This window comes from Rubritepida flocculans DSM 14296, assembly GCF_000425365.1.
Classification (GTDB): domain Bacteria; phylum Pseudomonadota; class Alphaproteobacteria; order Acetobacterales; family Acetobacteraceae; genus Roseococcus; species Roseococcus flocculans.
The window spans coordinates 54,202-164,994 of sequence record NZ_AUDH01000006.1 but is presented as its reverse complement, the minus strand read 5'-3'; the positions used below and the strand labels follow the sequence as shown (position 1 = coordinate 164,994).

The window sequence follows — 110,793 nt, the reverse complement described above, 5'->3', positions numbered from 1 at the left end:
CACGCCCGAGGCGTGGCGCTGGCGTGCGCGCACCTCCGCATCCGCGGCCAGGTAGAGGCCGAGCGCGGCCACCACCAGACAGGCCAGCCCCGCCGCCAGCAGCGCCAGGGCCAGCAGCCCGCCCGCCACCGTCACGCCGCCCAGGCGCCGGCTTCGCGCAGCGCCTCCTCCAGATCGGCCCAGGGCAGGATGACGTGCAGCTCGCCGCGCACCACGTCGTGCTCGGCCGGCGCGCTCGGCGCCTCCAGCGCGCCCAGCATCTCGCCGGGCCGCAGGCGCAGAAGGCCCAGGGCGCTGCCCGGCATGCAGCCGAGCCGCGCGCCCGCGGGGTGCTGGAAGAGCTGGACCTTGCCGAGATCGCGGCCATGGCCCACGCGCAGGCCGATCCGGTCCTCGAAGCTCCAGCCGAGCCGGGCCAGCAGCTCGGGGTGCAGGACCACGGAGAGACACCGCGCGCTGCGGCCCTTGGCGAAGCCGCCGAGCGAGACGCGCAGGCGCGGCGTCCGGTCGGCCGCCGCCTGGGGCACAAGCTCGAACGGCATCACTCCGCCTCCCCTTCCAGCGCCTGGAGATTGGCCGCGAGGCGGCGCGCCAGCGCGCGCGCGTCCCGCAGCCGGGCCTGCATCTCGACGCGAAGCCGCGCCGTCACCTCAAGCGAGGAGACCGGCAGGTGCAGCCAGCGCTCTTGCCCCGGCATCTGGACCTTGGCGCGGAGCATCGCGCCCTCCTCGGCCGGCTCGATCTCCGAGAGGGTCTTGGACAGATCGGCGATCCGCAGCAGCGCCTCGCGCAGCGCCACGGTGTCCGCGGCGCAGGCGTCCAGCGTTTCCATTTCCACGGGCGTCATGCCTCGGGCTCCTCGCGATGCAGGGTCAGGGTGAAGACGAAGGCGCCGAAGCGCGCGCTGTTCGTGCGCGCTTCAGCGTGCAGCATGTTCTCGCGGCGAGAAGCCACGAAGTCCGGGATGTTCTCCGCAAAGACGGCGGCGAGCTGATGCACCGTCTGCGCCAGCGCGTCCGTGATGCTGGCCGACGCGAAGAGCCGCTGCTCGGAGCGGATCACGCGCGGCGCGGCCGGATCATCCGGCGAAATCTCCTCGCTCATGCGGCGTTCTCCGGCTGGCTGGCGGGGGCCGCCAGCAGCTCGGCGCGGTGCGCGAGCGCGGTGCGGCGGTAGAGGCCGGGGGCGATCTCCTCGGCCAGCCCCTCGGCGAGCAGCCGGGCCATGGTGGCCTTGTGGACGTAGCGCGGCCGGGGCTGCGGCGCGGCATAGGCCGGCGGCAGCCGCCAGAGTGCGGCCCGCATGGGGCCGGTGAGGCGGGGGGTGCTCATGCCGCCCGCCGGCGGAAGGGGATCACGCCCGCAGGCAGCTCGCCGCGCGCGGGCGGCGGCACGGGCCGGCCTTCCAGCGCGCGCGCCTGGCCGGCGGCGTCGGCGAGCTGCGCGGCGATGAGCGCGGAGACGCGCTGGTTGAGTTCGAGCGGCTGGGCCTGCTCGGCCCAGGCGCGGAAGTGCGAGGCCATGGCCTCGAGACGGTCGCTCAGCATCTTCTCCTCCTCCTCCCGGGTGCGGGATGGAGGGGAGGCTACGGCAAAGCCGTAGTTCCTGCAATGAGAAAATGCGGCTAAGCCGTATCTTCGGAATTTGGCGGGGGCGAAGTATCGTCGGCGCCGAACAGCAACTCGCCGGCACGTGCCCGCAGCTCGGCCGCCAACGCCGACGGCGTTGACGAGAGAAGCCCCAGGAACACCCAGTCTGGCGTGATGCCGAAGGCGGGGAACGCGCGCGCGATCACGGCCGGGTCGGGCATGTCGTCCCCGCGCTCCCAGCCGCTCCAAGCCTGAGGGCTAATGCCGCAAGCGCGGGCGATGGTGGCTTGTGTCAGACCAAGGGCCAGCCGAGCGGCGCGGAGCCGGGCCCCGGCGCGGGTCTTTTGTTCGGAGGCTCGAAGTGTTTTCGGCATGAACCATGAGTGCGGGCCTTTCACGATGATGGTCACGTTGCTTCTCCCGTCTTGACTAACTACGGCTAAGCCGTTCTACCCTGCGCGCGATGACGCGCGAAACCATTTTGGTGGCCGATATGCTCCGCCAGCTCGGCGGGCCGACGCGGGTGGCGCGCGCCTGTGGCGTGACCATCAGCGCTGTCGGGTCTTGGCAGGTGCGCAACGAAATCCCGGCGCGCCACTGGCTGACGCTCTGGCGCATGGCGCGCGCCGCCGGCCTGGCCTGGCGGCCGCCCGGGGCGGAGGGGCTCGAGCTCATCGAGCGCGCGCCGGCATCGCAGCCCGAGGCCGCGGCATGAGCATCTTCACCGAAGAGTGCGCGACCGTGACCGAGGCTCCGCGCCGCGCCGTCACGCGCTCCGGCCCGGCCCGCGTCGGCGCGGCCGGCGCGCGTCTGCGCGCCCCTCGCCCCGGCCCCCAACCTAGAAGCCATCCATCGCCGCAGGCCGCCTCTGGCGGGGGGTGCGGCGCGGGCTTGCGCGGCGTGTTTCCTGGGAAATCAGGGGCTTGCGCGATGTTACGCATGTCACGCTCCAAGTTGCGCGCAAGCCCTTGAGACCGCTCGATTTTCGCCGGTTGTCACGCTGTTACGCGATCTCGTCTCACGTGCGCGGGCGCGCGCATGAGGCTCCCATGCGTAACACCGTGACAGTGAGAGATTTCCTAGGTGGGACAGGGGGTTCTCTGTGACGGGGGGCGTGACAGGCGTAACACCCGCCGAGGGGTCCGAAGGGCCGCTCTCCGCGGCGGAGCGCCAGCGGCGGCGGCGGGCGCGGCTCAAGGCGCAGCGGGAGCTCGAGCGGCGCGAGGCGGAGATGGCGCCGCTGCGCCTGGCCATGGCGGCCGAGGCCGAGCGGCAGCTCGGGGAGATCGAGGCGGCGCTGGGGGACGCGCATCGCGGCCTGCCGGTGGCCGAGCGCGTGGCGGAGGGCGCGAAGGCCCTCATCCTGCGGCTCTACGGCGTGCCGCTGGTGCGGATGGCCGAGCGGGCCGCCATGCCGACCGCCGAGCTGGCGCGGCAGCTCGGCTGCACGGGCATCGAGGCCGCGCGGCTCCAGCAGGAGGCGGACCGCGAGGTGATGGACCGGCTCTGGGGCAAGGCGCCCCAGGCGGCGCGCGGCGACCAGGCCGCGCCGGTGGTGGTGAACCTGGTGGCCACGCCTGGTCTCGCGGCGCAGCTCAAGATCCAGGCGGATCAAGGCCTTGGCGAGGGCGACGGCGCATGAGTTGGACGCGGGCGAGTTGGACGCGGGCGCGCTTCGCGAGGCGGCGCAAGGGGTTGCGGGTGGGTGAGCCGCTGATCGCCAGTCAGCCGCGGCTCGCCCTGCCGCCGGGCGGCGCGGTCGGGCGGACCCCCCCGGGGGGCGCCCCCGCCCACCCCCCGGCCGCGCCCGGCGGCCGCGCCGCCGCCTCTGGCGGCTCGATCGCCAGGGCGTCGGAAGGGTGGGGCGCGCTCGGGCCCGGCACGACGGCTGAGGGGGGCGGGGGATGAGGCGGCATCTGCACTCGGTCTCGGACATCTCGGCCATGCTAGCCGAGCGCATCGAGAGCCTCGCCGCCGAACTCTTCCCGGCCGGGCGGCGGCACGGGCACGAATGGCGCGTGGGCAGCCTGGCGGGCGAGCAGGGCTGTTCGCTCGGCATCCGGCTGCGCGAGCCGCGCCGCGGCGTGTGGAAGGATTTCGCGGGCGGCGAGGGCGGGGATGCGCTGGACCTGGTGGCCGCGGCGCGCTTCGGCGGCGATCTGCGCGAGGCGCTCATCTGGGCGCGGCACTGGCTCGGCCTCTCCGACCGGGCGGCCGGGGAGGGGCGCGCGCCGCCGCCCCCGCCGCCGCGCGCGGAGGCGGCGCGCGAGGACGAGGAGCGCCGGCAGAGCGCGCGGGCGCTGTGGCATGGCGGCCGGCTGATCGCGGGCACGCCGGCCGCGGCCTACATCGAGGGGAGGGGCGTGGGGCTCGCTGATCTCGGCCGCGCGCCGGGCGCGCTGCGCTTCCGCCCCGACGTGTGGTGCGCGGAGCGGCGCATCAACGCGCCGGCCATGCTCGCGGCCATCCTGCGCGAGGGGAAGGTGGTGGCCTGCCACCGCACCTTCCTCGCGCCGGGGCCCGCGGGCCGCTGGACCAAGGCGCCCATCAAGGCGGCCAAGAAGGTGCTGGGGCCGATGAAGGGCGGCGTGATCCCGCTGCATCGCGGCCGGTCCGGGCGGCCATGGGCCGAGGCGCCGGAGGAGGACACGCTCGCGCTCTGCGAGGGCATCGAGGATGGACTGACCATCGCGCTGCACATGCCGGAATGGCGCGTGGCGGCCTATGTGGCGGCGGGCAATCTGCGCGACCTGGCCCTGCCCGAGCGCTTTCGCGACATCGTGCTGGTGCGCGACCGCGACGGCGACAACCCCGCGCCGCAGCGCGCGGTGGAAGCCGCCTCGGACCGCTGGCTCGCGGAAGGGCGCAGCGTGCGCGAGGTGAAGCCGCCCGAGGGCTTCAAGGACTTCAACGCCTGGCACATGGCCCAGCTCGCCGGCGCGGCGCGCGCCGCAAGGAGGGGGGCGTGAGCGGCCAAGCCTTGGCCTGTGCGGAGCTCGCGGCGGCGGTCGTCGCGCAGGCGTTCCGCGATGGCTGTGAGCCGCGGGCCACGGCTCCGCCGGGCGAGCCGGTCGAGCGGAAGCGCGCGCGGTCCAGCGCGACGAAGGCGGAACAGCTCGAGGCATGGGAATTCCTGACCGCAACCGCGGGCGGATGGATGGAGGCGCGGTGCAACTGGTGCTGGGTTGTCGGCGTCGATCCGGAGCTGGTGCGTGCGGAGGCGCTGCGGCGGGGGCCGTCGCACCAGGTCGCCGAAGCGCTCGCCGAGCGGCGACAGCGCAAGGAGGGTCTCCTGATGGGCGGCGGCGGGGGCGCGTCGTGAGCGCGGCGGCCCAGACGCGGCGCGGCGTGCGCCTCTTCCGCTCGGCGGAGGCAGCCTGGCTGTGGTGCGCCGCCCAGCTCATCGCCCGGCGGGACGGGCGGCCGCCGCGGGCCGATCTCGGCGAGGGCGGCGTCGAGCGGCCCTGCACGCCGGACGACATCCTCAACCAGCTCGACCGGCTGCACCGAGCGGGGCGGCTGACGCTCGACCAGGCGCGGGTGCTGCGCCGCTATGGCGACGCGCAGCGCAGCCCATCGCCCGCGATGCTGGGCGAGGAGAAGGACTGGCGCGCCTGGCGCGCGGCCATGGCGGCGCTGGGCGAGGCGCTGGTGGCGCGCGGCATCGTCGCGCCGCAACGGCCGCGAGAGGCGGCATGGGGGAGGCGATGAGCGAAGACGAGGACGCGCTGCGCGCCGCGCTGAAGGCGCGCCGGAAACAGGCCGGCGTGACCTGGGCGACGCTGGCGAAGCTGCTCGATGTCACCTCGAGCAGCCTGACCGGCTGGGCCGGCGGCGCCTCCGCACCCCGCATCCGCGAGCGCGTGCGCGCCTGGCTGGCCGAAAGCGCGCCCGTGCCCGACGAACTGCGCCGCGCCAGGCCCAGCGGCCTGCCCGCCCCGCCCATGCCCTTCGACCTCTCCGCCCTGCGGCCGGAGCCGGGCGACGGCGAGCTCGCGCGCGACTGGCTCTACGAGGAATGGCTGCGGCACGGGCTGCGCCACCAGGAGGCCATGGCGCGCATCGCGCAGCTCACCGACGAGGGCGCGCTGCGCGAGGCCGCGCGGCTGCGGCTGCGCCACGGGCTGCCGCCCTTCGTCGCCCGCCGCACCCCGTCCGGGAGGCCCATGGCATGAGCGCCACCGTCAACCCGCTGCGCCAGCAGCTCGCCAACGCGCGCGAACGCCGGCCCAACGGCTTCCGCCACCTGCCGGCCGACTGCCCCGTTCTGCCGCTCGGCGGCGACGGGCGGGTGTTCTACTACCTGAACGCCATCGGGCAGATCATGGCCATCGAGGCGCAGCAGCACTCGAAGAACGTGCTCTCCGCCCTGTTCGCGCCACGCACCGACTGGTGCATCAAGCATTTCCCCAAGACCTTCGACAAGGAAACCGGCGAGCCCACCGACTTCAAGAACGACGTGCTGATGCGCGCCCTGGTGAACGAGGCGCAGGAGCGCGGCCGAGCCTGGGAGCCCTCGAACAATGTGCATGGCCGCGGCGTCTGGCGCGGCGAGGACGGGGATCTCCGCCTGCATCTGGGCTCGCACCTGGTGGTGGGCGGGCAGCGGCGCGCGCCGGGGATGGTGGGCGAGCGTGTCTATCCGCTGCGCCCGGAGTGGAAGGGGCCGGCGCCGGACGCGCAGGCGGCGGGGCCCGCGGGGCCGGCCGCCGAGCTGCTGGCGCTGCTGGATCACTGGCACTGGGCCGTGCCGGGCCTCGCGCCGCGGCTGGTGCTGGGCTGGGTCATGGCCTCCTGGCTGTGCGGGGCGCTCGACTGGCGGCCGCATCTGTGGCTGATCGCCCCGCGCGGCTCGGGCAAGAGCACGCTGCTGGACATGCTGGGCCATCTGCTCCAGCGCGGCGACTATCTGCTCGCCGCCGAGGACGCCTCGGCCGCCGCGCTGCGCGCCAAGCTCGGCTACGACGCGCGGCCGGTCTGCCTGGACGAGACCGAGCCCAGCGAGGACAACCGCGGCCTGAACAACACGGTGAAGCTGCTGCGCCAATCCTCCTCCGGCGGCACCGCGCTGCGCGCCACGGTGGACCAGGCGGTGATCGAGCAGACGCTGCGCTTCACGGCCATCTGCGCCTCGGTGGTGAAGCCCTCGCTCGCCAGCCAGGACCAGTCGCGCATCACGGTGCTGCAGATGCTCAAGCCGCCGCGCGGCTCCGCCCCGCCGCTGCTGCGCCGCGAGGCGCTGGAGCTGCTGGGCCGGCGGCTGCTGCGCCGCGCCATCGACGGCTGGCCGCGCTGGGAGGAGACGCGCCACATCTGGCGCGAGGCGCTGATGGCGCGCGGCTGCGACCCTCGCAACGGCGATCAGTATTCCGTGCTGCTGGGCCTCGCCTGGATCGCCGAGCAGGACGAGCCGCCCGACAGCGACAGCCTGGACATCTGGGCGCAGATGACGGTGGACGCCACCCAGGCCGACCGCGCGGAGGAGCGGCCCGAGTGGTTCCGCCTGATCGAGATGCTGGCCGCGACCGTGCTGCGCGACGAGGGCGGGCGCGCGGAGACGAGCGTGGCCGAGCTGCTGGAGGTGGCGAGCTTCGCCCGCCGCCGCCCCGACCCGGAGACGGGCGGCTGGACCATGCCGACCGCGGCGGAGGCCGAGCGCGCGCAATCCGTGCTGCGGCGGCACGGCATCGCCTTCGAGCCGGTCTGCGACGAGCAGGGCCGGCCGCTGCGCCGCCGCTGGGCCGAGCCGGACGGGCCGGCGCACGCGAACAATGACGGGCCGATGCTGGGCCATGTGGCGGTGGCGAACAGCCACCCGCTGCTGGCGAAGCTCTTCGAGCGCACCCATTGGGCCGCCCGCCCGGGCGCGCCGGGCGCCTGGAAGGGCGTTCTCGAGCAGGCCCCGGGCGCCGTGCTGGCCGGGGCGGCGCGCTTCGGGCCGCGCACCTCGCGGGCGGTGAAGGTGCCGCTCCATCTGTTCTTCGACGGGGTGGGCCATGACGGAGAGTGAGCGGCCGCGCGATGTGGAGCGCTGGGTCTATCGGCTCGCGGAGGAGTTCCGGAGCGCCTATGCGGAGCCCGAACGCCGGCCCGACGTGGAGTTTGCGACGGAATATTGGCATGCGGCCATGGAGGAGCATTTCGGGCCGCTTCTGCCACAGCCGGCGGAAGTGAGCGCGGCATGAGCATGCGCGCCTGGAAATCCCCCGGCCCGGTCTCCAGCGCCTTCGTGGACAGCGACGCGCCCGTGTCGGTTCTGATGGGCCCCGCCGCGGGCGGCAAGACGGTCACGGGCCTGCAGCGCGGGGTGCTGATGGCGATGCGCTGGCCGGAGACCAAGCCCGGCCTGCGGCAATGCCGCTTCCTGGTGATGCGCCAGCGCATGACCGACATGGAGGCGAGCACCATCCTTTCCTGGCTCGACTGGTATCCGCGCAGCCTGGGCAGCTTCGTCGGCAAGGAGGGCAGCCCGAAGCGGCACAGCCTGAGGCTGCGCTCGCCGCTCGGCGGCGTGGTGGAGCTCGAGGTGCATTTCCGCGGCATCGGCGAGCAGTCGGTGGACGACGCGCTGCGCGGCTTCGAGTTCAGCTTCGCCTATGTGGACGAGTGCGACCTGATGGACGCCGATACCATGGCAAATCTGTTCAAGCGCGCCGGCCGCTTCCCCTCCGCCACGGTGGACATCAACCCGTGCCAGGTCTGGGGCACCTGCAACGCGCCCGAACCCGACAGTTGGGTGGTGCGCGACATGATCGAGAACCCGCGCCCGGGCTGGGTGCTCTACCGCCAGCCCTCCGGCCTTTCGCCCGAGGCGGAAAACCTGGAGGTGCTGGGCCGCGACTTCTACCGCCGGCGGGCGGCGGTGCTGCCGGACTACGAGCGCAAGCGCTTCGTCGAGAACATCCCGGGCCTGCTGCGCGAAGAGGCCGCGGTCTATCCCGAATTCGCCGAGGCGCTGCATGTGGCGCCCAAGGCGCTTTCGCCGCTGCCCGGGCTGCCGCTGCGGGTCGGCGTGGATGCGGGCGGCACCCCGGCCGCGGCGGTGATGCAGCGCGGCCCCGACGGGCAGTGGCGGATGCTGGCGGAGCTTTCCACCCATGACCGCGCCCGGGCCGGCGTGGTGGGGCCGCAGCGCTTCGGCGAGGCGCTGGCCGCGCTGCTGGCCGAGCGCGCCCCGGGATGGCCCGTGGAAATGGTGGCCGACCCGGCCTCGGCCTACGGCGCGGACCGCGAGGCGGGCGAGAGCGCCTGGGTCGAGATCGTGGCGCGCGCGGCGGGCCTGCCGGTCGGCACCGCGCGGACACAGGACCCCACGCTGCGCATCGAGGCGCTGCGCCGGCCGCTCGCGCGCGTGCTGGAGGGCGGACGGCCCGGGCTGCTGCTGGATCCTTCCTGCCGGCTGATGGCGCGCGCCCTGGCGCGCGACTACCGCTGGCAGGTGACGGCCGGCCGGCGCGGCGAGCGCGCCGTGAAGAACTGGGCCTCGCACCTGGTGGAGGCCGCGCAATACGCAGTGCTGGACGGCGAGGGGCTGGCCGAGGCCGCCCTTCGCCCGCGCCTGCGCGCGCCCATGCCGGCGCGCTTCGCCGCGGACTGGAACCCCTGGAGCCTGGAGGAGGCCCGATGACCATCACCCTGACCATGCCCGATGAGCCGGCCGATCGGCCGGACCCCGCGGCCATCGCCCGCGCGCACCGCCATGGCGGCAAGCTCGCGCGCATCGCGCCCGAAGAGGGGAAATCCACCCCGGGATTTCCCGCGCCCGAGCCCGGCGAGGCGATGGGCAAAGGGAGGGGGGCATATGCCCATCACTCCGACGCGGAACCGGAGCAGGGGAAATCCACCCCTGGATTTACCCCGCCCGAGGCGCAGCCGCCGGGGCCGCCCCCGCCGCTGCGCCTCGTGGTGACGCTGGGCGAGCCCTTCGCCTCCTGGCTGCTGGCGCGGGCCGAGGCGCATGGCGAGAGCCCCGAGGCGCATGCGGCAGCCCTGCTGCGCGACCATTGGGCGCGGCTCGATCACTGGCGGCACGAGCGCGCCCTGGCGCGCGGGCGGGAGGCCGGAGCGGCATGAGCGCGGGCGAGCTCTTCCTGGTGTTCCGCCCCCGGCGCGGTGCGGGCGTCACCGCCTGGTGGCAGCGTCTGCTGCATCCCTGGCGCGCCCATGTGCTGGCCGTTCTGCCGCTGAGCCCGGGCCAGTCCCTCGCCGTGGACCATGAGGGGGCGCGGCTGCGGGTGGAGGTGATGGATCTGCCGGCCGAGCAGGCCGCGCGCGGGCTGATGTGGGCCTGGGAGGCGGAGGCGCTGCGCGTGCCGCTGCCCCCGCCCGCGCCGCCCCAGGCGCGGCTGCGCGGGCCGATGACCTGCGTGGAGGTGGCGAAGGCGCTGCTGGGGCTGACGGGCCTTCGCGTGCTGACGCCGCACCATCTGCGGCGGGCCGTGATCGCGCGCGGGGCGCGGCCCGTCTCACCCTATCCCGCGGCGGGCTGAGCGAAGGAGGCGGGCATGGGTGGGCTGTTCGGCGGCGGCGGCCGCGGCACCAGCGCGGCGATGGAGGAGAGCCTCCGCCGCCAGGAGGAGGCGCTCGCGCGCCAGGAGGCGGCGGTGGCGCAGCGCGAGGAGCAGACGCGCCAGCGCGAGGAGGAGCAGAAGGCGCGCGAGGAGGCCAACCGCCGCGCCCGCGCGGGCGCCTATGCCGGCCGCGCGCTGCTGCTGGCCGGGCCCGAGACGGGCACCGAGGACCAGCCCGAGCGCGGGCTGCAGCGCAAGCTGGGAGGCTGAGCCATGGCCGAGGCCGACCCCGCCCTGCTGCGCCGCGCCGAGGCGGCCGAGCGCAAGCGCGAGGCCTTCGCGACGCTGATGCGCGACATCTACGCCTACGCCATGCCCGAGCGCGACGCCTGGAAGGCCTATGGCTACGGCGCCCAGCGCAATGTGCGCGTCTATGACAGCACGGCCGTGATCGCGGCGGGGCGCTTCGCCAACCGGCTGCAACAGGCGCTGTTCCCGCCGCAGCAGCGCTGGGCGATGCTGGCCCTGCCGCCCGAAATGGCCGGGGCCATGGGCGCGGGCGACGTGGCGCGCGACCTGGCGGCGGCCACCGACATGCTCTTCGCGCACATCCACGGCTCCAACTTCGACCAGGTGATCAACGAGTGGGCGCTGGACCTCGCGGCCGGCGTGGGCTGCCTGCTGGTGGAAAACGGCCGCCGCGCCACCTCGCGGCCCGGCGCGCCGCTGCTGCGCTTCCAGGCGGTGCCCTCCGCCCTGGTGGCCTTCGACGACGGGCCCTTCGGCACGGTGGAGGGGGTGTTCTTCTCGCAGAAGATCCCGGGCCGCCTGCTCGCCCGCCTCTATCCGGACGCGACGCCGACGCGCGAGCTGGCGCGCCGCATCAAGGACAAGCCGGAGGAGGAGGTGGCGCTGCTGCAAGCGACCGTTTTCGACGCGGAGCGGGGCGACTGGGCGATGCACGTGATCCTGCGCGAGGAGCGCGAGGTGATCGCGAAGCGCCGCTATCGCACCTGCCCCTGGATCATCACGCGGTGGTCGAAGAGCCCGGGCGAGGCGCATGGGCGCGGGCCGCTCGCCGCCGCGCTGCCCGACATCCGCGTGCTGAACAAGCTGATGGAGCTCTATCTGCGCGCGGCCTCCTTCCAGGTGACGCCGGCCTACACCGCGACCGACGACGGGGTGGTGAACCCGGCCACGGTGCGGCTGGCGCCCGGGGCCATCATCCCCGTGCGCAGCAATGGCGGCGTGGCCGGCCCCTCGCTGCGGCCGCTGGACGGGCCGGCCAACTTCGCCCTCTCCAACGACCTGGCCGAGCGGCTGCGCACCGCCATCCGCCAGACCCTGTTCGACGACCCGCTGCCGCCCGAGGTGCAGGTGGGACTGACCGCCACGGAGGTGGCGGAGCGGGTGCGGCGCTTCCAGCAGGACACGGGCGCCTTCGGCCGCCTGCAGGCGGACGCGCTCTCGCCCCTGGTGACGCGCTGCCTGGACATCATGGAGGAGGCGGGCGCCTTCGCGGAGGAGCGGTTCCAGGGGCTGATGCAGGCGGTGCGCGACGAGGTGGTGCGCATCCGCGCCGTGAGCCCGCTGGCGCTGGCGCAGGACAGGGCGGATTTGCAGGCGGTCATGGGCTTCATCCAGGGCGCGGCCGCGCTGGGCCCGGTGGGCGCGGCGGTGCTGGAGCGCGGCATCCATCTGGACCGCGCCGCGCCATGGATCGCCTCCCGCGCCCATGTGCCGCCCGAGCTGATCCCGACCGAGCGCGAGCTGGCCGAGCGCGCCGCCGCCGCCGAGCGCCAGCGCCAGGCGGAGACGGCGCTGGCCAGCCCCGTGCTGGCGCAGGCGGTGGGCAACCTCGCCCCCGCGCTGACCGGGCAGGCCGCGCCATGAGCGGCGGCTGGGATCCCTTCGCGCCGCAGCAGGCGGCGCCGCCGCGCGACGAGGAGACGGAGGCGCTGGCCGTGCTGCTGCGCCAGCGCGGCGAGCTGGTGCTGCGCCTCGCCGAGCGCGAGCTGCGCGCGCCCGGCTGGCGGCCGGGCGAGGGCGCGGCCGAGGCCGCCTGGCGCGAGGGGCGCAAGGAAGTGTGGCGCTGGCTGCGCCATCTGGTGAACGGAAACGAGGAGGCGTGATGAGCGAGACCCTGGAGAAGCCGGCCGAGACCGCGCCGCCCGCCGGTGAAAATTCACCGGGCGCGCCGAACGCCGCGCCCGAGAAAGCCCACGCCGCCGGTGAAAATTCGCCGCCGCCGCCCGCGCCGCGCGGGCTGCTGGACGCGGTGGCGGATGACCCGCCCGCCGATGGCCGGCCCGAATGGTGCCCCGAGCAGTTCTGGAAGGATGGCCAGCCGCAGGTGGAGGCGCTCGCGAAGAGCTGGGCTGATCTGCGCGCCCGGCTTGCGCGCGGCGCGGGCGGCGCGCCGCCGGACAGCCCCGACGCCTACAGCCTGCCCAGGATCGAGGGGCTGCCCGAACAGATCATGCCTACGCCCGACGACCCGGTGTGGAGCGCGGTGCGCCAGGCCGCGCACAAGGCGGGCGTGACCCAGGCGCAGCTCGCCGCCATCGCCGAGCCCTATCTGCGCGAGGCGGCGCGGCTGGCGCAGCCAGACCCGGAGGCGCAGCGGGCGCACGAGGAGGCGGAGCTGGCGCGGCTCGGGCCGCAGGGGCGGCAGCTCGTGCGCGAGGTGGGCGAATGGGTAAACGGGCTGGCGGCGCGCGGGCTGATGACGCGCGCGGAGGTGGCCGCGCTGCGCGGCGTCTCCACCGCCGACGGGGTGCGCGCGCTCGCCAAGCTGCGCGGCATGCTGGGCGAGCAGCCGGTGCCTCTTGACGCGCTGGATGAGGGCGACACGGCCGAGCAGGACGCGCGGCGCATGATGCGCGAGGCCATCGAGCGCGGCGACGAGGCGCTGGGCCGCAAGGCCGAGCGCGCGCTGCGCGAGATCATGGCCCGGCGCATGGGCTGAGCCGGGCGGGATGACCGTGCGGGCACCCGAGCGGGCGCTCGCATGAGTGCTAGAAGTCCTGGACAGGCCGGCGCGGCGTGGTAGCTTCCGCCGCGTCGCGTCGCGCCGCCCCATCCGCCTGGCCGGACCGGACGCGCCGCGGCGGCCCGCGGCGAGCCCATCGCCGAAGCAGAGACGACCCGGGACCGCGCAGGCCCCATCCGCTCCGCCGGACCCTGCCAGCGCCTGGCCTATCGGACTGCGATCAGAGCCCGCGCCGAAAGGCGCTCGTTCCAGATCGAGCCATAGGCCCCTGGCATGACCAAGATCATCGATCCCGTCGTCGCCACCTACTACTCCGAACAGGTGAAGGTGGCGTATCAGGCGGGCGCCATCCTCCGCCCGCATGTGCGCGTGCAGAACGGGGTGGTGGGCGGCACCGCCGAGTTCCCGCGCCTTTCCCGCGGCACGGCGCGCCTGCATGTGCCCGCCTCGCCCCGCGTGCCCATGAACGTCACCTACGCGAAGGCGGTGGCGACCGTGCGCGGCTTCTCGGCGGCGCAATACTCGGACGACCTCGAGCGCACGCGCATCGCCTTCGACGAACGCCCCGTGCTGGCCCAGGTGATCGGCCTCGCCTGCGGCCGCATGCTGGACCAGCTCCTCATCGACGCGCTGGTGGCGGCGCTGCCGACGGCGACCATCCCCGATGGCGGCTCGGGCATGACCGAGGCGAAGCTGCGCAACATCGTGCGGCTCTTCGACGCGCGCGCCGTGCCGCGCGGCGACCGCAAGCTCGTCGTCTCGGCCAAGGTCTATGACGACATCCGCGCGCTCAACCTCGCCGTCAACAAGGACTTCGGCGAGACGGGCGCGGCGCGCACCGGCGTGGTGCCGCAGGTCTATGGCCTGGATGTGCTGCTCATCGACGATGCGCGCGACGAGGGCGGCCTGCCGCTCGGCGACGGCATCCGACAGTGCTTCGCCTTCGACCGCCAGACGCTGGGCCTCGCGATCAACATGGAGTCGGAGCTCGAGATCAACTGGGTGCCGACGCACGCCGCCTGGCTGCTGGAGAAGCGCTTCGCGGCCGGCGCCACGGTCATCGATCCCGCGGGCGTGATCCGCGTGGACTGCACGGAGTAACCCCCCATGCCCTTCCAGCTTTCCGGCTTCCGTCCGGCCGCCTCCACCACGGGGACCGCGCCGCGCATCCACACCTACCGCACCACGGACGCGCACGCCGCCGTGGACAATGCGGGCTACTTCAACGAGGTGCACAGCGTGCTCGAGATCGGCGACCTGATCTATGTGCTGGTCGTCACCGGCGGCGGCGCGCTGTCCACCGCCGGCTGGCATGTGGTGGCGACCAAGACCGCGACCACGGTGGACGTGACCAACGTCACCGCCCTCACCGTCACGAACAGCGACTGATGGCGGTCTTCGGCGGCACGGAACTGGCCAGGGGCGTGCTGGCCTGGACGACCAGCACCGCCCCGGCGCAATCCCCGCCCGTGCACATGCACGGGCGGTTCAACGTCACGCTCAGCGGCTCGGCCACGGGCGTGCTGGCGGGCCTGGAGCGCAGCTTCGACGACGGCGCGACCTGGGTGCGGTGCACGGCCGGCGGCGCGCGGGTGGTGCTGGCCAACCCGTGCACCGAGGTGGCCGACGAGCCGGAGGCCGGGGTGCTCTACCGCCTCGCGGTCTCGGCCATCGGCGCGGGCACGCTGGTGGCGAGGATCAGCCAGTGAGCGTGTGGGACTACCGCCTGCTGGGCGGCGTGCTGCGCCGGGGCCTGCCGGGCTCCGGCGCGGCGCTGGCGCAGCGGGTCATCTCGGGCGGCATCATCACATCGCCCGTGCTGACCTTTTCGCGCGCGCAACTTGCTGGCGAGAGGCAGTGTATCTGCTGGCGGACGGCACATGGGCGCTGGCGGCGGCGGACGTGCCGCGCAGGCATCTCGGGCGCGGCATCATCATTGAGCCGCAGCGGACGAACTTTCATCCCAATCCGCGGTATGAGCCGACAACCACCTATCCCGCGCCGCTGCTGGGCTCGGCGCTGGTGGACGCGGCGCTGGCGCTGCCGGCGTGAAGGAGGCGTGCATGGACGATGCGGGCGAGGCGTGGATCGCGCAGGGGTGGTTCGGACCGCGCGAAGTCGCGGAGACCGCCAAGGCGGCGGCGGACGCGGCCTGCGAGGCGGGCACGCTCGGGGCGGTGCTGCCGCCGGTGGGCGCGCCGCCTGCCAGCGCGAGTGCGGATGGTGCGGTGGCCTGCTTCGGCGTGATGGCGCGGGCGGATGCGCCCTGGCCTGACCCGCCCGGCCTGGCGCCGGTGGCGCGGCGCATCGCCGAGGCGCTGGTGAGCATGTGAGATGACCGAAGCCCCGCGCACCGCCCTGGAAGGCTTCAACACCCACCCGCTGGTGGTGGCGCTCTCGCGCGTCGCCGCGCCGCTGATGCTCGCCCTCATGCTCTGGGTGGCGAGCTTCGTCTGGGACATCGACCGGCGCGTGCTGGTGCTGGAGCAGCACCGCGTCTCCGAGCAGGCGCGCGTGAGCGAGCGCCTCATCGAGATGGCGCGCACCCTCGAGCGCGTGGAAGCCCGCATGGCCCGCATGGAGGAACGCGCGCTGCGCTCCGCCGCGCGCGCCGAGTGAAGGAGGAGCAGACCCCATGGCCGACATCGCCCCCGCCGCGCCAGAGCCGCCCGAGCGCATCGCGCTCTTCATGGGCCAGGCGCGCCACATCCTGAGCCTCGCCGGCGGCATCCTGCTGGCGCTCGGCCTCTCGGCCGAGCAAGTGGCCCATCTGGAGGCCATCGCCGGCGCGGGGCTCGCTCTGGCCGCGGCGGTCTGGAGCGCGCGCGACAAGCTGCGCAGGTAAGCCATGACGGCCCGCAGGCCCGACCCCACCGCGGCGCGCGGGTTCCGCAACCGGAACCCGGGCAACATCGTGTTCAACCGCGCCATCGCCTGGCGCGGCCAGGTGGGCGCGGAGCCGGCGGGCCGCTTCGTGGTGTTCGAGGACCATGTGTGGGGCATCCGCGCGCTGGCGGTGCTGCTGCGCAACTACCAGCGCAAGCACGGGCTTTCGACCATCCGGGCGCTGATCCGCCGCTATGCGCCGCCCGTCGAGAACGACACCGAGGCCTATGTCCAGGCGGTGGCGCGCCGCACCGGCTTCGCCCCCGATGCGCCGCTCGATCTCGGCCGGCGCGCCCATCTGCGCCCGCTGGTGGAGGCCGTCATTCACCACGAGCTCGGCGGGCAGCCCTATGAGCCGGCGCTGATCGACCGCGCGCTCGACCTCGCGGGGGTGGCGGCATGAACCCGGACACGGTGCTCGAGATCGGCAACGAGGCGCTGGCGATGCTGGGCGCCCAGCCGGTCATGCAGGCCGACGAGGGCACCGAGCTGGCCAGCACCCTGTTCCGCATCGGCCCCTCCAGCCTGGCCGCGGTGCTGACGGCCCACCCCTGGGCATGCACCATGCGCCAGGCGCGTCTCCCGCGCCGCCTCGCGCCGCCCGAGCTCGGCTTCCGCTACGCCTACGCGCTGCCGGCGGAGATGCTGGCCTTCCGCGGGGCCTATGCCGGCAGCCATCCCGGCGCGCCGCCCATCGCCGTCTGGCGCATTCAGGGCGAGGAGCTGCTCTGCGACGCCGAGGAGGTGTGGGCCGAGTTCCAGGCGGAACCGCCGCTCGCGCGCTGGCCGCCGCATCTGCGCCATTTCGCGCGCGCGGCGCTGGCGGCGGACCTCGCGCTCAACATCACCGGCTCCAACAGCGACGCGCAGCTCATGACGCAGCGCGCCTGGGGCCTCGGCGAGCAGAGCCTTCTCGCGCAGGCCCGGCGCGTGGAGGCGCAGCAGCAGCCGCACATGGCGATGACGGATTTCCCGCTGATCGCGGCCCGCCACGGAGGCGCGTGGTGAGGACGCTGCGCACCGTGCAGACCAGCTTCACGGCCGGCGAGCTGGACCCGCGGCTGGACGCGCGGGTGGAGGTGACGCGCTACTATTCCGGCGCGGCCGCGCTGCGCAATGTCGCGGTGCTTCCCCAAGGCGGCGTGCGCCGCCGGCCCGGCACGCGGCACCTGGCCGACCTGCCGGCCGCCGCCGCCAACGGGCTGCGCCTCGTGCCCTTCGCCTTCTCGGCCAGCCAGGTCTATCTGCTCGCCTTCTGGGCCTTCGGCTTCCATGTCTATCGCGGCAGCGACGGGGCCTTCCTCTTCTCCGGCTCATGGCCCGGCGATGCGGCGGCGGCGAACACCATCAACTTCGCGCAGTCGGCCGACACGCTGCTGCTGTTCCACCACAACATCCCGCCCCACGCCATCCGCCGCGCGGGATCGGACACCTCCTGGACCTCCGCCTCCGCCAGCCTCGCCAACATCCCCAACTTCGATTTCGGCGCGGGGCCCGAGCCGGTGATCAGCGCCAGCCGCGGCTGGCCGGAATGCGGCACATTCCATCAGGGCCGCCTCTGGCTGGCCGGGCTGGCGAGCCGGCCCACCACGCTGCTCGCCTCGCGCGCCGGGCAGTTCTTCGACTTCCAGCAGGGCGCGGCGGACGACGAGGGCATGATGCTCTCGATCGACAGCGACCAGCTCAACCAGATCCACCAGCTCATGTCCCATCGCGGGCTGTTGATCTTCACCTCGGGGGCGGAGCACGCCATCACCGTCGCGCCGCCCATCACGCCCACCAACGTGGCGATCGAGGAGCAGTCGCGCCGCGGGGTTCGGCGCTTCTGCCGCGTGGCGGAGGTGGACGGGGCGCTGCTCTTCGCCCAGCGCGGCGGCGCGGCGCTGCGGCAGTTCGTCTATGCCGAGATCGAGCAGGCCTGGCAGGCCGAGCTGCTCTCGCTGCTCTCGCCGCACCTCATCGACAACCCGCGCGACGTGATCGCCGTCAAGGGCCGCGCGCAGGACGACGGCGACCTGGTGCTGCTGCCCGAGCTCTCCGGCGCGGGCATGGCGGTGCTGAGCCTGCTGCGCGCGCAGGAGGTGGTGGCCTTCACCCGCTGGAACTTCGACGGCGTGCTGCTGGGCGCGACCGCGCTCGCCAACGGCGCGATCTTCCTCGCCGTGGCGCGCGACGAGGCGGTGCGCCTGCTGATGGTGGAGCCGGAGGGGCTGCTGGACCATGCGCGCCACTACGCCTTCGCCTCCCCGACCAGCACGCTGACGGGCCTGTCCCACCTCAACGGCCGCGAGGTGGTGATGGTGCTGGACGGGCGGCCGGAAGGCACGGCGGTGGTCAGCGGCGGGACGCTGAGCCTGCCGCGCCCCTGCGTGACGGCGGAAATCGGCCTCGGCTTCGAGGTGCTGATCCGCACCATGCCGGTGGAGCCGCGCGACCCGACCGGCGCGCTGATCGGCCGCAAGAGCCGGCTGGTGCGCATGGCGCTGCGGCTGCATCGCTCCGGGCCCGTGGAGCTGCGCGGCGCGACGCTGGCCACGCGCGTGATCGGCGACGATCCGGCCCCGCCGCTGGACGCGATCCCGCCGCCCGCCCCGCAGCGCCTGACGGGCGAATTCATCCTGGACGGGCTGCTGGGCTGGCGGCGCGTGCATCAGGTGGAGCTGCGCCAGCCGCCCCACCGCCCGGCGCCGCTGACCGTGCAGGCGCTGGCCATGACCGTGGCCGTGGGGGAATAGCATGGCCGAGCTCGCCACCATCGCCGCGGTGGTCTCCGCGGTCGGCACCGTCGCCTCCACCGGGCTTGCGCTCATGCAGGCCTCCGCCCAGGCCAGCGCGCAGCGCAGCCAGGCCGCCATGCTCGAGCTGCAGTCGCGCCAGCAGGAGCTGGAGGCGCGCGGCGTGGAGCTGCGCGGCCAGAACGAGGCGCTGGACACGCGCGAGGCGCTGTTCCGCACCCTTGCCACGCAGAACGCCCGCTATTCCGCCGCCGGCGTGGTGATCGGCGAGGGCACGGCCGAGACGGTGGCCGAGCGCACCAGGGCCGAGGCCGACCGCCAGCTCGAAATCCAGCGCACCAACACCGAGATCGCCGCCGCATCCGCCCGGCTCGGCGCGGGCATGACGAGCCAGCGCGCCCTGCTGCTGCGCGACGACGCCTCCGCCACCGCCACCGCGGGCGCGCTGGGCGCCTTTTCCACCTTCGCCCAGGGCGCGATGCGCGTGGCCGACCGCTGGCCGGGCCAGAGCAAATCCGGCGGGGCCGCGCCGAGGACATCCTCATGAGCGGCACGCGCCCGCCGCTGCGCCGCCAGAGCCTCGAGATCCCCGCGCCGATGGCGCAGGCGCAGCCCCAGCCCGTGCGCCCCGTGGCGGCGGGCGAGGTCGGCATGGGCCGCGCCGCCGCTCTCGCCGGGCTCGGCGCGCGCCTCGAGCGCCTGACCGCCCAGCTTCACGACCGCGCCGACCGCGAGACCATCGAGGCCGCCTGGGCCGCCGGCACCGAGGCCGCCGAGGCCGACCCCTCGGTGCGCATGGAGGGCGGCGGCGCGCTCTACCGCACCGTCTTCAACCGCGCGGCGGTGGACAGCGCGGCGCGCCGCCTGGAGGTGATGGCGCGCCAGGAGCTCTCGGGCCTCGCCGAACGCCACGCGGCCGATCCGGAGGCCTTCATCGCCGGGGCCACGCGCTGGCGCGACGAGACGGCGCAGAGCCTGCCCGCCATCGCCCGCGCCAGCTTCCAGCAGCGCTTCGACGCGCTGGCCCTGCCCATGGCCAACGCCGTGCGCGAGCAGCAGCGCCGCCGGGTGGCCGATGACGCGCTCTCCTCCATGGCGGCGGTGCTGCCCGCGCGGCTCGCCGATGTCGAGCGCGCCGCGGGCCAGGCGCTCGCCGACCCGCAGGCCTGGACGGCCGCGCGGCGGATCGAGGACCAGACCGTGGCCGAGCTGGTGGCGCTCGGCCCGCGCGAGGCCTTCCAGGCCGGCGGCCGGTCCTGGCCGGCTGACCCCTCGCGCGCCGGCGCGCTTTCGGCCGTGGAAGTCACGCAGCGCATCGAGGCGCTGCGCCAGACGCGCGATTTCGCGCTGGCCGAGGCCGCCTGGCGCGCGGCGGGCGGGGGTCTCGCCTGGATCGAGCAGTTCGAGCGCGGCGGGGCGGCCCGCGTCTCGCCCTTCGCGCAGCGCGAGGCGAGCCAGGGCCGCATGCTCGCCACGCCCGAGCGGCTGCGGGCGCGGGTGCCGGAAGCCTGGCAGCCGCACCTCGCCCGCGCCGCCGCCGAGACGGGGCTGCCCGTGGCGCTGCTGGCCGCGCTCGCCGGGCACGAAAGCGGCGGCCGGGCCGATGCCGTGAGCCCCAAGGGCGCGGTGGGCCCCATGCAAATCCTGCCCTCCACCGCCGCCGATCCCGGCCTGCCGGGCGTGCCGCCCCTGCCGCGCGAGGCGCTGACCGACCCGGCCCGCGCCATCCCCTGGGGCGCGCGCTATCTGGCCGCGCTGCGCGACCGCTTCGACGGCGATCTCGGCCGCGCGCTGGCCGCCTACAACGCCGGCATGGGCCGCGTGGAGCGCGCCGCGCGGGGCGAACAGCCCCTGCCGCAGGAAGCGCGCGACTACCTGGCCACGCTGCTGCCCGCCATCCCCGCGCAGGACGGGCTCAACAGCGCCGAGCGCGGCCGCATCGCCGCCCGGCTGCGCGCCATGGAGGCGCAGGACCGCGCCGCCACGCGCGAGGGCGAGACGCTGCGCCGCGCCGAGCTGGACCGCCGCATGGCCGAGAACCTGGCCGCCATCGCCCAGCAGGGCCGCCCGGTGCATGTGCTGACCGAGGCCGAGATCGCCGCCGCCGGCCGCGACCCCGTGCAGGTGCTGGAGCGCGAGCGCATGGCGATGGAAGGCCACGCCGCCGCCGAGCTGGCCCGCACCACCGCCGACCCCGCGGCGCTGCGCGACCTCGCCGCGCGCTTCGCGCCCGGCACGGCGAATTTCTCGGCCGACCCGGCGGCCGCGGTGCGGCTGCTCAACCATCTCGCCCAGCGCGGCGTGCAGATCGAGGGCGCGGCCTTGCAGGAGCGCATCCGCGACCTGACCGTGGAGGCCGAGGCGAGCGGCGAGCGCCGCGCCATCACGGCGGAGGAGGGTGCGGCCGCCGGGCTCCCGCCCGAGCGGGTGGCCGCGATCAACCGCGAGCTGGAGCTGGCCGCCGACCGCGGCGCGCTGCGCCGCCAGGCCGCGGCCCTGCCGGAGGCGGAGCGGGAGGCCTTCCTCGCCCGCTTTCCGCTGACCGGGCCCGACGCCCGCCGGAACGCCGAGCGTGTGCAGGCCACCGTCCAGGCCTTCGAGGCGCGCGACCGCGCGGTGCGCGAGGACGCGGCCGGCTACGCCATGGCGGGCAGCCCCGCGCTGCGCGACCTCGCGCAGCGTGTGCAGGGCGGCGAGCTGGCGGCGCTGCCGGAGTTCGTGCGCGGGCTGCGCGCCGAGCAGGAGCGGCTGGGCATCGCCGCCGAGCGGCGGCGCGACCTGCCCAAGCCCTTCGTGGAGGCCTTCTACCAGCGCATCGCCAACAGCCCCGACGCCGATGCCGCCTGGGGCGCGCTGGGCGCGCTGCGCGAGGCGCTGGGCCTGCCCGGGCTGCGGCGCACCCTGGCCGAGTGGCGCATGGAGGGCGAGGGCCGCGACGACCGCCGCCGCGCCATCGCGGTGGCCGGCGCCATCATGGACCGCGACGAGGCCGTCTCGCGGCAAATCCTGCGCGGGGCCTTCGCGCTGCGCGACAACCCGCCGCCCGAGGCGCTGCGCCGCGACGTGCAGACCGCGCTCGACCTCCATCTGGGCCCCGCGCTGGAGCGCCGGCCCGAGGCGCGCGCCGACATCGCCGCGGCCGCGCTCGCCGCCGGGGCGGCGCTGGCCGCCGCGCGCGGCCGCTCGGCGGAGCCGCTGCGCCGCGCCGATCTGGCCGGGGTGCTGGAACGCCTCGCGCCCGTGGCGAGCTATAACGGGCGGCTGACGCTGCTGCCTGAGGGCATGAGCGAGCGCGCCTTCCTGGACGTGATGGACGCGCTGCCGCCCGAGCGCCTGGCCGGAGCGGTGGCCGCCGACGGCCGGCCCATCACCCCGGCCATGGTGGCGCGCGGCGGCTTCCAGCTCGAGGCCGTCGGGCCCGGGCGCTATGTGCTGCGCCATGGCGGCCGCGACGTGCTGGACGCCAACCGCCCGGGCGGCGCCTTCGTGCTGGACCTGAACGGCGCCGCGCCGCTGCGCGACGACCCGACGCCCGGCGCGCGCTTCCGCGCGAGCGAGCGCGCGCTGGAGGAGGAGGCGCGCCGCCGCCGCCAGGGGCTGCGGCTTGAGCCGGCGGAGCAAGCGCGGTGAGCGGCGTGCTGGCCCTGGGGCCCGAGCCGCGGCCCGTCGCCTGGGACCCCATCCCGACCGCGCCGCGCGGCCTGGCCGAGCGCTTCATGCTGGGCCTGGAGGCGCAGCTCGCCACCGGCAATTTCGCCTCGGAGGAGCGCAACGCCCGCCGCGCCTTCGCCGAGGCCCAGGCCGTGCTGGCCGAGGCGGGCGAGCGCGTCGAGAACCCCTATGAGGCCGGCCGCTGGACCGGCGACACGCTGCGCGACATCCCGCGCGCGCTGAACTGGCTCATCCCGCCCACGCCCGACCGCCTGGTGATGGGGCCCACGCGCTTCGAGCAGCTCGCCAGCCCCGAGGAGCGCCGCCGCCGCGAGGAGGCCTGGGACGCCGCCGTGGCGCGGCTGCGCGCCGCCCGCCCCGATGAGGCCGACCGCTTCCCCACGGTCGCCGAGCTGCGCGACCGCGCCCGCCGCAACGCCATCGAGGCCGAGGCCGAGGCCCGCCGCGCGGAGGACCTCGGCGGCGGGCTCGGCGACTTCGCGGGGCGCGTGGCGGGCGTCTTCGCGGACCCGATCCAGCTTCTCACCCTGCCGCTCGGCTTCCACTCGGCCGGCGGCTCGGTGCTGCGCCAGGTGGCGCGCGTGGCCGCCCAGGAGGCGGCCATCGCCGCGGGCACCCAGGCGGTGGTGGAGCTGCGCGCGGGCCCCTACCGCGTGAGCCTCGGCCTGCCGGACGACAGCCTGGAGCAGATCGGCATGGCGGCGCTGGGGGGCGCCGTCATCGGCGGGGGCGTGCGCGCCGTGCTCGCGGGGGTGGAGCGGGTGCTGGCGCGCGCGCCCCAGGACAGCCCCGCACGCATCCAGGCCGAAGGCGCGCGTCCCGTGGCCGAGACCCAGGCCATGGCCGAGGCGGTGCTGCCCGCGCCGGAGCAGGCGCTGGCGCACGAGCAGGCCGCCGCGGCGGCCCAGGCGGCGCTGCTGGCGCGCCAGCGGCCGGCGGCCAGCCTGCCGGGGCCGAACCGGCGCGTGCTGGCTGGCTGGATCGAGCAGCCCGCGGCCGGAGACGAGCGCCAGGCCATCGCGGACTTCGTCGCGCGCGCCCTGCGCGCGCCGGAAGGCCGGGTGCATGGCGTCGCGGGCGGATGGCTCGAGGAGGCGGAGGCGCGCGCCCTGCGGGAATTGGGCCTGCCGGTGGGCACCGAGACGCCGCGCGTGCTGACCAGCGACGCGGTGCGCCATGTCTGGCGGCGCCACGGCCCCGACGCCGCGCGGGCGCCCGACGAACCGCCCATCACCTTGCACGACCTTGCCGGCTGGCAAGGCTTCATCGCCGCCGCGCAGCAGCGCGCCCTCACCCTCACCGATCCGCGCGGCGCGCAACCGGGCCGTCTCGCCGTCGCCTATCTGGCGCGGGACGCGCGCGGCGGGATGGTGGTGGTCGAGGAATACCGCGCAGGCAACGGCATGCTCGCGCTCGCCACCATGTATCGCCTGCCCGAGGGCAGCGGCGTGACACGGCTGGAGCAGGTGCCTGGCATGGCGGAGCGGATGCGCCGCGCCGCGGCATCACCCCCGATGCACGATGCGGGCCGGCAGCCTGGCCCCCCCGTGCTCACGTCCCAGACGCTCGGAGGCTTGGCCGACAATCTACCGCCGGCCCTCGGCCGCTTCAACGCCTATGCGCCGACCGGCCGCGCCGTGCTGGTGGAGCCGCGCGTGGTCTCGCTGCGCCAGCTCGTTCCGAGCCACGATCCGGAAGGCCGGCCCAACCCGGCCTATCCGCACGCCGAAGGCCTGCAACCGCGCGACCGCGCGGCCGCCCCCAGCCAGGACCAGGTGCGCGCCATCGCCGCGCGCCTGATCCCGGAGCGGCTGCTCCCCAGCCCGGAGGCCGGCGCGGGCGCCCCCATCATCGGCCCCGACCTGGTGGTGGAAAGCGGCAATGGCCGCATCGCCGCGCTGACGCTGGTGCACCGCGACCCCGCCCTCGCCGCGCAGCGCGAGGCCTATCTGGCCGCGCTGCGCCGGGCGGGCTTCGACATCGAGGGCGTCGAGGAGCCGGTGCTGGTCTCGGCCCGCGTCTCTCAGCTCTCCGCCGCCGAGCGGGCGGCCTTCGTGCGCGAGGCCAATCTCCGCGCCACGCTGGCCGAGCCGGCGGCCGAAGTGGCGAAGCGCGACGTGGCCGCGGTGCGCGACGCGCTGCGCCTCTGGCGCGGCGGGGACCTGCGCCACGCCGCCAACCAGGAGTTCCGCGAGGCCTTCGTGGCGCGGCTGACGCCAGAGGAGCGCGGCGCGCTGCTGCGCGCGGACGGAAGCTGGAACGCCGAGCTGATCCAGCGGCTGGAGCGCGCTCTGCTGATGGCAGCCTATGGCGACGCCTTCGGCCCGCTGGCCGCCCGGCTGGTGGAGGGCGAGACCGAGGGCATTCGCGGCCTGGCCGCGGCGCTGCGCCAGGTGGCGGGCGACTGGGCGGCGATGCGCGCCGAGGCCGCGCGCAGCCCGGAGACCGCGCATTACGACGGCACGCCCGCGCTGGCCGAGGCGGTGGACGCCATCCTGGAAGCCCAGCGCCGCAAGCTGCGCGTGGCCGACCTGGTGCTTCAGGCGGACCTGGAACGCCCGCCCATCACCGACTCCGGCATGGGCGTGCTGAAGTCCATGTTCCCGGACGGCGACCTCGCGCGGCGCATCAAGCCCGAAGTCCGGCTGGTGGAGGTGCTGCGCGGCTATGTGGCGCGCGCCCAGCAGGCCGAGGGCGGACCCACGCTTCTCGACCTGCCGCCGGTGCGGGTGAGCGATCTCGCCGAGGCCGCCCGCCGGGCCGAGGAGGCGGATGCCGCCCTGGGGCCGCGCGAGGTGGCGGCGGACGAGCCGCTCACCGACCCGCAGGCCGCCCGCGTGCTGGCGGCCGAGGCCGAGCGTGCCCGGCTGGCGGCCCTGCCCGAGACGGCGCGCGCCGAGCTGCTCGAAGCCCAGCGCATCGCGGCCGCGCGCGACATTCCCGTGCCCGAGGAGGCCGGCGAGATCGGCGCGCGCGCGCTGCTCGAGGCGGCCGAGCGCGAGGCGGAGGAGCTGGCGGCCGCCGCGGCCTGCCTGATCGGGGGGGCGCCGTGACGCAGGCCCAGCTGCTGCGCCTCCCCCCGCCGGACTCGCCGGCCGACACGGCCTGGGCCATCGCCACCCTCAAGCGCCGGCTGCGCGCCCGCCCGCCCATGGCGGTGGCGGCCGTGATCGTGCAGGCCGACGGCGCCATCGAGCTGGTGCATGGCGGCGGGCCGTCGGGGTGGCAGCATCAGCTCGCCGCCGCCACCGCCCTGCTGCACAAGCGCGTGCTGGAGGGCTACGACCCGTGACCACCCGCCATCGCAAATGCGTGGCCGATGCCGTGGAGGCGGGCCGGATCGGCGCGGCCACCGCCGCGAAGGTCAACGCCCGCGTGGAGGAGCTGCTGGGCAAGGGGCTCTCCGAGGCCGAGGCCATGGCGCGCGCCGCCGAGGAACTGGCCGCACAGGGGCGCGAGGCGCAGCGCCAGGCCGCCAAGCGCGTCCTGGCCGCGGCGCGCAACATCGAGCTGGCCGAAGGCCACGCGGCCGGCTTCCACAACGGGGTGCTGGCGCTGCTGGCGCGCGACCTGACCGGCAAGGCCACCTACACCAATGTGGAGGCGCGCGCCCGCGCGATCCGCGGCCTGGCGCATGCCGGCCTCGTGGAGGTGCTGGACCGGTTCCGCTCCAAGGCGCTCGGCCTGATGCGCGACGAGCAGGGCCTTGTGGACATGGTGCGCGCGCTCTACGGCGAGGCCCCGCGCGACCCCGCCGTGAAGGCGCTGGCCGAGGCCTGGACGCGCGTCACCGACCAGATGGTGGACCGCTTCATCGCGGCCGGCGGCGCGCCCTCCACCAAGCGCGCCGACTGGCGCCTGCCGCAGCTCTGGGACCATGCCAAGGTGCGCGCCGAGGGGCGCGAGGCGGTGCTGCGCTTCCTGGAGGAGGAGCACGCCACCGGCCGGCTGCGCGTCATCGACCCGGACACCGGCGCGGAGGTGAACGCGTTGCGCCGCGGCGAAATCTTCGCCGAGGCGGTGGAGCGGCTGCGCACCGAGGGGTTGTCGGACCTCACCCCCGGCGCGCCGCAGGGGCGCGGCGCGCTGGCCAACCGGCGCAGCGCCATGCGCGCCTTCCAGTGGACATCGGCCGAGGCCTGGCTCGGCTTCAACAGGCGCTTCGGCGTGGGCGAGGCGCATCTCTACGACCTGCTGATGGGCCATGTGGACGGCATGGCCCGCGACATCGCCATGCTGGAGGTGCTGGGCCCCAACCCGGACTGGATGATCCGCATGCTGCGCGACGAGGCGCAGCGCCGCCTCGCGCTGGCGGGCGATCCGGAGAAGGCGCGCCGCGCCGCGTGGCGGATCGACACGGTCTGGGCCCATGTCTCGGGCCTCGCCAGCACGCCGGTGAACGACTGGGTGGCCACCGCCTTCCGCGAGACGCGGGCCTTCCTGACCGCGGCGCGGCTGGGTTCGGCCGTGCTCTCCTCCGTCTCGGACTTCGCGACCATGCGCCAGGTGGCGGCCTGGAACGGGCTGCCGGCCACCGGCTGGATGGGCGACTATCTGCGCCTGCTGAACCCGCGCAACGCCGAGGACCGGCGCATCGCCGTGCGCGCGGGGCTGATCGCCGAGGCCTGGGCCCAGCGCGCCGCAGGCGCCATGCGCAACCAGGCGGATGTGGTGGGCACCGGGCTCGGCACCCGCGCGGCGGATTTCGTGCTCCGCGCCCAGGGGCTGGCCGCGCACACCCAGGCCGCGCGCTGGGCCATCGGCATGGAGATGCTGGGGCATCTGGCCGAGCAGGCGGGCAGGCGCTTCGAGGACCTGGACGCGCCGCTGCGCGCGGCGATGCAGCGCTACGGGATCGGCGCGGCAGAGTGGGAGCTGCTGCGCGCCCATGGCGTGCAGGAGCTGGGCGGCTGGCGCGTGCTGAGCCCCGAGGCGGTGGTGCGCGGCCAGGGCGAGCCGGGGCCGGCGCGCTGGACCGGCGATGAGCCGGGCTCATGGCGGCTCGGGCCGGACGGAACGCCGGACCTCGCCTGGCTGCCGGAGGGGATCCCCGGGCTGCAGCCCGGGCCGGTGCGGCTCGCGCGCGGCGATCCGACTAAGCCGGACGGCGGCCGAGTCGGGCTCGCGCACATCGAGGCGCGGCACGGGCAGGAGCTGAAGGAGCCGGCCGAGGATTTCGTGCTGCGTGTGCTGGCGACCGCAACCGAGCTGCGGCAGGGCCGCGACGGCTCGGTCTTCGCCGTGGCGCCGGCACCGGCGCGCAGCGGCGACGAGGTGCTGATCCTCGGCCTGCATCGCAAGGAGGGGTATTGGCAGGTGGTGACCGCCTCGGTGATGCGGCGGAACTACATCGCCAAGCGGCCGCTGCTCGGGCGGTGGGAACGCACGGCCCAACCGCAGCCTGCCGGCGGTGCCGCCCCCTCAGCTCCCGCCCCGGCGTCTGCCGCCGGGCCCGGAGCGGGCGCCAGCGTTGGGGGCCCGAGCGGGGCGGAGACTAGCACCCAGGCCGCCCGGCTGGAAGCGGCGACGCGCCTCCTCGAGTTCGTCCAGACCGAGGCGCGGTTTGCCGTGCCGGAACCCGGCGCGGCCGAGCGCGCCCTGATGCTCGGCCAGACCAGGCCCGGCACGCTGGCGGGCGAGTTCCTGCGCAGCGCCATGCAGTTCAAGAGTTTCCCCGTGACCGTCATGCTGATGCACATCGGCCGGGCGCTGAACCAGGAGCGCCTCTCCGGCAAGGCGGCCTATCTGGCGAGCTTCGCCATCGGCACGACGCTGATGGGCGCGCTGGCCATGCAGCTCAAGGAGATCGCCCGCGGCCGCGATCCGCGCGCGATGGACGACCACCGCTTCTGGCTGGCCGCCTTCGCCCAGGGGGGCGGCGCGGGCATCCTGGGAGACTTCGCCTACACCGCCGTGAACCGCGCGGACCAGAGCTTCGTCGCCAACATGTTCGGCGGGCCGATCGGCGGGCTGACGGACGACCTGGCGCGCATCGCCGGCCTCAACATCCAGGCGCTGGACGATGAGCGCAAGGAACGCGCGCTGGGCGCCGATTTGGCGCGCTTCGTCCGCAACAACGCGCCGGGCTCGACGCTCTGGTATTCGCGCCTCGCCACCGACCGGCTCTTGTGGGACCGGCTGCAATGGTGGGCGGACCCCGAGGCCGCGCGACGCTTCCGCCAGCAGCAGCGCCGCGCGCTGCGCGAGTTCGACCAGGAGTTCTGGTGGGCGCCGGGCGAGACCGCCCCGCGCCGCGGGCCCGAGCCGGCGCGCATCTTCGGAGGTGGACCATGAGCATCAGCCTGGTGCCGGCGGACAACCGCCGCCGGCAATTCGTCTGCACCGGCGGCGAGACGGTGTTTCCCGTCACCTTCCCGTTCTTCGCGGCCGCGCATCTTCTGGTGCGGCGGCTGCGCGCGGCGGTGATGAGCGAGCTGGTGCTCTCGACCGACTACACGGTGGCGGGCGCAGGCTCGCCCTCGGGCGGCAGCGTGACGCTGACGGACCCGGCGCTGGCGGGCGACGTGATCCTCATCTGGGGCCAGCAGCCGGTGGCGCGGACGGCGCAATGGACGGACGGTTCCGCGCTGACCGCGGCCGCACTGAATGCCGAGTTCGCGCGCTGGTGGATCGCGCTGCAGGAGGCGCGGCGCGAGGCCGAGCGCGCGCTGCGGGCAGCCCCGACCGATCCGACCACGGCGCTCGAGCTGCCGCCCCAGGCCGCGCGGGCGGGACGCTTCCTGGGTTTCAACGCGGGCGGCGAGCCCATCGCCATGGCCGGCGTCTCTCCCGTGGCGGTGAGCGCCTGGGCGGCCACGCTGCTGGACGACAGCTCGGCGGCGGAGGCGCGCGGGACGCTGGGGGCGAGCACGGTCGGCGCGCAGGTCTTCACGGCGGCCAGTGCGGCGGATGCGCGGGGCTTCCTCGGCGCGAGCACGGTCGGCGCGCAGGTCTTCACGGCGGCCAGTGCGGCGCATGCGCGGGCGTTTCTCAGCGCGGCGCCAACGCCGAACAACACGGTGGGCGCGCTCGGCCAGTTCTATCACCAAGCGACTGCGCCGGGTGTAACCTGGTCAACGCCGGCCGGCGGAACCTGGGCCTACTCTGTGCGGGGCTTCACCACTGGCGGCGTGTGCAATCTGCAATTTGTGTCGGGCGTGGCTGCCGGCGGAACCGCGATTATCAACTCGCCCTCGATCGTCTTCGAAGGCTTCGCATGGAGGATCGCATGAAGCCGCTGCATCAGCGTGCCGACGGATCGGTGGTCGTGGAGCTGGAGAACGGCCTGCCCTACCACGTTCTGCCGGATGACCCGCTTTGGGCGCAGGCGCAGGAGCTCGATTGGTCGCTGGCCGTTCCGGAAGAGGTGCCGCCGCCGCATGTGGTGCATGTGCCGGCCCCGCGCGTGCTGACCGAGGACAGCGTGCGCGCGATGCTGGCGGCGCTGGGCTTCGAAGAGAGCAGGGTGGAGGCGGCGATTTCGGCCTTTCGGCAGACTCCGGAAGGATAGTGGCCTGAAAACAAGCTCCTGCCGCCGCTTCTCTTAATCAGCGGGTCCTAGGTTCGAGCCCTAGTGCGCCCACCAATCTTTTCAAAGACTTCCAACGAAAAATAAGCTGCGGGCGGGTCGGCGTCCAACTTTTTTCCAACAGGCTTTTCCAACTCGTCAGAAACGGACGCGCGCCGCAGGGCATTTCGGCTGGTGATGGCGCGGAAGCCGTCCTCCGATTTCCTACCGCGGTTCCCGGGATGCCATGTTTTGGCATGCCGCCGTCCGGCCGGGGCCCGAGCGGCTTGTCGCCTCATACGGTCGGCATCTCAGGCCGACCGGATCACCCCTCCGGCCGTCGCGCGAGGATCTCCCGCTTGCCCACATGGTTCGCGGGGCTGACGATGCCCTCGCGCTCCATCTGCTCGATGAGCTTCGCCGCGCGGTTGTAGCCGATGTTGAGGTGGCGCTGGATGAAGGAGGTGGAGGCCTTGCCCTCGCGCACCACCACCTCCACCGCGCGGTCGAAGAGCGACTTGTCGGCGTCCGAGGCGCTTGCGATGTCGAGCGGCCCGCCGCCCTCCTCGTCCTCGACCTCGGTCACCTCCTCCACATAGTCGGGCTCGCCCTGGGCGCGCAGCCAGTCGGCCACCTTCTCGACCTCGGCGTCGGAGACGAAGGGGCCATGCACGCGGGTGACGCGCCCGCCCCCGGCCATGTGCAGCATGTCGCCCTGGCCGAGGAGCTGCTCCGCCCCCTGCTCGCCCAGGATGGTGCGGCTGTCGATCTTGCTCGTGACCTGGAAGCTGATGCGGGTGGGGAAGTTCGCCTTGATGGTGCCCGTGATCACGTCCACCGAGGGGCGCTGGGTGGCCATGATGACGTGGATGCCCGCCGCGCGCGCCATCTGCGCGAGGCGCTGCACCGCGGCCTCGATCTCCTTGCCCGCGACGATCATCAGATCCGCCATCTCGTCGATGACCACGACGATCATGGGCAGCTTGTCGAGGGTCAGCGGCTGCTCCTCGAAGACCGGCTTGTTGGTCTCGGGGTCGAAGCCGGTCTGCACGCGGCGCGTCAGCACCGTGCCCTTCGCCTGCGCCTCGGCCACCTTCTCGTTGTAGGCCTGGATGCCGCGCACGCCGAGCTGGCTCATCGCGCGGTAGCGGCGCTCCATCTCGCGCACCGTCCATTTCAGCGCGCCGATGGCCTTGGGCGGCTCCGTCACCACGGGGGCGAGCAGATGCGGGATGCGGTCATAGACGCTGAGTTCCAGCATCTTCGGGTCGATCATGATGAAGCGGCACTCGGCCGGGCCGAAGCGGTAGAGCAGCGAGAGGATCATGGTGTTGATCCCCACCGACTTGCCCGAGCCCGTGGTGCCCGCGATCAGCAGATGCGGCATGCGCGCCAGGTCCTGGATCACCGGCGCGCCGCCGATGTCCTTGCCCAGCACCAGCGGCAGGCGGCCCGTGTTGCGGCGGTATTCCTCGCTCTGTAGCATCTCGGAGAGGAACACGGTCTCGCGCTTCGCGTTCGGCAGCTCGATGCCGATCACGCTGCGGCCCGGCACGGTGGCGATGCGCACCGCCACCACGCTCATGCTGCGCGCGATGTCGTCCGCGAGGCCGATGACGCGCGAGGATTTGGTGCCCGGCGCGGGCTCCAGCTCGTAGAGCGTCACCACCGGGCCGGGGCGGATTTCGACGATGCGCCCGTTCACCCCGTAGTCGCTCAGCACCTGTTCGAGCATGCGCGCATTGGCCTGCAGCGCCTCCTCGCTGGGGCCGGAGGCGATGCGCGCGGGCGGGGGCGCCAGCAGCTCGAGCGGGGGCGTGCGCCAGCCCTCCACGGGCAGGTCGAGCTGGGGCTGCACGGGGGCGGGCCTGCCCCGGGAAGGCGCGGCCACGCGCGGGGCGCTGCGCGCGGCGGCGGGCGCCGGGGGCGCGGCGGGCGGCGGGGCCGCGGCGTCCAGGCGCGGCTCGGCGCGCGCGGAGGCAGGGGCCTCGGCCGCGCGCTCGGCCGCGCGCAGCACCGCGGCCAGATCCTCGCCCGGCCCGTCGTTGCGCCGCGGCCAGAGGCGGCGCGCGGCGAGGAAGGGGCGCAGCACCACATGGCGCTTCTCGACGGAGAAGCGCGCCGCGTTCTCCGCCCCGCGCGCGGCGGTCTCGGCGGTCAGCCGCGCCGCCCGGCCCCATTCGCCGAAGGAGAGGCCGAAGGCCGAGTAGGTCAGCCACAGCCAGAGCGCGGCGAGGCCGATGCGCGCCGCGAGCCCGCCCGTGGGCCCGAAGGCGTCGGCGAGGGCGGTGGTGAGCGCGGCGGCCAGCAGCGGCCCCGCCGCCCCCGCCTCGGCCCCCGGGATCTCGGCCAGCAGCGCGGCGCCGAGCGGCAAGGCCAGCAGCAGGAAGGCGAGGCGCAGCGGCGCCAGCCGCACGCCCCGCCCGGCCGCGAGCCGCACGGCCCAGGCGAGCAGCACGAGCCCGGGAAGGAATCCCATCCAGCCCACCCCCTGGCGCAGCACATCCGCCACCACCGCGCCCGGCGCGAAGAGCAGATTGCCCACCGGCCGCGCCGTGGCGGTGGAGAGCGAGGGGTCGGCCGGGTCGTAGCTCCCCACGGCGAGCAGCAGCGCGATGCCGCCCAGCCCCAGCAGAAGGGCGGCGAACTCGCCCAGGCGGCGGGCGATGGCCGCGCGCACGGCCGGCGAGGCGAAGCGGCGCGGGGCGGCCGCGGCGGAGGTGGCGTCGCGCGCCATGGCGGTCGGACCTCGTTCGGGGGGAGGTTCGGGACAGCCGGGGGGAGGGCGGAGCATACCAGCCCCGCCCCCGCGCCGCTACAGCCCCTCGAAAAGCTCGGTGGAGAGGTAGCGCTCGGCGCCGGAGGCGGCGATGCCCAGGATCAGCCTGCCCGCCATGCCCGGCCGGGCGGCAAGCCTGCGCATCGCCACCAGCACCGCGCCGGTGGAGATGCCGACCGCGATGCCCTCGGCGCGCGCCGCCTCGCGCGCCGCGGCGAAGGCCTCGCGCTCGGCCACCCGCTCCACCCCGTCGAGGGCGGCGAGGTCGAGCACCGCGGGGCGGAAGCCCGCGCCGATGCCCTGGATGCGGTGCGGCCCCGGCTCATCGCCGTTCAGCACGGCGGATTCGGCCGGCTCCACCCCCAGCACGAGAAGCCCCGGCCGGCGCGGCTTCAGCGTGCGGGCCACGCCCGTCAGCGTGCCGCCGGTGCCGATGCCGCCCACCACCGCGTCCACCGCGCCCGCGGTGTCGCGCCAGATCTCCTCGGCGGTGGTGCGGGCGTGGATGGCGGGGTTGGCGGGGTTGTCGAACTGCCGCGCCATCCAGGCGTGCGGCGTGCGCGCCACGATCTCCTCCGCGCGCTGGATGGCGCCGGCCATGCCGCGCTTGGCCGGCGTCAGCTCCAGCTCCGCGCCCAGGTGGCGCATCATCTTGCGCCGTTCCAGGGAGGCGCCGTCGGGCATCACCACGATCAGACGATAGCCCTTGGCCGCCGCCACCCAGGCCAGCGCGATGCCGGTGTTGCCCGAGGTGGGCTCGACGATGACCGACCGGCCGGGGGCGATCTCGCCGCGCGCCTCGGCGTCCTCGACCATGGCGAGGCCGATGCGGTCCTTCACGCTGCCGCCCGGGTTGAGGAATTCGAGCTTGAGGGCGAGGCGCGCGCCGGCCTCGGCCGAGAGGCGGGGCAGCAGCACGGCGGGCGTGCCGCCCACCGCGTGCAGGATGCCGGGCAGAAGCCGCCCGGCGGGGGGCGTGGTCGCGTCCATGCGCCCTTCCTAGAGGCTGCGCGGCCGCGCCGGAATCGGCGGCCGCGCGGCGCGCCTCACGAATCCGCGGTGATGCCCGCGCGGCGGATCACCGCGCCCCAGCGCTCCAGCTCCTCGCGCATGAAGCGGGCCAGCGCCTCGGGCCCGCCGCCCAGGGCTTCGACGCCGTTGCGCTCCAGCGTCGTGCGCGTCTCGGCCTCGGTCAGCGAGGCGGCGAAGATGTCGGCGAGGCGCTGCGCGATGGGCGCGGGCAGGTTGGCCGGGCCGAACAGCGCCCACCAGCCCTCGGCGTTGATGGCGGGCAGCCCCTGCTCGGCGAAGGTCGGCACCTGGGGCAGCAGCGGGCTGCGCCGCGCGCCCGTGATGCCGAGGCCGATGAGCTGGCCCGCCTCGATCTGCGCGCGCACGAACTGCGTGTGGTAGAACATGGCGTCGAGCGTGCCGTTCAGCGCGTCCGTCATGGCGCGCGCGCCGTCCCGGTAGGGGACGTGGGTGGTGGCGACGCCCGTCGCCTCGCTCATCACGGCGTGGTTGAGATGCCCCGCCGTGCCGGTGCCCGAGGTGCCGACCGAAAGCGGCCGCGCGCGCGCCAGCGCCACGAACTGCGCCATGTCGCGCGGCCCGAGCTGCGGGCGCACCACCAGCAGCAGCGCCGTCTTCGAGTGCAGGAAGAGCGGCGTGAAGTCGCGCAGCGGGTTGTAGGCGAGACCCGGCATCAGGTGCGGGTTCACCGCATGGGTGCCGATGGTGCCGAGCAGCAGCGTGTGCCCGTCCGGCGGCGACTGCGCCACGAACTGCGAGCCGATGGTGCCGCCCGCCCCGGCCCGGTTGTCCACCACCACCGTGTGGCCGTTGAGGGCGCGGGAGATCTGCCCCGCGATCATCCGGCCGATGATGTCGGTGCTGGTGCCGGCCGCGAAGGGCACGACGAGGCGGATCGGGCGGTCGGGCCAGGTCTGGGCGCGGGCCTCGCGCCCGGCGGCGAGCGCGGGCAGCGCGAGGCCTGCGGCAAGGGCGGTGCGGCGGTTCATGGCGCGTCATCCTTCCTGGATATATTCCCCGGATCGCACAGCAGCCGGCCCTCGCGCAAGGCGAGGCACGAGTCCGGGAACTCCGGCGTGAAGGCCGCGCCCTCCTCGGCCAGGGCGCCGAGCACCCGGTCGAGATGCCGCATGGCGTCGGCGCGCAGGTCGTGCAGCACCAGCAGCACGGGGGAGGTGGCGGCCCGGCAGAGGGCGAGGGCGCGGGCGGGCCAGCCCTCCGGGTCGTCCCAGTCGCGCGGGACGGCGTTCCACAGCACCACCGTGTAGCGCTCGGCCATCAGATGGGCGAGGGCTGAGCGGCGCAGCAGATGCGGCCCCAGCGCGCCGCCGCCGCCATTGGGGCGGAACAGGCGCTCCCGGTTCAAGTGGCCGAGAAGCGCCTCGGCCGCCGCGATCTCCTGCACCGCCTCGACCGGCGGGCGCAGGCCGAGCGGCGCGCCATGGGTGAGGGTGTGGTTGCCGATGCGGTGGCCCTCGGCCAGGGCGCGTTCGGCCAGCGCCCGGCGGGCGGGGTCGCGCAGCTTCTCGCCGATCACGAAGAAGCTGGCGGAGAGGCCGCGGCGGGCCAGCACCTCCAGCACCAGGGGCGTGGCTTCGGGCTCGGGGCCGTTGTCGAAGCTGAGGCAGATGGGCTGCACCGCCCCCTTCTAGGCCGGAGGGGCCGGGCTGGGAACGCCGGGGGGGCGCGGGCGCTTTGCCCTGCCGCGCCGCGATGCTAGGGAAGCAGGCCCAACGGGCGGCGATTCGACCCGGCAGAGGCGGGAAGGGGTTCGGGAGATGAAGTTCAGCGTCGAGCGCGCCATCCTGCTCAAGGCCCTCGGCCACACCCAGTCCGTGGTGGAGCGCCGCAACACCATCCCCATCCTCTCCAACATCCTGCTGGACGCGACGAAGGAGGGCGTGCTCCGCCTGACCGCGACGGACATGGAGATCGCGGTGGTCGAGGAAGTGCCCGGCGTGCAGGTGGCCCGGCCCGGCCGCACCACCGCCCCCGCCGCCACCCTCTACGAGATCGTGCGCAAGCTGCCCGACGGCGCGGTGATCGAGCTCGACCACACGGGGGGCGACGCGCCGCTCAAGCTGCGCGCGGGCAAGTTCAACACCACGCTGCAGGTGCTGCCGGTGGAGGATTTCCCCTCCATGACCGAGGGCGCCCTGCCGCACGCCTTCAAGCTGGAGGCGGCGAAGCTGCGCGGCATGATCGACCGCACGCGCTTCGCCATCTCGACGGAGGAGACGCGCTACTACCTCAACGGCATCTACCTCCATGTGGCCGAGAGCGAGGGCCGCAAGGTGCTGCGCGCCGCCGCGACCGACGGCCACCGCCTCGCGCGCGTCGAGGAGGAGCTGCCCGAGGGCGCGGGCGCGATGCCCGGCGTCATCATCCCGCGCAAGACGGTGAACGAGCTGCGCAAGCTCGCCGAGGAGACGCGCGACGAGATCGAAATCCGCCTCTCCGACACCAAGATCAGCTTCCGCATCGGGCCCGTCACCCTCACCTCCAAGCTCATCGACGGCACCTTCCCCGACTACGAGCGCGTGATCCCGCGCGGCAACGACAAGGTGCTGGAGGTGGCCAAGCAGCCCTTCGCCGAGGCTGTGGGGCGCGTCGCCTCCATCTCCTCCGAACGGTCGCGCCCGGTGAAGCTCTCGCTCGACCGCAACCACCTGCTGCTCACCGCCTCCTCCGCCGAGACGGGCCAGGCGCAGGAGGAGCTGGACGAGGACGTGGTGAGCTACGCCGCCGCGCCCATCGAGATCGGCTTCCAGGCGCGCTACCTGGCCGACATCACCGACCAGGTGGGCGACATGCTGCGCTTCCGCTTCTCCGACGGCAGCGCGCCCACCGTGGTGCAGGACGCAGGCGACGACGCTGCGCTCTACGTGCTGATGCCGATGCGGGTCTGACGCGGCGGGCGTGCTGCGCCTCACCCGCCTGCGCCTCAGCCGCTTCCGCAACCACCATGCGCTCGACCTGCGCTTCGCCGCGCGGGCGGTGGTGTTCGCCGGGCCCAACGGGGCGGGCAAGACGAATCTGCTGGAGGCCATCTCGCTGCTCGGCCCCGGGCGCGGGCTGCGCGGCGCCCGCGTGGCGGAGCTCGCCGAGGGCGGGGCCGGCCCCTGGGCGGTGAGTGGCCGCTTCGAGGACGCGCAGGGCCCCTTCGAGATCGGCACCGGCGCGGCGGAGGAGGGCGGCGCCGAGCGCCGCGCCTTCTTTCTCGACGGCGAGCGCGCGCGCAGCCAGTCCGAGATCGCCGAGCGCGTCGCCACGGTCTGGATCACCCCGCAGATGGACCGGCTGTTCCAGGAGAGCGCGGGCGCGCGCCGGCGCTTTCTCGACCGGCTGGTGCTGGCGCTGGAGCCGCACCACGCGCGCGAGGTGGCGGCCTATGAGACGGCCATGGCCCATCGCAACCGGCTGCTGGGCGGCGGCCGCCGGGCCGATCCCGCCTGGCTCGCGGGGCTGGAGGACGCGATGGCGCGGCATGGCGTGGCCGCCGCCGCCTCGCGCCGGGCGCTGGTGGCGCGGCTGAACGCGGCGATGGCGGGCGGAGTGGCGGGGGCCTTTCCGGCCGCGCATCTCGAGCTGCGCTGCCCCGCGGGGGCGCTGCTCGCGGAGATGCCCGCCCTGGCGGCGGAGGAGGCGCTGCGCGCCGCCTGGGCCGAAAGCCGCGCGAAGGATGCGGCGGCGGGCGCGACGCTGAGCGGCCCGCACCGCGCGGAGCTTCTCTTCACCCATGTCGAGAAGGCCCAGCCCGCGGCCTTGTGCTCGACGGGCGAGCAGAAGGCGCTGCTGGTTTCCACCGTGCTCGCCCATGCGGCGCTGATCGGCCGCGCGCGGGGCTTCGCGCCGATCCTGCTGCTCGACGAGCTGCCCGCGCATCTGGACGCGGGGCGGCGGGCGGCGCTCTTCGCCGCGCTGGCCGCCCTGCCGGGCCAGAGCTTCCTGACCGGGACCGAGGCGCACCCCTTCCAAGCCATTGGCGCGGAAGCGGAATTTTTCGCCCTGGAGCCGGGCGGAATCCGCCCCGCCCCCCTGGGTTGACCGGCCCGGAAATGGCATACTGCACGCTCAGTTTTCCGAGGTTTTCCCCCGCCCGATGACCAGCGAACCCGCGCCGCCCGCGACCCCCAACGGCGAGGACTACACCGGCGCCTCCATCACCGTGCTCCGCGGCCTGGAGGCCGTGCGCAAGCGCCCCGGCATGTACATCGGCGACACCGATGACGGCTCGGGCCTGCACCACATGGCCTTCGAGATCATCGACAACGCGGTGGACGAGGCGCAGGCCGGCTACGCGACGCGCGTGGACGTGGTGCTGAACGGCGACGGCAGCGTGACCGTGACCGATGACGGGCGCGGCATCCCGGTGGACATCCACCCCGAGGAGGGCGTCTCCGCCGCCGAGGTGGTGCTCACGCGGCTGCACGCGGGCGGCAAGTTCAACCAGAACTCCTACAAGGTCTCGGGCGGGCTGCACGGCGTGGGCGCGGCCGTGGTCAACGCGCTCAGCGAGTGGATGGAGGTGCGCATCTGGCGCGAGGGGCGCGAGCACCGCATCCGCTTCGAGCATGGCGAGACGGTCGCGCCGCTCGAGGTGGTGGGCCCCGCGGCGCGGGGTTCGGGCACCGAGGTCACCTTCAAGCCCAGCGCGGCCACCTTCACCCGCACCGAATACGACTTCCACATCCTGGAACGCCGGCTGCGCGAACTCGCCTTCCTCAACTCCGGCCTGCGCATCACCCTGCGCGACGACCGGCACGTGCCCGCGCAGGAGGCCGATTTCAACTTCGCGGGCGGGCTCGTCGCCTTCGTTGAGTGGCTCGACAAGGGCAAGGAGCCGCTGTTCAAGCCGCCCATCAGCGTGGTCTCGAAGGAGAGCGAGGGCATCCGCGTCGAGCTCGCCATGTGGTGGACGAATTCGCCGCGCGAGGTGATGCTCTGCTTCACCAACAACATCCCGCAGCGCGACGGCGGCACGCACCAGGCGGGGTTCCGCCAGGCGCTCTCGCGCGTCGTGGCGAAATACGCCGAGGAGCTGGCGAAGAAGGAGAAGGTGGAGCTCGCCGGCGAGGACATGCGCGAGGGGCTGACCTGCGTGCTCTCGGTGAAGGTCCCGGACCCGAAGTTCAGCAGCCAGACCAAGGACAAGCTGGTCAGCAGCGAGGTGCAGCCGGTGGTGCAGGCGGCCGTGGCGGACGCGCTCGGCCACTGGTTCGAGACGCATCCCAAGGAGGCGAAGCAGGTTCTCGAGCAGGTCGTGCTCGCGGCCGCCGCGCGCAAGGCCGCGCAGCTCGCGCGCGAGAAGGTGGGGCGCAAGAACGCGCTCGACATCTCGACCCTGCCCGGCAAGCTCGCCGACTGCCAGGAGAAGGACCCGGCGAAGAGCGAGCTCTTCATCGTCGAGGGCGACAGCGCCGGCGGCTCCGCGAAGCAGGGGCGCAACCGCGCGAACCAAGCCATCCTGCCGCTCAAGGGCAAGATCCTGAACGTGGAGCGCGCGCGCATCGACAAGATGCTGAGCAGCGCGGAGATCGGCACGCTCATCACCGCGCTCGGCACCGGCATCGGGCCGGGCGATCCGGCCAAGGGCGGCTTCGACATCAACCGGCTGCGCTACCACCGCATCGTCATCATGACCGACGCGGACGTGGACGGCAGCCACATCCGCACCCTGCTGCTGACCTTCTTCTTCCGCCAGATGCCGGAGCTGATCGAGCGCGGGCACCTCTACATCGCCCAGCCGCCCCTCTATCGCGCCAAGCGCGGCAACGAGGAGCGCTACCTGAAGGACGACCGCGCGCTCGAGGACTTCCTGCTGGAGAAGGCGCTGCAGCAGGCGCGCCTCGCCCTCTCGGACGGGCGCGTGCTGGAGGGGGCGGAGCTCGCGGCCTTCGTCGAGACGCTGCGCCAGGCGGGCGCGCGCATCCGCCGCCTGGCCGCCGAGGCGCCGGCCGCGATCATCGAGCAGGCGGCGCTGGCCGGGGTGCTGACGCCCGATCCGCAGCGCGCGCTGGAGGGCGCGCACGATCTGGTGGCGCGGCTCGATGCGCTCGCCCCGCCGGCCGAGCGCGGCTGGAAGCTGGCGGCGGACGAGGCGGGGCTCTCCCTGCACCGCGTGGTGCGCGGCGTGGCCGAGCGCCACCTGCTCTCCGCCGCGCTGCTGCGCAGCGCCGAGGCGCGCTGGCTCGACGAGCGCCGCGCCATGCTGCGCGCCGGTTTCGCCGAGGGCGCGCGCCTCGCCTTCGAGGGCGCGGAGGCGGCGGTGGCGGGCCCGCTGGCCGCGCTGGACCGCATCCTCGCCCAGGGCCGCAAGGGCCTCGCCATCCAGCGCTTCAAGGGGCTGGGCGAGATGAACCCCGACCAGCTCTGGACCACCACGCTCGATCCCGCCACCCGCACCCTGCTGCAGGTGCGCGTCGAGGACGCGGAGGATGCGGAGAGCGTCTTCTCCACCCTGATGGGCGATGTGGTGGAGCCGCGGCGCGAGTTCATCGTGAGCAACGCGCTCAAGGTGGCGAACCTCGACATATGAGCGCGCCGCCGATCCGCGACTGCCCGGGGCCCGACGCGCACCCGCGCCGCCCCGCCATGCCTGTCCCGCCCGGCGCCTGCGACGCGCACGCCCATGTGTTCGACGCGGCGCGCTACCCCTACCAGGCCACGCGCGCCTACACCCCGCCCGACAACGGGGTGGAGCGGCTGCTCGCGCTGCACGATGCGCTGGGCCTCTCGCGCGGGGTGGTGGTGCAGGCCAGCGTGCACGGCACGGACAACCGCGCGGTGCTGGATGCGGCGGCGGCCCATCCCGGGCGTCTGCGCGCCGTGGTCAGCGTCACCGAGGAGGTCACGGAGGCCGAGATCGCCGCCATGCACGCGCAGGGCGCGCGCGCCATCCGCGTGAACCTGGTGGACCGCGGCGGCATGCCCTTCCGCTCGCTCGATGCGCTGCGCGGCGTGGCCGATCTGCTGCGCCCCCATGGCTGGCATGTCGAGCTGCTCGTGCATGTCGAGCAGGATCCGCAGGCGCTGCGCGCGCTGGCCGAGGCCATCCGCCTGCCCGTCAGCGTGGGGCATATCGGCTACACCAAGGTGGCGCGCGGCGGTGCGGCGCATCCCGGCTTCCGCGAGTTCCTCGCGATGCTCCGCGACGGGCTGTTCTGGGCGAAGCTGACGGGGCTCTATCGCCTCTCCTCGCAGGCCGCGTTCCCCTATGGCGACACGCACGAGATGGCGCGCGCGGCCATCGCCGCCGCGCCGGAGCGCATCCTCTGGGGCAGCGACTGGCCGCATGTGAACCACTTCGACCCGATGCCGAACGACGGCGACCTGCTCGGGCTGCTGGCGGAATGGGCGCCGGAGGAGGCGCTGCGGCGCATGATCCTGGTGGAGAACCCCGCGCGGCTCTACGGGTTCTGACGCCGCGCGATCACCGCCACGGGCCCGCCGCCGTCCGGCCCCTGGTGCTCCGCGCCGCCGGAGACGAAGAGATCCGTCCTCCCCGTCGCGGCCGCGACCACCCCGCCCACCAGGGCGCGCGCATGCCGCGTGGCGTTGATGTCGCTGTCGTCCCACATGATGTGGCGGCGGCCGCGGATGCGGCCCGTGCTGCTGGGCTCGGCCTTGCACAGCAGCGCGACGAGGCGCGCGGCCTCCGCCTCGGGGAGCTGGCCGCCGCCCGCCGCGAGGCCGGCCGCCGCCAGCGCGCGCTGCACCGCGGGCAGGTCGATCGCGTCCTGCATCACGTCATGCGCGATGGCGAGCGCCCCGCGCCAGGCCGGGCTGTTGCCCAGCACCACGATCTCGTTGCGCGTCAGCTCCACCCCGGCCGAGCAGCTCGCGCGGGCAGAGAAGAGCGACCAGTCCCGCCCCACCGCCGCGTCCGAGAGCGCCGCCGCCGGAACCTCGCCCAGCGCCAGCGCGATGCCGAGCGCCGAGGCCCCGCGCGAGAGGCCCATGGAGGCGTAGGTGTCCTCCGTCGCGCAGAGGGCGCCGCGCGCGCGCGCCTCGGCCATGCGCTCGCTCGTCAGCAGAGGGCATTTGACCTGGACGTAGTGGACATCCTCGGCGCGGGCGATGGCGGCCTCGCGCATGGCGCGCCGCACCGCCTCGGCGGTGGCCTCCACCTGCGCCATGCGGCCCAGCTCCTCCGGGCGGAACTCGGGCGTGAAGGCCACGCCGAGCGCGAGCGCGGGGCCCGGCATCGCCTCCGCCGCCCCCTGCCGCACGCCGAGCACGAGGAAATGCGGCGAGAGCCCGCCCTCCGTGCCGCCCGACATCACCATGGCCACGCGCGCCAGCACCGCCTCGGGCGCGAGGCCGAGCCGCGTGGCGAGCATCGCCGCCAGCGCCTCCACCGCATAGGCGCGGGTGAAGTCGTTCACGCAGCCATTGCCCTCGGTCTTGCCCAGGATCGCCACCACCTCCTCCGGCCGCAGCGCGCCCTGGTCGAACAGCGCGGCCACGGCCGCCGCATCGCCCGGATGGCGGGCGGGAACGAGGAAGGCGAGGGCCTCGCGGGCGGGCTCGGTCATGGCGTCTCTCCGGGGCTCGGGCGGGCGCAGACTGGGCGCGGCACGGGCTGGAGGCAACGGCGCGGCGCGAGGTTTTCAAGCCCCCGGGGATGGGCTAACCCCGATGGGCCCCGCGGGGGGCCATGGAAAACAGGGATGGCATGAGTCGGGTCCGCATCGCTCCCTCGCTGCTCGCCGCCGATGTCGCGCGCCTCGGCGAGGAGGTGCGCGCGGTGGAGCGCGCCGGCGCGGACTGGCTGCACCTCGACATCATGGACGGGCATTTCGTGCCCAACATCAGCTTCGGCCCGGGGCTGGTGAAGGGGCTGCGGGCGCATTGCGCGTTGCCCTTCGACGTGCATCTGATGATCGCCCCGGCCGATCCCTACCTCGCCGCCTTCGCCGAGGCGGGGGCGCGCGTCATCAGCCTGCACCCGGAGGCGGGGCCGCACCTGCACCGCAGCCTGCAGAGCATCCGCGCGCTCGGCTGCCAGGCCGGGGTGGTGCTGAACCCGGCCACGCCCGTCTCGGCGGTCGAGCATGTGCTGGACCTCGTGGACCTCATCCTGGTCATGACGGTGAACCCGGGCTTCGGCGGGCAGTCCTTCCTCGCCTCGCAGCTTCCCAAGATCGCCGCGCTGCGCCGCATGATCGCGGCGAGCGGGCGGGAGATCGCGCTGGAGGTGGATGGCGGCGTGACGGCCGAGACCGCGCCCGCCTGCATCGCGGCCGGGGCCGATGTGCTGGTGGCGGGCACCGCGGTGTTCGGCGCGCCGGACTACGCCGCGGCCATCGTCGCGCTGCGCGGGGGCGGCTGATGGCGGACATCTTCCGCGGCGCGCGCCGCCTCCTCTCCCGCATCCGCCCCGTGCGCGTGCCCGAGGCGCCGGCCCGCGCCTTCCGCGATCTCTGGCCCGGGGACGCGCAGCGCGGCGCGCGGCTGCTGCGCGGCGAGTTCGAGGTGATGGGCAGCGCGCGCAGCCTGACCGGCTGGGGGCCGGAGGCGGGGCCCCTGCCCTGGCGCCAGGCCCTGCACGGCTTCGCCTGGCTGCGCGACCTGCGCATGCTGGGCACCGACGCCGCGCGCGTCGAGGCGCGCGACATCACGGAGGAATGGCTGGCCGCCGGCGCGGCTGAGCCGCTGGCCAGCCTGCCCGAGGTGGCGGCCGCGCGCATCTCCGCCTGGCTCGGCCACTGGGATTTCCTCGCCGCCAGCGCCGATGAGGGGTTCCGCCGCGCGCTGATGCAGCGCCTCGTGCAGGATGGCCGGCTCGTCGCCGCGAACGTGCCCGACGAGGCGGCGCATCGCGGTGCGCTGGTGGTGCTCAAGGGCGCCATCGCCGCCGCCATCGCGCTGGGCGAGGAGGCGTGGATGGTCCGCGCGCTCAAGTTCCTCCCGGCCGAGCTGGAGCGGCAGTTCCACCCCGATGGCGGGCATGTGGAGCGCAGCCCGGCCGTGCAGCTCCTCGCCTTCCAGGATCTGGTGGAACTGCGCAACCTGCTCAACGGCAGCGGGGTGCTCGCCCCGCCGCAGCTCGCCACCGTCATCGAGCGCGCGGGCCAGGCGCTGCGCCTGTTCCGCCATGGCGACGGCACGCTCGCGCTGTTCAACGGCACGCGCGAGGAGGCGGCGGCGAGCGTGGACCTCGCGCTCACCCAGGGCCAGGCCAAGGGCCGCGCGCCGCTGCTGCTGCAGGAGACGGGCTTCCACCGCCTGGCGGCGAGCCGCACCCTCGTCATCGCCGATTGCGGCGCCCCGCCGCCCGGCCGCGCGCCGGACCCCGCGACCGGCGCGCCGCGCGGGGCCGACCGCTTCGCGCATGCCGGCGCGCTCTCCTTCGAGATGTCGGTGGGGCGGGACAGGCTGATCGTGAACTGCGGCGCGGCCCCGGCGGCGGAGGAGGGCTGGTGCATGGCTCTGCGCTCCACCGCCGCGCACTCCACCCTCGTCCTCGCCGAGACGAACAGCGCGGAGCTGCGCCCCGAGGGGCTGGGCCGCCGCCCCGAGCGCGTGGAGGCCGAGCGCTTCGAGGCGCAGGGCGCGCAATGGCTGGAGGCGAGCCATGACGGCTATCGCCGCACCCATGGGGCGGTGCATCGCCGGCGTCTCTACCTCTCCGAGAACGGCGACGACCTGCGCGGCGAGGACGTGATCGAGACCGAGGGCGGCGCGTCCCCGCCCTGCGTGGTGCGCTTCCACCTCCACCCCTCGGTGGACGCGCTGCTCCAGGAGGAGGAGGGCGGGGTGCTGATGCGCCTGCCCGGCGGCCAGGGCTGGCGGCTGCGCGCGCGCGGCGCGGCGATCTCGCTCGAGGAGAGCATCCACATGGCGGCGGAGGCGCGGCGCACCAGCCAGATCGTGCTCACCGCCGAGGCCGCGAACGAGGGCATCCAGTGGGCCATCACGCGGGTGACGGCGGCCGAGCCGCCCGGCCCCGCGAAGCCGGCCGCCTGAGGGCGTGCGCGTCCTCGAGGTCACCAACGTGGATTTCTCGCTGCGGCACTTCCTGCTGCCGCTGATGCGCGCCGCCCGCGCGCGCGGGCACGAGGTGGTGGGCATGTGCGCCGAGGGCCCGCTGCTCGACCTGCCGCGGGCCGAGGGCTTCCGCGTCATCTCCGTGCCGATGGCGCGCAGCCTCTCGCCGCGCGCGAACCTCGCCGCGCTTTCGGCCATCCGCGCCGCGCTGCGCGCCGAACGCTTCGACCTGGTGCATGCGCACATGCCCATCTCGGGCGCGCTGGCGCGGCTGGCGGCGCGGCTCGAGGGCGTGCCGCGCATCGCCTACACCTGCCACGGTTTCCTGTTCAACCAGCCGGGCCCGCTGTGGCGGCGCGCGCTTTCGCTCGGGGTGGAGTGGTGCGGCGGGCGGCTGACCGACGTGTTCCTCACCGTCAGCGAGGAGGAGGCGCGGGATGCGCGCCGGCTCCGGGTGCATCGCCGCGCCATGGCGGTGGGCAACGGCCGCGACCCCGCGCTGTTCCATCCCGATCCCGCGGCCCGCGCCGCGGTGCGGGCGGAGCTCGGCATCCCCGAGGAGGCGCCGGTGGTGATCGCCACCGCGCGGCTGGTGCGCCACAAGGGCTGGCCGGAGCTGCTGGAGGCGATGGCCCGCCTGCCCGATGCCCATCTGATCGCGGTGGGCGAGCGCCTGCCCTCCGACCATGGCGAGGACATGGCCCCGCATTTCGCCCGCGCCGCCGCCGCGATGGGCCCGCGCCTGCACGCGCTGGGCTACCGCCATGACGTGCCGCGCCTGCTCGCCGCCGCCGACCTGTTCTGCCTGCCCTCGCATTTCGAGGGGCTGCCGATGAGCGTCATCGAGGCCATGCTGACCGGCCTGCCCGTGGTGGCGACCGACATCCGCGGCTGCCGCGAGCAGGTGGTGCCGGGCGAGACAGGGCTGCTGGTGCCGCCCATGCGGGCCGCGCCGCTCGCCGATGCGCTGGGGCGGCTGTGCGCGGATGCGGCGCTGCGCCAGAGCATGGGGCGTGCCGGGCTGGCGCGCGCGCGCGCCCGCTTCACCGAGGAGCGCGTGCTCGCCCGCACGCTCGACCTGTTGGGACTGTGACCATGACCGAGACCCTGCCCGTCCGCCGCGCCCTGCTCTCCGTCTCGGACAAGACGGGGATCGTGGAGTTCGCCCGCTTCCTCGCCGAACGCGGCGCGGAGATCCTCTCCACCGGCGGCACCGCGGCGGCGCTGCGTGCCGCAGGCGTTCCGGTGAAGGACGTGAGCGAGCACACGGGCTTTCCGGAAATCCTGGATGGGCGCGTCAAGACTCTGGTGCCGCAGGTGCATGGCGGGCTGCTGGGGCGGCGCGACGATCCGGCGCATCTGGCGCAGATGGCCGCGCATGGCATCGCGCCGATCGACCTCGTGGCGGTGAACCTCTACCCCTTCGAGGCGACGGTGGCGAAGGGCGCGGGCTTTGAGGAGGCCATCGAGAACATCGACATCGGCGGCCCCGCCATGATCCGCAGCGCCGCGAAGAACCACGCCCATGTGGCGGTGGTGACCGAGGCCGCGCAGCTTGAGGAGGTGCGCGCCGAGATCGAGGCCGCGGGGGGCACGAGCCTTGGGCTGCGCCGACGCCTCGCGCAGCGCGCCTATGCGCGCACCGCCGCCTATGACGCGGCCATCGCCGCTTGGCTCGCGGCGCAGGCGGGCGAGGAGTTCCCGCCGCGCCTCGCCTTCGCCGGCGAGATCGTGCAGACGCTGCGCTACGGCGAGAACCCGCACCAGCGCGCCGCCTTCTACCGCGACGGCTCGGGCCGCTTCGGCATCGCCACGGCGCGCCAGGTGCAGGGCAAGGAGCTGAGCTACAACAACCTCAACGACACGGACGCCGCCTTCGAGTGCGTGGCGGAGTTCGAGAAGCCCGCCATCGTCATCGTCAAGCACGCGAACCCCTGCGGCGTGGCGGAGGGCGAGAGCCTCGCCGCCGCCTGGGAGGCGGCGCTGCGCTGCGATCCCGTCTCGGCCTTCGGCGGCATCGTCGCGGCCAACCGCGCGCTGGACGCCGAGGCGGCCGAGCGCATCGCCGCCATCTTCACCGAGGTGGTGATCGCCCCCGACGCCGATCCGGACGCCCAGGCCATCTTCGCGAAGAAGAAGAACCTGCGCCTGCTGCTGACGGGCGGCCTGCCGGACCCCGCCGCGCCGGGCATGCTGGTGCGCAGCGTCTCGGGCGGTTTCCTCGCGCAGTCGCGCGACGCGGGGCGCGTGAGCGAGGCGGCGCTCAAGGTCGTGACGAAGCGCGCGCCCACGCCGCAGGAGATGGCGGATCTGCTCTTCGCCTTCCGCGTGTGCAAGCATGTGAAGTCCAACGCCATCGTCTATGCGAAGGGCGGGGCCACGGTGGGCATCGGCGCGGGGCAGATGAGCCGGGTGGATTCCGCGCGCATCGCCGCCTGGAAATCGGGCGAGGCGGCGCGCGCGTCCGGTTCCGACGTGCCGCTCGCGCAGGGTTCGGTCGTCGCCTCCGACGCCTTCTTTCCCTTCGCCGATGGCCTGGAGGCCGCGGCGGCGGCGGGGGCGACGGCGGTGATCCAGCCCGGCGGGTCGGTGCGCGACGCGGAGGTGATCGCGGCGGCCGATGCGGCGGGGCTCGCGATGGTGTTCACCGGGATGCGGCACTTCCGGCACTGATGTGATCCCCGCGAAAGTTTCGCTGCGCGAAACCTTCGTGGGGGCCCGGCCGGGCGCTTCATCCTGGTGGCTGGGCTCATCCGCGCGCGGCGACGCCGCGCGAGGACGCCGGGGGGCGGAAGATGGCGGTCGAGGTGGTTCTTCTGGTGCTGGTGCTGGCGCTGCTACTGGCGGTGCTGTTCCTGCTGCTTGCGCGCAAACCGGGCGCCGATCCGGCCATCCCGCTGCTCCAGGCGGCGCAGGAGCGGCAGGGCGAGCGCCTCGCCGCGCTCGGGGGCGAGGTGAAGGCCGCGCTCTCGGCCACCGAGACGGTGCTGGCGCGCGAGATGTCCGCGCTCACCAGCGCGATGATGCAGGTGCAGGGCGCCGCCGCCCAGGCGCAGAAGGACGAGGCCGCGGCGCTGCGCGCCGAGGTGGCCGAGAAGCTCGCGCGCATGAACCTGATGGTCGAGCAGGTGCGCAGCGCGCTCGCCGAGGCGCAATCCGCCATGAAGACCGCCATCGCGGCCGAGATGGCCGCCGCGCGCGATCTCATCGACCGCAAGGCCGCCGAGAGCCGCGCGGAGCTGGAGGCGAAGCTGCGCGAGATGCGCGAGGCGAACGACAAGCGCCTCGCCGACATCCAGGCCAGCGTGAACGAGCAGCTCGGCGCCGCCGTCGAGAAGCAGATGAGCGAGAGCTTCACCCGCGTCATCGACCAGTTCAACGCCATCCAGGCGATGATGGGCAATGTGCAGTCCGTCGCCTCGCAGGTCGGCGACCTCAAGCGCCTCTTCTCCAACGTCAAGACGCGCGGCGGCTGGGGCGAGGCGCAGGTGAAGGCGCTGCTGGACGACTTCCTCCCCGAAGGCAGCTACGAGACGAACGCGCGGCTGCGCGAGGGCAGCAACGAGGCGGTGGAGTTCGCCATCCGCATGCCCGCGCCGGGCGGGGCGGAGGTGCGCCTTCCGGTGGACGCGAAATTCCCCGTGGAGGACTACGAGCGCCTGCTCGCCGCGCATGAGGCGGGCGATGCGCAGGCCGAGGCGCAGGCGCGCCGCGCGCTCGAGAACCGCATCCGCGCGGAGGCGCAGAAGATCCGCGAGAAATACATCCACCCGCCCGCCACCACCGAGTTCGCGGTGATGTATCTCCCCACCGAGGGGCTCTATGCCGAGGCGGCGCGCATCCCGGGCCTCATCGACGAGGTGGGCAAGAAGGCGCGCGTGTTCATCGCCGGGCCCTCGCTGCTGCCCGCCATGCTGCGCACCATCCAGCTCGGCCACGTCACCCTCGCGCTGTCGAAGAACGCCGAGGCGGTGCGCGACCTGCTGGCCGCCACCAAGGCCGAGATGGCGAAGATGGAAGGCGTGCTGGACAAGGTGGTGAAGCAGGTGGGCACGGTGACCAACACGCTGGGCGAGGCGCAGAAGCGCACCCGCGTCATCGCGCGCAAGCTCAGGACGGTGGAGGCCATGCCCGGCGAGCAGTCGGCCGCGCTGCTCGGCGTGGACGCCATCGCGCCGGGCGAGGAGGAGGAGGAGGAGGGGTGAGCGCGGTCCAGCTCCAGTCGCTCGCGGGGCTGGTGGGGCTCTGCCTGCTCGCCTGGGCGGCGGGCGGGTTCCGCCGGGGCGTCTCGCCGCGGGTGGTGCTGGGCGGGCTGATCGGCACGCTCGGGCTGGCGGCGCTGCTGCTGCATGTGCCGGCGCTGCGCGCGGGGTTTTCCGTGATCGGCGGGGCGGTGGAGGCGCTGGCGCGGGCCACGCGCAGCGGCACGGCGCTGGTGTTCGGCTATCTGGGCGGCGCGCCGCTGCCCTTCGTCGAGACGGCGCCCGGCAGCTCCTTCATCCTGTTCTTCCAGGCGCTGCCGCTGGTGCTCGTCGTCGGCGCGCTCTCGGCCGTGCTGTATCACTGGCGCGTGCTGCCGGTGATCGTGCGCGGCCTTGCGGCGCTGCTGCGGCGCGGCCTCGGCCTCGGCGGGGCGGCCGGCTTCGCGGTGGCGGCGAACGTGTTCGTGGGCATGGTGGAGGCGCCGCTGCTCATCCGCCACTGGCTCGCACGGCTCACGCAGAGCGAGCTGTTCGTCGTGATGGTGGCGGGGCTCGCCACCATCTCGGGCAACACGCTGGTCGTCTATGCGCTCGTCATCGCGCCCGTGGTGCCGGATGCGGCGGGGCAGCTCCTCACCGCCTCGCTCATCGCCGCGCCGGCGGCGGTGCTGGCGGCGCTGCTGATGCGCCCGGGCGGGGCGGAGGGCGCGACCGGGGGCGGGGGCGAGGCGCCGCCCCGCTACGCCAGCACCATGGAGGCGCTGGTGCAGGGCACGGCCGAGGGGCTGCAGCTCCTCTTCGGCATCATGGCGGCGCTGATCGTCTTCGTGGCGCTGGTGGCCCTGGCCAATGAGGCCTTGCAGCCCCTTTTCGGCGTCTCGCTGCAGCAGATCGCGGGGCTGCTGCTGCGCCCTCTTGCCTGGCTGATGGGCGTGCCGGGGGAGCAGGCGGCCACCGTCGCCGCCTCGCTCGGCGTGAAGCTGGTGGTGAACGAGTTCGTCGCCTATCTCGACTTCGCCCGAGGGGGGGCCGAGGCGCTGGACGCGCGCAGCCGGCTGATCCTGACCTATGCGCTGTGCGGCTTCGCCAATATCGGTTCGGTCGGCATCCTGATGGGCGGGCTCTCCTCCCTCTGCCCCGAGCGGCGGGCGGAGGTGGTGCGCCTCGGCCTGCCCGCGCTCGGCTGCGCCACCCTGGCCTCCTGCATGGTGGGGGCGGCGGTGGGCGTGCTGACGCCGCCCTGAGCCGGTGCTAATCGCCTTGCCATGAGCGAGCCTGAACCCATGCTGTCGCGCGAGGAGGTGGTGCTGGGCTACCGGCTCATGCTCGGCCGCCTGCCGGAAAGCGAGGAGGTGATCGAGGCCCACCGCCGCGCCCATGCCAGCCCGGAGGCCTTCGGCCTCGCGGTGCGGGCGAGCGAGGAGTTCCGCCAGCGCCTTTCCGGCCCCCTGCCGCAGCCGCCCCCGCCGCTCGACATCGCGCCGCAGGAGATCGAGACGCGCGCCGATGCGGCGACGCTCGAACGGCTGCTCGCGCATGTGGCGCGCTACTGGTCGGCCGTGGGCGAGGCGGCCCCGCACTGGTCGGTGCTGACCGAGGAGCGCTTCCTGCCCGAGCGCTTCGCCGAGCACCGGGAGGCCTTCTTCGCCTCGGGCGAGTGGGACGCGCAGGTGCTGGACGCGGTGCTGGCGCGCGCGGGGCGCCGGCACGCGGAGTTCGAGCATTGCGTGGAGTACGGCTGCGGGGTGGGGCGGGCCACCGTGGCGCTGGCCCGGCGCTTTCCGCGGGTGAGCGGCCTCGACGTCTCGCGCCCGCATCTCGACCTGGCGGCGGCGGAGCTCGCGGGGCGGGGGATCGCCCATGTGCGGCTGCTGCAGGTGACGCCCGAGGCGCTGATGCCGGGCGAGCCCTGCGACCTCTGGTATTCGCGCATCGTGCTGCAGCACAACCCCCCGCCGGTGATCATGGCCATCCTCACGCGCGCCTTCCTGCGGCTGCGCCCGGGCGGGATGGCCGTGTTCCAGACGCCGACCTGGATCGAGGGCTACCGCTTCCGCATCGCCGACTACCTGGCCGGCGCGCCGGGCGAAGAGATGGAGATGCACGCCGTGCCCCAGGCCGAGATTCTCGACCTCGCGGCCGCGCACGGCCTCGTGCTGCGCGATGTGCGCGAGGACAACGACCTGCTGGGCCGCCCGGCCCGGGGCCTGTCCAACAGCTTCGCCTTCGAGAAGCGCCGCTGACGCGGCGCGCGGGCCGGGCTAGGCTTGCGTCATGTCGCACCTCGTCCACCGCAGCCTGCGCGCCGACCCGCCCATCGCCGTCTCCGGTCAGGGGATCTGGCTTCACGAGAAGAACGGCCATGCCGTGATCGACGGCTCGGGCGGCGCGGCCGTCGCCTGCCTGGGCCATGGCCATCCGCGCGTGCTGGCGGCGCTGCGCGCGCAGCTCGAACGGCTCACCTACGCGCACACCGCCCTCTTCTCCTGCGAGAGCGCGGAGCGCCTGGCCGAGAAGCTCGTCGGCCACGCCCCGGGCGGCCTGAGCCGCGCCTATTTCGTCTCCTCCGGCAGCGAGGGGATGGAGGCGGCGCTGAAGATGGCCCGGCAATACCATGTGGAGCGCGGCGAGCCGCAGCGCCGCCACGTCATCGCGCGCCGGCAGTCCTATCACGGCAACACGCTGGGCGCGCTGGCCGCGGGCGGGAACATGATGCGCCGCGCGCTCTACGAGCCCATCCTCTCGCCCGCCTTCCACCACGTCTCGCCCTGCTACGCCTACCGCGACCGCCGCGACGAGGAGAGCGAGGCCGACTACGTGCAGCGCCTGGCCGATGAGCTGGAGGCGGAGTTCCAGCGCCTCGGCCCCGAGACGGTCATCGCCTTCTGCGCGGAGACGGTGGTGGGCGCCACGCTCGGCTGCGTCGCGGCGCTGCCCGGCTATTTCGAGAAGGTGCGCGCCATCTGCGACCGGCACGGCGCGCTGCTGATCCTCGACGAGGTGATGAGCGGCATGGGCCGCTGCGGCACGCTGCACGCCTGGGAGCAGGAAGGCGTGGCGCCGGACATCCAGGTGATCGCGAAGGGGCTCGGCGGCGGCTACCAGCCCATCGGCGGCATCCTCGTGCATGGGCGCGTCATCGCGGCGCTGGAGGCGGGCTCGGGCGCCTTCGTGCACGGCCACACCTACCAGGCGCACCCCATGGCCTGCGCCGCCGCGCTGGCGGTGCAGGAGGCGATCGAGGAGGAGGGGCTGCTCGCCAATGTCCGCGCCATGGGCGCGCGGCTGGAGCAGGGGCTGATCGAGCGCCTGGGCAACCACGCCCATGTGGGCGACATCCGCGGCCGCGGCCTGTTCTGGGCGGTGGAGCTGGTGCAGGACCGCGCGAGCAAGACGCCCTTCGACCCCGCGCTGCGCATGAACGAGCGGGTGAAGCAGGCGGCCTATGCGCGCGGCCTCGCCTGCTACCCCATGGGCGGGACCATAGACGGCCGGCGCGGCGACCATGTGATCCTCGCACCCCCCTACAATGTCACGGAGACGGAGCTCGAGATGATCCTCGACCGCTTCGCCGCCGCCATCCGGGACGCCCATGCCGGATGAGGCCTTCGGCCTGACCCGCGAGGAGGTCATCCTCGCCTATCGCCTCATCCTCCTGCGCGACCCGGAGAGCGAGGAGGTGATCCTCGCGCACCGGCGGAACTGGGCCGATCTCCGGGCCTTCGGCCAGGCGCTGACGGAGAGCGAGGAGTTCCGCCGCCGCTTCGTCCCGCCCGAGCCGGAGGCGCTGCCTCTCGACCTTCCGGCCAATGCGGTGCGGGCGGAGGCCGATGCGCCGGGCATCGCGCGCATGCTGGCCGCCCAGCGCGCCTATTGGGAGCGGATCGGCGAGGCGGCGCCGCACTGGTCCGCCCTGCCCGAGGCGCGCTTCCTGCCCGAGAATCTCGCGGCCAACCGTGCCGCCTTCGACGCGAGCGGCGCGGCGGAGGCGCGCGCCGTCCTCGCCGCGCTCGCCCGGGCCGGGCGCGCGCCCCGCCGCTTCGCCCGGGTGGTGGAGCAGGGCTGCGGGGTGGGTCGCCTCACCCGCCACCTCGCCCCCCATTTCGAGCGGATCGTCGCGGCGGACATCTCCCTGCCGCATCTGCGAGTGGCGGCGGCGGAGCTGGGGGCGGCGGGCATCGGCAACCTCTCCTTCGTGCAGGTGGGGCCGGAACGGGCGCTGCCCCTGCCGCAGCACGATCTCTGGCTCTGCTTCGCGACGCTGCAGCACCTGCCCCCGCCGGCCGCGCTGTGGCTGCTGCGCGCGGCGCTGCGGGCGCTGGCGCCCGGGGGGCTCGCGCTGTTCCAGCTCGTCACCTGGATCGAGGGCTACGGGTTCGAGCCGGAGTCCTATTTCGCCGCGCCGCGCGGCGGCGTGATGGAACTGCACGCGCTGCCCCAGCCCGAGCTCTTCGCCCTGATCGGCGAAACCGGCTGCCGGCTGCGCGAACTGCGCGAGGCGCCCGGCGCGGGCGACCGGCCGGAGCGGCTGCTCTCCAACCTCGTGGTGGCGGAGCGGGCGGGATAGGGGGGACGCGCCCCGCCGCTCACGCCTCGCGCCGGGCGCGCAGGGCGGTGGCGAGCGTCCCCTCGTCCAGCGCATCGAGCGCCCCGCCCACCGGCATGCCCTGGGCGGGGCGGCTCAGCGCCACGCCGAGCGGCCGCAGCCGGTCGGCCAGGTAATGGGCGGTGCTCTGCCCCTCCACCGTGGCGGGCAGGGCGAGGATCACCTCGCGCACCCCGCCTTCGGCCACGCGCGCCAGAAGCGGCGCGATGCGCAGCTCCTCCGGCCCCACCCCGGCCAGGGCCGAGAGGCTGCCGCCGAGCACGTGATAGGCGCCGTGATGGGCGTGCGCGCGCTCCAGCGCCCAGAGATCGGCCACCCCCTCGACGACGCACAGCAGCCCCTGGTCGCGCTCGGGATCGGTGCAGAGGCGGCAGGGGTCGCTGCTGTCGAGATTGCCGCAGCGCGTGCAGGGGCGCACCGCCTCGGCCGCCGCGCGCAGCGCCTCGGCCAGCGGGCGCAGCCGCTGCTCGGGCTCCATGAGCAGCCTCAGCGCGGCGCGCCGCGCGCTGCGCCGGCCCATGCCGGGCAGCCGCGCGAGCTGCGCGACCAGATGCTCGACGGGATCGGGCGGCTTCACGCGCGCAGGCGCCCTCCGCCGCCGCGCGGCGGCGTCGCGGAGGTCATCAGAAGGGCAGCTTGATCCCGGCCGGCAGGCTCATGCCGGCGGTGGCCTTCTGCATCTCCTCGGCCATGGCCGCCTCCACCTTCTGCTTCGCGTCGGCATGGGCGGCCACGATCAGATCCTCCAGCATCTCGCGGTCGTCGGGGGAGACGAGCGAGGGGTCGAGGCTCACGCGGCGCAGGTCGCCCTTGCCGGTCAGCGTCACCTTCACCATGCCGCCGCCGGCCTGGCCCTCCACCTCCATGGCCTCCAGCCGCGCCTGCATCTCCTGCATGCGCGCCTGCATCTGCTGGGCCTGCTTCAGCATGTTGCCGAGATTCTTCACTCAGTCCTCCTCCGGGAGTTCGTCGTCATAGGCGGGCGTGGCGTCGGGGGGCGCGAAGTCCGGCAGATCGGGCTCGGGCGCGGCCGGGGCCAGGCCGTAATCGTCGAGCGTCGCGTCGCGCACCGCGTCCAGCGTCGCGCCGGGGAAGGCGGCGAGGATGGCCTGCACCATCGGGTGCTGGGCGGCCGCGGCACGGCGGTCCTGCTCGGCGGCGGCGGATTGCTCGGCGAGCGTGGGCGCGCCTGGCGCGTTGGAGAGGGCGATCGTCCAGCGCGTGCCGGTGCGCGCCTCGAGCAGCGCGGCGAGCTGGGCGGCGAGGTCGCGCGGGGCCTGGGGGCGGACGCGGATTTCGATGCGCGGCGGGGCGAGGCGCACCGGGTGCACGTCGTGCAGCAGATGGGCGTGCAGCAGCGGCTCGCCGCCGCTGGCCAGCGCCACCACCTCGCGCCAGCTTCCGGGAAGGGCCGAAGGCTGGGGCGGGGGGCGCGGCGCCGGGGCCGCGGCCAGCGCCGCACCTCCCGCCAGCGCCCGCAGCCCGCCGCCGGGCGGCGGCGGGGCGGGGGCGGGCGCGCCGCCGGCCGGCATGGCGCCGCCCGATTCGAGCCGCTTCAGGATGTCGCCCGGCGTGGGCATCTCCGCCACATGCGCGAGGCGGATGAGGATCATCTCGGCCGCCGCGCGGCGGTCCGGCGCCTCGCGCACCTCCTCGATGCCCTTGAGCAGCATCTGCCAGGCGCGGGTCAGCACCGGCACGGAGAGGCGCGCGGCCAGCGCCGCGCCGCGCACGCGCTCGTTCTCCGGCAGGCCCGGCTCCTCGCGCAGCGCCGGGATGGCGGCGAAGCGCGTGAGCATGTGCACCTGCTCCAGCATGTCGGTCAGCACCGAGTGCGGGTCCGCGCCGCGCTCATGCGCCTCGCCGAAGCGGGCCAGCGCGGCGGGCAGATCGCCCGCCATCACCGCCTCCAGCATGTCGAAGACCAGGGTGCGGTCGGCGAGGCCGAGCATCTCGCGCACGCTCTCGGCGCGGACCAGCCCGCCCTCGCCGGCCAGCGCGATGGCCTGGTCGAGCAGCGAGAGCCCGTCGCGCACCGAGCCGTCGGCTGCGCGGGCGAGCATGGCGAGCGCGTCCTCCTCCGCCGAGAAGCCCTCCTGCGCGGCCACCTTGCCGAAATGCGCGCGCAGCCGCGCCTCCGGCACGCGCTTCAGCGCGAAGGTCTGGCAGCGGCTGCGGATGGTGACGGGCACCTTGCGCAGCTCGGTGGTGGCGAGGATGAAGGTGATGGCGGGCGGCGGCTCCTCCAGCGACTTGAGCAGGGCGTTGAAGGCCTGCTCCGTCAGCATGTGGACCTCGTCGAGGATGAACACCTTCTGCCGGCCCTGGGCGGGGCGGAAGCGCAGCGCCTCGCGCAGCTCGCGCACGTCGTCGATGCCGCGGTTGGAGGCGGCGTCCATCTCGATCACGTCCGGGTGGCGGTCGGCGAGGATGGCCTGGCATTCGGGGCAGGCGCCGCAGGGGTCGGCGGTGGGGCCGCCCTTGCCGTCGGGGCCGATGCAGTTCAGCGCGCGGGCGATGATGCGCGCGGTGGTGGTCTTGCCCACGCCGCGGACGCCCGTGAGCAGGAAGGCGTGGTGCACCCGCCCGCGCGCGAAGGCGTTGCGCAGGGTGCGCACCAGGGCTTCCTGCCCGATCAGGTCGTCGAAGTTCTGCGGGCGATACTTGCGCGCGAGCACGCGGTAGGGCGCGGGCTGGGCGGCCGAGGCCGCCGCGCGCGGGGGCGGCACCGAGGGCGCGGGCGCGGGCGCGGGCGCCTCGGCGAAGCCGAACAAGCCGGGCCCCTCGGGCGGCGGCGGTTCGGGGAGGCCCCCCTCCTCGGGGCCGGCGTCGCGGTCGCGCTCGCTCGTCATGCGTCCTGGTCGCTCGGGGCGGAGGGGTGGAAGGCCGGACAGCGACCCGAGCGAGAACCCGTTACGGCTGCTTCCTTCCGGACCTGACCGGGTTGGCGGGGAGCCCGTCCGCGCCGACCTTCCATTTTCGCATATAGCATGCCCGCGCCGTCCTGGCATGGGGGGCGGGCCAGATTGGCGCGCCCCGGCGCCCGGCGTAGGGTGCGCGCCATGCGCCCCATCCCCGCCCGCCGCGCCAATGTCTATACCGGCAGCCCGCTCGACCGCGCCGGCAAGCGGCGGGACGACGCGGAATGGATCGCCGCCGCCCTGGCCTCGGAGGAGGCGCTCTTCGTGCCCGTCTGGCGCGCGCGCAGCCTGATGAAGGGCGTGGAGGAGGGCCGGCCCGAGGCCGTGCTGCTGACGCGCGAGGCCGCCGAGGCGGTGCGCATGGCCGGCGGGCCCTGGGCCTTCCTCGGCCTCTGGGCGGGGCGGCCGGTCTTCGCGGTGGACTGCTCGGCCGCCGATGACCCGCTGCCGCTGCTGCCCCCCGGCATGGGCGGCTTCACCGACCTGCGCGCGGTGGCCGGGCTGCTGCCCGAGGGCGAGGCGAGCGTGCTGGCCCATGCGCGCGGCCTGATGCACTGGCGCGTGAAGCACCGTTTCTGCGGCGTCTGCGGCGGGGTGTGCGAACCGCGCAGCGCCGGCCACGCCATGGTCTGCACCGGCTGCGGCGCGCAGCATTTCCCGCGCACCGACCCCGCCGTGATCATGCTGGTGGTGCGCGGCGATTCCTGCCTGCTCGGCCACTCCCACCGCTTTCCGAACGTGATGATGTACTCGACGCTGGCGGGCTTCGTGGAGCCGGGCGAGAGCTTCGAGGAGGCGGTGCGCCGCGAGGTGCTGGAGGAGACGGGCGTGCGGGTCGGCGCGGTGGCCTATCATTCCTCGCAGCCCTGGCCCTTCCCGGCCTCCATCATGATCGGCTTCCACGCCGAGGGGCTCTCGGAGGAGATCGAGATCGACCCCGAGGAGCTGCGCGACGCGCGCTGGTTCACCCGCGCGCAGATCCGCGACCACGCCGCCCATGGCTTCCACCTGCCCCGCGCGGATTCCATCGCGCGCCGGCTGATCGAGGACTGGCTCGCCGCATGATGCGCTTCGCCCTGCCGCTCGCCCTTCTGCTCGCCGGCTGCGCCGCCTTCCAGCCGCGCGAGCCCGCCATGCCCGCCATGGACAACGCCGAGTGCCGCGCCGAGGCGCTGGCGGCGCCCGATGTGCGCGAGATCGGCCGCCGCGCGAATCCGGAGAACCCCGAGCTGACGGCGCGGCTGCGGCAGGAGCTGCTGGACGCGCAGTGGAACGCCTATCGCCGCTGCCTGCGCGCGCGCGGCCTGCCCGCCCCGGGCGGGGTGGAGCGGGTGCGGACCCCGTCCTGAAGGGCGGCCGGGCCTGGTGCGCGCAAGGTTGGCGTGGCGGCGGCGCGCCGAAACAGAGCCGTACCGGCGGCTTCTCCTATGATACGCCCGGCGTGACCGCCGCCCGCATCACCCCGCCTTGAGCCGCCGCGCCGCCTCCAGTGCGAAATAGCTCAGCACCCCGTTCGCGCCGGCGCGCTTGAAGCAGATCAGGCTCTCCATCATCGCGCGGTCGTGGTCGAGCCAGCCGCGCTCGACGGCCGCCATCACCATCGAATACTCGCCGCTCACCTGATAGGCGAAGGTGGGCGCGCCGAACTCGCGCCGCACGCGGTGCAGAATGTCGAGATAGGGCAGGCCGGGCTTGACCATCACCATGTCCGCGCCCTCGGCGAGATCGAGCGCCACCTCGCGCAGCGCCTCGTCGGAGTTGGCGGGGTCCATCTGGTAGGTCTTCTTGTCGCCGCGCAGCGCGGCGGTGCTGCCCACCGCGTCGCGGAAGGGCGCGTAGAAGCCCGAGGCGTATTTCGCCGCGTAGCTCATGATGCGCGTGTGGATCAGCCCCTCGGCGTCCAGCGCGGCGCGGATGGCGCCGATGCGCCCGTCCATCATGTCCGAGGGCGCGACGACATCCACCCCCGCCTGCGCCATCAGCACCGCCTGGCGGCAGAGGATGGCCACCGTGTCCTCGTTGTGGACATAGCCATCGCGCAGCACGCCGTCATGGCCGTGCACGGTGTAGGTGTCGAGCGCCACATCCCCGATCAGCCCGAGCCCGGGATGCGCCGCCTTCAGCGCGCGCGCGGCCCGGCACATCAGGTTCTCGGGATCGAGCGCGCCGGTGCCTTCCTCGTCGCGCCGCTCGATGGGCGTGTAGGGAAAGAGCGCGACGGCGGGAATGCCGAGCGCCACCGCCTCCGCCACATGCTCGGCGGCGAGGTCGGGGCTGACGCGCACGACGCCCGGCATGGAGGGCACGGGCACGCGCTGGCCCGCGCCCTCCGTCAGGAAGATCGGCCAGATCAGGTCGGCGACGGAGAGCGCGTTCTCCGCCACCAGCGCGCGCGTCCAGGCGTCGCGCCGGTTGCGCCGCATCCGGGTGGAGGGAAAGGCGCCGGCGAAATGCATCACCCGCCTCCGATGGCTGGAGCGCCCGCAGGGCGCGGAGGGTTGAATCGTCGGCGCATGCCTCTACTGTCCCAGAGCCTGGTCGAGATCGGCCAGGATGTCGTCGATGTGCTCGATGCCGATGGACAGGCGCACATAGCCGGGCGTGACGCCGCTCGCCGCCTGTTCCTGCTCGTCGAGCTGGCTGTGGGTGGTGGTGGCGGGATGGATGGCGAGGCTGCGCGCATCGCCGATGTTCGCCACATGGTAGAACATCTTCAGCCGGTCGATGAAGCGCTGCCCGGCCTCCTTGCCGCCCTTCAGCTCGAATCCCACCAGGCTGCCCATGCCGCCCTTGAGATAGGCCTCGGCGCGGCGGCGCGCCTCGCCCTCCTGCAGCGAGGGGTGGATCACCCGCGCCACCGCCGGGTGCGCGGCCAGGTGCGCGGCCACGCGCAGCGCGTTCTGGCAGTGCCGCTCCATGCGCAGCGGCAGCGTCTCCAGCCCCTGGAGGAAGAGGAAGGCGTTGAAGGGGGACATGGGCGCGCCGATGTCGCGCAGCAGGCAGGTGCGCATGCGCAGGATGTAGGCGATGGGCCCGAGGGGCTTCGCGGCCTGCGTCCAGATCGCGCCGTGGTAGGAAGGATCGGGCTTGTTCAGCGTGGGGAAGCGCTCGCCCCACTTCTCCCAGTCGAAATTGCCGCCATCCACCACGATGCCGCCGATGGAGGTGCCGTGCCCGCCGATCCATTTGGTCGTGGAGTGCATCACCACCGCCGCGCCGTGCTGGAAGGGCTTGCAGATGATGGGGGCGGCGGTGTTGTCCATGATCAGCGGCACGCCGAGCTTCCGGCCGATGGCCGCCACCTCCGCGATGGGGAAGACCTGCAGCTTCGGGTTGGGCAGGGTCTCGGCATAATAGGCGCGGGTGCGCGCATCGGTGGCGCGGGCGAAGGCCTCCGGGTCGGCCGGGTCCACGAAGCGCACCTCGATGCCGAACTGCTTGAGCGTGTTGGCGAAGAGGTTCCAGGTGCCGCCGTAGAGGTCGGTGGAGGAGACGATGTTGTCCCCCGCCTCGCAGAGATTCATCACGCTGAAGGTGGTGGCCGCCTGGCCCGAGCCCAGCGCCAGCGCCGCCGCGCCCCCTTCCAGCGCCGCGATGCGCGTCTCCAGCGCGTCGCAGGTCGGGTTCATGATGCGGGTGTAGATGTTGCCGAGCTCCGCAAGGCCGAAGAGCCGGGCGGCGTGGCCCGTGTCCTGGAACTGGAAGCTCGTGGTCTGGTGGATGGGCACGGCCACCGAGCCGGTGTTCGGGTCCGCGCGGTGGCTGCCGCCGTGCAGGGCGATGGTCTCGGGGTTGGTGTAGCCGCTCATGCGCCGCGCCTCCTCATGCTCTTGGCGCGGAGCCTGCCACCATCCCCGGGCGGGCGGAAGCCTGATGCCGGCGGCCGCGGGCAAGGCTTCGTTCCCGCCCCCTCCCGCCGGGCCGCCCCAGCGCGCGAGAGCCCCGGCGCGAGCCCCGGCGGCATCAGCGCGGCCGCGCCGTCTCCCGCCCCGCGGCGAAGGCGCCGATCACCGTCCACACCCCCTCCAGCACGTCGCCGGGCTTGATCTCGTAGATGCCCATGCCCGTCTGGTTCTCGCCCAGGCTGAAGGCGGTGGCGAGGGTGAGGCCGGAGACCATGCCCACCCCCTCGAAGGTGTCGGCGCCGATGGTCCAGACGATGCGGAAGCTCGACAGCCCCACCTGCTGGAGCATCATGGTGCCCGAATACTCCGTCCCGTCGGGATTGGTCCCGGTCACGTCATAGACCGTGCTGCGCTGGGCCGCGGCCGGCAGGGCGAGGCCGATGGCGAGCAGCGCGGCCAGGAACAGTCTCTTCATCGCGGACCCCTCATTTCACCGCCGCCACGCGCAGCGCATTCGTGGTGCCCGGCGTGCCGAAGGGCACGCCGGCGGTGACGACGATCTCCTCCCCGTGCCGGGCGAAGCCCTCCTGCTGGGCGGCGCGGCTGGCGCGGGCGACCATCTCCGTCATCGAGTGGATATCCTGCACCACGAGCGGATGCACCCCCCACACCACGCCGAGCCGCCGCGCGGAGGCGAGACGCGAGGTCAGCCCCAGGATGGGGCAGGCCGGCCGCTCGCGCGCCACGCGCAGCGTGGTGGAGGCGGTGCTGGTGAAGGTGGCGATGGCCTGGGCCGAGATGGTGCGCGCCACCTGCGCCGCCGCGGCCGCGATGGCGCCCGCGCTGTTGTGCTCGGGCTCGGGGCGCTGGGCGTCGGTCTGCGCGCGCCAGCCCGGATCCTGCTCGGTGCGGGCGAGGATGCGGTCCATCATCGTGACCGCCTCGACCGGATACTGCCCGGCCGCCGTCTCGGCCGAGAGCATCACCGCATCCGCCCCGTCGAAGACCGCGGTCGCCACGTCGCTCGCCTCGGCGCGGGTGGGGGCGGGGGCGCTGATCATGCTCTCGAGCATCTGCGTCGCCACCACCACGGGCTTGCCCAGCGCCCGGGCCGCGCGCACCAGGCGCTTCTGCACGAGCGGCACCTCCTCGGGCGGCAGCTCCACGCCGAGATCGCCGCGCGCCACCATCACGCAATCGGCGGCGGCGAGGATGGCGTCCATGTTCTCGACGGCCTGGGGCTTCTCCATCTTCACCATGATCCAGGCGCGGCCGGCGGCGATGGCCTTCGCCTCCTCCACATCCTCGGCGCGCTGGACGAAGCTGAGGCCGATGTACTCCACGCCGAGCGGCAGCACGAAGGCGAGGTCCGCGCGGTCCTTCTCCGTCAGGGCGGGGATGGGCAGGGCCACGTCCGGCACGTTCACGCCCTTGCGGTCGGAGAGCGGGCCGCCCACCACCACCTCCGTCTCCAGATGGTCGCCCTCCACCTGGCGCACCACGCGCAGGCGCAGCTTGCCGTCGTCGAGCAGCAGGGTGGTGCCGATGCGCGCGGCGGCGATGATCTCGGGGTGCGGCAACTGCACGCGCTGCACATCGCCCGGGGTGGGGCTGAGGTCGAGGCGGAAGCGCCGGCCGGGGGCGAGCTGCACGCGCCCCGCGCCGAACTTGCCCACGCGCAGCTTGGGCCCCTGCACATCGGCGAGGATGGCGATGGGCCGGCCCACCTTGCCTTCCACCGCGCGGATCGCGGCGATGCGCGCGGCGTGGTCCTCGTGGCTGCCATGGCTGAAGTTCAGGCGGAACACGTCCGCCCCCGCGCGGTAGAGGCGCTCGATCATCTCGGGCGAGGAACTCGCGGGGCCGAGGGTGGCCACGATCTTGGTGCGGCGGTGGCGGCGCAGCGGGATGCGTGCGGGCATGGCTCAGGCCTCCGCGACCAGGATGGCGCGCATGTCGTTCACGTTGGTCAGGGTGGGGCCGGTGACGATGGCCCCGCCCGCGGCCTCGAACACGTCGAGGCTGCGATGCGCGGCGAGCGCGGCGCGCGGATCGAGCCCCGCCGCGCGCGCGGCGGCCAGCGTGGCCGGCCCGCACCAGGCGCCCGCCGCCTCGGAGCGGCCGTCTATGCCGTCCGTGTCCGCGCAGAGCGCCCAGATGCCCGGCGCGCCGTTGAGCGCGAGCGCGAGGCCGAGCAGCGTCTCGCTGTTGCGTCCGCCGCGGCCCTCGGCGCCGGGGGCGAGCGTCACCGTCGTCTCCCCGCCCGAGAGCAGCACGCAGGGGGGCGCGAGCGGCAGCCCGTGCCGCCGGGCCGAGAGGGCGATGCCGGCCAGCGCCGTGCCCACATGCCGCGCCTCGCCCTCCAGCGCATCGCCCAGGATGAGCGGCGAAAGGCCGAGCCCCCGCGCCGCCTCGGCCATGGCGCGCAGCGCCATCATCGGCGTGGCGATGAGCCGGAACTCGGCGCGCGCGAGGCGCGGATCGCCCGGCTTGGGCGTCTCCTCCCGCGCGGCGGCGAGATGCGCGGCCACGGTGGCGGGCAGGTCGAGCCGGTGATGCGCGGCCAGCGCCCGCGCCTCGGCGAAGCTGGTCGGGTCGGCCACGGTGGGGCCGGAGGCGATCACTTCCGGATCGTCGCCCGGCACGTCGGAGATGGCGAGCGTGACCACCCGCGCCGGATGCGCCGCCAGCGCGAGCCGCCCGCCCGAGAAGGCCGAGAGATGCTTGCGGATGCAGTTCATCGCGTGGATGCCCGCGCCCGAGGCCAGCAGCGCGCGGTTGGTGGCGATCAGATCCTCGAGCGAGAGCCCCTCCGCCGGCAGCGTGGCCAGCGCCGAGCCCCCGCCGGAGACGAGCGCGAGCACGAGATCATGCTCCGTCAGCCCGCGCAGCAGGCCGAGCATCTCGCGCGCGGCGGCCGCGCCGGCCGCATCGGGCACCGGGTGCGCGCCGAAGCGCAGCGCGATGCGCGAGAGCGGCAGCTCCGCGCCATGCGGCGCGATGACGAGGCCCGTCAGCGGCAGATCGGCCCAGGCGGCCTCCACCGCCTGCGCCATCTTCGCCGCTGCCTTGCCCACGCCCACCACCACCACGCGCCCCGCGCGCGGCGGCTCGGGCAGATGGGCGGCCAGCACGGCGAGCGGATCGGCCGCGCGCACGCCCGCCTCGTACATCGCGCGCAGCGCGGCGGCGGCGCGCGCCTCGTTCCATTCGCCGGACATCGCCTTCCCGATCCTCCCCCGCTTTATGGCCCCGCCGCGCGCGCCGCGCCAAGCCCGGCAGGCTTCAACGCGGCGCGCGGACATGCGATGCCACGCGGCCGCAACAGAGGGAGGAGAGCGCCATGCGCACGCACCGGATCGCCGCCATCGCCGGGGATGGCATCGGCAAGGAGGTGATTCCCGCCGGGCTCGAGGTGCTGCGCGCGCTGACCGAGCGCGCGGGCGATTTCCGGCTCGAGGTGGAGGAGTTCCCCTGGGGCAGCGATTTCTACCGCGCCACCGGCCGGATGATGCCCGAGGACGGGCTCGCCACGCTCAAGGGGTTCGATGCGATCTATTTCGGCGCGGTGGGCGACCCCCATCTGCCCGACGACGTGACGCTGTGGGGCCTGCGGCTCGCCATCTGCCAGGGCTTCGACCAGTACGCGAACATCCGCCCCACGCGGGTTCTGCCCGGCCTCGAAAGCCCGCTGCGCGGCCTGGCTCCGGGCGCCATCGACTGGGTGATCGTGCGCGAGAACAGCGAGGGCGAATACGCCGGCCATGGCGGGCGCGCGCATCGCGGCCACCCCATCGAGGTGGCGACCGAAACCTCCATCTTCACGCGCGCGGGGGTGGAGCGGATCATGCGCACCGCCTTCGCCATCGCGCGCTCCCGCCCGCGCAGGCTGCTCACCGTCGTCACCAAGTCCAACGCGCAGCGCCACGGCATGGTGTTCTGGGACGAGATCGCCGCACAGGTCGCCGCCGAGTTCCCCGAGGTGCGCTGGGAGAAGGAGCTGGTGGACGCGATGGCCGCGCGCATGGTGCGCCGCCCGGCCAGCATCGACACGGTGGTGGCGACGAACCTGCACGCCGACATCCTGAGCGACCTCGCGGGCGCGCTGGCCGGCTCGCTCGGCGTCGCGCCCACGGCGAATCTCGATCCCTCGCGCGCGCACCCCTCCATGTTCGAGCCCATCCACGGCTCGGCCTTCGACATCATGGGCAAGGGCGTGGCGAACCCCATCGCCACCTTCTGGACCGCCTGCATGATGCTCGAGCACCTGGGCGAGACGGCCGGCGCGGCGCGGCTGATGCGCGCCATCGAGGCCGCCACGGCGAAGGGCGTGCTGACGCCCGATCTCGGCGGCACCGCCCGCACGTCGGAGGTGACGGCGGCGGTGATCGAAGCTATCCGTGGAGACAACGCATAACTCTCCTCGGGAGGAACGCCATGATCCGCCGCCGCGCCGCGGTCGCGCTGCCCGTGCTGCTCGCCACACCCGCGCTGGCGCAGCCCGGCTTCCCGGGCCGGCCGCTGACGCTGATGATCCCCTTCGCCGCGGGCGGGCCGACCGACATGATCGGCCGGCTGCTGGCCGAGGGCATGGCGAAGGAACTGGGCCAGCCCGTGGCGGCGGAGAACGTGACGGGGGCGGGCGGCACCATCGCCGCCGCGCGCGTCGCGCAGTCGCGCCCCGACGGGCACACGCTGCTCATCCACCACATCGGCCTGGCGGCGGCGGCCACGCTCTACCGCCAGCTTCCCTTCAGCATCGAACGCGGCCTCGCGCCGCTCGGCATCGTCTCGCACACCGGCATGACGCTGGTGGCGCGGCCCGATTTCCCGGCGCGCGACCTCGCCGGCTACATCGCCCTGCTGCGCGAGCAGGGCGAGCGGCTGAACCTCGGCCACAGCGGGCTGGGCGGCTCCAACCAGCTCTGCGGCATGCTGCTGCAGCACGCGGCGGGGCGCAGCGCCACCACCATCGTCTTCCGCGGCAGCGCGCCGGCGATGACGGAGATGATGGCCGGCCGGCTCGACATCTCCTGCGAGCAGGCGACGGTGGCCGCGCCCTTCGTGCGCGACGGCCGCATCAAGGCCTATGCCGTGACGCTGCCCGAGCGCATCCCCGGCTTCGAGGTGCCGACGGCGCGCGAGCAGGGGGTGGATCTCGTGATGTCCGCCTGGCACGGGCTCTACGCCGCGGCAGGCACGCCGCCCGAGGTGCAGGAGCGCCTGGCCGCCGCCATCCGCGCCGCGCTGCGCGAGGAGCGCCTGCGGCAGCGCTTCGCCGAGACGCTGACCACGGTGGCGGCCGAGGCCGAGGCCACCCCCGCCCACCACGCGCGCTTCCTGGCGAGCGAGATCGCCCGGCTGCGCCCCCTCATCCTCGCCGCCGGGCAGTTCGCGGATTGAAGCCGGGCGCGGGCGGGGGCATCTGACGAAGCAGCGAAGGAGGAGCCCATGCCCGCACCCCAGCCCGAAGCGAACCTCGCCCTCGGCGCCGCCGCCGGCCTCGACGCCGCGACGCGCGAGAAGATCGAGGCCGCGGCCTTCCGCAAGCTCGTGCAGCACCTGCGCGAGCGCACGGACGTGCAGAACATCGACATGATGAACCTCACCGGCTTCTGCCGGAACTGCCTCTCGCGCTGGTATCAGGAGGCGGCGGCCGATGCGGGCCTCCCTCTCGAGACGCCCGCCGCGCGCGAGGTGATCTACGGCATGGACTACAAGGCCTGGCAGGCGGCGCACCAGAAGGAGGCGAGCGAGGCGCAGAAGCAGGCCTTCGCCGCGGCCATGGCCAAGCATGGCTGAGCGGGCTAAAGCCCCGCGCATGGCGAACAGGGACGACAACGAGGTGGGCGGCATCGCCGCCGACCGTCTGCGCAGCATCGTCGAGCGCATCGAGCGGCTGGAGGAGGAGCGCAAGGCGCTCGCCTCCGACATCAAGGACATCTACGCCGAGGCGAAATCCGCCGGCTTCGAGGTGAAGGTGATCCGCCAGCTCATCCAGCTCCGCAAGAAGGAGCCGGCGGAGGTGGAGGAGCAGGAGACGCTGCTCGACCTCTACAGGCGCGCGCTGGGCATGTGATCGGGCGGCGCGGCCGCCCTTATCGTGGCTTCAGCCGCTGGGATCACTCGGGCCGGATGAAGCTCTGCCGAGGGCGCAGCGCCTCGATCAGCGAGAAGGCCGCGCGCACCGTCGCCGCGCGCACCGCCGCGCGGTCCCCGGGAAAGACCTCCCGACGGTGCAGCAAGGGCCCGCCGCGCCGCGCGGCGGCGAGGTGGACGAGGCCCACGGGCTTCGCCGCACTCCCTCCGCCCGGCCCCGCGATGCCGGTGCAGGCCACAGCGATCTCCGCGCCCGAGCGGGCCAGCGCGCCCTCGGCCATGGCGCGGGCCACCTCCTCGCTCACCGCGCCCAGCCGGGCGATCAGCGCCGGGTCCACCCCCAGCATCGCGGCCTTCGCCTCGTTCGAGTAGGTGACATAGCCGCACAGCAGCGTGGCGGAGGAGCCGGGAATGGCCGTCAGCGCCGCCGCGATCAGCCCGCCCGTGCAGCTCTCGGCCGTGGCGAGGGTCAGCCCCTGCGCCTGCAGCCGCGCGAGCAGCGCCGCCGCCTCCTCCAGCGTGCCGGCCTCCAGCATCAGCCGAGCCCCGCGGCGTGGAAGGCGAGCACGCCGAGCGCGGCCAGCCCGCCCGCCGCCAGGTCATCGGCCATCACGCCGAAGGGGCCGGGCTGGCGGTCGGCCCAGCCCACGGGGCCGGGCTTGGCGATGTCGAACAGCCGGAACAGGGCGAAGGCCAGGGCCGCGCCCCAGAGGCTCATGGCGAAGGCCAGCGCGAAGCTCATGCCCGCCGCCTCGTCCACCACCACCCAGTCGGGATCGCGCTCGGCCTCGGGCAGCCGGTTCAGCGCCCAGAACCCGGCCAGGGTGAAGGCGGCGCAGGCCGCCATGGCCACCCAGCCCGGCAGCAGCGCGAGCGGCAGCACCGCCGCCGAACCCCAGGTGCCGGGCGCGGGCCGCAGCCCGCCGACGCCCCAGAGCGAGGCGATGCGCGCCGGGCTCACGGCCGCCAGGCCGCCATGGGGTGGTCGAGCCCCGCCGTGCGCGGATCCTTCGCGCGATAGACGGCGAGGTTCTCGATCACGCGCTGGACGTAGTTGCGCGTCTCCCCGAAGGGGATCTGCTCCATCCAGTCGAGCATGCTCACCTGCCCGCCGCGCGGGTCGCCATAGGTGACGAGCCATTCCTCCACCCGCCCCGTGCCGGCGTTGTAGGCGGCCAGCGCGAAGGGCAGCACGCCGCCGAAACGCTCCAGCCGCTCCTGGATGTAGGCGGCGCCCAGCCGCTTGTTGTGCGCGGGGTCGGTGGTGAGCCATTCCGTCCGGTGGGGGATGCCGAGCCGCCGCGCCACCGCCGTCGCGGTGGCGGGGAGAAGCTGCATTACCCCCCGGGCATTGGCGGAGGAGACCGCCTCCGGGTCGAAATTGCTCTCCTGCCGGGCGATGGCGAAGACGAGGGCGGGCTCGGCCAGGCCTTCGGGGGCGGGGTAGGGGCGCGGCCAGCCATCCTCCACCAGCATCGCGCCCTGCGCGCCGCCGCGCCGGGCCACCCACACCGCGAAATCCGGCCGGCCGATGGCGGTGGCGAGCCGCGCGACCAGCAGCCGCTCGGCGTTGGAGGGGGAGGTTTCCTCGAGCCGCAGCAGGAAGATCCGCGCGCGCCGCGCCTCGCCCAGATCGCCCAGCAGCGCGACGAGGCGCGCGAGCTCCCGCCCCGCGAAGGCGCGCGCCTCGGCGGGGCTGGGACGCGGCACCTCGAGGCCGTTGATGCGCGCGCTGATCTGCGCGCCGTTCTCGCCCAGCGCCAGCGCCGCCATCTGGCCATAGAAGGTGACGGGGAAGGCCGCCGCCTCCTGGTAGCGGGCGCGGGCGCGGGCGGGGTCGCGCTCGGCCCGGCCTTCCCAGTAGAGGCTGCGGGCCTGGGTGATGGCGCTGCGGCTGCCCTCGCGCACCCGGCGGAAATGCGCCAGCGCCCGGGCCGGATCCTCGAGGAAGCGCAGCGCGATGAAGCCCGAGAGGAACTCCGCCTCCTGGCGCGGCTCGCCCGGCAGGCTCTGGCCGTGCTGGCTCGCCACCTGGTAGGCGAGGCGCGGCTCGCCGAGGCGCAGCAGCTTGCGCGCGAGCACCTGACGCTCGGTCCAGAGGGCGCGCTGCGCGGCGGCGTCCAGCCCCTGCTGGGCGGCGGCGCCGGCGGCCCAGGCGGCGGCGGCCTCGCGGTCGGCGTCGCGCTGGCGCAGGGCGCGGGCGCGGGCGAGGGTGGCCCCGGCGTCGCGGGCGGCGGCGGCGGCCTCCGCCTCGGCCCCCGCGGCGCGGAGCTGCGCGAGCGCCCGGCGCGGCGCATCGAGCAGCGGCGCCACGCGCTCCGCCCCGGCCGCGTCGCGGGCGAACCAGAGCCGGTTGTAGCGGCGCCAGTGGCTCTCCGCGTCCAGCAGCGCGCCGGCGCGCTCGAGGAAGAGCGCCTCGGCCGCCGCATCGCCCGGCGCGTCCTCGGCCCAGGCGCGGCGGGCGGCGCGGGCCGCCTCCTCGCGGCGGCCGGCGGCGAGCAGGGCCGCGACATGGCGCCCTGCCCCATCGAGCGTGCGGGCGGGGCGGGGGGCGAAGAAGCGCAGCACCAGCGCGTCATCGGGCTCGGCGGCCAGCAGCGCCTCGGCGTTGCGCTGCAGCGCCTCCTGCATCGGCCAGTCGGCCGCGCTTTCGATGAAGCCCACCATCTCCGTCGCGCTGGCCGCGCCGCCGCGCTGGGTGAGGCGCATCCACTGCACCATCTTCGCGATCAGCGGATCGGCCTGGACGGCGAGGGACTGCGCCTCGCCCCAGCGCCCGGCCTGGGCGGCGGCCAGGGCCTGGCGCGCGGCCTCGCGCGGGGGCTGGGCCGCGGCGGCCACGGGAAGCAGCAGGGCGAGGGCGAGGAGGAGGCGTCGCATCCCCCGTTTCTAGCCCCGGGGCGGGGCTGCCATCCACCCGGCGCGCTTGTTGCGCGGCGGCGACGGGACTACCTGTGGTGCACGAGAGGAACGCCCGCCATGCGCTTCACCGGCTCCCTGACCGCCCTTGTCACGCCCATGCACGCCGACGGGCGCGTGGACGAGAGGGCCTATGCCGCCCTCGTCGAGTGGCAGATCGCCGAGGGGACGGAGGGGCTCGTGCCCGTCGGCACCACCGGCGAATCCCCCACCCTCAGCCATGACGAGCACAAGCGCGTGGTGGAGATCTGCATCGAGGCCGCGGCCGGGCGGGTGCCCGTGATCGCGGGCACGGGCAGCAACTCCACCGCCGAGGCCATCGAGCTCACCCGGCACGCGAAGCAGGCCGGGGCGGACGCCGCGCTGGTGGTGACGCCCTACTACAACAAGCCCACCCAGGCGGGGCTCTACGCGCATTTCATGGCCATCGCCGAGGCGGTGGACCTGCCGATCATCATCTACAACATCCCCGGCCGCAGCGTGATCGACATGACGCCCGAGACGATGGGGCGGCTGGCGAAGCACCCCAACATCGTCGGCGTGAAGGACGCGACGGCCAATCTCGCCCGGCCGCTGCACCAGCGCCGCGCCTGCGGGGCGGATTTCATCCAGCTCTCGGGCGAGGACCACACGGCGCTCGCCTTCCTCGCCGCGGGCGGGCATGGCTGCATCAGCGTCACCTCCAACATCGCGCCGCGCCTCTGCGCGGAGATGCACCGCGCGTGGCGCGAGGGCCGGCTGGCCGAGGCGATGGCGATCCAGGACCGGCTGCTGCCGGTGCATGACGCGCTGTTCTGCGAGACCTCGCCCGGGCCGGTGAAATACGCCGCGAGCCTGCTCGGCCACGGGACGGCGCATTGCCGCCTGCCGCTCGCCCCCATCGCGCCCGAGACGGCGGCGCGGGTGGAGGGCGCGATGCGCGAGGCCGGCCTGCTGAACTGATGGCGGAACCCCGCAAGAAGCCGCTCATCTCCACCGGCCTCGCCGCGCAGAACCGCAGGGCCCGGCACGACTACAAGATCGGCGAGGTGATCGAGGCCGGGATCGTCCTGCAGGGCCCCGAGGTGAAGAGCCTGCGCGCCGGCCGCGCCTCGCTCAACGAGGCCTGGGCGGGCGAGCGCGACGGCGAAATCTGGCTGTTCGGCTGCCATATCGGAGAATGGCAGCCGGGCAGCTACATGGCGAAGATGGACCCGGTGCGGCCGCGCAAGCTGCTGCTGCACAAGAAGCAGGTGCGTGAACTGGCGGGCGCCGTCACCCGCGCCGGCGCCACGCTGGTGCCGCTCGAAATCCGCTTCAACGAGAAGGGCCGGGCGAAGGTGCTGATCGGCCTCGCCACCGGCAAGAAGCTGCACGACAAGCGCGCCGACATCGCCAAGCGCGACTGGGAGCGCGACAAGGCGCGGCTGATGCGCGAGAAGGGCTGATCACCGGGCCGGCCTGACCGCCGGACGCATCATCCCACCGTGACCGGCGCGGTCGGCAGGGCGCCCGCCTCCGCGAGCGGCCGCCACTGCCCTTGCAGCAGCACCTCGGCCGGGCGGAAGCCGGCCTTGTAGGCCATTTTCCGGCTCTCCGGCACCCAGTAGCCCAGATAGACGTAGGGCAGGGCGGAGCGTTTCGCCTCCTCGAGCAGCCACATCACCGCCTGGGTGCCGAGGCTGCGCCGCTCCTCCTCCGGCGCGAAGAAGCTGTAAACGGCGGAGAGCCCGTCCGAAAGCCAGTCCGTCAGGCAGGCGCCGAGCAGCCGCCCGCCCTCGTCGCGGAACTCGACGATGCCGGTGGTGATCGGCGTGTCCTCCACCATGGCGCGGTAGTCGTAGAAGCCCATCGCCGCCATGTCGCCCCCGGCGTGGCGGCCCTGCTGGTAGCGCTGGAACAGGGCGAACTGTTCGGCCGTGGCGCGGGCGGGGGTGATGCGCGCCGCGAGCCCCGCATTGCGCTGGGCGATCCGGCGCTGGGTGCGGCTGGGGGCGAAATCCGCCGCCCGCACGCGGATCGGGATGCAGGCCCGGCAGCCGGGGCAGACGGGCGAATAGGCGATGTTGTGGCTGCGCCGGAAGCCCGCGCGCGAGAGCCGGTCGTGCAGCGCCTCGGAATCCGCGCCGGTCAGTTCGGTCACGATCTTCCGCTCCGTCCGGCCCGGCAGGTAGGGGCAGGGCAGGGGGGTGGTGGTGTAGAAGAACTGCGGACGTCGGGCGCGGCTGTGCACCCCCGCAATGTCGCGGCTGGTGGCCCCGGCTTCAACCCCGCAGCCGCGCCGCGGCTGGGCGGGCGCGGGGCGCCTCAGCGGAAATGCTCGGCGCGCAGCACCGCGCAGTCGCTGACCGAGACGATGGCCGGGCGCGCGCCGAGCAGCTCCTCGCGCGCCTCCAGCACCTTCGCCGCCACCGCCTCGGAGGCGATGCACAGCACCAGCACATTGTCGAAGACGCCCGCGAGATCGCCGCCCCGGCGCATGCCCGTGCGCCCGCGCCCCGAGACGACGGGCAGGATGGTCCAGCCCGAGGCGCCGCAGGCGTCGAGCAGATCGGTCACCTGCTCGGCGCGCACCGCCTCCACCACGATCTCGATGCGCTTGCGGGAATGGGTCATGCCCTCAGCCTCCGGCCAGGCGCTGCGCGAGCGCAAGATGGATGGGGATGCCCAGCACCACGTTGAACGGGAAGGTCACCGCGAGCGAGAGGGTGACATAGACGCCCGGATCCGCCTCGGGCAGCGCGAGCCGCATGGCCGCCGGCACCGCGATGTAGGAGGCCGAGCCCGCCAGCACCGCCATCAGCGCCGCGCCCCCGGGCGAGAGCCCCGCCGCCATTCCCGCCGCCAGCCCGCAGCCCGCGCCGAAGAGCGGCATGAGGATGCCGAAGGCGATCAGCCGCGGCTCCAGCGCCTGGGGCGCCGCCCGCAACTGCCGCGCGGCGAGCAGCCCCATGTCCAGCAGGAAGAGGCAGAGCGCGCCCTGGAACAGCCCCTCCACGAAGGGCGAGAGCGCCGCCGCCGCCCGCGCGCCGCCCAGCCAGCCGATCAGGAAGGAGCCGAGCAGCAGCACCACCGAGCCGTTCAGCAGCACCTCGCGCAGCAGCTTCGCCCGGTCCTTGGGCTTGCGCGCCGCCCCGCCGCGCTGGGCGAGCAGCAGGGCGGTGAGGATGGCCGGCGTCTCCATCGCCGCCAGCACGGCGGGCAGGAAGGGCTCGGCGGTCAGGCCCGCCGCCTGCACCGCCGCGAGCCCCGCGGCGAAGGTGACCACGCTGACCGAGCCGTAATGCCCCGCCACCGCCGCCGCCGTCGGCCGATCGAGCCGCGTCAGGCCGCGCAGCCCCGCATAGGCCGGGATGGGCAGCAGGAAGGAGAGCAGGATGCCCGCCGCCAGCGCCGGCAGCATGCCCGCCGCCCCGCCCGGCGCGGCGATGGCGATGCCGCCCTTCACGCCGATGGCGAGCATCAGATAGAGCGACAGCGCCTTGGAGAGCGCCTCGGGCACCGCGAGGTCGCTGCGCGCGAGCGCCGCGGCGAAGCCCAGCGCGAAGAACATCACCGGGACGGGGATGGCCTCCATCGCCGCGGCTCACCCCAGCCCGGCCAGGGCGCGGAACTCCTCCTCGCTCAGCACCCGGATGCCGAGCTCGGCCGCCTTGGCGGCCTTGGAGCCGGCATCGGCCCCCACCACCACGAGATCCGTCTTTCTCGAGACGCTCTTGGTCACCTTCGCGCCCAGCGCCTCGGCCCTTGCCTCCGCCTCCTGGCGCGAGAGGCCGGCCAGCGTGCCGGTGAACACCACCGTCTTGCCCGCGAGGGGGCTGTCGCTCGCCTCCGCATGGACCTCGCCGGGCGTGACCTCGGAGAGCAGATCGTCGAGGGCGGCGAGATTGCGCGGCTCGGCGAAGAACTCCACCAGCTCCTCGGCGATGGCGGGGCCGATGCCCTGGATGCCGCCCAGCTCCTCGCGCGCCTCGCTGCCGATGACGCGCGCGGCGATCATGCGCTCGCGCAGCGCACCGATGGAGTGGTAGTGCCGCGCGAGCAGCTTCGCGTTCTGCTCGCCGATGCGGCGGATGCCGAGCGCGAAGAGGAAGCGTTCGAGAGGCGGCGTCCGGCGGCTCTCGATGGCATCGAGCAGCTTGCGGGTGGAGAGCGCGCCCCAGCCCTCCAGCGCCGCGAGCTGCTCGGCCCGGCGGTGCAGGCGGAAGATCTCGGCCGGCGAGGCGAGCCAGCCCAGCGCGTGCAGCGTCTCGATGCGCTCCTCGCCCAGCCCCTCGATGTCCATGGCGCGGCGCGAGACGAAATGCTTGAGCCGCTCCACGCGCTGGGCGGGGCAGATCAGCCCGCCGGTGCAGCGGCGCACCACGTCGTCGCCTTCGCGCACCGCGTGGCTGCCGCAGGCGGGGCAGGTGGTGGGGAAGGCGAAGGGGACGGCATGGGGCGGCCGGCGCTCCGGCACCACGCCGATGATCTGCGGGATCACGTCGCCCGCGCGCTGGACGATGACGGTATCCCCCTCGCGGATGTCCTTGCGCGCGATCTCCTCCTCGTTGTGCAGGCTCGCATGGGTGACGGTGACGCCGCCGACGAAGACGGGCTCCATCACCGCGCGCGGCGTCAGCGCGCCGGTGCGCCCCACCTGGATCTCGATGCGCAGCAGCCGCGTCGTCGCCTGCTCGGCCGGGAATTTCCAGGCGATGGCCCAGCGCGGGGCGCGGCCGACGAAGCCGAGCCGCCCTTGCCAGTCGAGGCGGTCGAGCTTGTACACCACGCCGTCGATCTCGTAGGGCAGGGAGGGCCGCTCGCGCGCCATGCGCGCCTGGAAGGCCGGCGCCTCACGGTCCGTCAGACGGGTCGAGAGCGGGTTCACCGCGAAACCCCAGCGCCGCAGGAGGCCGAGCCAGTCGTGGTGCGTCGCGACCGGCGCCTCGGAGGCCTCGCCCATCGCATAGGCGAAGAGCTTGAGCGGGCGCTGCGCCGTGATGGCGGGATCGAGCTGGCGCAGCGAGCCGGCGGCGGCGTTGCGCGCGTTCACCGGGATGGTGACGGCGGGGCCGAGCTTCTCGCCGCGCGCCTTGCGCGCCTCGCGCTCGGCGGCCGCCTGCTCCTGCTGGGCGCGGAAGACCTCGAAATCGGCGCGCTCCATGAACACCTCGCCGCGGATTTCGATCAGCGCAGGAAAGGGCGGGGGCAGTTCGCGCGGCAGGTCGCGCAGGGTGAGGAGGTTGGCGGTGATGTCCTCGCCCTCCGCGCCGTCGCCGCGCGTGGCGCCGCGCACGAAGCGGCCCTGCTCGTAGAGCAGGTTCACGCTGAGCCCGTCGATCTTCGGCTCGGCCACGAAGTCGAGCGGCGTCTCCTCGGGCAGTTGCAGGAAGCGGCGGATGCGCGCGGCGAACTCCGCGAACTCGGCCTCGTCGAAGGCGTTGTCGAGGCTGAGCATGGGCGCGAGGTGGCGCGACTTCGCGAAACCCTCCGCCGCGCGGCCGGGCACGCGCTGGGTGGGGCTGTCGGGCCGCACCAGGCCGGGGTTCGCGGCCTCCAGCGCGCGCAGGCGGCGCATCAGCGCGTCGTACTCGGCGTCGCTGATCGCGGGCGCGTCCTGCTCGTAGTAGAGCGCGTCGTGGCGGGCGATCTCCTCGATCAGCCGCGCGATCTCCGCCTCGGCCGCCGCGCTCACGCCGCGCCCCGCAGCAGGGAATCCGCGGCGGCGCGCGCGGCTTCCGTCACCGTCTCGCCGGCCAGCATGCGCGCGATCTCCTCGCGCCGGGCGGCGGCGTCGAGGGGGATCACGCGCGTCTCGGCCCGCCCGCCGCGCAGCGACTTCGCCACCTGCAGATGCTGCGCCCCGCGCGCGGCCACCTGGGGCGAATGCGTCACCACCAGCACCTGAAGCCGCTCGGCCACGCGCGCCAGCCGCTCGCCCACGGCCGCGGCGGTGGCGCCGCCGATGCCCGCATCCACCTCGTCGAAGACGAGCGTGGGCACGGGCGAGCCCTGCGCCAGCACCACCTTGAGCGCGAGCATGAGGCGCGAAAGCTCGCCGCCCGAGGCGATCTTCACGAGCTGTCCGGGCGCCTGGCCGGGGTTGGTGGAGACGAGCAGCGTCACCCGGTCCACGCCCTCGGGGCCCCAGGCGGATTCCTCGCGCTCGGCCACCTCCACCACCACCCGGGCGCGGTCGAGCTTCAGCGGCGGAAGCTCGCGCGCCAGTGCGGCCTCCAGCGCGCGGGCGGCCTCGCGCCGGGCCGCGGTCAGCGCGGCGGCGGCCTCGAGATAGCCGCGCCGGGCCGCGTCGCGCGCCAGGGTCAGCGCGCCCACACGGTCCGTCCCCGCATCGAGCGCGGCGAGGCGGCGCGTCAGGGTTTCGAGGAGGCCGGGCAGCTCCACCACCGCCACGCCATGCTTCCGCGCGGCGCTGCGCAGGGCGTAGAGACGGTCCTCCAGCGCCTCCAGCCGGCGCGGGTCGGGCATGGCGTCGCCGGCCAGGCGCTCCAGCAGCCGCTCGGCCTCGGCGAGCTGGTCCTGCGCGGCGGCGAGCGCGGCCAGCACCGGCTGCACCGCCTCGGCGAAGCCCGAGCCGGGGGCGGCGGGCAGGCGTTCCAGCGCGCGGGCGGCGTTGCGCAGCGCGGCGGCGGGCTGGGCGCTGCGCCGGTCCCGCGGCTGAAGCTCGGCGAGGGCGGCGGCGATGGCCTCGGTGCGGCGCTCGGCCTGCTGCAGGGACTGGCGCTCGGCCGAGAGCGCCTCCTCCTCGCCCTCGGCCGGGGCGAGCGCGCCGAGCTCCGCCACCGCGTGGCGCAGCCATTCCTCGTCGCGCAGCGCGGCGGCCACGGCCTCCTCCGCCTCGCGCAGCGCGGCCTCGGCCTGGCGCCAGCCCTTCCAGGCGGCGGCGACGGCGGCGCGGGGCGCCTCCAGCCCGCCGAAGGCGTCGAGCAGCGCGCCATGGGTGGCGGGGTCGGCGAGGCCCACCTGGTCGTGCTGGCCCTGCACCTCGACCAGCATGGCGCCGATCCGGCGCAGCAGCGCCACCCCCACGGGCTGGTCGTTCACGAAGGCGCGGGAGCGGCCATCGGCCTGCACCACCCGGCGCAGCACCAGCGCCTCCTCGGGCTCCATGCCCTGCTCGGCCAGCAGGGCGAAGACCGGGTGGCCGGGCGGGGGCTGGAACAGGGCGGCGACGCTGGCCTGGGCCTGGCCCGCGCGCACCAGCCCCGCCTCGGCGCGCATGCCCAGCGCGAGGCCGAGGCTGTCGAGCAGGATGGACTTGCCCGCCCCGGTCTCGCCCGTCAGCACGGAGAGGCCGGGGCCGAAGGCGAGGTCCAGCCGCTCGATCAGCACCACGTCGCGGATGGAGAGCGAGGCGAGCATGGCGCCCCCGCGCCGGTCAGAAGACGGCGTTCCAGGCGCGGCGGAACAGGCCTGGGGAATCGGGGCCGCGCGGCGCGCCGGGGGTGAGCAGCGCGTAGCTGTCCTGGTACCAGGGGCTGCCGGGGAAATTGTGGCCGAGCACCGAGGCGGTGCGCGCCGCCTCCTCGGTCAGGCCGAGGGAGAGGTAGATCTCCGTCAGCCGGTGCAGCGCCTCGGGCACGTGGTTGGTGGTCTGGTAATCCTCGATGACGCGGCGGAAGCGGCCGATGGCGGCGGTGAACAGGCGCTGGCGCTGGTAGAAGCGGCCGATGTTCATCTCCCGCCCGGCGAGATGGTCGCGCGCGAGGTCGATCTTGAGGCGCGCATCCCGCGCATAGGCCGTGTCGGGGAAGCGGTTCACCACATCCTGCAGCGCGGCCAGGGCGATCTCGGTCTGGCGCTGGTCGCGCTGGCTGTCGCTGATCTGCTCGTATTGCGAGAGCGCGCGCAGGTAGTAGGCGTAGGCGATGTCGCGATGCGAGGGGTGGAGCTGGATGAAGCGGTCGAGCTGGCCGATCGCCTCGGTGTAGCGGTTGCGCATGTACTCGCCATAGGCGGCGAGGATCTTCGCGTTGGTGGTCCAGGTGGAGAAGGGGTGCTCGCGCTCCAGCGTCTCGAACACCTCCACCGCCTGCTGGAAGCGGCGCTCCTGCAGGGCGGCGACGCCGGCGGCGTAGAGCGCCTCGGGCGAGCGGTCAACGATGCCGGCGACCGCCTGGCGGCGGGATTCGAACAGCCCGGCCATGGAGCCGTCCCACTGCGTCACGCCGCAGGCCGAGAGCGGCAGCGCGGCGAGCAGGAGAAGGGCGGGGGCGGTGAGGTGGCGCATCTGGACGGTCTGACTCCGGGCGGCCCGCTCTATACCATGCGGGCGCGGGCCCGCCACCGGGGCGGATCAGGCGGCGGGAACCAGCCGCTCCGCCTCCGTCGTCTCGGCCTCCAGCGCGTGCCCGGCGTGCAGGCGCCAGGCCGAACGGTCGGCCAGCAGGGCGCGCAGCAGGCGGTTGTTCAGCGCATGGCCCGAGCGCGCGCCGCGGAACCGGCCCGAGATGGGGTGGCCCGCCAGGGCGAGATCCCCCACCACATCCAGCAGCTTGTGGCGCACGAACTCCTCGGGGTGGCGCAGCCCGCCGGGGTTGAGCACCAGCGGCCCGTCCACCACCACCGCATTCTCGAGGCTGCCGCCGCGCGCGAGCCCGGCGGCGCGCAGCCGCGCCACCTCCTCGGCCAGGGTGAAGGTGCGCGCGCGGGCGAGCTCGGCGCGGAAGCTCGCGGCGGTGACGCGCAGGGCGAAGCTCTGCCGGCCGATGGCGGTGCCGGGGAAGTCGATCTCCAGCTCCGCATGGAAGCCGGGCTCCTCGGCGGGCAGCAGCTCGGCCCAGGCGCCGTGCTCGTCGGCCACGCGCACGGGCTTCAGCACCTCGATGGAGCGGCGCTGGCCGTAATGCTCCACCACCCCGGCGCAGCCGATGAGGAAGAGGAAGGGCTCGGCCGAGCCGTCGAGGATCGGCACCTCCGGCCCGTCCAGCTCCACCACCGCATCGTCGATGCCGGCGGCGCAGAGCGCGGCCATCACATGCTCGACCGTGCCCACCACCGCCTCGGGCCGCCCGGGCAGGGCGAGGGCGGTGCAGAGGCGCGTGTCGGCCACATGGTCGTGCCGGGCGGGGATGGTCACGCCGAGGTCGGAACGGTGGAAGCGGATGCCCTCTCCGCTGCGCGCGGGATGGAGCGTGAGCGCGACGGCGCGGCCGCTGTGCAGGCCCACGCCGCGGCAGCCGATGCTCTGGGCGAGCCGGCGGCGGCGTCCTGCGGGAAGCGGCGCGTAACCATCCATGCGGTGAAAACCCCCTGTGGTGCCGCCGCGCGACGCGCCCCCGCGCCTCGCTGCGCTGCGAAACTGGCAGCGGGGGCGGGCGGGCGCCAGTCAAGCGTTGTTTCGTGATGTTTCCGAATAAGCCGCTGATTTCACTTGGAGATTTGAGGCCCCTAAAGGCCTCGCCGCAGCGACTCGGCCCCCGCCGCGGCTGCGCCCGACAAGGAATCGGCCCGGCGAGGAGCGTCTCGCCGGGCCGGTCCAGGACGCCGCCGTGGCGGCGCCGGTCAGTTGCTCTGACGGCGCAGGAAGGTCGGGATGTCGAGGCGATTGTCCTCCGGCGGGGCGTCGCGACCCTGCCGGGGCAGTTCGAGCCCCGGCTCGGCGCGGCGGGCGGCGGGGGCGGGCGGCGCCTCGGCCGCGGGGCGGGGCTGGCGGATGGCCCCGGTGGCCTGACGGAAGAGCGAGCGCCAGCCGCTGCCCGGCGCCGCCTCGGCCGCGGCCGGAGGGGCGGCCATGGGCGGCGGCGCGGCCGGGGCCGGCGGCGGGGCGGGCTGCGGGGCCTCGACCATCACGGGCTCCGGCTGGGGCAGCGGCTCCTCGGCCAAGGGGGCCTGCTGGGCGACCGGCGGCGCGGCGGCCGGGGCCACCGCCTGGCGCAGCAGCCCGGCCCCGCCGGCATGGATGGGCCGGCGCGCCGCGGCGGGCGGCACCTGGGGCGCGCCGAAAGCGCCGGCGGGGCGCGGCGCGCCCATCGGCGCGGCGGCCGGGCGCTGCCCGCCCACCACCGCAAGGCGCGGCTGCGGCTGCGGCGCGGCGGCCGCCGCCACGTCGATGCCCGTGGCCACGACCGAGACGCGGATGCGCCCGTTCATCGTCTCGTCGATGGAGGAGCCGAAGATGATGTTCACCTCCGTCTCGTGCTCGCCCACCTCGCGGCGGATGCGGTTCGCGGCCTCGTCCACCTCGAACAGCGTCATGTCGTGGCCGCCGGTGATGTTGATGAGCACCCCGCGCGCCCCGCGCATCGAGGTGTCCTCCAGCAGCGGGTTGCTGATCGCCGCCTCGGCCGCGCGCAGCGCCCGGTCCTCGCCCTCCGCCTCGCCCGAGCCCATCATGGCCTTGCCCATCTCGGCCATCACGGTGCGGATGTCGGCGAAGTCGAGGTTGACCATGCCGGGGTTGACCATGAGGTCCGTCACGCCGCGCACGCCGGTGTAGAGCACGTTGTCGGCCATGCGGAACGCCTCCTGGAAGGTCGTCCGGTCATTGGCCAGCTTGAACAGGTTCTGGTTGGGCACGACGATGAGCGTGTCCACGAAGCCCTGCAGCTCCTCGATGCCCTGGTCGGCCGCGCGCTTGCGCTTCGGCCCCTCGAAGTCGAAGGGCCGGGTGACGACGCCGACGGTGAGGATGCCGCGCTCGCGCGCCATGCGCGCGATCACCGGCGCGGCACCCGTGCCCGTGCCCCCGCCCATGCCCGCGGTGACGAAGACCATGTGGCAGCCGTCCAGGTGGCGGGCCAGCTCGTCCGTCGCCTCCTCGGCCGCGGCGCGGCCGATCTCGGGCTTGGCGCCCGCGCCGAGGCCCTGTGTCAGGTGGGGCCCGAGCTGCACGCGCCGCTCGGCGCGGCTGGTGACGAGCGACTGCGCATCGGTATTGGCGACGATGAACTCCACGCCCTCGAGGCCGAGCGCGATCATGTTGTTCACCGCGTTGGTGCCGCCCCCGCCGACGCCGATGACGGCGATGCGCGGCGAGAAATCGGTGTGCTGCGACACCGGCAGCGTCAGGTTCAGCGTCATGGCCTCGTCTCTCCTTCCGCACAGACTAGGCGCGGCGGGCGAGTCGCGTCTGCCCCTCGCGCGCGAGTTGTCCCCGTCATCCCCGTAATCCACAGAGGGCGGGGGCGGGCGGCGCTCATCGCAACGGCCGCGGGCGTCACAGCCGCTCCCGCAGCCAGGTCAGAACCTGCCGGAACCAGCCGCCGGACGCCACGGGGCCGGGGGCGATGTCGAGCAGCGGCCGGCCCTCCCCGGCGGCCCAGGCGAGCAGCCCGATCGCGCCCGAGAAGGCCGGCCCCTGCGCCGTCTCGGGCAGGCCGCGCACTTGGCGCGGGCGGCCCACCCGCACCGTCACCTCGCGCCCGAGCACGATCCCGGCCAGCTCCCGCGCGCCCAGAAGCTGCGCGGCGCCGCCCGTCAGCACCACGCGCCGGCGCAGCTCGAGCGGCAGGCCGGAGGCCTCCAGCCGGTCGCGCAGCAGTTCGAAGGTCTCCTCCAGCCGCGGGCGGATGATCTTCACGATCATCTCGCGCGGGACGCGGGCGATCTGGTCCTCCTCCTCGCCCACCAGCGGGATGGGCAGCATCTCGCCCCGGTCCTCGCCCCCCAGCAGCACGCTGCCGTGCATGGTCTTGAGCCGCTCGGCGTGGCTGATCGGGGTGGAGAGCACCCGCGCGAGATCGTTCGTCACCTGCCAGCCGCCCACGGGAAGCTGCGCGGTGTGCAGCAGCTTGCCCTCGGCGAAGCAGGCGAGGCTCGTCGTGCCCGCGCCCATGTCCACGCAGACGGCGCCGAGCTCGCGCTCGTCGTCCACCAGGGTGGCGAGGCCGGCGGCGAAGGGCGAGGAGATCATCTCCTCCGCCTCCAGCTCGCAGCGGTGCAGCGTCTGGCCCAGGTTGAACAGCGCGTGGCTCGCCGCGTCCACCACGTGCAGCCGGGCGCGCAGCCGCTCGCAGACCATCTTGCGCGGATCCTCGACGCCGCCCGTCTCGTCCACGGTGAAGCCGGCGGGGAAGCTGTGCACCACCTCGCGCCCCTCGCCCTGGGTGCGGCGCGCGCCCTCCTGCAGGATGGAGCGCAGATCGGCCTCGGTGACCGCGCGGCCGCCGATCGGCCATTCGATGTGGTGGCTGCGGCTCTGCGGCTGGCCGCAGGCGAGGTTGACGATCACGCCCTTGAGCAGCGTGTCCGCCATCTGCTCGGCCTGGGCGACGGCGGCGCGGATCGCGCCCTCGGCCTCCTCCATGTCCACCACCGAGCCGGCCTTCACGCCGCGCGCCTTCTGCCAGCCGAAGCCCAGCGCGCGCGGCGCGCCGTCGCTCTCGATGCGCGCGATCACGCAGATGATCTTGCTCGAGCCGATGTCGAGCACCCCGAAGGTGCCCGGCCGGGCGCGGCCGAGCGCGAGGCGGCGGCCGGGCAGATCCGGCTGCGTCGCCAGCGGGCGGGCGATCTCGTTCATCCTCGCGTGCTCCTGGGCGGCGCCGCGGGCGCGGCGGGGGCGGGCAGGCGCAGCACCAGCCGGTCGGGCAGGCGCATGTCCACGGCGGCGAGCGGGCGGTCGAGCAGCCGCTCGCGCGCCTGCAGCTCGGCGAGGCGGACGATCGCGGCCTCCTCCTGCCCCTCGGGCAGCAGGACATCCGCGCCGTTGTGCAGACGGAGGTTCCAGCGCCGCTCCGAGACGCGCACCAGCGCCTGCACGCGGTCGGCGATCTCGGGCGCGCTGCGCAGCAGGTCGATCATCGCCGCCGCCTCGCGCTCCGCCCCGGCGCCGACCACGAGCGGCAGCGGGCCGAAGGCCTCCAGCCTCTCGGTCGCCATCACCCGGCCCTGGCGGTCGATCACCGCGAAGCGCCCCTCGCGCTGCCAGATGGCGAAGGCCTTGCGCTCCTCGATCCGCACCAGGATCGTGCCGTCGAGGCGCCGCTCGACATGCGCGCGCTCCACCCAGGCGATCTCCTCCAGCCGGGCGCGCGCCGCGTGCGGGTCGAAGTCGAGCAGCGCCTCGCCCGGAAGGATGCCGATGGCGCCGAGCAGCGCCTCGCGCGGGGTGAACTCCCGCCCCTCGATGCGGATTTCCCGCACCGCGAGGCCCGGGGCGCGGCCGATCCCGGCCAGCCAGGCGGCGGCGTCGCGCGCGCGCAGCGCGGGGTCGAGCGCCGCGACGCCCGCCGCCCCCGCCCCGACGAGGGCGATCAGCAGCAGCCCGAAGCCGGCCGCCCGCAGCAGCCCGCGGTGCTGGCGCAGGAAGATCCCGGCGGGCGAGGGCCGCTTCGGCGCCGCGGCCGCGCGGGCGCGGGCGGGCGGTTTGCGCGCGGGGCTACGCGCCATGCCGCGCCTCCCGCACCATCCAGGCGCAGAGTTCGGGGAAGCCGATGCCGTGATGCGCCGCCTGCTCGGGCAGCAGGGAGGTGGGCGTCATGCCGGGCTGGGTGTTCACCTCGAGAAGATAGAGCCTGCCCGGCTCGCCCGCCGTGTCGTCGTAGCGGAAATCGGCGCGCGAGACGCCGCGGCAGCCGAGAGCGCGGTGCGCCGCCAGGGCCACGCGCATCGCCTCCTCGGCGATGGCGGGATGCACCGGCGCGGGCAGCAGGTGGCGGCTGCCGCCCGCGGCGTATTTCGCCTCGTAGTCGTAGAAGCCCGCCTCGGTGGCGATCTCGGTGACCGCGAGCGCGCGCTCGCCCATCACCGCCACCGTCAGCTCGCGCCCCGGGATGTAGCTCTCGGCCATGATGCGCGGCCCGTGCCGCCAGGAGAGCGCGATCTCGCGCCGGCGGTTGTCGCCCTCCCGCAGGATGGCGACGCCCACGCTGCTGCCCTCGTCCACCGGCTTCACCACATAGGGGCGCGGCAGGGGATCGGCCTCGGCCAGCTCCTCGGGGCTGACCACGCGATGCGCCGCGACGGGCAGCCCATGCGCTTGGAACACCGCCTTGGCGGCGGATTTGTCCATGGCCATGGCCGAGGCGCGCACCCCCGAATGGGTGTAGGGCAGGCCCATCCAGTCCAGCACGCCCTGGATGCAGCCATCCTCGCCGAAGCGGCCGTGCAGGGCGTTGAACACCGCCTCGGGCCGCGCCGCGGCCAGCGCGCCGATGGTGGCGGGAAGATCCTCCGTCACCTCGATGGGCGTGACCGCGAAGCCCGCCGCGCGCAGCGCCGCGATCACCTGCCGGCCGGAGGAGAGGCTCACCTCGCGCTCGGCCGAGACGCCGCCGTAGAGCACCGCCACATGCGTCATGATGCGCGCTCTCCGATGCGGCGGATTTCCCACTCCAGCGCGACGCCGCTGTGCGCGAGCACGCGCGCGCGCACCGCCTCGCCCAGATCCTCGATCTCGGCCGCGCTCGCGCCGCCCGTGTTGATCAGGAAGTTGCAGTGCTTCTCGCTGACCTGCGCCGCGCCGAGCGACATTCCGCGGCAGCCGGCCGCATCGATCAGCGCCCAGGCCTTGCGGCCCGGCGGGTTGCGGAAGGTGCTGCCGCCGGTGCGCGCGCGCACGGGCTGGCTCGCCTCGCGCGCCGCGCGGATTTCGGCCATGCGCGCGGCGATGGCGGGCCGCTCGCCCGGCGCGGCGCGCAGCCGCGCGCGCGTGAGGACGCCGCGCGGGGGGAGTTCGGCATGGCGATAGGAGAAGCCGAGCGCCGCGGCGTCGAGCCGCACGAGGCCCGCGGGGGTGGCGAACTCCGCCCAGTCCAGCACATCGGCGATCTCGCGCCCGTAGGCGCCGGCGTTCATCGCCACCGCGCCGCCGATGCTGCCCGGGATGCCGCAGAGGAACTCGAGCCCCGCAAGCTCCGCGGCCGCCGCGTGCTCGGCCACCGTGGCGTCGAGCGCGGCGGCGCCGGCGATCACGCCATCCGCCTCCACCTCGATGCGGCCGAAGCCGCGCGCGGGCAGGCGCAGCACCAGGCCGCGCACCCCGCCGTCGCGGACGATGAGGTTGGAGGCCGCGCCGATGACGGTCAGCGGCGCCTCCGCCGGCAGCCCGGCGAGCAGCGCGAGCAGATCCTCCGCATCGGCCGGGCGGGCGAGCCATTCCGCCGGCCCCCCCACCCGGAACCAGGTGAAGGGCGCGAGCGGGGCGGCGCGTTCCATGCGGCCGCGGATGGGCGGCGGCAGGTCGAGCGCGCGGCGATCCTGCGGCCCGCGCAGCCCCTGCTCCGTCAGGTCCATGAGGCCGCCCTCAGGCACGGCGCAGCGGCGTCACGCGCGCCCCTCCCGCCAGGCCCGACTGCGCCTGCAGCGCCGCGATCTGCTCGGGCAGCGCATGGGCCCAGGCCGTGATGTTGCCCGCGCCGAGGCAGACCACGTAGTCGCCCGGCCGGGCGATGGCGTGGATCATCTCGGGCAGATGCTCGGGCGAGGGCAGGGGCACCACGCTGCGATGGCCGCGCGCGCGCAGCCCCTCCACAAGCGCCTCCTTGTCCACGCCCGGGATGGGCGCCTCGCCGGCGGCATAGACATCGGCCACGATCACCGTGCCGGCGTCGTTCATGCAGGTGCAGAACTCGCCGAAGAGCTGGGAGAGGCGCGAGTAGCGGTGCGGCTGCACCACCGCGATCACGTCGCGCGCCCCGGCCTGGCGCGCGGCCTTGAGCACGGCCGCGATCTCCACCGGATGGTGGCCGTAATCGTCGATCACATGGATGCCGCCCACCTCGCCCACGCGGGTGAAGCGGCGCTTCACGCCCTTGAAGCCGGCCAGCGCCTGGCGGATCACGTCCTCCCCCACCTCCATCTCCACCCCGATGGCGATGGCGGCGAGCGCGTTCTGCACGTTGTGCGCGCCCAGCATGGGCAGGCGGAAGGGCTTCATGGTGCGCACGCGGCGCGTCAGCCGGTCCTGGATGCTGACCTCGAAGGTGGCGCCGAGCCGGTCGGTCAGCACCTTCTCGGCGCGCACATCGGCCTGGGGCGAGAAGCCGTAGGTCACGATGCGGCGATCGAGGCGCGGGATCATCGCCTGCACCGCCGGATGGTCCATGCAGAGCACCGCGAAGCCGTAGAAGGGGATGTTGGAGACGAACTGCGCGTAGCCCTCGCGCATCGCCTCCTCGCTGCCCCAGTGGTCGAGGTGCTCGGCGTCCATGTTGGTCACGACCGCGACGGTCGCGGGCAGCCGGAGGAAGCTGCCGTCGCTCTCGTCGGCCTCCACCACCATCCACTCGCCCGTGCCCATGCGGGTGTTGGTGCCATAGGCGTTGATGATGCCGCCGTTGATCACGGTGGGGTCGAGCCGGGCGGCCTCGAGCACGGCGGAGATCAGGCTCGTCGTCGTCGTCTTGCCGTGGGTGCCGCCCACCGCGATGCCCCATTTGAGGCGCATGAGTTCGGCCAGCATCTCGGCCCGGCGCACCACGGGGATGAGGCGCGCGCGCGCGGCCTGCACCTCCGGGTTGTCGCGCTTCACGGCGGTGGAGACGACCACCACCTGCGCGTCGCCCAGATTCGCCGCGTCATGGCCGATCATCACCGGGATGCCGGCCTCGCGCAGCCGGGCCACGTTGTAGCCGTCCGCGATGTCGCTGCCCTGCACGGAATAGCCGAGATTGTGCAGCACCTCGGCGATGCCCGACATGCCGATGCCGCCGATGCCGACGAAATGGATGGTCCCTATGGAGAGAGGCAGCGCGCGCATCAGCGGGACTCCTGGTGGGTGGCGGTGCGGGCCGCGGCGTCCATCACGGCGTCCGCGAGTTCCCGGGCGGCCTGGGGCCGGGCGAGGGATGCCGCATGCCGGGCCGCTTCGGCAAGCCTCTCGCCGGAGCCGAGCCATTCGGCGAGAAGGGCGGAGAGCCGGGCGGGACTCGCCTCCGCCTGGGGCAGCACCCGCGCGGCCCCGGCCGCGGCGAGCGCCCGCGCATTGGCCGCCTGGTGGTCGTCGATCGCGCCGGGCAGCGGGATCAGGATGGAGGGCCGCCCGGCGCAGGCGAGCTCTGCCACCGTCGAGGCCCCCGCGCGCGCGACCACGAGATGCGCGCCCGAAAGCCGCCGCGCGATGTCGGTGAAGAAGGGCGAAAGCTCGGCGGGGATGTTGGCGGCCGCATAGGCGGCGCGCACCCGCTCCAGATCCTCTACGCGGCATTGCTGCGTCACCACCAGGCGCGCGCGCAGCGCCTCGGGCAGCGCGGCCACGGCGGGCGGGACGATCTCGCCGAAGATCCGCGCGCCGAGCGAGCCGCCGGTGACGAGCAGCCGCAGCGCGCCCTCGGTGGAGGGGTAGGGCTCTCCGACCAGCGCGGCGAGCGCGGGGCGCACCGGGTTGCCCACATGGCGCGTGCGCGCGGCGGCGGGCACCCGCGCCGTCTCGGGGTAGGAGAGGGCGAGCAGATCCGCCCGGCCGGCCAGGGCGCGGTTCGCCCGGCCCAGCACCGCGTTCTGCTCGTGCAGGATCAGCGCCGGCCGCCGCGCGCCGAGGCTCAGCGCGGCCAGCGCGGGCGGGATGGAGGGATAGCCGCCGAAGCCCACCACCGCCGCCGCATCCAGCCGCTTGAGCAGCCTGCGCGCCGTGAGCGTGCCGGCCGAGAGCGCGAGCGCCCCGCGCAGCGCGCGCAGCACGCTCCGCCCCGCCAGCCCCTCGCCCTTCAGCACGAAGCGTTCGGCGTTGGCGAAGGCCGGGCTGTCGAAGGCGGCCGAGCGCGCGTCGGTGAACAGCACGATGCGCTGGCCCCGCGCGGCCAGCTCCGCCGCCAGCGCCTCGGCCGGAAACAGATGCCCGCCCGTGCCCCCGGCGGCGATGGCGATGGGGCGCAGCGCGGCGCCCCTCATGTGGGGAACGGCGCGCGCAGGCCCGCCGTGTAGGGGTTCAGCCCGCCCTCCTCCGGCGCGCGCGGCCCGCGCCGGCGCGTCAGCGCCAGCAGGAAGCCCATGCCGATGGCGAGCGCGAGCACCGAGGAGCCGCCATAGCTCACGAAGGGCAGCGTCATACCCTTGGTCGGGATCAGGTGCAGCGAGGAGGCCATGTTGATGAAGGCCTGCAGCCCGAACTGCACGAGCAGCCCGGTGGCGGCGAGGCTGACGAACAGGTCGCGCTCCTCCATCAGCCGCAGCAGGCCGCGGATCACCACGAAGGCGAAGATGGCGAGGATGACGAGGCAGGTCAGCAGGCCGAACTCCTCCGCCGCCACGGGGAAGACGAAGTCGGCGTGCGCGTCGGGCAGCACGTCCTTCACCCGGCCCTCGCCGGGGCCGCGGCCGAAGAGCCCGCCATTGCCGAAGGCCTCGAGCGACATGCGGATCTGGAAATTGTCGCCCGATTCCGGGTCGAGGAAGCGCTGGATGCGCGAGCGCACATGCCCGTGCAGGGTGAAGGCCGCGACCGCGAGCCCCGCCACGCCCGCGCCGCCCAGCGCCACCCACATCAGGTTGATCCCCGAGACGAAGACCTGCGCGAGGAACACCGCGACGATGACGGCGAGCATGCCGATGTCCGGCTGCTGCTTGAGCAGGAAGGCCACCCCGCCCACCAGCACGAAGCCGAGGATGAGGCCGGGGAAGCGCCGCTCGCGCTTGCCCTCGGCGATCAGCCAGCCGCAGACCACCGCGAGGCAGGGCTTGAGGAACTCCGAGGGCTGCAGCGACATGCCCGGCAGCGAGAGCCAGCGCCGCGCGCCCTTGATCTCCGTGCCGGCCACCAGCGTCAGCGCTGTCAGCGCCAGCGCGCCCAGCGCGCCCAGGATGGCCAGCCGCAGCACCCAGCGCGGCGTCAGCAGCGAGACGACGACCATGACCACCACGGCGAGGCTCGAGTAGAGCACCTGCCGGGCGAGGAACATGTGGCGCGAGGAGGCGCCGATGCGCTCGGCCACCGCCGGCGAGGCGGAGAGCATCATCACATAGCCGATGGCCACCAGCGCGAGCAGCGCGGCGAGCGTCCAGCGGTCCACGCTCCACCACCAGCGGCCGAGCACGGAGGTGTCGGTGCGCGAGATGGCCATCAGCCGCCCCCTTCGAGCGCCGCGACCAGGGCGCGGAAGCGGTCGCCGCGCTGGTCGAAGCCGGTGAACTGGTCCCAGGAGGCGGCGGCGGGCGAGAGCAGCACCACATCCGCCGCGCCGCGCCGCGCCGCCTCGGCCGCGCGCGGAACCGCCTGCTCGAGCGTGCCGCAGAGCGCGTGCGGCACGCCATGCGCGGCGAGCGTCGCGGCGAAGGCCGGTGCGTCGCGCCCGATCAGGAAGGCCTCGGCGATGCGCGGGAACCAGGGGGCGAGGGGCGCGATCCCACCCTCCTTGCCCATGCCGCCCGCGATCCAGACCACGCGCGGATAGGAGGCGAGCGCCCGCGCCGCCGAATCCGCGTTGGTGGCCTTGCTGTCGTTGACGAAGGTGACGCCGCCGATGCGCCCCACGATCTCCTGCCGGTGCGGCAGGCCGGGATAGGCCGCAAGGCCCGGCGCGATCGCCTCGCGCGGCACGCCGAGGAACATCGCCATGGCCGCCGCCGCCGCCGCGTTCTGCGCGTTGTGCGCGCCGGGCAGGGTGGGGCAGCGCGAGAGATCGGCCAGCACGCCCTCCGCGTCGCGCAACAGCCGCCCCTCCCACCAGACGCCGCCGGGGCCGAGGGGCAGCACGCGCCCCGCCACCTCGCCGGCGAGGGAGCGCGTCCACTCGTCCTCCTGGCCGAGCACGGCGAGGTCCCCCGCCTGCTGGCGCGCGAAGATGCGCGCCTTGGCGGCGCGGTAGCCCGCCATGTCGCCGTGGCGGTCCAGATGGTCGGGCGAGAGGTTGAGCATCGCCGCGCAGTGGAATCGAACCGATTCGATTCGCTCCAGCGTGTAGCTCGACATCTCGAGCACATAGACGCCGTCGTCGCCCAGCAGGGGCATCCCCAGCGCGGGCGGGCCGAGATTGCCGCCCACCGCGCAGGCGATGCCGGCGGAGGCGAGCAGATGGCCGAGCAGCGCGGTGGTGGTGCTCTTGCCGTTGGTGCCGGTGACTCCCGCGAAGCGCGCGCGCGAACCGGCCGCGCGCACCGCGCGGTGCAGGAACTCCACGTCGCTCAGGATGGGCGCGCCCGCCGCGCGCGCCGCCGCCGCCGCCGGGTGCGGGGCGGGCAGGCCATGCGGGATGCCGGGCGAGAGCAGCAGCGCGTCGAAGGCGAAGCCCGCCGCCGGGTCGGCGACGCGCAGCCCCGCGGCGGCGGCCTCGGCGCGCGCCGCCTCGCGGTCGTCCCAGCAGGTCACCTCGGCGCCCCATTCGGCGAGGCGCCGCGCCGCCGGCAGCCCGGCCTTGCCGAGCCCGACGACGGCGATGCGCTGTCCGGCGAAGGGCCTCATCGGATCTTCAGCGTGGAAAGACCGATGAGGGCGAGCACCATGGCGATGATCCAGAAGCGGATCACGATGGTTGCCTCCGCCCAGCCTTTCTTCTCGAAATGATGGTGCAGCGGCGCCATCAGGAAGACGCGCCGCCCCGTGCGCTTGAACCAGAACACCTGGATGATGACGGAGAGCGTCTCGACCACGAACAGCCCGCCCACGATGGCGAGCACGATCTCGTGCTTCGTCGCCACCGCGATGGAGCCCAGCGCGCCGCCGAGCGCGAGGGAGCCCGTATCGCCCATGAACACCGCCGCGGGCGGCGCGTTGAACCACAGGAAGCCGAGCGAGGCGCCGATCAGCGCCGAACAGAACACCGCAAGCTCCCCCGCCCCCGGGACGCCATGAAGCTGCAGATAGTCCGCGAAGACGCGGTTGCCGACGAGATAGGCGATCAGCGCGAAGACGGCGGCTGCGATCATCACCGGCACGATGGCGAGCCCGTCCAGCCCGTCCGTCAGGTTCACCGCGTTGGAGGCGCCCATCATCACGAACATCCCCACCAGCGGGAAAAGCAGCCCGAGCGGGATCAGCACCTCCTTGAACACCGGCACGGCGAGGTTGGAGTTCAGCGCGGGCGGCAGCAGCAGCATGATCCAGACGCCGGCGAGAAGGCCGATCGCGCCCTGCGCCAGCAGCTTCGCCCGGCCCGAGACGCCCCTGGTGTTGCGCTTCGTCACCTTCAGCCAGTCGTCGAGGAAGCCGAGGCCGCCATAGCCGAGCGTGACGAACAGCACCGCCCAGACGAAGCCGTTGCGCAGATCCGCCCAGAGCAGCACGCCCACGCTGAGCGCGAGCAGGATGAGCAGCCCGCCCATGGTGGGCGTGCCCTTCTTGGTGATCAGGTGGCTCTGCGGCCCGTCCTCGCGGATCGGCTGGCCGCCGCGCTGGAAGCTGCGCAGCCAGGCGATGATGGCGTTGCCGAAGACGAGGCAGATCAGCAGCGCCGTCATGCAGGCGGCGCCGGCGCGGAAGGTGGTGTAGCGCACCAGGTTGAACAGGATGAAGTCGTCGGCGAGCGGGCCGAGCAGAAGCGGGATCATGGGGCGTTCCTCTCGGTCAGCGCGCGGACGATCTCGGCCATCCGCATGCCGAGCGAGCCTTTGACGAGCACGGCGTCCCCGTCGCGCAGCGCGGCCGCGACCAGCGGCGCGAGACTCGCGGCGTCCGGGACATGCGCCCCCCGCCGGTCGGGCGGAAGCGCGGCGAAGAGATGCCCCATGAGCGGCCCGCAGGCAAACACGAGGTCGGCCCGGGCTGCGTCGGGCGCAAGCCCGGCATGCAGGGCGGGGCCGAACTCGCCCAGTTCCAGCATGTCCCCCAGCACGGCGATGCGCCGCCGCGCGGGCTGGGCCGCCAGCACCGCGAGCGCGGCGCGCACCGCGCTGTCGGAGGCGTTGTAGCTCTCGTCCAGCAGCAGCGCCCTGCCGCCATCGGCGGTGGGGATGGGGCGGATCTGCCCGCGCCCGGCCCCCGCGCCGAAGCCCTCCAGCGCCGCGGCGGCGAGCCCCGCATCGCCCCCGGCCGCCTGGATGGCGGCGAGTGCGGCGAGCGCGTTCAGCGCCATGTGCCGCCCCGGCTGGGCGAGGCGAAGGCTGACGTGCCGGCCGAGCAGATCGAACTCCGCCACCCCGCCTGCGGCCTCGCCCTGGTAGGAGAGGAGCCGCGCCTCGGCCTCCGCGTCCTCGCCGAAGCCCAGCACGCGCGCGCCCCGCGCCTCGGCGATGCCGGCCATGCGCGCGAAGAAGGGGCTCTCGCGCGGCAGGATCGCGACCCCTGCCCCCGGCGTCAGCCCCGCCGTGATGTCCGCCTTCTCCTCGGCGATGGCCTCCTGGCTGCCGAGGTTGCCGATATGCGCCGTGCCGATGGCGGTGACGATGGCGACATGCGGCGCGGCGAGGCGCGAGAGGGGCGCGATCTCGCCGCGGTGGTTCATGCCGATCTCCAGCGCCGCCCATTCCGTCGCGCGCGGCATGCGCGCGAGGGTCAGCGGCACGCCCCAGTGGTTGTTGTGGCTGGCGGCGGAGGCGTGCGTCTCGCCCAGCGCCTGCATGGCCCGGCGCAGCATCTCCTTCGTCGTGGTCTTGCCCACCGAGCCCGTGACGGCGACCACGCGCGCCCGGCTGCGCGCCCGCCCCGCCGCGCCGAGGGCGGTGAGGCCCGCGAGCGTGTCGGCCACGCGCAGCGTGGGGCCGTCGGGGATGTCGCGCTCCACCATCGCCGCGGCACCCTTGGCGAAGGCCTCGGGCACGAAGTCGTGCCCGTCGCGCGCCGCGCGCAGCGCGACGAAGAGATCCCCCGGCGCGAGGCTGCGCGTGTCGATGGAGACGCCGTGCACCGCGAGGGAATCGGCGCAGACGCCGCCCGTCGCCTCGCGCAGCTCCGCCGCGGTCCAGAGCGGGCTCATGCGCCGCCCCCGGCGAGGCGGCGCACCACCTCAGCGTCGTCGAAGGGGTGGGTGACGCCCGCGATGGTCTGGCCGCGCTCATGCCCCTTGCCGGCCACCGCCAGAACATCGCCCGGGCCGAGCGCGGCGAGTGCGGCGGCGATGGCGGCCTCGCGCGGGCCGGCGTCGCGCGCGCCGGGCGCGGCGGCGAGGATGGCGGCGCGGATGGCGGCGGGGTCCTCGCCGCGCGGGTTGTCGTCGGTGATCCAGACCAGGTCGGCCGCCGCGGCCGCCGCCGCGCCCATCAGCGGGCGCTTGCCCGGATCGCGCTCCCCGCCCGCGCCGAAGAGCACATGCAGCCGCGCGCCGGGCGCGACATGCGGGCGCAGCGCGGCGAGCAGCCGGCTCAGCGCATCCGGCGTGTGGGCGTAGTCCACATAGACGGCCGCGCCGTTCGGCAGGGTGGCGGCGAGTTCCATCCGCCCGCGCACGCCAAGCAGGCCGGGCAGCAGGGCGAGCAGCCGCTCGCGCCCGAGCCCGAGCGCCCGCGCGAGGCCCATCGCCACCAGCACATTGTCCGCCTGGAAGCGGCCGGGCAGGGCGAGCTCGACCTCCGCGCGCGCGCCCTCCATCTCCAGCAGCAGGCGCTGGCCGCGCGGCAGGGGCGTCTGCGCCAGCAGGCGGATGTCGCGCCCCGCCTCGCCCACCTCGATGGCGAGGAGGCCCCGGCGCGCAGCGATCTCGCGCAGCGCGGCCAGCGTCTCGGCCTCCATGTCGGCGTGCAGCACGGCGGGCGCGCCCGGGGGCAGCAGCGCCTCGAACAGCCGCAGCTTGGCGGCGCGATAGGCGGCCATGCTGCCGTGGTAGTCGAGATGGTCGCGCGTGAGGTTCGTGAAGCCCGCGGCGGCGAGGCGCACCCCGTCGAGGCGGCGCTGGTCGAGCCCGTGCGAGCTCGCCTCCATGGCGAGATGCGTCACCCCCGCCCGCGCCAGCGCGGCGAGGCTCGCATGCAGCGCCACGGGGTCGGGCGTGGTGAGGCTCTCGCCGGCCGGGAAGCCCTCGGCGATGAGGCCGAGCGTGCCCAGCGAGGCGGCGCGGTGCCCCGCGCCCGAGAGAAGCTGGCGCAGGAAATCCACCGTGCTCGTCTTGCCGTTGGTGCCGGTGACGGCGACGACCACCTCGGGCTGCGCGCCGTGGAAGGCGGCGGCGAGGCGCGCGAGCAGGGCGCGGGGTTCGGCGCTCTCCACCACGGGCAGCCGCGCCACGCCCTCGGGCCAGGCGAGGCCGGGGGGTGCCAGCACCGCCGCCGCACCCCGGGCCACGGCCTCGGCGAGGAAGCGCGCCCCATCGGTGCGCGCGCCGGGCAGGGCGGCGAAGAGGAAGCCCGGGCGGACGGCGCGGCTGTCGGCCGTCAGGCCGGCGATGCGCAGCGCCGCGGCGTTCCCCGTGCCCCCGGGGGGCTCTCCGCAGCGCGCGAGCAGCTCATCGAGCGTCACGGCCGGTCTCGGCGGGCGTGAGGGCGAGGGCGAGGCGCGGCGCGGGCATGCGCGGCTCCGCGTCGGTGCGGCGGATGGGGCTGCCGGGCACCTCCACCGGCACCGGCGCGCGCGGGCCGAGGGCGGGGGGCGCGGCGGGCTGGGCCGCGGGCTGCGGGGCGTGGCCGCGCGGGCCGGGCGTGGCCGGCGTGGCGGCGCGCGGGCGCGGCGGCTGCAGCGGCAGCGCGATGGTCTGCTGGATCTGGGCGATGCGCTCCGTCTCGGGAACGAGGCCGAGGATGGGCGCCACCCGCTCCACCACCCGCCGCGCGGCCGGGGCGGCGACCACGCCGGCGGTGGCGAAGCCGCCCGTGTCGGCGCGCGGCTTGGGCTCGTCCACCATCACGTAGATCGCATAGCGCGGCGCGTTCATCGGGAAGGCGCCGACGAAGGCGGAGATGCGCCGGTTCTCGGAATAGCCGCGCCCGCGCTCGTTGGTCTTGAGCGCGGTGCCGGTCTTGCCGCCCACGAAATAGCCCGGCGCATCGGCCGCCCGGCCCGAGCCCTCGGTGACGGCGATGCGCATCAGCCGGCGCATCTGCTCGGAGGTGCGCTCGCTGATCACGCGCGTGCCCTCGCGCTCCGCGCCCTCGGGCTGGGCGAGGATGGTGGGCGTGCGGAAGATGCCGCCATTGGCCAGGGTGGCGATGCTGTTCACCACATGCAGCGGCGTGACCGAGACGCCATGGCCGAAGCCGATGGTCATGGTGTTGATCTCGCGCCAGTCGCGGCTTCCGGGCAGGAGCACCGCCGCCGCCTCGGGCAGCTCGATGGGCAGGCGCTGGTGGCGGGCGATGCCGAAGCGCGCGAGGAACTCGCGGTGCCGGGCCGGGCCCACCGTCATCGCCATGTGCGCCGTGCCGAGGTTGGAGGAATAGGCGATGATCTCGGGCAGGGCGAGCCAGCGGTTCTTGCCGCGGAAATCGTTGATCTCGTGCCCGCCCACGCGGATCGGGCGCGAGGCGTCGAAGCCCGAATGGAGCTGCACGGTGCCGAGTTCCAGCGCCATCGCCGCCGTCAGCAGCTTGAAGGTGGAGCCGGGCTCGTAGACGCCCTCCACCGCGCGGTGGAAGCGGTTCTCGGGCGGGGAGGCGGCCGGGTTCGCGCCGCTGAAATCGGGCAGGGAGACCATGCCCAGCACCTCGGCCGTGTGCACGTCCATCACGATGGCCGCGCCGCCGATGCCGTTGAAGCGCTCGATGGCCCAGGCGAGCGCCTCGCGCAGCTCGCGCTGCACGCGGATGTCGAGGGAGAGGCGCAGCGGCTCGCGGCTCGTGCGCAGGCGCTCGTCGAACCAGCGCTCGGCGCCGAACAGGCCCTGGTTGTCCACGTCCACGAGGCCGAGCACATGCGCCGCGTCGCGCCCCTTGGGATAGGTGCGGCGCTCGGCCGTCTCGAAGTCGAGGCCGACGATGCCCAGGGCGTTGATCCGCTCCATCTGCTGCGGCGTGATGAAGCGGTCGATGTAGGCGAAGACGCGCGGGCCGGAGAGCCGCTCCACCAGCCGCTCGCGGTCGAGATGCGGCAGGATGGCGTGCAGCCGCTCGGCCGTCTCGCGCGGGTTCTCGATCAGGTTCGGCCGGGCGTAGAGGGCGAGGCCGCGCACCGTGACGGCCAGCACCTCGCCGTTGCGGTCGGTGATCTCGGCGCGGCTGACGGGCGGCTCCGGCCGGGGCAGGCGCGGGGCGGAGGCGATGCGCGAGGCCTCGGGGTTGATGATGGTCTTTTCCGCAAGCCGCAGCCCCACCGCGCCGAAGAGCACCGCGAAGCCGATGGTGGCGAGGGCGAGGCGCGCGCGCACGCGGCGCTGCTGCGCGGCCTCGGCCAGCGGCGAGCGCACGGCCACGCGCCCGTCGCGCGCGGGCAGGACGGGGCGGGCCTCGGGCGGGGGTGGCGGAACCGCGGTCATCGGCTGAAGGGCACGGGGGGCGGCAGGCTCGCCCCCGCGCCGAGCAGCGAGCCCTGGGCGGGCGGCGGGGCGGGCTGGACGTGCAGCGCGTGGCGCAGCGGCGGGGCGGGGGGCGGCGGGGCGGGGCGCGGCGGCGGCGCGGCGGCCCCGGCGATGGGCGGCAGGCGGGCGGGCTCGGCCGGCGGGCGGCCGGCGGGGGCCGGCGTGGCGGGCGGCGTGGCGGCGGCGACCGCGACCGGGCGCGGCGCGGGGCGGGGGGCCTCGGACGGGGCCGCGGCGGGGCCGGAGGCGGCGAGGGCCGGCGCGGCGGGCTGGCGCGGGGCGGGGGCCGGCGCGGCCACGGGCGCGGCGGCGGGAGCGGGCGCGGGCGGGGCCGCGCCGGCGCCGGCCGGGGCGGGTGCGGCGGGGCGCGGCGCGGCGGAGCGGGGCTCCTCGGCGGCGCGGGCCAGGGCCGCGACGCTGGCCGCGGTGAAGACCAGCGGCTCATGCGGCGAGGAGGGGGCGTCGGCGCGCTGGCGGAAGCCGGCCTCGGGCGGGGCGACGAAGGCCAGGGCGGCGGGCAGGCGGCGCAGCGCGTCCTCGGCGCGCAGGAACTGCTGCGGCTCCATGGGCTGCATGTCGCGCAGATGCGCGCCCGCCAGCGCGCGCAGCCGCTCCTGGTCGTTCAGCCGCGCCCATTCGGCCTGCAGCAGCCGGGTGCGCTCGCGATGGGCCTCCGCCTCGCGGTGCAGTTCGCGGAGCTGGCGCTCCTGGCCCGCCACCTGCTCCTTGGTGTGGAAGACGTAGAAGCCCGCGCCGACGAAGGCGAGGGCGGAGAGGAGGGTGAGCGGGCGGATCATCGCCCCTCCTCCGCCTTGCGGCGCAGCGCGCGCAGCCGGGCGCTGCGGGCGCGCGGGTTGGCCGCCACCTCCTCCGCCGAGGGCAGGAGGGGGCGCGGCGTCAGCAGCTCGAAGCCCGCGGGGGCGGGGCGGGCCAGCAGCGCGGCCGGATCGTGGCGGGAGGCGGCCGGGGCGCGGCCGGCGGCCTTCTGGAAGGCGCGCTTCACCAGCCGGTCCTCCAGAGAATGGAAGGAGACGACGACGATCCGCCCGCCCGGGGCGAGCAGGCCGAGCGCGGCGGAGAGCGCGCGCTCGATCTCGCCCAGCTCGTCGTTCACCCGGATGCGCAGCGCCTGGAAGCTGCGCGTCGCGCCGTCGATGCCCGAGGGGTCGCGCGGGACGGCGCGGCGGATCACCTCCGCCAGCCGCAGCGTGGTCGTGAAGGGGGCCTCGGCGCGGGCGCGGACGATGGCCTGGGCGACGCGCCGGGCATGGCGCTCCTCGCCGAGTTCCCAAAGCAGATCGGCCAGTTCGCGCTCGGGCAGGGTGTTGACCAGATCGGCCGCAGTGGGCCCCTCGCGGCCCATGCGCATGTCGAGCGGCCCCTCGGCGCGGAAGGAGAAGCCGCGCTCGGGCTGGTCGAGCTGGAAGGAGGAGACGCCGAGATCGAGCACCACCCCGTCGAGCGCCGTCACGCCGCGCGCGGCGAGGTGGGCGAGCATGTCGCCGAACCGCCCCTCGATCAGGTGCAGCCGGCCGGGGAAGCGGGCGGCGAGCGCCGCGCCGCGCGCGATGGCCTCGGGGTCGCGGTCCATGGCCCAGACGGTGCAGGGGGCGGCCTGCAGGATGGCGGCGCTGTAGCCGCCGCCGCCGAAGGTGCCGTCCAGGATCGCCTCGCCCGGGCGGGGGGAGAGGGTGGCCAGCACCTCGGCGAGCATCACGGGGATGTGGCTCATGCCGCCCCTCCCTTGGCGCGGGCGGCGGCGGCGCGCTGGCGCTCGGCCATCGCGGCCATGGCCTGGCGCATGCGCTCGGCGAAGGCGGGCTTGGACCAGATCTCGAGGAAGCTGCGACGGCCGACGAAGACGAGCTCGCTCTCCAGCCCCGCATAGGCGATCAGCTCGCCGGGCAGGATCACGCGGCCGTCGCTGTCGGGGGTGACGGGCACGGCGGCGGCGATGAGGGCGTAGAGCTGGTCGTCGTCCTCGGGGGCGATGACGTCGGTGGGGCCGAGGCGCGGGGCGGCGTCGCTGGTGACGGCGGAGGCGGGCCAGCCTTCCAGGAAGGCGCCGCGGACGGAGGGCCGGAGGTAGAGCGGCTCGCCCTGCAGCACGCGGCGGAAGCCGGCCGGGACGATGCAGCGACCCTTGCGGTCCAGCGTGCTCGTCTCTGTGCCGACGAAATCGCCCATCGAAGCGTCGGAGCCCCCCGCCTGGCCGCGCAGGGGGGAAGGGCCGTTCCGCCCCTCCCGCGGCGCGGGAGGGGCAGCGGCCGACGGAGCCCCCCGACCCCGTCGGCTCGCCCGACCAGCCCGTCTGGAAGTGTCTCGCCCCCCCGAGCGCACTCACTTCCCTGGGCTGATCCGGTTGTAGCTGGAGTGATCTGGGCTTTCAAGGGATAATTCTGGGTGCCCGGGCGGTAAACAGGGGGTTACCGCAAGCGAAATCAATCGCTTGATGGAAAAGCGCCGCGAGCCCTCCGCCCGGCCCCTGGCGTGCGCGCGCGCTTCCTCGGGCGCTGTGGCATCTCGGCAACAGGGGGCGGTGCGGGGGGCCTGTAAGCCGGGTTCTGTCCAGCCCTTGCGGGCCTGGGCGACCATTCCTCTGGAGCCGATGTCGCCATCGGCTTCGCGCGGCCAACCCGGAGGGCGGGGCGGGAACCCCCTGCCGCTCAAGCCGGAGCCTGGGCGGCAGCCCTCCCTATTCGGCCTTGCTCCCGGTGGGGTTTGCCGTGCCGCCGCCATTGCTGGAGGCGCGGTGGGCTCTTACCCCACCGTTTCACCCTTGCCCGAGGCGCGGATGCGGCGCGGGCGGTCTGTTCTCTGTGGCACTTTCCCTGGACTTGCGTCCGCCGGCCGTTGGCCGGCACCGTCTTCCCGTGGAGCCCGGACTTTCCTCCAGCGCGGGATCGCTCCCGCGCCAGCGGTCGCCCGGCCCCCCGGCACCGATGCCCTGTTGCGCCCGCGGGGCGCGCCGGGTCAAGCCTCGATGCGCGCGAGCAGCCCCGCCATGCGCGCGCGGGTCTCGGCGTCCGCCACCCCGTCCACCCGCGCGGGCCGCCAGTGGCGCTGGAAGGCGGTGACGAGCACGGGCAGGGGCAGATCGGTGCGGTAGCCGATGCGGCCGAGCAGCGCGCGCGCCTCCTCCTCCGGCGGCGGCGCGGCCGGGGCGGGCCAGAGCCCGATGCCGAGCGCGGCCAGACCCTCCCAGTCGAACAGCTCGCCCGGGTCCTGCTTGCGGTCGGGGGCGATGTCGCTGTGCGCCACCACGTTGCGCGCGGGGATGGGGTGGCGCGCGAGGATGCCGAGGCACAGCTCCGCCACCGCGCCCATCTGCAGCGCGGGGAAGGGGCGGTAGCCCCATTCATGGCCGGGGTTCACGATCTCCACGCCGATGGAGCCGGCGTTCAGCCCCTCCCGCCCCCGCCAGTGGGAGAGCCCGGCATGGCGCGCCCGGCGCTCCTCGGGCACGAGGCGGAACACCGTGCCGTCCTCCTCCACCAGGTAATGGGCGGAGACGCCGGCCGCGGGGTCGCGGAGCCGCTCCAGCGCCGCCGCGCCGCTGCGCATGCCGGTGTAGTGCAGCACGAGCATGTCCACCGCCGCGCCCTCGGGCCGCGGGTCGTGGTTGGGGGAGGGGCGGTCGTGGATGCGCATGGGCATCAGGCCGCTAGAGCCGGCGCTCGCGCTTGATGCGGTCCCAGGCGGCGTTGATCTCGGCCACCTTGTTCGTCGCGCGCTCGATGAACTCGGCCGGCACGCCGCGCGCGGCCAGCGCGTCAGGGTGGTTCTCGCGCATCAGCTTGCGCCAGGCGGCGCGCACCTGCTCGTCGCTCGCGTTCTTCGGCAGGCCGAGCACGGCGTACGGGTCGAAGGCGGGCTCGCCCATCCCCGGGCGCGCATGGCCGTCGCGCGCGCGCTCCCAGGCGGGCGCGTCCAGGCCGAAGCCCTGCTGCACGCGCTGCAGGAAGCGCACCTCCCCGCGCGTCAGCGGCCCGTCGGCCCGCGCGATCTGGAAGAGCGCGGCCAGCACGTCCTCCAGCATGGCGCGGTTGTCGGCGAAGGCCTCGCCCAGCCGGTCGGCGAAGGGTTCGAACTCCTCGGCCGTCTCGCGCGCCTGGTCGAAGAGCTCGGCCACGTCCTTCATGTTCTCGGGCGGGATGCGGAACAGCCGCTTGAAGGCGTCGATCTCGGCGCGCACCACCGGCCCGTCGCATTTGGCGAGCTTGGCCGAGAGCACCACCACCGAGATGGCGAAGAGCTGCTCCTTCGAGCCGAGCAGCGCGGCGAGCTTCGCCGCGTCCGGCGCCATGCGCCGGCGCAGCGCCCCGCTGTCGGCCGCATGGCCCGCCGCCGCGCCGATGACCGCGCCCAGCGGCCCGCCGGTGGCGAAGCCCGCGATGCCGCCGATGATCTTGCCCCAGAACCCCAATCCCGGCTCCCCTCTGATGGGCGGCGGATAGCACGCGCGCCCCCTTGCGCGCCACGGCCCGCCCCGCCAAACCGGCAGCGCAAGGAAGGGATGGACGGATGGCGGGCGGAGGCTGGCAGTTCTGGGTGGACCGCGGCGGCACCTTCACCGACATCGTGGCCCGCCACCCCGACGGGCGCCTGTCCACCGCCAAGCTGCTCTCCGAGAATCCGGGGCGCTACCGGGACGCCGCGGTGGCCGGCATCCGCCAGATCCTCGGCCTGCCGCCCGGCGCGCCGCTGCCCGAGGGCCTCGTCGAGGCGGTGAAGATGGGCACCACGGTGGCCACCAACGCGCTGCTGGAGCGCAAGGGCGAGCGCGTGCTGCTGCTGGTCAACCGCGGCTTCGGCGATCTGCTGCGCATCGGCAACCAGGCCCGCCCGCGCCTGTTCGACCTCGACGTGCGCCTGCCCGCGCTGCTGCACGAGGAGGTGGCCGAGATCGGCGGCAGGGTGGCGGTGGACGGGGCGGAGATCGAGCCGCTCGACGAGGCGGGCGCGCGCGCCGCGCTGCGGGCCGCCCATGCGAAGGGCATCCGCGCCGTGGCGGTGGCGCTGATGCACGCCTGGGCGCATCCGGCGCATGAGCGGCGCCTGGGCGAGATCGCCGCCGAGGAGGGCTTCGCGCAGATCAGCCTCTCCCACGCCGCGAGCCCGCTGCCGCGCCTCGTGCCGCGCGGCGACACGGCGGTGGTGGACGCCTATCTCTCGCCCATCCTGCGCCGCTACGTCGCGCAGGTGGCGGAGGAGCTCGGCCCGCACACCCGGCTCTACTTCATGCAGTCCTCGGGCGGGCTGACCGAGGCCGGACGCTTCCAGGGCAAGGACGCGATCCTCTCCGGCCCCGCGGGCGGCATCGTGGGCGCGGCGCGCACCGCGGCCATGGCGGGCTTCGGCCGCATCATCGGTTTCGACATGGGCGGCACCAGCACCGATGTCGCGCTCTATGCCGGCGAGTTCGAGCGCGCCTTCGAGACCATGGTGGCCGGGGTGCGGCTGCGCGCGCCGATGATGGCGATCAACACCGTCGCGGCCGGCGGCGGCTCCATCCTGCATTTCGACGGCGCGCGCTTCCGCGTCGGCCCCGACAGCGCGGGCGCCGTGCCCGGCCCCGCCGCCTATCGCCGCGGCGGGCCGCTCACCGTCACCGACGCGAACGTGCTGCTGGGCAAGATCCAGCCCGCGCATTTCCCCACCATCTTCGGCCCTGCGGGCGACCAGCCGCTCGACGCCGCGACGGTGCGCGCGAAGTTCGAGGCGCTCGCCGCGGAGGTGGCCGCGGCCACGGGCCAGCCCCGCACGGCGGAGCAGGTGGCCGAGGGCTTCATCCGCATCGCCGTGGCCAACATGGCCCACGCCATCCGCCAGATTTCGCTGCAGCGCGGCCATGACGTGACGAAATACGCGCTGGCCTGCTTCGGCGGCGCGGGCGGGCAGCACGCCTGCCTCGTCGCCGACGCTCTGGGCATGGAGACGGTGTTCCTCCACCCCTTCGCGGGCGTGCTCTCGGCCTATGGCATGGGCCTCGCCGACCAGAGCGCGATCCGCGAGGCGGCGGTGGAACAGCCCCTCGCCCCCGCGGTGATCCCCGCGCTGCGCGCGCGGCTCGCGGCGCTGGAGGCGGAGGGGCGCGCCGAGCTCGCGCGCCAGGGCGCGGACCCCGCCCGGCTGCGCGCCCAGCACCGCCTGCACCTGCGCTATGCCGGCACCGACAGCTTCCTGCCCCTTCCCTTCGCCGCCGACGCCGAGGCGCTGCGCGAGGCCTTCACCGCCGCGCACCGCCAGCGCTTCGGCTTCGCCACCCCCGAGCGCGAGATCGTGGTGGAGGCCGCCCTGGCCGAGGTGACCCTGCCCGGGGAGCCGGTGGCCGAAACCCCGCTCCCGCCCCGCCCGGAGGGCGAGGCGATCCCGGTGCTGGAGCGCGTGCGCGTCTTCATGGAGGGCGCCTTCCGCGAGGCGCCGGTGCTGGACCGCGCGGCGCTGCGCGCGGGCGACGCCATCCGCGGACCCGCCCTGATCCGCGAGGCGATCGCCACCACCGTGGTGGAGCCGGGCTGGGAGGCGCGGGTGAGCCCGCTCGACCACCTCGTCCTGCATCGCGTGGAGGCGCGCGCCGAGGCGCGGCCGGCCGACGCCTCGCGCCCCGATCCGGTGATGCTCGAGCTGTTCAACAGCCTGTTCATGGCCATCGCCGAGCAGATGGGCGTGGTGCTGCAGAACACCTCGCACAGCGTGAACATCAAGGAGCGGCTCGATTTCTCCTGCGCCGTCTTCGACGCGCAGGGGCGGCTGGTCGCCAACGCCCCGCATGTGCCCGTCCATCTCGGCGCGATGGGCGAGAGCGTGCGCACCGTGATCCGCAGCCGCGGGACGACGCTGCGCCCGGGCGACGTGGTGGCGCTGAACAACCCCTACAATGGCGGCACCCATCTGCCGGACGTGACGGTGATCACGCCCGTCTTCGACGAGGAGGGGCGGGAGATCCTCTTCTTCGTCGGCTCGCGCGGGCACCATGCCGACATCGGCGGCCTCACCCCCGGCTCCACGCCCCCCGACTCCGCCACGCTGGAGGAGGAGGGGGTGGTCATCGACGACTTCCTGCTGGTCGAGCAGGGCCGCTTCCGCGAGGCGGAGTTCCGCGCGCTGCTGGCCTCGGCGCGCTACCCGGCGCGCAGCCCGGAGGTGAACCTCGCCGACATCAAGGCCCAGGTGGCCGCCAACGAGGCGGGCGCGCAGGGGCTGCGCGCGGCGGTGCGCGAGCACGGGCTCGCCATGGTGCGCGCCTACATGCGCCATGTCATGGACAACGCCGAGGAGAGCGTGCGCCGCCTGCTCTCCCGCCTGCGGGACGGCCGCTTCGAGACCCGCACCGACGACGGCGCGCCGCTCGTCGTCTCGGTGCGCGTGGACCGGGCGGCGCGCCGGGCCGTGATCGACTTCACCGGCACGGGGCCGGAGCATCCGGGCAACGTCAACGCCCCGCCCGCGGTCACCCGCGCCGTGGTGCTCTACTGCCTGCGCAGCCTGGTGGGCGAGGAAATCCCGCTCAACGACGGCTGTCTCGAGCCCATCGAGATCATCGTCCCGCCCGGCAGCTTCCTCTCGCCCAGCCCCGGCCGCGCCGTGGTGGCGGGCAACACGGAGGTGAGCCAGATGACGGCGAACGCGCTGCTCGCCGCGCTGGACGCCTGCGCCAGCGCCCAGGCGACGATGAACAACCTCCTCTTCGGCGACGCCACGCATCAGTATTACGAGACGATCTGCGGCGGCACCGGCGCGGGGCCGGGCTTCGACGGCGCCTCGGCGGTGCAGACGCACATGACCAACACCCGCATGACCGACCCCGAGATCCTGGAGATGCGCTACCCGGTGCGGCTCGAGGAGTTCTCGATCCGCCGCGGCTCGGGCGGGGCGGGGCGCTGGCGCGGCGGCGACGGGGCGCGGCGGCGGCTGCGCTTCCTCGCGCCCATGCATGCGAGCATCGTCGCCTCGCGCCGCAGCGTCGCGCCCCACGGGCTGCACGGCGGCGCGGACGGCGCGCCGGGCCGGCAATGGGTGGAGCGCGCGGACGGGTCCATCACGCCCCTGCCCGGCCATCGCGGCGAGGCCTGGCTCGCCGCCGGCGATGCGCTGGTGGTGGAGACGCCGGGCGGGGGCGGCTGGGGCGCCCCCGGCGAGGGCGTGTGAGGCGGCGCGCCCTCCTTCTGGGGCTGGTCGCGGCGCTGGGGGGCGCGGTGGCGGCGGCCGCCTGGCTGCTTCCGCCCTGGCTCGACTGGGACCGGCACCGCATCGCGCTGGCCGCCATCGCCTCCGAGCGGCTCGGCCGGCCGGTGGCGCTCACCGGCCCCGTGCAGCTCGTGCTGCTGCCCCAGCCGCGCATCGAGGCCGAGCGCGTCGTCATCGGGGAGGCGGAGGACGACATCCGCATGGCCGCGCGCGGTCTACGCCTGCGGCTGGATCTCGGCGCGCTGCTGCTCGGCCGGATCGAGGTGCGCGAGCTCGCCCTGCTCGGGGCGGACATCCGCCTGCCCTGGCCGCCGGATGCGCTGCCCGGCCTCGTGCCGCCGCGCTGGCTGACGGAGCTGGACGCGCGGATCGAGGACAGCCGCATCCGCATCGGCGGCGCCGTGGTGGAGGGGGTGACGGCGCGGCTCTTCGCCGGCGGCGCATCCGAGGCGCTGACGGCGGAGGGCCGCCTCTCCTGGCGCGGGCGGCCCATGCGCTTCCAGGCCGTGCTGGGCCGGGCGGCGGATGACGGGGTGGGCGCGCTCGACTTCACCGGCGAGGCGGAGGGCGCGACGCTCAGCGCCCGCGGCGCGCTGCTGCCCCAGGGCGGCTTCGAGGGCCGGCTGGAGGCGGAGGGGCCGAGCCTCGCCGCGCTGATGCCCGCCCCGCCCGGCGCGTTCCGCGCCCGGGCCGATCTCGCCGCCGGGGCGGAGCGGCTGGTGGCGCGCAACATGATCCTCGACTTCGGCGGCCAGGCGGTGCGCGGCGCGGCCAGCCTCGCCCTGCTGCCGGAGCCGGAGTTCCGCCTCGCCCTCGCCGCCCCGCGCCTGGACGTGGAGCCCTGGCTCGCCGCGCTGCGCGCCGCGGGCGCCCCGGCCATCCCCACCGCCATCGAGTTCGCCGCCGAGCAGGCCACGCTCGGCGCCCTGCCGCTGCGCCGCCTCGCCGCCGCGCTGCGGGTGAGCGGCGAGGCGCTGAGCATCGCCGAGGCGCGCGCGGAGCTGCCGGGCGGGACGGAGGTGGCGCTCTCGGGCGGCGGCACGGCGGGGCGGCTCGAGCTGCGCGTGCGGCTGCGCGCGCAGGATGCGGCGGCGCTTTCCGAATCGCTCGGGCTTCCGGCCCCGCTGCGCCCCGAGGGCGGCACGGCCGAGGCGCAGTTCCACCTGATGGTCGAGGGGGCGCAGTTCGCCGTCTCGGCGCTGGAGGCGCGCTGGGGGGCGAGCCGCGCCAGCGGCGGGCTGACCTGGCGCGCGGGGCCGCGCCCGGCGCTGGCCGCGGGGCTCGAGCTCGATGCGCTGGCCAGCCCCGCCGCGCCGGCCGAGTGGCTGGCCGCGCTGCGCGAGGCGGGGCAGGGGCTCGACCTGCAGCTTCGCCTGGGCATCGGGCGGCTGCTGCTGGGCGAGGCGGGGTTCGAGCGCGTCTCCCTCGACCTCGGCCGGGAGGAGGGGCGGCTGATCCTTCGCCGCGGCGCGGCCCGGCATCTCGGGCTCGATCTGGTGGCGGCGGGCACCCTGGCGGCGGGGCGTCTGCATGAGCTGAGCCTGGAGGGGGAGGGGGTGGCGGGGCCGCTGCTCGCCCATCTCGGCCTGCCCGCGCCCGGTCTCGCCGCGCAGCCGCTGCGGCTGCGTCTCTCCGGCGGAGGGCCGCTCGAGGCGCTCGCCCTGCGGCTCGAGGCCGAGCTCGCCGAGGCCCGCATCGAGGCGCAGGGCACGCTGGATTCCGGGCAGCGCCGCGCCACGGGCAACCTGACGCTGCGCCACCCGGGGGCGGCGCGCTTCCTTGGCGCGCTGGGCGACGCGCCCGCGCCCGAGTGGCTGGGGCCCGGCTCGCTCTCGCTCGTCGCCGCGCTGAGCCACCGCCCCGGGCGCTGGGCGCTGGAGAGCGGGGAATGGGTGGCGGGCGGGCTGCGCGGGGGCGGCCAGCTCCTGCTCGCGCTGGAGGGGGCGCGCCCGGCGCTCTCGGGCCGGCTCTCCTTCGAGCGGCTGCCCCTGCCCGGGCCGGGGGCGCTGCCGCTCGCCTCGCCGCTCGACCTCGACCTCGCCCTGGCGGCGGAGCGGGTGGAGCCCGAGGGGCTGCCCGCCCTCTCGCGCCTCTCGGCCAGCCTGCGCGCGGACGCCGCCGCATGGCGGCTGATGGAGCTGCGCGCCGGGCTGGCCGGCGGAGAGCTGCAGGCCGCGCTGAGCGTGACGCGGGAGCCGGGCCCGCGCCTCGCCCTCGAGGGGCAGGCGAGCGGGCTGCTGCTCTCGGGCCCGCTTCTCGGGCTTCCGCTCGATCTCTCCGCCGGGACCCTCTCGGGCGGCGCGCGGCTGCGGGCCGAGGGCGCCACGCCCGCCGCCTGGCGCGCCAGCCTGGCCGGCGAAGCGAGCCTCGCGCTGCGCGATGCGGTGCTGACGGGCTTCGACGCCCCGGCCGCCGCCGCCGCGCTCGGCCTCGCCGAGCCGGAGGCGCTGCGCGCCGGGCTGGCCGCCGCGCTGGCCGGGGGGGCGACGCCGCTTGCGCGCGGCGAGGCGCGGCTCGACCTCGACGCGGGGCTGCTGCGCCTGGCCGAGGCGCGGCTACTCGCCGAGGGGGGGCTCGCGCTCGGGCTCTCGGGGCGGGTCGCGCTGGCCGAGGAGCGGATCGATCTGCGCGTGGAGCTGCCCGGCCCGCCGGGCGCGCCGGCGGTGGGCCTGCTCTTCGAGGGGCCCCTCTCCGCCCCGCGCCGCCGCGCGGAGCCGGACGCTTTCCTGACCTGGCGGGCGCAGAACCCGCCATGACCCGCGGCTGAGGAGGCCCGTTCCATGACCGACCCCACCGGGCGCGCCGGCGCCCTCGCCCGCGCCGCGCGCCTGTTCGACGAGGGCGTGCTGAAGCAGCGCCTGGCCGAGCTGGTGGCCATCCGCTCCACCGCCCAGGATCCGGCGCATGAGGCCGAGCTCGGCCGCTATCTGGAGGAGGGGATGCGCCCCTGGCTCGAGCGGCTGGGCTTCGCGGTGCGGGTGCATCCCAACCCCGAGCCCGGCTTCGGCCCCATCCTCACCGCGACGCGCATCGAGGATCCCGCCCGGCCCACCGTGCTGCTCTACGGCCATGGCGACACGGTGCGCGGCCTGGACGAGCAGTGGAGCGAGGGGCTGGAGCCCTGGCGGCTGATCGAGCGCGAGGGCCGCTGGTACGGCCGCGGCACGGCCGACAACAAGGGCCAGCACGCCATCAACCTGCTCGCGCTCGAGGCGGTGCTGGCCGCGCGCGGCGGCCGGCTCGGCGCCAATGTGAAGCTCGTGCTGGAGATGGCGGAGGAGCGCGGCTCGCGCGGGCTTCGGGAGTTCGTGACCGCGCACCGCGCGGAGCTCGCCGCCGATGCGCTCATCGCCAGCGACGGCCCGCGCGTGACGCCTGGGACGCCCACCATCGCCACCGGCACCCGCGGCACCTACCACTTCGACCTGGTGGCGAAGCTGCGACCGGGCGGCGTGCATTCGGGCCACTGGGGCGGGCTGACCACCGACCCCGCGGTGCTCATCGCGCACGCCATCTCCACCATCATGGACCGCGACGGGAAGATCCTGGTGCGCGACTGGCTGCCCCGCAACGGCGTGCCGGCCGAGGTGCGCGCGGTGCTGCAGGGCGCGGAGGTGGCCGGCGGCGGCGAGGCGGCGACGATCGACGAGGGCTGGGGCGAGCCGGGCCTGACGCCCGCCGAGAAGATCTACGGCTGGAACAGCTTCATCGTGCTGGCGATGACGAGCGGCCGGCCCGAGAACCCGGTGAACGCGGTGGCGCCCGATGCGCGCGCCCATTGCCAGATCCGCTACACGGTGGACACGGACCCCGCGGGCTTCGCCCCCGCGCTGCGCCGCCACCTCGACGCGCACGGGCTGCAGCGCGTGGTGATCGAGAATGCCGGCATCCGCATGCCCGCCTCGCGCACCTCGCCCGACCACCCCTGGGTGCGCTGGGCGCGCGAGAGCATCGAGGCGACGCTCGGCAAGCGCGTGCAGGTGATCCCGAACTCCTCCGGCGGGCTGCCGGGCGATGTGTTCGTGGACCATCTGGGCGTGCCGCTCGTCTGGGTGCCGCATTCCTATGGCGGCTGCCAGCAGCACGGGCCGGACGAGCACCTGCTGCCCGGGCCCGCGCGCGAGGGGCTGCTGGCCTTCGCCGGGCTGTGGTGGGATCTGGGCGAGAAGGGGTGATCAGCCCCGCAGGGGCGCGACGGGCACGGCGCTGATGATCACCTGCGCCTGGGCGTAGGGGTATTCGTCGGTCATGGTCAGCGCGATCTCGGCGCGATAGCCGGGCGGCGTGATGGCGGCGAGCCGCGCCGCCGCGCCGCCCGTCAGGCGCAGCGTGGGCTGGCCCGAGGGCAGGTTCACCACGCCCAGATCCTTCATGAACACGCCCTGCGAGAACCCCGTGCCCAGCGCCTTGGCCGCCGCCTCCTTGGCGGCGAAGCGCTTGGCGTAGGTGCCCGCACGGATGCGCTCGCTGCGCCGCTCGGCCTTGGCGCGCTCGGTCTCGGTGAAGACGCGCTCGAGGAAGCGCGCGCCGTGCCGTTCCAGCACCTGCTCGATGCGGCGGATGTCGCAGATGTCGGAGCCGAGGCCGATGATCATCCCCGCGCCCGGTCCACCCGCACCACGCCCTCGCAGGCGCGCAGCACGCCCATCACCTCGGAGAGGTGGCGCAGGTCGCGCACCTCCACGTCGAGGGCGAGGTCGCACTCCTCGTCCTCGCGCCGGCCGAGGCGGATGTTCGTCACCCCCGCCTTCTGCCGCACCACCGCGTTGGCGACGTTGGAGATGAGCTGCGGCCCGTTCACCGCCGCGACGGAGAGGCGCGCCGTGTAGGTGGCGCCGCCCAGCCCCGCCTGCTCCCACTCTACGTCCAGCAGCCGCTCGGGGCTCGCGGCGAAGTTCTCGAGCATGTGGCAGTCGGCGCGATGCACCGTCACGCCCTTGCCGGTGGTGACGACGCCGAGGATGCGGTCGCCCGGCACCGGGTGGCAGCAATGCGCAAAATGGAGCTGCATGCCGGCCACGATGCCGGTGATGGGCTGCACCGGCACGGCCACGCGCCGGCGCTCCGCCCCGCGCGCGGAGGGCGGCGCGCCCAGCCGCCCGCGCGGGGCGATCAGCCCGGTGGGCTCCACCACGCGCTGCGCCCTGCCGCCGCGCAGATCGGGGAAGGCGGCGTGCACCACGTCCCGCGCGGAGAGGCTGCCGGAGGCGACGGCGTGGTAGAGTTCCTCCACCGAGGGCTGGCGCAGCGCCTTGGCGGCCGGCTCCAGCGTCTTGTCGGTGCAGTCGAGCCCGTTCTGCCGGAAGGCCTTGACGATGGCGGTGCGCCCTTCCTCGCGCGCGCGCGCCTTCTCCTCGGCGACCGCGTAGCGGCGGATGCGCGCCTGCGCCTTGCCGGACTTCACGAACTTCATCCAGCCCGGGTTCGGCTTGCCGCCCTTGGCCGTGATGATCTCCACCTGGTCGCCGTTCTCGAGCTTGTGGTCGAGCTTGACGATGCGCCCGTTCACCTTCGCGCCCACGCAGGTGTCGCCCACCTGGGAATGGACGTGGTAGGCGAAGTCCACCGGGGTGGCGCCCTGGGGCAGCTCGATCAGGTCGCCCTTGGGCGTGAAGCAGAAGACGAGGTCGCGGTGAAGCTCGAGCTTCGTCGCCTCCATCGCGTCCTGGGCTTCGGGCTCCGTCTCCAGGATGTCGATGAGCGCGCGCACCCAGGGGTAGCTCTTGGCGCTGGCCGCCGCCTCCGCGCCCTGCTTGTACACCCAGTGCGCGGCCACGCCGTATTCGGCCACGCGGTGCATCTCGCGCGTGCGGATCTGCACCTCGATCTTCGCCTCGGCGCGCTTGCCCGGCAGCAGCACGCCGGTGTGCAGCGACTGGTAGCCGTTGGTCTTGGGCGTGGAGATGTAGTCCTTGAAGCGGCCCGCGATCACCTTGAAGGCGTCGTGGATGGCCCCGAGGGCGAGGTAGCAGTGCGCGCGCTCGGGGACGATGATGCGGAAGGCCATCACGTCCGAGAGCCCCTCGAAGGTGACGTTCTTCGCCTGCATCTTGCGCCAGATGGAATAGGGCGACTTCTCGCGCCCCTGCACCTCCTCGACCGGGACGTTGTGGCGCGCGAGCACCTCGCGCAGCTCCTGCTCGATCTCGGCGATCATGTCGCCCGAGCGGCCGCGCAGCCAGGTGAGGCGCTGGGCGATGGAGGCCCAGGCGTCCGGGTTCAGCTCGCGGAAGGCGAGGGTCTCGAGCTCGGTCTTGAGCTGCTCCATGCCGATGCGCTCGGCCAGCGGCGCGTAGATCTCGAGCGTCTCGCGCGCGGTGCGGGCCCGCTTCTCGGGCTTCGCCACGAAGCCGAGGGTGCGCATGTTGTGCAGCCGGTCCGCGAGCTTGACCAGCAGCACGCGCAGATCCTCGCTCAGCGCCAGCAGCAGCTTGCGCAGGTTCTCGGCCTGCTTGGTGCGCTCGCTCTGCACCTCGATGCGGCTGAGCTTGGTCACCCCGTCCACCAGGCGGGCGATCTCGGGGCCGAAGCGCTGCTCGATCTCGGCGAGCCCGTGCGGGGTGTCCTCCACCACGTCGTGCAGCAGGGCGGTGGCCAGGGTGGCGCTGTCGAGGTGCAGCCCCGCGAGGATTTCGGCCACCGCGATGGGGTGGATGATGTAGGGCTCGCCGTTCTGGCGCGCCTGCTGGGCGTGCGCCTCGGCGGCGAAGCGCCCGGCGCGCAGCAGCAGGTCGGAATCGAGGCGCGGATCGGCCGCCGCGGTGCGTGCGGCGAAGGCGATCACCGCCTCGAGGCCCGGCGGGGAGGCGGTGGCGGCCACCCCCTCGGGGGCGCGCGCCACCGCCGGCAGGGGCGGGGTGGCGCGCATGCTCATGCCGGGGTTACTGGCCGCCGCCGAGCTCGGCGGCGAGCTGGGCCTCGAGGTCCTCGGGGCTGAACTCCTCGGCGCCGGCATCGGCCGGCAGCTCCTCGTTCACGTCCATCACGCCGAAGATGTTCTCGCTGGTGTCGATGAGGTCGAGCACCTCGTCCTCCACCGGCTCGGGCTCCGGCGCGCGGCTGAGGGACTTCACGAGGTCGTTCTCCAGCGCCTGCAGGTCCACGGTGCGCTCGGCGATCTCGCGCAGCGCGACGACGGGGTTCT

At 74.8% G+C, this 110,793-nt stretch carries 107 protein-coding genes and 2 other RNA genes (2 of these 109 cut by a window edge); 56 read left to right on the top strand and 53 right to left on the bottom strand.

All coding sequences use genetic code 11. From position 1 onward, the window contains the following. The 7 genes from H596_RS0108465 to H596_RS23360 all read right to left on the bottom strand — a co-directional run. Window positions 1-135: the 5' portion of a hypothetical protein gene (locus H596_RS0108465; protein WP_027284517.1), read on the bottom strand. It extends 69 nt beyond the left edge of the window; 135 of the gene's 204 nt are visible here — the first part of the coding sequence; the start codon lies at window positions 133-135; its stop codon lies beyond the left edge, outside the window. Further along, window positions 132-542 (bottom strand): hypothetical protein, encoded by a 411-nt coding sequence (locus H596_RS0108460; RefSeq protein WP_027284516.1) that lies wholly within the window; start codon window positions 540-542, stop codon window positions 132-134. The genes H596_RS0108465 and H596_RS0108460 overlap by 4 nt, the downstream gene beginning before the upstream one ends. Then, a complete protein-coding gene (locus H596_RS0108455) occupies window positions 542-847 on the bottom strand; it encodes a hypothetical protein (RefSeq protein ID WP_037300573.1) in 306 nt (101 codons plus the stop codon). Before H596_RS0108455 ends, H596_RS0108460 begins: the two co-directional genes overlap by 1 nt. Further along, a complete protein-coding gene (locus H596_RS0108450) occupies window positions 844-1,104 on the bottom strand; it encodes a hypothetical protein (RefSeq protein WP_027284514.1) in 261 nt (86 codons plus the stop codon). Before H596_RS0108450 ends, H596_RS0108455 begins: the two co-directional genes overlap by 4 nt. Continuing rightward, complete coding sequence (locus H596_RS0108445; protein WP_156910074.1) at window positions 1,101-1,331, bottom strand: hypothetical protein; 231 nt, start codon at window positions 1,329-1,331, stop codon at window positions 1,101-1,103. The genes H596_RS0108450 and H596_RS0108445 overlap by 4 nt, the downstream gene beginning before the upstream one ends. Continuing rightward, entirely contained in the window at window positions 1,328-1,546 is a 219-nt protein-coding gene (locus H596_RS0108440; RefSeq protein WP_027284512.1) for a hypothetical protein, read from the bottom strand. The genes H596_RS0108445 and H596_RS0108440 overlap by 4 nt, the downstream gene beginning before the upstream one ends. Before the next feature lie 77 nt (window positions 1,547-1,623). Further along, a complete protein-coding gene (locus H596_RS23360; protein WP_037300570.1) occupies window positions 1,624-1,998 on the bottom strand; it encodes a helix-turn-helix domain-containing protein in 375 nt (124 codons plus the stop codon). Window positions 1,999-2,051: 53 nt separating this feature from the next. Between H596_RS23360 and H596_RS0108430 the strand changes: the two genes are divergently transcribed. From H596_RS0108430 to H596_RS0108270, 32 genes are all read left to right on the top strand, one after another. Next, window positions 2,052-2,303 (top strand): carph-isopro domain-containing protein, encoded by a 252-nt coding sequence (locus tag H596_RS0108430; protein ID WP_156910073.1) that lies wholly within the window; start codon window positions 2,052-2,054, stop codon window positions 2,301-2,303. A 399-nt stretch (window positions 2,304-2,702) separates the two neighbouring features. Continuing rightward, a complete protein-coding gene (locus H596_RS0108425; RefSeq protein WP_156910072.1) occupies window positions 2,703-3,230 on the top strand; it encodes a hypothetical protein in 528 nt (175 codons plus the stop codon). 262 nt (window positions 3,231-3,492) lie between these two features. After that, window positions 3,493-4,557, top strand: a complete 1,065-nt coding sequence (locus H596_RS20770) for a DUF7146 domain-containing protein (protein ID WP_051212651.1) — start codon at window positions 3,493-3,495, stop codon at window positions 4,555-4,557. After that, entirely contained in the window at window positions 4,554-4,910 is a 357-nt protein-coding gene (locus H596_RS0108410; protein ID WP_027284508.1) for a hypothetical protein, read from the top strand. Before H596_RS20770 ends, H596_RS0108410 begins: the two co-directional genes overlap by 4 nt. Further along, window positions 4,907-5,299, top strand: coding sequence for a hypothetical protein (locus tag H596_RS23790; protein ID WP_051212649.1), 393 nt, complete (start codon window positions 4,907-4,909; stop codon window positions 5,297-5,299). Before H596_RS0108410 ends, H596_RS23790 begins: the two co-directional genes overlap by 4 nt. Next, window positions 5,296-5,763, top strand: coding sequence for a transcriptional regulator (locus H596_RS23785; RefSeq protein ID WP_027284507.1), 468 nt, complete (start codon window positions 5,296-5,298; stop codon window positions 5,761-5,763). The genes H596_RS23790 and H596_RS23785 overlap by 4 nt, the downstream gene beginning before the upstream one ends. Then, window positions 5,760-7,598 carry a hypothetical protein gene (locus H596_RS0108395; RefSeq protein ID WP_027284506.1) on the top strand — a complete coding sequence of 613 codons (1,839 nt, stop codon included), beginning with the start codon at window positions 5,760-5,762 and terminating at the stop codon, window positions 7,596-7,598. The genes H596_RS23785 and H596_RS0108395 overlap by 4 nt, the downstream gene beginning before the upstream one ends. Continuing rightward, complete coding sequence (locus H596_RS23780) at window positions 7,585-7,773, top strand: hypothetical protein (protein ID WP_156910071.1); 189 nt, start codon at window positions 7,585-7,587, stop codon at window positions 7,771-7,773. The genes H596_RS0108395 and H596_RS23780 overlap by 14 nt, the downstream gene beginning before the upstream one ends. Next, complete coding sequence (locus tag H596_RS0108385) at window positions 7,770-9,215, top strand: hypothetical protein (protein WP_037300560.1); 1,446 nt, start codon at window positions 7,770-7,772, stop codon at window positions 9,213-9,215. Before H596_RS23780 ends, H596_RS0108385 begins: the two co-directional genes overlap by 4 nt. Continuing rightward, complete coding sequence (locus H596_RS0108380; RefSeq protein ID WP_027284504.1) at window positions 9,212-9,661, top strand: hypothetical protein; 450 nt, start codon at window positions 9,212-9,214, stop codon at window positions 9,659-9,661. The genes H596_RS0108385 and H596_RS0108380 overlap by 4 nt, the downstream gene beginning before the upstream one ends. Beyond that, window positions 9,658-10,077, top strand: coding sequence for a hypothetical protein (locus tag H596_RS20760; protein ID WP_051212647.1), 420 nt, complete (start codon window positions 9,658-9,660; stop codon window positions 10,075-10,077). The genes H596_RS0108380 and H596_RS20760 overlap by 4 nt, the downstream gene beginning before the upstream one ends. A 15-nt stretch (window positions 10,078-10,092) precedes the next feature. Further along, the gene (locus tag H596_RS0108370) at window positions 10,093-10,368 is read left to right on the top strand and encodes a hypothetical protein (RefSeq protein ID WP_027284503.1); all 276 of its coding nucleotides are present in this window, start codon (window positions 10,093-10,095) and stop codon (window positions 10,366-10,368) included. Window positions 10,369-10,371: 3 nt separating this feature from the next. Next, entirely contained in the window at window positions 10,372-11,991 is a 1,620-nt protein-coding gene (locus H596_RS0108365; protein WP_027284502.1) for a portal protein, read from the top strand. After that, entirely contained in the window at window positions 11,988-12,230 is a 243-nt protein-coding gene (locus tag H596_RS0108360; RefSeq protein ID WP_027284501.1) for a hypothetical protein, read from the top strand. Before H596_RS0108365 ends, H596_RS0108360 begins: the two co-directional genes overlap by 4 nt. Further along, a complete protein-coding gene (locus tag H596_RS0108355) occupies window positions 12,230-13,066 on the top strand; it encodes a capsid assembly protein (protein WP_027284500.1) in 837 nt (278 codons plus the stop codon). Before H596_RS0108360 ends, H596_RS0108355 begins: the two co-directional genes overlap by 1 nt. 297 nt (window positions 13,067-13,363) lie before the next feature. After that, window positions 13,364-14,191: a phage capsid protein gene (locus tag H596_RS0108350; RefSeq protein WP_027284499.1), complete on the top strand. Its 828-nt coding sequence runs from the start codon at window positions 13,364-13,366 to the stop codon at window positions 14,189-14,191. Between the two features lie 6 nt (window positions 14,192-14,197). Continuing rightward, complete coding sequence (locus H596_RS20755) at window positions 14,198-14,479, top strand: hypothetical protein (RefSeq protein WP_037300557.1); 282 nt, start codon at window positions 14,198-14,200, stop codon at window positions 14,477-14,479. Then, window positions 14,479-14,799, top strand: coding sequence for a hypothetical protein (locus tag H596_RS0108340; RefSeq protein WP_027284498.1), 321 nt, complete (start codon window positions 14,479-14,481; stop codon window positions 14,797-14,799). Before H596_RS20755 ends, H596_RS0108340 begins: the two co-directional genes overlap by 1 nt. Before the next feature lie 148 nt (window positions 14,800-14,947). Next, window positions 14,948-15,142, top strand: a complete 195-nt coding sequence (locus H596_RS0108335) for a hypothetical protein (protein WP_027284497.1) — start codon at window positions 14,948-14,950, stop codon at window positions 15,140-15,142. 11 nt (window positions 15,143-15,153) lie between these two features. Beyond that, window positions 15,154-15,423, top strand: a complete 270-nt coding sequence (locus H596_RS0108330; protein ID WP_027284496.1) for a hypothetical protein — start codon at window positions 15,154-15,156, stop codon at window positions 15,421-15,423. Window position 15,424: 1 nt separating this feature from the next. Then, window positions 15,425-15,709, top strand: coding sequence for a hypothetical protein (locus H596_RS0108325; RefSeq protein ID WP_027284495.1), 285 nt, complete (start codon window positions 15,425-15,427; stop codon window positions 15,707-15,709). A 16-nt stretch (window positions 15,710-15,725) separates the two neighbouring features. Further along, on the top strand, window positions 15,726-15,935 hold the full coding sequence (locus tag H596_RS0108320) for a Pam3-gp28 family putative phage holin (RefSeq protein WP_027284494.1): 210 nt from the start codon (window positions 15,726-15,728) through the stop codon (window positions 15,933-15,935). 3 nt (window positions 15,936-15,938) lie between these two features. Beyond that, the gene (locus H596_RS0108315) at window positions 15,939-16,379 is read left to right on the top strand and encodes a hypothetical protein (protein ID WP_027284493.1); all 441 of its coding nucleotides are present in this window, start codon (window positions 15,939-15,941) and stop codon (window positions 16,377-16,379) included. Further along, window positions 16,376-16,984: a hypothetical protein gene (locus tag H596_RS0108310; protein WP_027284492.1), complete on the top strand. Its 609-nt coding sequence runs from the start codon at window positions 16,376-16,378 to the stop codon at window positions 16,982-16,984. Before H596_RS0108315 ends, H596_RS0108310 begins: the two co-directional genes overlap by 4 nt. Continuing rightward, window positions 16,981-18,711 (top strand): hypothetical protein, encoded by a 1,731-nt coding sequence (locus H596_RS0108305; RefSeq protein WP_156910070.1) that lies wholly within the window; start codon window positions 16,981-16,983, stop codon window positions 18,709-18,711. Before H596_RS0108310 ends, H596_RS0108305 begins: the two co-directional genes overlap by 4 nt. Before the next feature lies 1 nt (window position 18,712). Continuing rightward, window positions 18,713-19,258, top strand: a complete 546-nt coding sequence (locus tag H596_RS0108300; protein WP_027284490.1) for a hypothetical protein — start codon at window positions 18,713-18,715, stop codon at window positions 19,256-19,258. Continuing rightward, window positions 19,255-22,341, top strand: a complete 3,087-nt coding sequence (locus H596_RS22845; protein ID WP_051212645.1) for a lytic transglycosylase domain-containing protein — start codon at window positions 19,255-19,257, stop codon at window positions 22,339-22,341. Before H596_RS0108300 ends, H596_RS22845 begins: the two co-directional genes overlap by 4 nt. Then, on the top strand, window positions 22,338-25,436 hold the full coding sequence (locus H596_RS0108290) for a hypothetical protein (RefSeq protein ID WP_027284489.1): 3,099 nt from the start codon (window positions 22,338-22,340) through the stop codon (window positions 25,434-25,436). The genes H596_RS22845 and H596_RS0108290 overlap by 4 nt, the downstream gene beginning before the upstream one ends. Continuing rightward, window positions 25,433-25,675, top strand: a complete 243-nt coding sequence (locus H596_RS0108285) for a hypothetical protein (RefSeq protein ID WP_027284488.1) — start codon at window positions 25,433-25,435, stop codon at window positions 25,673-25,675. Before H596_RS0108290 ends, H596_RS0108285 begins: the two co-directional genes overlap by 4 nt. Then, complete coding sequence (locus tag H596_RS0108280) at window positions 25,672-28,677, top strand: hypothetical protein (RefSeq protein WP_027284487.1); 3,006 nt, start codon at window positions 25,672-25,674, stop codon at window positions 28,675-28,677. Before H596_RS0108285 ends, H596_RS0108280 begins: the two co-directional genes overlap by 4 nt. After that, complete coding sequence (locus H596_RS0108275; RefSeq protein ID WP_027284486.1) at window positions 28,674-29,615, top strand: hypothetical protein; 942 nt, start codon at window positions 28,674-28,676, stop codon at window positions 29,613-29,615. Before H596_RS0108280 ends, H596_RS0108275 begins: the two co-directional genes overlap by 4 nt. After that, the gene (locus H596_RS0108270; RefSeq protein WP_037300555.1) at window positions 29,612-29,893 is read left to right on the top strand and encodes a hypothetical protein; all 282 of its coding nucleotides are present in this window, start codon (window positions 29,612-29,614) and stop codon (window positions 29,891-29,893) included. Before H596_RS0108275 ends, H596_RS0108270 begins: the two co-directional genes overlap by 4 nt. Window positions 29,894-30,215: 322 nt before the next feature. Here H596_RS0108270 and H596_RS0108265 read toward each other — a convergent pair whose 3' ends face one another. The 4 genes from H596_RS0108265 to H596_RS20745 all read right to left on the bottom strand — a co-directional run bounded on the left by H596_RS0108265 (window position 30,216) and on the right by H596_RS20745 (window position 35,340). Beyond that, window positions 30,216-32,627, bottom strand: a complete 2,412-nt coding sequence (locus tag H596_RS0108265) for an FtsK/SpoIIIE family DNA translocase (protein WP_027284484.1) — start codon at window positions 32,625-32,627, stop codon at window positions 30,216-30,218. Window positions 32,628-32,705: 78 nt separating this feature from the next. Further along, complete coding sequence (cysK, locus tag H596_RS0108260; RefSeq protein WP_027284483.1) at window positions 32,706-33,659, bottom strand: cysteine synthase A; 954 nt, start codon at window positions 33,657-33,659, stop codon at window positions 32,706-32,708. Between the two features lie 56 nt (window positions 33,660-33,715). After that, window positions 33,716-34,690, bottom strand: a complete 975-nt coding sequence (locus H596_RS0108255; protein ID WP_027284482.1) for a Bug family tripartite tricarboxylate transporter substrate binding protein — start codon at window positions 34,688-34,690, stop codon at window positions 33,716-33,718. Next, window positions 34,687-35,340, bottom strand: a complete 654-nt coding sequence (locus H596_RS20745) for a polysaccharide deacetylase family protein (RefSeq protein WP_037300553.1) — start codon at window positions 35,338-35,340, stop codon at window positions 34,687-34,689. Before H596_RS20745 ends, H596_RS0108255 begins: the two co-directional genes overlap by 4 nt. Before the next feature lie 139 nt (window positions 35,341-35,479). Between H596_RS20745 and dnaN the strand changes: the two genes are divergently transcribed. The 4 genes from dnaN to H596_RS0108230 are packed head-to-tail and all read left to right on the top strand — an operon-like array spanning window position 35,480 to window position 41,123. Next, window positions 35,480-36,610 carry a DNA polymerase III subunit beta gene (gene dnaN / locus H596_RS0108245; protein ID WP_027284481.1) on the top strand — a complete coding sequence of 377 codons (1,131 nt, stop codon included), beginning with the start codon at window positions 35,480-35,482 and terminating at the stop codon, window positions 36,608-36,610. 10 nt (window positions 36,611-36,620) lie between these two features. Continuing rightward, window positions 36,621-37,748: a DNA replication/repair protein RecF gene (recF, locus tag H596_RS0108240; protein WP_027284480.1), complete on the top strand. Its 1,128-nt coding sequence runs from the start codon at window positions 36,621-36,623 to the stop codon at window positions 37,746-37,748. Between the two features lie 55 nt (window positions 37,749-37,803). After that, window positions 37,804-40,239 carry a DNA topoisomerase (ATP-hydrolyzing) subunit B gene (gene gyrB, locus H596_RS0108235; protein ID WP_027284479.1) on the top strand — a complete coding sequence of 812 codons (2,436 nt, stop codon included), beginning with the start codon at window positions 37,804-37,806 and terminating at the stop codon, window positions 40,237-40,239. Further along, on the top strand, window positions 40,236-41,123 hold the full coding sequence (locus tag H596_RS0108230; RefSeq protein WP_037300550.1) for an amidohydrolase family protein: 888 nt from the start codon (window positions 40,236-40,238) through the stop codon (window positions 41,121-41,123). The genes gyrB and H596_RS0108230 overlap by 4 nt, the downstream gene beginning before the upstream one ends. Here H596_RS0108230 and atzD read toward each other — a convergent pair. After that, entirely contained in the window at window positions 41,111-42,238 is a 1,128-nt protein-coding gene (gene atzD / locus H596_RS0108225; protein WP_027284477.1) for a cyanuric acid amidohydrolase, read from the bottom strand. The two genes, H596_RS0108230 and atzD, sit on opposite strands and share 13 nt — an antisense overlap. Window positions 42,239-42,378: 140 nt before the next feature. Here atzD and rpe point away from each other — a divergent pair, with 140 nt between their 5' ends. The 9 genes from rpe to H596_RS0108180 all read left to right on the top strand — a co-directional run bounded on the left by rpe (window position 42,379) and on the right by H596_RS0108180 (window position 53,462). Next, on the top strand, window positions 42,379-43,035 hold the full coding sequence (rpe, locus tag H596_RS0108220; protein ID WP_027284476.1) for a ribulose-phosphate 3-epimerase: 657 nt from the start codon (window positions 42,379-42,381) through the stop codon (window positions 43,033-43,035). Beyond that, the gene (locus H596_RS0108215) at window positions 43,035-44,672 is read left to right on the top strand and encodes a heparinase II/III family protein (protein ID WP_027284475.1); all 1,638 of its coding nucleotides are present in this window, start codon (window positions 43,035-43,037) and stop codon (window positions 44,670-44,672) included. The genes rpe and H596_RS0108215 overlap by 1 nt, the downstream gene beginning before the upstream one ends. A gap of 4 nt (window positions 44,673-44,676) precedes the next feature. Further along, window positions 44,677-45,786: a glycosyltransferase family 4 protein gene (locus H596_RS0108210; RefSeq protein ID WP_027284474.1), complete on the top strand. Its 1,110-nt coding sequence runs from the start codon at window positions 44,677-44,679 to the stop codon at window positions 45,784-45,786. Between the two features lie 2 nt (window positions 45,787-45,788). Further along, complete coding sequence (purH, locus tag H596_RS0108205) at window positions 45,789-47,366, top strand: bifunctional phosphoribosylaminoimidazolecarboxamide formyltransferase/IMP cyclohydrolase (protein ID WP_027284473.1); 1,578 nt, start codon at window positions 45,789-45,791, stop codon at window positions 47,364-47,366. A 122-nt stretch (window positions 47,367-47,488) separates the two neighbouring features. Further along, window positions 47,489-48,898 carry a DNA recombination protein RmuC gene (locus tag H596_RS20740; RefSeq protein WP_027284472.1) on the top strand — a complete coding sequence of 470 codons (1,410 nt, stop codon included), beginning with the start codon at window positions 47,489-47,491 and terminating at the stop codon, window positions 48,896-48,898. Continuing rightward, window positions 48,895-50,139, top strand: coding sequence for a NupC/NupG family nucleoside CNT transporter (locus H596_RS0108195; RefSeq protein WP_027284471.1), 1,245 nt, complete (start codon window positions 48,895-48,897; stop codon window positions 50,137-50,139). Before H596_RS20740 ends, H596_RS0108195 begins: the two co-directional genes overlap by 4 nt. Window positions 50,140-50,160: 21 nt before the next feature. Then, window positions 50,161-51,138: a class I SAM-dependent methyltransferase gene (locus H596_RS22840; RefSeq protein WP_084602637.1), complete on the top strand. Its 978-nt coding sequence runs from the start codon at window positions 50,161-50,163 to the stop codon at window positions 51,136-51,138. Between the two features lie 31 nt (window positions 51,139-51,169). After that, window positions 51,170-52,498, top strand: coding sequence for an aspartate aminotransferase family protein (locus H596_RS0108185; protein ID WP_027284469.1), 1,329 nt, complete (start codon window positions 51,170-51,172; stop codon window positions 52,496-52,498). Next, window positions 52,488-53,462 carry a class I SAM-dependent methyltransferase gene (locus H596_RS0108180; protein ID WP_027284468.1) on the top strand — a complete coding sequence of 325 codons (975 nt, stop codon included), beginning with the start codon at window positions 52,488-52,490 and terminating at the stop codon, window positions 53,460-53,462. Before H596_RS0108185 ends, H596_RS0108180 begins: the two co-directional genes overlap by 11 nt. A gap of 19 nt (window positions 53,463-53,481) precedes the next feature. On the opposite strand, the gene recR is transcribed toward H596_RS0108180, so the two are convergent. The 4 genes from recR to ffs form a co-directional block, all read right to left on the bottom strand. Then, on the bottom strand, window positions 53,482-54,078 hold the full coding sequence (recR, locus tag H596_RS0108175; RefSeq protein WP_027284467.1) for a recombination mediator RecR: 597 nt from the start codon (window positions 54,076-54,078) through the stop codon (window positions 53,482-53,484). A gap of 46 nt (window positions 54,079-54,124) precedes the next feature. Then, window positions 54,125-54,448 (bottom strand): YbaB/EbfC family nucleoid-associated protein, encoded by a 324-nt coding sequence (locus tag H596_RS0108170; protein WP_027284466.1) that lies wholly within the window; start codon window positions 54,446-54,448, stop codon window positions 54,125-54,127. After that, window positions 54,449-56,353 (bottom strand): DNA polymerase III subunit gamma/tau, encoded by a 1,905-nt coding sequence (locus H596_RS0108165; RefSeq protein WP_027284465.1) that lies wholly within the window; start codon window positions 56,351-56,353, stop codon window positions 54,449-54,451. A 25-nt stretch (window positions 56,354-56,378) separates the two neighbouring features. Then, window positions 56,379-56,476, bottom strand: an RNA gene (gene ffs / locus H596_RS23350) — signal recognition particle sRNA small type. Window positions 56,477-56,563: 87 nt separating this feature from the next. Here ffs and nudC point away from each other — a divergent pair. Both nudC and H596_RS20730 read left to right on the top strand, forming a co-directional pair. Beyond that, a complete protein-coding gene (gene nudC, locus H596_RS0108160) occupies window positions 56,564-57,487 on the top strand; it encodes an NAD(+) diphosphatase (protein ID WP_027284464.1) in 924 nt (307 codons plus the stop codon). Continuing rightward, window positions 57,484-57,771 (top strand): hypothetical protein, encoded by a 288-nt coding sequence (locus tag H596_RS20730; RefSeq protein ID WP_051212643.1) that lies wholly within the window; start codon window positions 57,484-57,486, stop codon window positions 57,769-57,771. Before nudC ends, H596_RS20730 begins: the two co-directional genes overlap by 4 nt. Window positions 57,772-57,879: 108 nt before the next feature. Here the strand turns inward: H596_RS20730 and hemB are convergent, their stop codons facing one another. The 5 genes from hemB to H596_RS0108130 form a co-directional block, all read right to left on the bottom strand. After that, complete coding sequence (gene hemB / locus H596_RS0108150; RefSeq protein ID WP_037300547.1) at window positions 57,880-58,878, bottom strand: porphobilinogen synthase; 999 nt, start codon at window positions 58,876-58,878, stop codon at window positions 57,880-57,882. Between the two features lie 63 nt (window positions 58,879-58,941). Then, window positions 58,942-60,231, bottom strand: coding sequence for an O-acetylhomoserine aminocarboxypropyltransferase/cysteine synthase family protein (locus H596_RS0108145; protein ID WP_027284462.1), 1,290 nt, complete (start codon window positions 60,229-60,231; stop codon window positions 58,942-58,944). Window positions 60,232-60,385: 154 nt separating this feature from the next. After that, window positions 60,386-60,742: a hypothetical protein gene (locus tag H596_RS22835; protein ID WP_051212641.1), complete on the bottom strand. Its 357-nt coding sequence runs from the start codon at window positions 60,740-60,742 to the stop codon at window positions 60,386-60,388. A 10-nt stretch (window positions 60,743-60,752) separates the two neighbouring features. Beyond that, complete coding sequence (pyk, locus tag H596_RS0108135; RefSeq protein ID WP_027284461.1) at window positions 60,753-62,189, bottom strand: pyruvate kinase; 1,437 nt, start codon at window positions 62,187-62,189, stop codon at window positions 60,753-60,755. Between the two features lie 3 nt (window positions 62,190-62,192). After that, window positions 62,193-63,488: a glycerate kinase type-2 family protein gene (locus H596_RS0108130; RefSeq protein ID WP_027284460.1), complete on the bottom strand. Its 1,296-nt coding sequence runs from the start codon at window positions 63,486-63,488 to the stop codon at window positions 62,193-62,195. Window positions 63,489-63,610: 122 nt separating this feature from the next. On the opposite strand from H596_RS0108130, the gene H596_RS0108125 reads away from it, so the two are divergent. The 4 genes from H596_RS0108125 to H596_RS0108110 are packed head-to-tail and all read left to right on the top strand — an operon-like array spanning window position 63,611 to window position 66,346. Continuing rightward, window positions 63,611-64,684, top strand: coding sequence for a tartrate dehydrogenase (locus tag H596_RS0108125; protein ID WP_027284459.1), 1,074 nt, complete (start codon window positions 63,611-63,613; stop codon window positions 64,682-64,684). Between the two features lie 20 nt (window positions 64,685-64,704). After that, entirely contained in the window at window positions 64,705-65,670 is a 966-nt protein-coding gene (locus H596_RS0108120) for a Bug family tripartite tricarboxylate transporter substrate binding protein (protein WP_027284458.1), read from the top strand. Between the two features lie 48 nt (window positions 65,671-65,718). Continuing rightward, entirely contained in the window at window positions 65,719-66,069 is a 351-nt protein-coding gene (locus tag H596_RS20720) for a DUF1244 domain-containing protein (protein WP_051212639.1), read from the top strand. Window positions 66,070-66,088: 19 nt separating this feature from the next. Then, window positions 66,089-66,346, top strand: a complete 258-nt coding sequence (locus tag H596_RS0108110) for a DUF2312 domain-containing protein (RefSeq protein ID WP_027284457.1) — start codon at window positions 66,089-66,091, stop codon at window positions 66,344-66,346. A gap of 43 nt (window positions 66,347-66,389) precedes the next feature. On the opposite strand, the gene H596_RS0108105 is transcribed toward H596_RS0108110, so the two are convergent. From H596_RS0108105 to H596_RS24560, 3 genes are read right to left on the bottom strand one after another with little or no spacing between them, the layout of a single operon-like run. Further along, window positions 66,390-66,902: a CinA family protein gene (locus tag H596_RS0108105; RefSeq protein WP_027284456.1), complete on the bottom strand. Its 513-nt coding sequence runs from the start codon at window positions 66,900-66,902 to the stop codon at window positions 66,390-66,392. After that, window positions 66,902-67,327 (bottom strand): phosphatidylglycerophosphatase A family protein, encoded by a 426-nt coding sequence (locus tag H596_RS0108100; protein ID WP_027284455.1) that lies wholly within the window; start codon window positions 67,325-67,327, stop codon window positions 66,902-66,904. Before H596_RS0108100 ends, H596_RS0108105 begins: the two co-directional genes overlap by 1 nt. Further along, window positions 67,324-69,246, bottom strand: a complete 1,923-nt coding sequence (locus tag H596_RS24560) for a lytic transglycosylase domain-containing protein (RefSeq protein ID WP_027284454.1) — start codon at window positions 69,244-69,246, stop codon at window positions 67,324-67,326. The genes H596_RS0108100 and H596_RS24560 overlap by 4 nt, the downstream gene beginning before the upstream one ends. A 99-nt stretch (window positions 69,247-69,345) precedes the next feature. On the opposite strand from H596_RS24560, the gene dapA reads away from it, so the two are divergent. Next, window positions 69,346-70,227, top strand: a complete 882-nt coding sequence (gene dapA, locus H596_RS0108090; protein ID WP_027284453.1) for a 4-hydroxy-tetrahydrodipicolinate synthase — start codon at window positions 69,346-69,348, stop codon at window positions 70,225-70,227. Continuing rightward, window positions 70,227-70,712, top strand: a complete 486-nt coding sequence (smpB, locus tag H596_RS0108085; RefSeq protein WP_027284452.1) for an SsrA-binding protein SmpB — start codon at window positions 70,227-70,229, stop codon at window positions 70,710-70,712. The genes dapA and smpB overlap by 1 nt, the downstream gene beginning before the upstream one ends. 29 nt (window positions 70,713-70,741) lie before the next feature. Here smpB and H596_RS0108080 read toward each other — a convergent pair whose 3' ends face one another. The 26 genes from H596_RS0108080 to H596_RS0107960 all read right to left on the bottom strand — a co-directional run bounded on the left by H596_RS0108080 (window position 70,742) and on the right by H596_RS0107960 (window position 99,885). After that, a complete protein-coding gene (locus tag H596_RS0108080) occupies window positions 70,742-71,506 on the bottom strand; it encodes an arginyltransferase (protein ID WP_408735276.1) in 765 nt (254 codons plus the stop codon). 65 nt (window positions 71,507-71,571) lie between these two features. Next, complete coding sequence (locus tag H596_RS0108075; RefSeq protein ID WP_027284450.1) at window positions 71,572-71,880, bottom strand: P-II family nitrogen regulator; 309 nt, start codon at window positions 71,878-71,880, stop codon at window positions 71,572-71,574. 4 nt (window positions 71,881-71,884) lie between these two features. Further along, a complete protein-coding gene (locus tag H596_RS0108070) occupies window positions 71,885-72,841 on the bottom strand; it encodes a sodium-dependent bicarbonate transport family permease (protein WP_027284449.1) in 957 nt (318 codons plus the stop codon). 9 nt (window positions 72,842-72,850) lie between these two features. Further along, the gene (gene ligA, locus H596_RS0108065) at window positions 72,851-74,941 is read right to left on the bottom strand and encodes an NAD-dependent DNA ligase LigA (protein ID WP_027284448.1); all 2,091 of its coding nucleotides are present in this window, start codon (window positions 74,939-74,941) and stop codon (window positions 72,851-72,853) included. Further along, window positions 74,938-76,629, bottom strand: coding sequence for a DNA repair protein RecN (gene recN / locus H596_RS24375; protein ID WP_027284447.1), 1,692 nt, complete (start codon window positions 76,627-76,629; stop codon window positions 74,938-74,940). Before recN ends, ligA begins: the two co-directional genes overlap by 4 nt. Window positions 76,630-76,645: 16 nt before the next feature. After that, window positions 76,646-77,497 carry an outer membrane protein assembly factor BamD gene (locus H596_RS0108055; RefSeq protein ID WP_027284446.1) on the bottom strand — a complete coding sequence of 284 codons (852 nt, stop codon included), beginning with the start codon at window positions 77,495-77,497 and terminating at the stop codon, window positions 76,646-76,648. Between the two features lie 66 nt (window positions 77,498-77,563). Continuing rightward, complete coding sequence (lpxC, locus tag H596_RS20715) at window positions 77,564-78,505, bottom strand: UDP-3-O-acyl-N-acetylglucosamine deacetylase (protein ID WP_051212637.1); 942 nt, start codon at window positions 78,503-78,505, stop codon at window positions 77,564-77,566. Between the two features lie 266 nt (window positions 78,506-78,771). Then, on the bottom strand, window positions 78,772-80,289 hold the full coding sequence (ftsZ, locus tag H596_RS0108045) for a cell division protein FtsZ (protein WP_027284445.1): 1,518 nt from the start codon (window positions 80,287-80,289) through the stop codon (window positions 78,772-78,774). Between the two features lie 136 nt (window positions 80,290-80,425). Further along, window positions 80,426-81,730: a cell division protein FtsA gene (ftsA, locus tag H596_RS0108040; RefSeq protein WP_027284444.1), complete on the bottom strand. Its 1,305-nt coding sequence runs from the start codon at window positions 81,728-81,730 to the stop codon at window positions 80,426-80,428. Beyond that, on the bottom strand, window positions 81,727-82,599 hold the full coding sequence (locus H596_RS20710) for a cell division protein FtsQ/DivIB (RefSeq protein ID WP_051212635.1): 873 nt from the start codon (window positions 82,597-82,599) through the stop codon (window positions 81,727-81,729). The genes ftsA and H596_RS20710 overlap by 4 nt, the downstream gene beginning before the upstream one ends. Then, window positions 82,589-83,509, bottom strand: a complete 921-nt coding sequence (locus H596_RS0108030) for a D-alanine--D-alanine ligase (RefSeq protein ID WP_027284443.1) — start codon at window positions 83,507-83,509, stop codon at window positions 82,589-82,591. Before H596_RS0108030 ends, H596_RS20710 begins: the two co-directional genes overlap by 11 nt. Further along, entirely contained in the window at window positions 83,506-84,444 is a 939-nt protein-coding gene (murB, locus tag H596_RS0108025; RefSeq protein WP_245583971.1) for a UDP-N-acetylmuramate dehydrogenase, read from the bottom strand. The genes H596_RS0108030 and murB overlap by 4 nt, the downstream gene beginning before the upstream one ends. 10 nt (window positions 84,445-84,454) lie before the next feature. Further along, window positions 84,455-85,909, bottom strand: a complete 1,455-nt coding sequence (murC, locus tag H596_RS0108020) for a UDP-N-acetylmuramate--L-alanine ligase (protein WP_027284441.1) — start codon at window positions 85,907-85,909, stop codon at window positions 84,455-84,457. Next, window positions 85,909-87,039: an undecaprenyldiphospho-muramoylpentapeptide beta-N-acetylglucosaminyltransferase gene (gene murG / locus H596_RS0108015; protein WP_027284440.1), complete on the bottom strand. Its 1,131-nt coding sequence runs from the start codon at window positions 87,037-87,039 to the stop codon at window positions 85,909-85,911. The genes murC and murG overlap by 1 nt, the downstream gene beginning before the upstream one ends. Beyond that, the gene (locus tag H596_RS20705) at window positions 87,036-88,211 is read right to left on the bottom strand and encodes an FtsW/RodA/SpoVE family cell cycle protein (protein ID WP_408735275.1); all 1,176 of its coding nucleotides are present in this window, start codon (window positions 88,209-88,211) and stop codon (window positions 87,036-87,038) included. Before H596_RS20705 ends, murG begins: the two co-directional genes overlap by 4 nt. Next, the gene (gene murD, locus H596_RS0108005; RefSeq protein WP_027284439.1) at window positions 88,208-89,545 is read right to left on the bottom strand and encodes a UDP-N-acetylmuramoyl-L-alanine--D-glutamate ligase; all 1,338 of its coding nucleotides are present in this window, start codon (window positions 89,543-89,545) and stop codon (window positions 88,208-88,210) included. Before murD ends, H596_RS20705 begins: the two co-directional genes overlap by 4 nt. Then, window positions 89,542-90,630, bottom strand: a complete 1,089-nt coding sequence (gene mraY, locus H596_RS0108000; protein WP_027284438.1) for a phospho-N-acetylmuramoyl-pentapeptide-transferase — start codon at window positions 90,628-90,630, stop codon at window positions 89,542-89,544. The genes murD and mraY overlap by 4 nt, the downstream gene beginning before the upstream one ends. After that, window positions 90,627-91,994, bottom strand: coding sequence for a UDP-N-acetylmuramoyl-tripeptide--D-alanyl-D-alanine ligase (locus H596_RS0107995; RefSeq protein ID WP_027284437.1), 1,368 nt, complete (start codon window positions 91,992-91,994; stop codon window positions 90,627-90,629). Before H596_RS0107995 ends, mraY begins: the two co-directional genes overlap by 4 nt. After that, on the bottom strand, window positions 91,991-93,469 hold the full coding sequence (locus H596_RS0107990; protein ID WP_027284436.1) for a UDP-N-acetylmuramoyl-L-alanyl-D-glutamate--2,6-diaminopimelate ligase: 1,479 nt from the start codon (window positions 93,467-93,469) through the stop codon (window positions 91,991-91,993). The genes H596_RS0107995 and H596_RS0107990 overlap by 4 nt, the downstream gene beginning before the upstream one ends. Then, window positions 93,456-95,417, bottom strand: a complete 1,962-nt coding sequence (locus tag H596_RS20700; protein ID WP_084602636.1) for a peptidoglycan D,D-transpeptidase FtsI family protein — start codon at window positions 95,415-95,417, stop codon at window positions 93,456-93,458. The genes H596_RS0107990 and H596_RS20700 overlap by 14 nt, the downstream gene beginning before the upstream one ends. Next, window positions 95,414-96,256: a cell division protein FtsL gene (ftsL, locus tag H596_RS24370; protein WP_027284435.1), complete on the bottom strand. Its 843-nt coding sequence runs from the start codon at window positions 96,254-96,256 to the stop codon at window positions 95,414-95,416. Before ftsL ends, H596_RS20700 begins: the two co-directional genes overlap by 4 nt. Further along, window positions 96,253-97,191: a 16S rRNA (cytosine(1402)-N(4))-methyltransferase RsmH gene (rsmH, locus tag H596_RS0107975; protein WP_027284434.1), complete on the bottom strand. Its 939-nt coding sequence runs from the start codon at window positions 97,189-97,191 to the stop codon at window positions 96,253-96,255. Before rsmH ends, ftsL begins: the two co-directional genes overlap by 4 nt. Continuing rightward, a complete protein-coding gene (locus tag H596_RS20695) occupies window positions 97,188-97,646 on the bottom strand; it encodes a division/cell wall cluster transcriptional repressor MraZ (RefSeq protein ID WP_037300544.1) in 459 nt (152 codons plus the stop codon). Before H596_RS20695 ends, rsmH begins: the two co-directional genes overlap by 4 nt. 350 nt (window positions 97,647-97,996) lie before the next feature. Beyond that, window positions 97,997-98,396, bottom strand: an RNA gene (gene rnpB, locus H596_RS22855) — RNase P RNA component class A. Between the two features lie 36 nt (window positions 98,397-98,432). Further along, a complete protein-coding gene (locus tag H596_RS0107965) occupies window positions 98,433-99,116 on the bottom strand; it encodes an N-acetylmuramoyl-L-alanine amidase (protein WP_027284433.1) in 684 nt (227 codons plus the stop codon). Window positions 99,117-99,123: 7 nt separating this feature from the next. Continuing rightward, the gene (locus H596_RS0107960) at window positions 99,124-99,885 is read right to left on the bottom strand and encodes a TerB family tellurite resistance protein (protein ID WP_027284432.1); all 762 of its coding nucleotides are present in this window, start codon (window positions 99,883-99,885) and stop codon (window positions 99,124-99,126) included. Window positions 99,886-99,983: 98 nt separating this feature from the next. On the opposite strand from H596_RS0107960, the gene H596_RS0107955 reads away from it, so the two are divergent. From H596_RS0107955 to H596_RS0107945, 3 genes are read left to right on the top strand one after another with little or no spacing between them, the layout of a single operon-like run. Continuing rightward, window positions 99,984-103,610 carry a hydantoinase B/oxoprolinase family protein gene (locus H596_RS0107955; RefSeq protein ID WP_027284431.1) on the top strand — a complete coding sequence of 1,209 codons (3,627 nt, stop codon included), beginning with the start codon at window positions 99,984-99,986 and terminating at the stop codon, window positions 103,608-103,610. Beyond that, window positions 103,607-106,405 carry an AsmA family protein gene (locus tag H596_RS0107950; protein WP_027284430.1) on the top strand — a complete coding sequence of 933 codons (2,799 nt, stop codon included), beginning with the start codon at window positions 103,607-103,609 and terminating at the stop codon, window positions 106,403-106,405. The genes H596_RS0107955 and H596_RS0107950 overlap by 4 nt, the downstream gene beginning before the upstream one ends. Before the next feature lie 24 nt (window positions 106,406-106,429). Further along, window positions 106,430-107,824 (top strand): M20/M25/M40 family metallo-hydrolase, encoded by a 1,395-nt coding sequence (locus H596_RS0107945; protein WP_027284429.1) that lies wholly within the window; start codon window positions 106,430-106,432, stop codon window positions 107,822-107,824. Here H596_RS0107945 and acpS read toward each other — a convergent pair whose 3' ends face one another. The 3 genes in view from acpS to rpoZ are tightly spaced (at most 7 nt apart) and all read right to left on the bottom strand, a layout consistent with a single transcriptional unit that may run on beyond the window. Further along, on the bottom strand, window positions 107,825-108,244 hold the full coding sequence (acpS, locus tag H596_RS0107940; protein WP_027284428.1) for a holo-ACP synthase: 420 nt from the start codon (window positions 108,242-108,244) through the stop codon (window positions 107,825-107,827). Further along, window positions 108,241-110,523, bottom strand: coding sequence for a RelA/SpoT family protein (locus tag H596_RS0107935; RefSeq protein ID WP_245583970.1), 2,283 nt, complete (start codon window positions 110,521-110,523; stop codon window positions 108,241-108,243). The genes acpS and H596_RS0107935 overlap by 4 nt, the downstream gene beginning before the upstream one ends. A gap of 7 nt (window positions 110,524-110,530) precedes the next feature. Then, window positions 110,531-110,793, bottom strand: the 3' portion of a protein-coding gene (gene rpoZ, locus H596_RS0107930; protein ID WP_027284426.1) for a DNA-directed RNA polymerase subunit omega. The gene runs 130 nt beyond the window's last position; 263 of the gene's 393 nt are visible here — the last part of the coding sequence; the start codon falls outside the window, past its right edge — the gene reads right to left on this strand; it ends in the stop codon at window positions 110,531-110,533.

Coding starts and splice junctions, on each gene's coding strand:
- H596_RS0108460 (WP_027284516.1), bottom strand. CDS start 542: ATGCCGTTCGAGCTTGTGCCCCAGGCGGCGGCCGACCGGACGCCGCGC.
- H596_RS0108455 (WP_037300573.1), bottom strand. CDS start 847: ATGACGCCCGTGGAAATGGAAACGCTGGACGCCTGCGCCGCGGACACC.
- H596_RS0108450 (WP_027284514.1), bottom strand. CDS start 1,104: ATGAGCGAGGAGATTTCGCCGGATGATCCGGCCGCGCCGCGCGTGATC.
- H596_RS0108445 (WP_156910074.1), bottom strand. CDS start 1,331: ATGAGCACCCCCCGCCTCACCGGCCCCATGCGGGCCGCACTCTGGCGG.
- H596_RS0108440 (WP_027284512.1), bottom strand. CDS start 1,546: ATGCTGAGCGACCGTCTCGAGGCCATGGCCTCGCACTTCCGCGCCTGG.
- H596_RS0108430 (WP_156910073.1), top strand. CDS start 2,052: ATGACGCGCGAAACCATTTTGGTGGCCGATATGCTCCGCCAGCTCGGC.
- H596_RS20770 (WP_051212651.1), top strand. CDS start 3,493: ATGAGGCGGCATCTGCACTCGGTCTCGGACATCTCGGCCATGCTAGCC.
- H596_RS23785 (WP_027284507.1), top strand. CDS start 5,296: ATGAGCGAAGACGAGGACGCGCTGCGCGCCGCGCTGAAGGCGCGCCGG.
- H596_RS0108395 (WP_027284506.1), top strand. CDS start 5,760: ATGAGCGCCACCGTCAACCCGCTGCGCCAGCAGCTCGCCAACGCGCGC.
- H596_RS23780 (WP_156910071.1), top strand. CDS start 7,585: ATGACGGAGAGTGAGCGGCCGCGCGATGTGGAGCGCTGGGTCTATCGG.
- H596_RS0108385 (WP_037300560.1), top strand. CDS start 7,770: ATGAGCATGCGCGCCTGGAAATCCCCCGGCCCGGTCTCCAGCGCCTTC.
- H596_RS0108380 (WP_027284504.1), top strand. CDS start 9,212: ATGACCATCACCCTGACCATGCCCGATGAGCCGGCCGATCGGCCGGAC.
- H596_RS20760 (WP_051212647.1), top strand. CDS start 9,658: ATGAGCGCGGGCGAGCTCTTCCTGGTGTTCCGCCCCCGGCGCGGTGCG.
- H596_RS0108370 (WP_027284503.1), top strand. CDS start 10,093: ATGGGTGGGCTGTTCGGCGGCGGCGGCCGCGGCACCAGCGCGGCGATG.
- H596_RS0108365 (WP_027284502.1), top strand. CDS start 10,372: ATGGCCGAGGCCGACCCCGCCCTGCTGCGCCGCGCCGAGGCGGCCGAG.
- H596_RS0108360 (WP_027284501.1), top strand. CDS start 11,988: ATGAGCGGCGGCTGGGATCCCTTCGCGCCGCAGCAGGCGGCGCCGCCG.
- H596_RS0108355 (WP_027284500.1), top strand. CDS start 12,230: ATGAGCGAGACCCTGGAGAAGCCGGCCGAGACCGCGCCGCCCGCCGGT.
- H596_RS0108350 (WP_027284499.1), top strand. CDS start 13,364: ATGACCAAGATCATCGATCCCGTCGTCGCCACCTACTACTCCGAACAG.
- H596_RS20755 (WP_037300557.1), top strand. CDS start 14,198: ATGCCCTTCCAGCTTTCCGGCTTCCGTCCGGCCGCCTCCACCACGGGG.
- H596_RS0108340 (WP_027284498.1), top strand. CDS start 14,479: ATGGCGGTCTTCGGCGGCACGGAACTGGCCAGGGGCGTGCTGGCCTGG.
- H596_RS0108330 (WP_027284496.1), top strand. CDS start 15,154: ATGGACGATGCGGGCGAGGCGTGGATCGCGCAGGGGTGGTTCGGACCG.
- H596_RS0108325 (WP_027284495.1), top strand. CDS start 15,425: ATGACCGAAGCCCCGCGCACCGCCCTGGAAGGCTTCAACACCCACCCG.
- H596_RS0108320 (WP_027284494.1), top strand. CDS start 15,726: ATGGCCGACATCGCCCCCGCCGCGCCAGAGCCGCCCGAGCGCATCGCG.
- H596_RS0108315 (WP_027284493.1), top strand. CDS start 15,939: ATGACGGCCCGCAGGCCCGACCCCACCGCGGCGCGCGGGTTCCGCAAC.
- H596_RS0108310 (WP_027284492.1), top strand. CDS start 16,376: ATGAACCCGGACACGGTGCTCGAGATCGGCAACGAGGCGCTGGCGATG.
- H596_RS0108300 (WP_027284490.1), top strand. CDS start 18,713: ATGGCCGAGCTCGCCACCATCGCCGCGGTGGTCTCCGCGGTCGGCACC.
- H596_RS22845 (WP_051212645.1), top strand. CDS start 19,255: ATGAGCGGCACGCGCCCGCCGCTGCGCCGCCAGAGCCTCGAGATCCCC.
- H596_RS0108275 (WP_027284486.1), top strand. CDS start 28,674: ATGAGCATCAGCCTGGTGCCGGCGGACAACCGCCGCCGGCAATTCGTC.
- H596_RS0108270 (WP_037300555.1), top strand. CDS start 29,612: ATGAAGCCGCTGCATCAGCGTGCCGACGGATCGGTGGTCGTGGAGCTG.
- H596_RS0108265 (WP_027284484.1), bottom strand. CDS start 32,627: ATGGCGCGCGACGCCACCTCCGCCGCGGCCGCCCCGCGCCGCTTCGCC.
- cysK (WP_027284483.1), bottom strand. CDS start 33,659: ATGGACGCGACCACGCCCCCCGCCGGGCGGCTTCTGCCCGGCATCCTG.
- H596_RS0108255 (WP_027284482.1), bottom strand. CDS start 34,690: ATGAACCGCCGCACCGCCCTTGCCGCAGGCCTCGCGCTGCCCGCGCTC.
- dnaN (WP_027284481.1), top strand. CDS start 35,480: ATGAAGTTCAGCGTCGAGCGCGCCATCCTGCTCAAGGCCCTCGGCCAC.
- gyrB (WP_027284479.1), top strand. CDS start 37,804: ATGACCAGCGAACCCGCGCCGCCCGCGACCCCCAACGGCGAGGACTAC.
- H596_RS0108230 (WP_037300550.1), top strand. CDS start 40,236: ATGAGCGCGCCGCCGATCCGCGACTGCCCGGGGCCCGACGCGCACCCG.
- atzD (WP_027284477.1), bottom strand. CDS start 42,238: ATGACCGAGCCCGCCCGCGAGGCCCTCGCCTTCCTCGTTCCCGCCCGC.
- rpe (WP_027284476.1), top strand. CDS start 42,379: ATGAGTCGGGTCCGCATCGCTCCCTCGCTGCTCGCCGCCGATGTCGCG.
- H596_RS0108215 (WP_027284475.1), top strand. CDS start 43,035: ATGGCGGACATCTTCCGCGGCGCGCGCCGCCTCCTCTCCCGCATCCGC.
- purH (WP_027284473.1), top strand. CDS start 45,789: ATGACCGAGACCCTGCCCGTCCGCCGCGCCCTGCTCTCCGTCTCGGAC.
- H596_RS20740 (WP_027284472.1), top strand. CDS start 47,489: ATGGCGGTCGAGGTGGTTCTTCTGGTGCTGGTGCTGGCGCTGCTACTG.
- H596_RS22840 (WP_084602637.1), top strand. CDS start 50,161: ATGAGCGAGCCTGAACCCATGCTGTCGCGCGAGGAGGTGGTGCTGGGC.
- H596_RS0108185 (WP_027284469.1), top strand. CDS start 51,170: ATGTCGCACCTCGTCCACCGCAGCCTGCGCGCCGACCCGCCCATCGCC.
- H596_RS0108180 (WP_027284468.1), top strand. CDS start 52,488: ATGCCGGATGAGGCCTTCGGCCTGACCCGCGAGGAGGTCATCCTCGCC.
- H596_RS0108165 (WP_027284465.1), bottom strand. CDS start 56,353: ATGACGAGCGAGCGCGACCGCGACGCCGGCCCCGAGGAGGGGGGCCTC.
- nudC (WP_027284464.1), top strand. CDS start 56,564: ATGCGCCCCATCCCCGCCCGCCGCGCCAATGTCTATACCGGCAGCCCG.
- H596_RS20730 (WP_051212643.1), top strand. CDS start 57,484: ATGATGCGCTTCGCCCTGCCGCTCGCCCTTCTGCTCGCCGGCTGCGCC.
- hemB (WP_037300547.1), bottom strand. CDS start 58,878: ATGCATTTCGCCGGCGCCTTTCCCTCCACCCGGATGCGGCGCAACCGG.
- H596_RS0108145 (WP_027284462.1), bottom strand. CDS start 60,231: ATGAGCGGCTACACCAACCCCGAGACCATCGCCCTGCACGGCGGCAGC.
- H596_RS22835 (WP_051212641.1), bottom strand. CDS start 60,742: ATGAAGAGACTGTTCCTGGCCGCGCTGCTCGCCATCGGCCTCGCCCTG.
- pyk (WP_027284461.1), bottom strand. CDS start 62,189: ATGCCCGCACGCATCCCGCTGCGCCGCCACCGCCGCACCAAGATCGTG.
- H596_RS0108130 (WP_027284460.1), bottom strand. CDS start 63,488: ATGTCCGGCGAATGGAACGAGGCGCGCGCCGCCGCCGCGCTGCGCGCG.
- H596_RS0108125 (WP_027284459.1), top strand. CDS start 63,611: ATGCGCACGCACCGGATCGCCGCCATCGCCGGGGATGGCATCGGCAAG.
- H596_RS0108120 (WP_027284458.1), top strand. CDS start 64,705: ATGATCCGCCGCCGCGCCGCGGTCGCGCTGCCCGTGCTGCTCGCCACA.
- H596_RS20720 (WP_051212639.1), top strand. CDS start 65,719: ATGCCCGCACCCCAGCCCGAAGCGAACCTCGCCCTCGGCGCCGCCGCC.
- H596_RS0108110 (WP_027284457.1), top strand. CDS start 66,089: ATGGCGAACAGGGACGACAACGAGGTGGGCGGCATCGCCGCCGACCGT.
- H596_RS0108105 (WP_027284456.1), bottom strand. CDS start 66,902: ATGCTGGAGGCCGGCACGCTGGAGGAGGCGGCGGCGCTGCTCGCGCGG.
- H596_RS24560 (WP_027284454.1), bottom strand. CDS start 69,246: ATGCGACGCCTCCTCCTCGCCCTCGCCCTGCTGCTTCCCGTGGCCGCC.
- dapA (WP_027284453.1), top strand. CDS start 69,346: ATGCGCTTCACCGGCTCCCTGACCGCCCTTGTCACGCCCATGCACGCC.
- smpB (WP_027284452.1), top strand. CDS start 70,227: ATGGCGGAACCCCGCAAGAAGCCGCTCATCTCCACCGGCCTCGCCGCG.
- H596_RS0108075 (WP_027284450.1), bottom strand. CDS start 71,880: ATGACCCATTCCCGCAAGCGCATCGAGATCGTGGTGGAGGCGGTGCGC.
- H596_RS0108070 (WP_027284449.1), bottom strand. CDS start 72,841: ATGGAGGCCATCCCCGTCCCGGTGATGTTCTTCGCGCTGGGCTTCGCC.
- recN (WP_027284447.1), bottom strand. CDS start 76,629: ATGCTCGCCTCGCTCTCCATCCGCGACGTGGTGCTGATCGAGCGGCTG.
- H596_RS0108055 (WP_027284446.1), bottom strand. CDS start 77,497: ATGCGCCACCTCACCGCCCCCGCCCTTCTCCTGCTCGCCGCGCTGCCG.
- lpxC (WP_051212637.1), bottom strand. CDS start 78,505: ATGGATGGTTACGCGCCGCTTCCCGCAGGACGCCGCCGCCGGCTCGCC.
- ftsZ (WP_027284445.1), bottom strand. CDS start 80,289: ATGACGCTGAACCTGACGCTGCCGGTGTCGCAGCACACCGATTTCTCG.
- ftsA (WP_027284444.1), bottom strand. CDS start 81,730: ATGAACGAGATCGCCCGCCCGCTGGCGACGCAGCCGGATCTGCCCGGC.
- H596_RS20710 (WP_051212635.1), bottom strand. CDS start 82,599: ATGGCGCGTAGCCCCGCGCGCAAACCGCCCGCCCGCGCCCGCGCGGCC.
- H596_RS0108030 (WP_027284443.1), bottom strand. CDS start 83,509: ATGACGCATGTGGCGGTGCTCTACGGCGGCGTCTCGGCCGAGCGCGAG.
- murB (WP_245583971.1), bottom strand. CDS start 84,444: ATGGACCTGACGGAGCAGGGGCTGCGCGGGCCGCAGGATCGCCGCGCG.
- murC (WP_027284441.1), bottom strand. CDS start 85,909: ATGCGCGCGCTGCCTCTCTCCATAGGGACCATCCATTTCGTCGGCATC.
- murG (WP_027284440.1), bottom strand. CDS start 87,039: ATGAGGGGCGCCGCGCTGCGCCCCATCGCCATCGCCGCCGGGGGCACG.
- murD (WP_027284439.1), bottom strand. CDS start 89,545: ATGAGGCCCTTCGCCGGACAGCGCATCGCCGTCGTCGGGCTCGGCAAG.
- mraY (WP_027284438.1), bottom strand. CDS start 90,630: ATGATCCCGCTTCTGCTCGGCCCGCTCGCCGACGACTTCATCCTGTTC.
- H596_RS0107995 (WP_027284437.1), bottom strand. CDS start 91,994: ATGAGCCCGCTCTGGACCGCGGCGGAGCTGCGCGAGGCGACGGGCGGC.
- H596_RS20700 (WP_084602636.1), bottom strand. CDS start 95,417: ATGACCGCGGTTCCGCCACCCCCGCCCGAGGCCCGCCCCGTCCTGCCC.
- ftsL (WP_027284435.1), bottom strand. CDS start 96,256: ATGATCCGCCCGCTCACCCTCCTCTCCGCCCTCGCCTTCGTCGGCGCG.
- rsmH (WP_027284434.1), bottom strand. CDS start 97,191: ATGAGCCACATCCCCGTGATGCTCGCCGAGGTGCTGGCCACCCTCTCC.
- H596_RS20695 (WP_037300544.1), bottom strand. CDS start 97,646: ATGGGCGATTTCGTCGGCACAGAGACGAGCACGCTGGACCGCAAGGGT.
- H596_RS0107965 (WP_027284433.1), bottom strand. CDS start 99,116: ATGCCCATGCGCATCCACGACCGCCCCTCCCCCAACCACGACCCGCGG.
- H596_RS0107955 (WP_027284431.1), top strand. CDS start 99,984: ATGGCGGGCGGAGGCTGGCAGTTCTGGGTGGACCGCGGCGGCACCTTC.
- H596_RS0107945 (WP_027284429.1), top strand. CDS start 106,430: ATGACCGACCCCACCGGGCGCGCCGGCGCCCTCGCCCGCGCCGCGCGC.
- acpS (WP_027284428.1), bottom strand. CDS start 108,244: ATGATCATCGGCCTCGGCTCCGACATCTGCGACATCCGCCGCATCGAG.
- H596_RS0107935 (WP_245583970.1), bottom strand. CDS start 110,523: ATGAGCATGCGCGCCACCCCGCCCCTGCCGGCGGTGGCGCGCGCCCCC.